Raw genomic sequence first — 95,541 nt, forward strand, 5'->3', positions numbered from 1 at the left:
ACCTCTAGCCGTGCCGTCGGCAGGCCCCGGCCGCCGCCCTGATAGGCGAACGTGGCGTCGGTGAAGCGGTCCGAGATGACCCAGTCCCCGCGCGCGAGCGCGGGCGCGATGACCTCGGCGATATGCTCGCGGCGCGACGCGAACATCAGCAGCGCCTCGGTCTCGAGGTCCATCTTCCGATGCAGCAGCAGCGCGCGCAGGTCTTCGCCGAGGGGGGTGCCGCCCGGCTCGCGCGTGGTCACCACGGGCGTCGCGCCGGGCCGCGCGCGCAGGCGCTGCGCCACCCAGTCGATATGGGTGCTCTTGCCCGCGCCGTCGATGCCCTCGAAGGTGATGAATTTTCCGCGTGGTGGATGGGTGTCGCGCATGGACGTGTTATTTGCCGCGCTGGTACTTGTCGACCGCGCGATTGTGTTCGGGTAGGGAATTGGAGAAATGGCTGCTGCCGTCGCCGCGCGCCACGAAATACAGCGCATCCGACGGGGCCGGCGCGGTGGCCGCGGCCAGCGAGGCCAGACCCGGCAGCGCAATCGGCGTCGGCGGCAGGCCGGCGCGCGTGTACGTATTGTAAGGGGTGTCGGTCTGCAGGTCCCGCTTGCGGAGGTTGCCGTCGAACTTCTCGCCCACGCCGTAGATCACGGTCGGGTCGGTCTGCAGCATCATGTTCTTGCGCAGCCGGTTGACGAACACCGCCGCGATCATCGGCCGCTCGACGGCCTGCCCGGTCTCCTTCTCGACGATGGAGGCCATGATCAGCGCCTCGTACGGCGTCTTGTACGGCAGGTCCGGCGCGCGGGCATTCCACGCATCGGCCAGGCGCTTCTGCATCGCGCGATAGGCGTGCCGATACAGTTCCACGTCGCTGCTGCCGCGCGCGAACAGGTAGGTATCGGGGAAGAACATGCCCTCCGGCGACGTTTCCTCGGCGCCGATGGCTTTCATCAGGTCCGCGTCGGACATGCCCGTGGTGTCGTGGCGCAGGGCCGGGTTGGCGTCGACGGCCGCGCGCATCTTGCGGAACTCCCAGCCCTCGATGACCGTGACCACATAGTGCGTGACCTCGCCGCGCGCGAGCTTGTCGAGCACGTCGAGCGGCGTCACGCCGGACTCGAACTGGTAGCCGCCCGCCTTGAGGCTCGCGCCCTGCCCCGTGATCCGGGCCAGCAGGATGAACAGGCGCGCATCGATCGGCACGCCGCCGCGCTGGACCTGGCGGCCGACGCTGACGACGCTGGAATTGGGCTTGATGACGACCTCGACCGGCGAGGTGGCGAGCGTCAGGGGCTGGTGTGCCCACCAGGCGAAGCCGCCCGCGGCGGCGAGCGCCACGATGACAAGGAGCCCGACGAGGCGTAAAAAGAAGCGTTTCATTGATGCGTGGGGCGATGGTTCCGTCATGTCCCTACCGGCGGGTCGGGTTCGCGCGCGGCCGGCCGACATGGCGCAAGGCCCATATAATACCGGGAGCCTTGAGCCCTCACGAGCCCATCACGCCACATCCATCGCCCGTGCCGCCCGTCCATGCCGCCGGATGACCCGTGGCTTGCCGCGAAGCATCGCCGTCCCCATATGCCGAGGGCGCCAAAGATATTCACTCCTATCGCATGACAGCCAACGCCAACCCGTCTCTCTCGTCCAGCGTGGACGCCCTGCGCACCACCGGTATCGTCGCACCCATCGCCGGCATCGGCCTGATCCGCGTGACCGGCGACGATGCCGGCACGTTCCTGCACGCCCAGCTGACCAACGCCACGGAAGACCTGTCCGCCGCCGATGCGCGGCTGGCCGGTTACTGCTCGCCCAAGGGCCGGCTGCAGGCCAGCTTTCTCACGTGGCGCGATGCGGAAGGCATCGTGCTGCAACTGTCGGCCGATATCCAGCCCGCGATCCAGAAGCGCCTGACGATGTTCGTGCTGCGCGCGAAGGCGAAGCTTGCCGACGCATCGGCCGCCTATCGCCTGCTCGGCGTGGCCGGCCCGAAGGCCGCCGAGGCGCTGGCCGCCGCCGGGCTGCCCGCACCGCTGGCCCCGCTGGCCGCGGCCGCGGCCGATGGCACGACCGTGATCCGCCTGCCCGACGGCGCCGCGCAGCCGCGCTGGCAGCTTGCGGTGCCGGCCGAACGCGCGGACGCGGTACTTGCCACGCTGGCGGCCACGCTCGCGCCGGCCGATGCCGAAGTCTGGGACTGGCTCGATATCGCGGCCGGTATCCCGCGCATCGTCACGGCCACGCAGGAACAATTCGTGCCGCAGATGATCAACTTCGAATTGATCGGCGGCGTGAATTTCCGCAAGGGCTGCTATCCGGGGCAGGAAGTCGTGGCGCGCAGCCAGTATCGCGGCACGCTCAAGCGCCGCATGTGGCGCGTGCATGGCGAAGGCGCCGCGCCAGCGCCGGCCACCGAGATCTACCGTCCCGAGGACGCCGAGCAGCCGTGCGGCATGATCGTCAACGCGACCGCTTCGCCCGAGGGCGGATGGGATGGGCTGGCCGAACTCAAGATCGACGCGGCGGCTGGCGAGATGCGGCTCGGCGCGGCCGGCGGCAGCCCGGTGGTCACGCGTGCGTTGCCGTACGAAGTCCCGCTGCCAAACGACGCCCAATCGTAAGGCTGCGCCACACGGGAGCCAGGGCATGAGCGATCATCTGTTCGTTTACTTCCGCGTGGCGGACGACTACGCGGCCGATGCGTTGCCGCGCTGGCATCGCTGGATGGAGACCGTGGCCGAGGCGACGGGGATTGGTGGTACGCTCATGCGCAGGCCCGAGACGCGGGATGGCCTGCAGACGTGGATGGAGTGTTATGCGGATGTCCCGCCCGCATTCGATGCAACGCTCGACGGACTCTGGCGTCAAAGCGGACTCGACGGCTGTATTCAGGGCGAGCGTCGCGCCGAGCGTTTTATCGATCTGGACATCCTGTAGCAGCGAAGCAAAGGAAGCAATATGTGCCTGATTCTGGTCGCATGGCAATCGCACCCGGACTATGCCCTGGTGGTTGCCGGCAACCGCGACGAGTTCTATGCGCGCCCCGCCGCGCCCGCGCACTGGTGGCAGGATGCCCCGCAGGTGCTGGCGGGACGCGACATGGCCGAGGTGATCGGCGACGCGGGCACGTGGATGGGCATTGCCAGTGGCGATGGATCCGTGCGCTCGCGCATGTCGCGCGACAGGCGCCATGGCGGCGCGCGCTTCGCGGCGCTGACCAACTATCGCGCGCCGTCGGAAAAGCGCGTGGACGCGCGCTCGCGCGGCGAGCTCGTGGCGCGCTTCCTGCGCGGCCAGCAGACGCCCGAGGATTATCTGGACGCCCTGTCGCAGGCGCACGGCATGTACAACGGGTTCAACCTGCTGGCCAGCGATATGGAAGAGCTCTGGTGGTACAGCAACCGCTCGCCGTCGCGCCAGCCGCAGCGGCTGGATCCGGGCCTCTATGGCCTTTCCAACGCGCTGCTCGATACGCCGTGGCCCAAGGTACGTAGCCGCGTGGGCGCAATGTGCGAAGTGCTCGCGGCCGATCGCGGCGATGCGAGCGCGAGCGCGGACCCCTATCTGCAGATGCTGGCCGACGACCATCGCGCGCTCGATTCGGAGCTCCCTTCGACCGGTGTGTCGTTCGAATGGGAAAAGGTGCTGTCGTCCGCGTTTATCCGCTCGCCGAGCTATGGCACGCGCGCCAGCACGGTGCTGCGCGTGCGGCACGATGGCCGCTTCGATTTCAGCGAACGCAGCTTCGGCGCCGAGGGCCAGGTCGGCGAGGTCAGCTATCGTGGCCAGCTGGGCGTGGCGCGCGACACCGACGTGCCTGCGTCGCGCTGATACGCGGCCGTTTCTTCAGGCGAGCGTCTTGCGCATCTCCACGTGCGGGATGCCGGCCTCTTCAAATTCTTCCCCCACCTGCTCGAAACCCGCGCGCGCGTAGAACGGCGCCGCGTGGGTCTGCGCATTGAGCGCCAGTTCCCTGTAGCCAAGCGACTGGGCCTTGGCCATCAGCGCCTCCAGCACTTTGAAACCGACCCCCGTGCCACGCGCGGTGGCCAGCACGGCCATGCGGCCGATATGGCCGTCGGGCAGCAGCCGGCCCGTGGCCACGGCGGTACCGTCGAGCTGCAGCGCCAGCGCGTGCCAGCACTGCGCATCCCACTCGTCGAGTTCGAGTTCCTGCGGCACGCGTTGCTCCTCCACGAATACCGTGAAACGGATGGCGCTTGCGCGCGCCTGGGCTTCGGACCAGGGACAGACGACGACGGTGATGGACATGACGGAGCGCGACAGCGGTGGAAACGAATCGAGGCGTCATGATAGTAGAATCGACCGCTCGTGACACAAGGAGACTGACATGCCGCGCTTTGCCGCGAACCTCTCGATGATGTACAACGAGCACGGTTTCCTGGACCGCTTTGCCGCTGCCGCCGCGGACGGGTTCCAGGCCGTCGAGTACCTGTTCCCGTTCGAGCATCCCGCCAGCGAGATTCGCAAGCGGCTCGACGACAACGGCCTCGCGCAGGCACTGTTCAACGCGCCGCCCGGCAACTGGGCAGCGGGCGAGCGCGGTACCGCGGCACTGCCCGGCCGCGAGGCCGAGTTCCGCGAAGGCTTCGCGCAAGCCCTCGAGTACGCGGCCGTGCTCGGCAACGATCGCGTGCATGTGATGGCCGGCATCGTCCCCGCCGACGCGGACCACGCGCGCTGCCGCGCGGTGTACCTCGAGAACCTCGCCTACGCCGCGGCCTCCGCGGCCGCGCATGGCATGACGGTGCTGATGGAGCCCATCAACACGCGCGACATGCCGGGTTACTTCCTGAGCCGTCAGGACGACGCGCACACGATTCGCGAACAGGTCGGCGCGGCCAACCTGCGCGTGCAGTTCGACTGCTATCACTGCCAGATCATGGAAGGCGACCTCGCGGTCAAGCTCAGGCGCGACTTCGCGGGCATCGGCCATATCCAGATCGCGGGTGTGCCGGAGCGGCACGAGCCCGATACGGGCGAGCTCAACTATCCGTATCTGTTCGACGTCATCGATGGGCTTGGCTATACCGGCTGGATTGGCTGCGAATACCGTCCGCGCGCGGGCACGTCGGCGGGTCTGGGCTGGCTCAAGCCGTATCTCGTCACGCGCGTGTAAGAGCTATAGCGCTATAGGGCTATCGTCCGTCAGCAACGCGGCAAAGCGGTCGGCGAGCGTCGGCCGCGAGCGCGTGGGCCAGATGGCGCTCAGTTCGAACGGCGGCAGGTTGTCGCCATCGCGCACATCGTGAAAGCTCACGCCCGCGAACTGTAGCGCCAGCACCGAACGCGGCAGCAGCGATGCGCCGCATCCGGCCGCCACGCATGCGAGCACCGTCAGCGAACGGTTGGCATCCTGCACGACATTGGCCTCGCAGCCGGCCTTGCGGAACGCGCTCAGGATGCCGGCCCGGATCACGGGCAGTTGCTCGCTCGGAAACCAGACCAGTCCCGCATCCGATAACTCCCTGAGTCCGACCTTGCCATCGTCGGCCACGCGATAGCCGCTCGGCACCACGGCCAGCAGCTGCTCGCGCACGATCAGCTTCTCGCGCATGCGCCCACCCACCGCCACCGGCGTGTGCAGCAGGCCGATATCGATGAGCCCTTTCTCCAGCGCACTGGCCTGCTCCGCGTTGCTCATCTCGCGCAGCACGAGCTCGATATTGGGGACTTCGCGCCGCAGTGCCGCGATGGCGCGCGGCAGCAGGCTGAACAGCGCGGCGGACACAAAACCGATGGTCAGCCGACCGCCACGCTGCGCGCCGATTTCCCTTGCGCGGTGGGAGGCTGCGTCGATACGCGCCACGCTCAGCCGCACGTCCTCGACGATGGCCTCCCCGGCCGCTGTCAACGCGGCACCGCGCCGCGTGCGTTCAAACAGCTTGACCCCGAGATCGCGCTCCATGCGCGTGAGGGCCTGGCTCAGTGCCGGCTGGGCGATATCGAGCACTTCGGCGGCCCGCGTGACGCTGCCGGCATCCACAACGGCCAGAAAGTACTTCAGATTGCGTGTGTCCATCGGACGAGCATATCAGAATGATATGAAAAACGATCATATCCATAGTATGCGGGCGATTTCAGGCTGCATAGAATGCTCCGCAGCAGCGCCCGGCCTGGCCGGTGCGCACGTACAACTACAAGCTGCCGCGTGAAGGGGACGACCTCTCCGGCGGCGCAGGAGATTGCCATGAACTGGTACCGCGAGATCTCGCCCACCGAGAAACGCACGCTCTGGGGTTGCTTTGCCGGCTGGGCGCTCGATGCCATCGATGCGCAGCTGTTCAGTCTCGTCATTCCGACCCTGATCGCCACATGGGGCATCGCCAAGGGCCAGGCCGGCCTGATCGGCGCGGTCACGCTCGTCGGCGGCGCGGTCGGCGGTTTGCTGGCGGGCGTGCTTTCGGACCGTATCGGCCGCGTGCGCGCGCTGCAGGTCACCGTCATCTGGTTCTCGCTGTTCACGTTCCTGTGCGCGTTTGCGCAGAACTATGAGCAGTTGCTCGTGCTCAAGGCGCTGCAGGGGCTCGGCTTCGGCGGCGAATGGACCGCGGGTTCCGTGTTGCTGGCCGAGACCATGCGCGCGCGCCATCGCGGCAAGGCGATGGGCATCGTGCAGAGTGCGTGGGGCTTTGGCTGGGGCGCTGCCGTGCTGCTCTATACGGTGGTGTTCTCGTATGTCTCGCCCGAGTGGGCGTGGCGCGTGCTGTTCGCGATCGGCATCGTGCCGGCGGGCCTCGTGCTCTATCTGCGCCGCGGCATCGAGGAGCCGAAGCGCGAGGCACGGCCGGCCGAGGGCCCTGCCCAGAGCGGCGGCGCACTGTCGATTCTCGCGGGCATCTTTCACCCGTCCGTGCTGCGCCAGACCATCGTCGGCGGGTTGATCGGGCTCGGCGCGCACGGCGGCTATCACGCGGTGACCACGTGGCTGCCCACGTATCTGAAGACCGAGCGCCATCTGTCGGTGCTCGGGACCGGCGGCTATCTGTCGGTCGTGATCGTCTCGTTCATCATCGGCTGCTTTGTCAGCGCCTGGCTGCAGGATCGCATCGGCCGCCGCTGGAACGTGATCTTCTTCGCGCTGGCCAGTGCCATCACGGTGAACCTCTATGCGTTCCTGCCGATCAGCGATACCGCGATGCTGTTTCTGAGCTTTCCGCTCGGCCTGTTCTCGGCCGGCATTCCCGCGACGATGGGCGCGCTGTTCAACGAACTCTATCCGCAGGGCGTGCGCGGCACGGGCGTGGGCTTCTGCTACAACTTCGGGCGCATCGTATCGGCGGTGTTTCCGTTCCTCGTCGGCCATATGGGCAACTCGATGCCGCTGGGTACCGCGCTCGGTATCGATGCGGGCATCGCGTACGGCCTCGTCGTGGTCGCCGCGCTGTTCCTGCCGCGTCCGCGGACGCAGCCGGCCACCGGTGCCGCGCCGCAGCAGGCCTGAGTGTTACCGGAGCGCCGCACGATGGATCGTCTTCCTTCCTCGATCGCCACGGGCAGCGATGCCCTCTCGCCCGACAATGCGCGCTGGCTGGCCGCCAATGCGCAACCCGTCGAAGCCGTGGATGCCCATGCGCATGTGTTCGTGCGCGGGCTGCCGCTCGCGGCCGAGCGGCGCCACGCGCCCGACTACGATGCCACGCTCGACGACTATGTCTCGCACCTGCGCGCCAACGGCCTCTCGCATGCCGTGCTCGTGCAGCCGAGCTTTCTCGGCACCGACAACGGGTTCTTTCTCGATGTGCTGAAACGCTATCCGCGGCGGTTCCGCGGCGTGGCGGTCATCGAGCCGGAAATGTGCGAAAGCGTGTGCGACCGTGAACTCGCATCGATGCACGAGGCCGGCGTGGTCGGCATACGGCTGAACCTGATCGGCCGGCCGCTGCCGGACCTGCGCGATGGCCGCTGGCCCGCGCTGCTCGCGCGCGTCAATGCGCTGGGGTGGCATGTGGAAATCCATCGCGGCGCCGGCGATCTCGGTGCGCTGCTCCCCGCGCTGATTGCGCAGCAGTGCACGGTCGTGATCGATCATTTCGGCCGGCCCGATCCGACGCTCGGCGCCGCGGACCCCGGGCTCGACGATCTGTGCGCGGTGGCATCGACGGGACAGGTGTGGGTCAAGCTGTCGGCCGCTTATCGCAATATCGCCGGCGACTCCGGCCTGGCGGCAGGCGAGGCACTCACCGCGCGCATGCTCGACGCGTTCGGCCCCACGCGGCTCGTCTGGGGCAGCGACTGGCCGCATACGCAGCACCGCGAGGTCATCGACTACGACGCCTCGCGCGCGGCCCTGAATCGCTGGATCCCGGACGCCTTCACGCGCCAGATCGTGCTGCGCGATTCGGCGCGCGCGCTGTTCCGCTTCGACTGACGCGCGGCCTTCATCGCGCGGCGCCGGATCAGCGGGCCATCTGCAGCGCGCGCACGACCAGTTGAAAGGCCGGCGACGGCTGCGCGCGCGTTGTCTATACAGCCGCGTCTGCCACGCCGCTGTTCGGCGCGGGCGACAAGTTCATGGCCGCGCTGACGCTCTCCGGACCCGCTTCGCGGCTGGAGGCGGCGGACCGGGCGGAGATCGCGCGCGTGCAGCGCGTTGCGGCGAAGAAGCTGTCGAAGCTGCTCGGCGCGAGCGCGGCGTGGTGCGAGAAGATCTATGACGCCGGGGGCGCGACGCCCCACTGAGAACGGACCGCGACAGAAGCCCTTCCATTCGGCGCTATCATCCCAATATCACGATGATGCGCACCCCCCACGCCGACTTGGACGCCTTGCAGGATTTCCATCCCGCGGTGGCCGCATGGTTTGCCGCGACCTTTCCGCGCGCCACGGAAGCGCAGGCGCGCGCGTGGCCGCTGATCCAGCGCGGGCAGCCGACGCTGATCGCTGCGCCCACGGGCTCCGGCAAGACGCTGACCGCGTTCCTGGCCGCGATCGACGCACTCGTGCGGGAGAGCGTGGAAACGCCCCTGCCCGATGAGACGCGCGTCCTCTACGTCTCCCCGCTAAAGGCCCTCTCCAACGACATCCGCGTCAACCTGCTGGCGCCGCTTGCGGGCATCGGCGCCGAGCTCGACGCCATGGGCCTGCCCGCGCATGGCATTCGCACCGCCGTGCGCACCGGCGACACGCCACAGGCCGAACGCAACGCCATGCGCCGGCGTCCGCCCCATATCCTCGTCTCCACCCCGGAATCGCTCTACGTGCTGCTGGCCTCGGACTCGGGCCGCGCGATGCTGGCCGGCGTGCGCACCGTGATCGTCGATGAAATTCACGCGGTCGCGGGCAACAAGCGCGGCAGCCATCTCGCGCTGAGCCTCGCGCGGCTCGATGCATTGTGCGAACGCCCACCCGTGCGCGTCGGGTTGTCGGCGACGCAGAAGCCCCTGTCGGCCGTTGCGGATTTCCTGAGCGGTACCGGCAAGACCTGCGAGATCGTCGATGTCGGCCACGTGCGCAAGCGCGACCTCGCGCTCGAGCTGCCACCGGTGCCGCTCGAGGCCGTGATCGCCAACGAGGTCTGGGAGCGCGTCTACGACCGGCTTGCCGAGCTCTCCGCGCAGCATCGCACCACGCTGATCTTCGTCAACACGCGCCGCATGGCCGAGCGCATGGCGCGGCACCTCGCCGACCGTATCGGCGGCGAACATGTGGCCGCGCATCACGGCAGCCTGGCAAAGGAATACCGGCTCGATGCCGAGCAGCGCCTCAAGCGCGGCGCATTGCGCGTGCTGATCGCCACGGCATCGCTCGAGCTCGGCATCGACATCGGCGATGTCGATCTGGTCTGCCAGATCGGTTCGCCGCGCAGCATCGCGTCGTTTCTCCAGCGCGTGGGCCGCTCGGGGCACCATGTCGGCGGCCTGCCCAAGGGCCGGCTGTTTCCCACCTCGCGCGACGACCTGATCGAATGCGCGGCGCTGCTCGACTGCGTGCGCCGCGACGAGCTCGATGTACTGCGTATTCCGGTGGCGCCGCTCGACGTCATGGCGCAGCAGATCGTCGCCGAGGTAGGCCTGCGCGAATGGGAAGAAGACGCGCTGTTCGCGCTGATCCGCAGCGCGACACCGTACGCCACGCTCGACCGCGCGCATTTCGACGCGGTGCTGCGCACGCTGGCCGAAGGCTATACGGGACGCCAGGGCGTGCGCGGCGCCTACCTGCATCGCGATACGGTCAGCGGCACCGTGCGCGCGCGACGCGGCGCCAAGATGACGGCCGTCACGTCCGGCGGGACGATTCCCGACAACGCCGACTTCACGGTGGTGCTCGAGCCCAGCGGACAGAACGTCGGCACCGTGCATGAAGACTTCGCGGTGGAGAGCCTGGCCGGCGATGTCTTCCAGCTTGGCAATACGTCGTATCGCATTCAGCGGATCGAAGCGGGCAAGGTGCGCGTGGTGGACGCGCATGGCGCCGCGCCGAATATTCCGTTCTGGATCGGCGAGGCGCCGGGACGCAGCGATGCCCTGTCGCTGGGCGTGGCACGCCTGCGCGCGGAGATCGATCGACTGTTGGGCGATCGGCTGCCGGGCAGCGTTGACGACATCGGCGATGGCGCGGCGGCGATCGATCATGCGGTCGGCTGGTTGCAGACGCATATCGGACTGCACGAGGATGCCGCGCGGCAGATCGTCGAGTATCTGGCCCGTGCGCGCGCGGCCCTTACCGCGCTGCCCACGCACGATACGCTCGTGATGGAGCGCTTCTTCGACGAGTCCGGCGGCATGCAGCTGGTCGTCCATGCGCCCTACGGCAGCCGCATCAATCGCGCGTGGGGACTGACGCTGCGCAAGCGCTTCTGCCGCACGTTCAACTTCGAATTGCAGGCGGCGGCCACCGAGGATGCGATCGTGCTGTCGCTGTCGGAGAGCCACAGCTTTGCGCTCGACGAGGTATGGCATTACCTGAAGTCGTCCAGCGCCGAGCACGTGCTGGTGCAGGCGCTGCTCGATGCGCCGCTGTTCAATGTGCGCTGGCGCTGGAATGCGACGACCGCGCTGGCGTTGCCGCGCTTTCTCGGCGGCCGCAAGGTGGCGCCGCAATTACAGCGCATGAAGAGCGACGATCTGCTGGCCGCCGTGTTTCCCGATCAGGCGGCCTGCCTCGAGAATATCGTCGGCGAACGCGAGCTGCCCGATCATCCGCTGGTCGAACAGACGCTCGACGACTGCCTGCACGAGGCGATGGACAGCGAAGGATGGATTGCGCTGCTGCGCCGCATGGAAGCGGGCGAACTGCGCCTGATCGCGCGCGATCTGCCGGCGCCCTCGCCGCTGGCGATGGAGGTGCTGGGCGCACGGCCCTATGCCTACCTCGACGACGCGCCCATCGAGGAGCGCCGCACGCAGGCGGTGCTCAACCGGCGCTGGACCGATCCGGCGTCGACCGACGATATGGGCGCGCTCGACGCCGGTGCCATCGCGGCCGTGGCCGACGAGGCGTGGCCGAACGCGCGCAATGCCGATGAAATGCAGGAGGCGCTGATGTCGCTGGCCTGCATCACGGAGGCCGAGGCGTCGGCCAACGCGGGCTGGCCCGAATGGCTCGCGGCGCTGGCCGCGGGTGGGCGCGCGATGCTTCACGATGTGAATGGGGAGACGAGCCTGTGGGTGGCACGGGAGCGGCTGGCGTGTGTGCGGGCGGCTTATGGCGTCAACGTCGGCATCAACGTCGGCATCAAAGTTGGCATCGATGTCGCAGCAGCGCAGGGAGATGGCCCATGGACGCGCGACGACGCGCTGGTGGAGCTGCTGCGCGCGCGGCTGTCGGGCTTCGGCCCGCAAACCCTCGCCGAGATCGCCGCGCCGCTGGCGCTGCCCGAGGGCACGGTCGCCATCGCGCTGGCGCAACTCGAGCGCGAAGGGTACGTGATGCGTGGCCGCTTTACGCCGGGGCGGCCGGCCGGCGCGACGGCGGAGCAATGGTGCGAGCGTCATCTGCTCGCGCGCATCCACCGATACACCATCCGCAAACTGCGCCGCGAGATCGAGCCCGTCGAGCGGCAGGACTTCATGCGGTTTCTGTTCGCATGGCAGCACCTGTCGGAGGACACACGCCTCCAGGGCAGCGACGCCCTGCCACAGGCACTGGCCCGGCTGGAAGGCTTCGAAGCGCCGGCCGGCGCATGGGAGTCCGAACTGCTGGCGCCGCGCGTGAAGGAGTACGCGGGCCTCTGGCTCGACGACCTTTGCCGCGCGGGCCGCATCGTGTGGACGCGGCTGGGCGCGCCGGCCAGCGCGAGCGGCGGTCCCGTGCGTGCCACACCGCTGGTGCTGCTGCCGCGCCGGCAGCTCGCGACCTGGCATGCGATGCCGGCCAATGCCACCGAGATCGAAGTCTCCCCGCGCGCCGCGCGTGTGCTGGAAGCGCTGCGGCAACACGGCGCGATGTTCTACGACGAACTCGCCCACGATGCGCGGCTGCTGCCCACCGAACTGGAGAACGCGCTCGGGGAACTGGTCGCCACGGGACTCGTGAACGCCGACAGCTATGCGGGCCTGCGCGCGATGCTCGTGCCCGCTAGCAAGCGCAATACGATGGACCGCCGGCGACGGCGTGGCGCGGGACCGACGATGGAGGAAGCGGGCCGCTGGGCACTGGTCCGCCGGCCCGACGCGGTGACGGTCACCACGCGCGCGAGCGAGATCGTGGCGGACACCGTCGTCACCGATGCCGCCGCCAGCCCTCCCTTGCCCGCCCCGCGCGCAGCGGGCATCCGCCGCACGGACCCGGAAACGCTCGAACACATCGCCATGACGCTGCTGCGCCGCTACGGCGTCATGTTCTGGAGCCTGCTGGAACGCGAAGCCGCATGGCTGCCCTCGTGGCGCGAACTGCTGCCCGTCTACCACCGCCTGGAAGCCCGCGGCGAAGTCCGCGGCGGCCGCTTCGTCGCCGGCCTGTCGGGCGAACAGTTCGCGCTGCCCGAAGCCATCCCGCTGCTACGCGACATGCGCCGCCGCCCGCACGACGGCGAACTGATCGCCATCTCGGCCATCGACCCGCTCAACCTCTGCGGCACGATCCTCCCCGGCGACAAGGTCCCCGCCCTCACCGGCAACCGCATCCTGTTCCGCGACGGCATTGCCATCGCCACACAGGTCTCCGGCAAGTTCCACTACCTGCAGACGCCGGCCCCCGCGGAGCGCGACATGCTGCAGGCGCGCCTCGTCGCGCAGCGTTAGCGGTACAGACCCTAGCGCACCGACTTGAACGCCGCGCGCAGTTCCTCGGCAAACAATTGCGGTTGCTCCCATGCCGCGAAGTGGCCGCCCTTCGATACCTGGTTGTAGTACATCAGCGACGGATACGCCTGCTTGCTCCAGCTCTCGGGCGCGCGGTAGATCTCGTGCGGGAACACGGTGATGGCCACCGGCACCTTGATGTCGCGCGTCTTCTGCGCGTCCGCGCTGAAGTTGTTGTTGTTGTTTTCCCAGTAGAACCGCGACGACGACGCGCCCGTGTTCGTGAGCCAGTACAGCGTGATGTCGTTGAGGATCGCGTCGCGCGTCAGCACGCGTTCGGGCTTGCCGTCGCTGTCGCTCCATGCGGCGATCTTCTCGTACGTGAACGCCGCCAGCGCCGAGGGCGAGTCCGTCAGCGAGTAGCCGATGGTCTGCGGGCGCGTGACCATCATCGCGCCGTATGCGGCGTTGCGGCCGAAGAACGTGCGCAGCGACTCGTACGCGTCCCGCTCGGACGACGTGAGCTCCGACGGGGCCGCGTCGCCGCTCAACAGCGACTTCATCAGGCCACCCGGCACCGTCGCCGGCATGTTCAGGTGAATCGCCTTCAGTCCCGGCGGGGCCTGGCGCGCCAGCGCGTCGGAGATCACCGAGCCGTGGTCGCCACCCTGCGACACGTATTGCGTGTAGCCGAGCCGCTTCATCAGCGTGTCCCAGGCGCGCGCCGTGCGATCCGGACCCCAGCCCAGTTCCGTCGGCCGGCCCGAGAAGCCATAGCCCGGAATCGACGGGATGACGACGTCGAACGCATCTTCCGCGCGGCCGCCGTAGGCCGTGGGATTGGTCAGCGGGCCGATCGTGTTGATGAACTCGAAGATCGAGCCCGGCCAGCCATGCGTGAGCACCAGCGGCAGCGCGTTGGGGTTTTTCGATTTCACGTGGATAAAGTGGATATCCACGCCATCGATCTTCGTGACGAACTGCGGCAGCGCATTGAGCTGGGCCTCGGCCTTGCGCCAGTCGTACCCCGTGCCCCAGTAGCGCACGAGCTCCTGCACGCGCGCCAGCTGGATGCCCTGCGAGTCGTCGGCCACGGTTTCCTTGTCCGGCCAGCGCGTGGCGGCGATGCGCTTGCGCAGGTCGTCCAGCTGGGCCTGCGGCACGTGGACGCGGAACGGACGGATGCTCTCGTCGGCCTGCGCGGCCCTGGCGGTCACGGCTGACTTCGCCGCGTCGGCGGCATGGGCCGACGGCACGTGCCCGATCAGCGCGAGCGATGCCAACGCGCCGGCGATGGCCAGGACATGGAATTTCGGAACTCGGATTGCCGGTTGCTGCGCGGTGACACGGGTGCGATACGACATGAACGTTCTCCTCGGTTTCGACTGGATCGGATCCGGCCAGCCCATGGCTGGCACGGCATGGAACGCAGTCTAGGGAGGCCGTTCATGCCCCAGGTGTCTGGAAAACGCGTTTTTGTATGTGGCTGTGTCGTGGCTTCGGCCGGATACAAAGCGATACGCAAGCCGGCGCTCAACGCGCGGGCGCGACCACCTCGTAGCCCTCGATGATCTCGCGCACCGGCCCCGGAATCGGGGCCGATGTCTGCGTCGCCGGATCCGCGCACACGTAGACGATCTCGCCCGTGATCAGATGGTCTTCCCCGCGATACATTTCCACGCGAAAGAGCATGCTGGAACGGCCGAGCCGCGCCATGCGGCCGCGGATATCGAGCTGGTCGTCGAAGCGCGCCGACGCGTGATATTCGAGCGTCGACTTGACGACGAAGATATCCACGCCGTGCGCGCCAAGCACGTCCTCCGGATAGCGGATGCCCAGCGCGCGCCAGTACTCGGTGACGCAGATATCGCAGTACGTCAGGTAATGCGCGTTGAAGACGATCGATTGCGGATCGACTTCGGCCCAGCGCACGCGCAAGGGCATGCTATGCCGGAAATCGGACTTTGCCATGATGGTGACGGTTACTGTGCCTTTGCCAGTCCGAGCTTGTCGATGATCGCCTTCTCCTTCTTGACCGTATCGGCCGCGAACTTCGCATACTCGGTGCTGCTCATGTAGTACGGCTCCATGTCGAACTTGGCGAGCGACTCGCGGTAGTTCGGCATCTCCATCGCCTGCTTGAACGCGTCATGCAGCTTCTGCACGATCTTCGGATCGGTGCCCTTGGGCACGACGAGCCCGAACGGCGAGGTCTGCACGATATTGATACCGAGCTCCTTCAGCGTCGGCACGTTCGGGAAGCGCGCCGAACGCTTGTCCCCCCACGTCGACAGCAGACGCAGACGGCCAGACTCGACGTAAGGCGCCCAGGCCGGCGTGTCCGCCACCGACATCACGTGGCCGCCGAGCAGCGCCTGCATCGATTCCGAATTGCCCTTGTACGGAATATGCGAGAACTGCACGTGCTCGTTCAGCGCGAGTTCTTCCATCGTGATGTGCAACGTCGTCAGCGCGCCCGGCGTGCCGTACGTAAGCTTGCCCGGGTTCGCCTTGGCGTAGGCCACGTACTCCTGCATCGTCTTGATCGGCGAGTCGGCCGGCACGACGAGGCCGAACGAGTAGCCGGCGAGGTTGATCACGTACTGGAGGTCCTTGACCGGATCCCAGTTGATCTTGGTCGTGTACGGCAGCCGGAACACGGGCAGCGGCACCTGCGCGAGCGTATAGCCGTCGGGCGCGGTGGTCTGCATCATCTGCGCGGGCAGCACGCCGCCGGCACCGGGCTTGTTCTCGACGATCACGGGCTGGCCGAGGATCTTCGAGGCATTGTCGGCGAGCACGCGGAACGGCACGTCGGTGGAGCCGCCGGCGGTGTAGCCGATGACCAGGCGGATGGGGCGCTGCGGAAACTTGTCGGCCTGCGCGTGGGCGGGCATGGCGGCCAGGCCGGTGGCGCCGGCCGCGGCCAGCATGCCCAGCTGGGCGAGGAAATTGCGACGTTGCATGGTGGTTGTCTCCTTGTTGTATGCGAATTCTCGGATATCGCTGATATCGATCCTAGGTTTGGTAATCCGTTCCCTATCCGTTCCCTTATTCCTGGGCACTCCCGAAGGCCCGGCGCAGCGCGGACGCCGCATCGGCATGCGCGCCGGCCACGGCGCCGACAAAGCGGCCCATCTTGAAAAAGTCGTGGATCATGGTCGGATAGTCGGCCAGCGCGGTGGCGACACCGGCCGCCTCCAGCTTGCGCGCGTAGGCCACGCCCTCGTCATGCAGCGGGTCGTAGCCGGCCACCGCGATCCATGCGGGACAGCAGCCGTGCACATCGGCACCGGCCCCGCCGCCATCGAGCGGCGCAAAGCGCCAGTCGTCGCGGTCTTCGGGCTTGCCCAGATATTGCGAGAAGAACCACTGGATCATATCGGCCGTCAGCAGATACCCATCCGCGAGCGCGCGATGCGACGGCGTGTCCTGCCGCGCGCAGAACCCCGCGTAGATCAGCATTTGCAGCGCAAGCTGGTATCCGCGGTCTCGCGCCTCGATCGCGCAGGCCGCGGCCAGCGTGCCGCCCGCGCTATCGCCGCCCACGGCGATGCGCGACGCATCCGCACCGAGCCGCGCGGCCTCGTCGAAGGCCCACTGCATGGCGTCGAACGCATCGTTGGCCGCGGTCGGGAATTTCCATTCCGGACCCAGCCGGTAATCGACCGACAAAACCAGGCATTCGCCATCGAGGGCCAGCCGGCGGCACAGCGCATCGTGGGTATTGATACTGCCAACCGTGAATCCGCCGCCGTGAAAGTACACGAGCAGCGGCTGCGGGTCGGTCCAGCTCGGTTCGCGCGGCGCATAGAGCCGCACGGGAATCGCATACCCATCGCGCGCGGTGACCGTCAGGTTCTCGACCGTATGCACGGGCGGCGGCGAGATATCGAGGATCGGCGCGCTTTTCTCGTAGGCGAGCTTGGCATCGGCCACGGCAAGCGCGTGGATCGGCGGACGCTTTGCGCGCGCGATCAGGTCGAGCAGCTGGGCGACCTGCGGATCGAGCAGTTGCGCGGACATGCCGGGAGGATGCGTGGACAGACTGGCGGACATCACAATTGTGAACGGTCGTTCGATTTCGTCATTCTGCCATCGATTGCGCCGGGACGGCTTACGAAATTACCCTCATCGCGCACATATCCCCTCGATGCCGCCGGAATCCGCGACTATGCTGAAAACATAGATACGCCAACCGGCGCGGGAGACGACATGACAGGCGAACATCTGCAGGTGGTGCACGGCGACATTACGCGCATGGAAGTCGATGCGATCGTCAATGCCGCCAACAGCGGGCTAGTGGGCGGCGGCGGCGTGGATGGCGCGATCCATGGCGCGGGCGGCCCCGCGATCGGCAATGCCTGCCGCGCGATTGCCGATACGCAGGGCGGCTGCAAGACCGGCGAAGCGGTGATCACCACAGGCGGATTGCTCCCCGCGCCCTATGTCATCCACGCCGTGGGGCCGGTCTGGAAAGGCGGCAGCCAGGACGAAGACGCCCTGCTCGCCAACGCCTATCGCAACAGCATCCGGCTCGCGGGCGAGCACGACCTGCGCACGGTCGCGTTCCCCAATATCAGCACCGGCATCTACGGCTTTCCGCGCGAGCGCGCGGCCGATATCGCGATTGCCGCCGTGCGCGAGGCCCTGGCGCGCGCGCCGTCGATCGAGCAGGTCACGTTCGTGTGCTTCGACGAAGAGAACTATCGGCTGTACCGCGACCGGCTCGCCTGACCGTCTGGCTACGGCAGCGCGCTGCGGATCAGGAGGTTCACGCGCTCGGGTTGTTCATGGATGACCCAGTGCGTGCCCTCTGGGATGCGCTCGACACGCAGGTCCGGCACGAAGTCGCTCAGGCCCTCGACGAGCGTCTTCGGTAGCGCGCGGTCCTGCTCGCCCCAGATCACGAGCGTCGGCACGCGGACCACGGCGTCGGCGGGGTTGAACCGCGACAGATCCGCGGCCGGTTCGCTGTCGGTCGGCGGCCGCATCGGCGTGGCGCGGTAGTAATTGACGCTGCCCGTCAGCGAATGGCTGCCGTCCTCGCCCGGCGCGGACCAGGCAGCGTGATAGCGGGAGCGGACCCCATCCGTGAACCACGCGGGCCGTGGACCGTCGCCGCCGCTCAGCATTTTCTCGATCAGCGCGAAATCGTTGGCCGCCAGTGCCTGCTCCGAGCCCGGCTTGCGCAGCCAGTTCATATACGCCGACGCGGCCTGCTGCGCGGGATCGGCCGTCAGCGCGCGCGCAAACAGGTAGGGATGCGGCGCGTTGACGATGACCAGCCGTTCGACGAGCTCCGGATGCTGCATCGCAAGATTCCAGCAGACCGCCCCACCCCAGTCATGGGCCACGATCACGCATCGCGAATACCCGAGCGTGCGAATCAGCTGCACGAGGTCTTCGGCCACATGCTTCGGGCGGTACGCTTCCACTTCGGCCGGCTTGCCCGACAGGTTGAAGCCGCGCAGGTCCGGCGCCACCGCGAAGTGGGTCTGCCCGAACTCGGCCAGCTGGCGCTCCCACGCATACCAGAATTCCGGAAACCCGTGCACGAACAGGATCAGCGGCTTTCCCGGCTCGCCCGCGCTCGCATAATGCAGCCGCATGCCGTTCGGCAGGCTCGCGAACTGCAAATGGTGAATCACGGCGGGTGCGGTCATGAGTGTCTCCATCGACAGTCTCCTCTCTGGTGGGTGACTGACGACTCAACCGCGCAAGGCCCGTACCAGGGCAGCACGCACGTCGGGCTTCTCGGCAAACGGGTCCGCGGGATTCCGCGCGCCGACGATCGCCTCCATGCGTTGCCGCACACTGTCGAGCGCCTGGGGGTGCGAGTAAATATAGAAGTTTTCCTCGCGAATCGCGGCGAAAGTTCGCTGCGCGACCTCCTCCGCGGTGACCTTTCCCGATGACACGGCCTTCTCCCCCTGCGCCCGCGCCACCAACTGCGAACGCGTCAGCGGCGCCTCCCCGGCGGCATCCTTCGGCCGGTTGCGCTGGGACTGGGCGATGCCCGTCGGCACGAAGAAGGGGCACAGTACCGAGCAGTGCACCTGATCGGTGACGAGGCTCAGGTCCTGGTACAGCGTCTCGCTGAGCGACACCACCGCGTGCTTGGACACGTTGTAGATGCCCATGGTCGGCGCATTGACGAGCCCCGCCATCGATGCCGTATTCACGATATGCCCGCGGTAGGCCGGATCCTTCTCCGCGGCGGCCAGCATCAGTGGCGTGAAGATGCGCACGCCGTGGATCACGCCGTGCAGGTTCACGCCGAGCACCCAGTCCCAGTCGCGTTCCGAGTTCTCCCAGATCAGCCCGCCCGACCCGACGCCCGCATTATTGAACAGAAGGTTGACCTGCCCAAATGCGGACAGCGTCGAATCTGCCAGTGCCTGCATGTCGGCCGCGCGCGAGACGTCGGTGCGCACGCCGATGACCTGCGCGCCCTGCGCCCGGAACTCGCCGACCGTGGCGTCGAGCACGTCCTGCTGGACGTCCGCCAGCACCAGCCGCATGCCCAGCGACGCGCCGATGCGCGCGAACGCCTTGCCGAACCCCGACGCGCCGCCCGTGATGACGGCGACCTTGCCCTCGAAATGGTCCATCGGCGGGCTCCCGGTCAGACGAGCTTGACGAGCTGCTTGCCGAAATTCTTGCCCTTGAGCAGGCCCATGAATGCCTCGGGCGCGCTGGCCAGCCCCTCGGCCACGCTCTCGCGGAACTTGAGCTGGCGCTGTGCGACCATGCCGCCGAGTTCCTTGAGCGCCTGCGGCCATACGTCCATATGCTCGGAGACGATAAAGCCCTGGATCTTCGCGCGCGAAACCAGGATCGCGCGCGGGTTCTTCAGCGGCAGGTCCTGACCGTCATAGCCCGCGATCAGTCCGCACAGCGCGATGCGGCCGAATGCATTGAGGCGCGCCAGCACCACGTCGAGAATATCGCCGCCAACATTTTCGAAATAGCCGTCGATGCCATCGGGCGTCACGGCCTTGACCGCCGCGTAGAGCGCCTTGGCATCGGCCGCGGCCTTGTAGTCCACGCAGGCGTCGAAGCCCAGCTCGTTGACCACGTAATCGCACTTGTCCTTGCCGCCCGCCACGCCAACGACGCGGCAGCCGGCCTTCTTCGCCAGCTGGCCCACCACGCTGCCCACCGCACCCGACGCGGCGCTGACCACGATGGTCTCGCCCGCCTTCGGTTCGATGATGCGATTCAACCCGTACCATGCGGTCACGCCGGGCATGCCCACCGAGCCCAGGTAGGCCGACAGCGGGATATGCGTGGTGTCGACCTTCTGCATGCCGCTACCGTCGCTGACGCCCATTTCCTGCCAGCCGAACATCGCCACGACGCTGTCGCCGGCCTTGAACTTCGGGTTGCGGCTCTCGACCACTTCGCCGACGGTGCCGCCGATCATGACCTCGCCGAGCGGCTGCGGATTCGCATAGGACTTGCTCTCGCTCATGCGGCCGCGCATATACGGGTCGAGCGACAGGAAATGATTGCGCACGAGCACCTGCCCGTCTGCCAGCGTGGGCACGGGCACGGTCTCCAGCCGGAAGTTGTCCGGCGTCACGGCATCGGCCGGTCGAGAGGCCAGAACGATGCGCCGATAGGTTTGCTGATCCGACATGATGTGTCCCCTCAAGGTGATGGGTCTCGTTATGCGCGGCGACCGGTGTCAGCCGTCCGCGCCGGTGTCTGCCGCGCCGGGCGTGCGCCGCGGCGGCGAGCGTTTGATGAACTTGAACGTGCCCGAGCCCCGCGCGACGGTCTTGCCTTGCGGATCGACGATCTCCGCCTCGCAGAAAGCCATCGTGCTCGTACGGTGCACGCATTTGCCGCGCGCGACGATCTTGTCGCCACGCCCGGGGGCCATGAAACTCGATTTCATCTCGATCGTCACGACGCCGCGGCCTTCCGGGTCCGTCGAGCGGCCCGCGATGGCCATCGCGACGTCGAGCATCGTCATCAGCACGCCACCGTGCGCCATGTCCCAGCTGTTCTGGTGGCGTTCGAGCAGATCGAGCTCGATCTCGCTCTGCCCCGCCTCCATGCGATTGCATCGCACGCCGAGGTCGAGAAGAAAGGGAATCCTGTGAAGAAAGCCGTTGTGTTCCGTCATGATCCGAAAGCGTCTGCGTCATTGGGCGCGCACGTGCGCGCCCGCCATTATGGATTCATATCGCGCTGACGCCACCGTCCACGGCCAGAATCTGCCCGGTGATATGTTTGCCCGCCGCGCTCGCGAACAGCAGCGCGGCGCCTTTCAGGTCCTCGTCGTCGCCGAGCCGGCGCAGCGGCACGCCCGCGCACATGGCGTCCACGCCCAGGCGGTCGAGCGATCCCTGCGTCATCTTCGACGGGAAGAAACCGGGGGCAAGCGCGTTGACCGTGATGTTGTGCTCGCCCCATTCGGCCGCGAGCGCGCGCGTGAAGTTGACGACGGCGCCCTTGGACGTGTTGTACGCAATCGTTTCCATCGTGCCGGGCGGATTGCCGGCCAGCCCCGCGATGGACGCGACGTTGATGATGCGGCCATGACGGCGCGGGATCATCGAGTCCCGGCCGATGCGCTGCGTGAGCAGGAACAGGCCGCGGATATTGAGGTTCATCACCTTGTCCCATGCTTCGACGGGATGGTCCTCGGCCGGCGCGCCCCAGGTCGCGCCCGCATTGTTGACGAGGATATCGACGTGGCCGAGCTTCGCCAGCGCGCCGCTGGCCAGCCGATCGATCTCGTCGTCGCGCGCGCCGTCCGCGGCGATCCAGTCGCACTCGATGCCGCGCGCGCGCAGATGCGCCTGCGCCTGCTCGAGTTCGCCGGCCTTGCGCGCCGACAGCACCAGCCGCGCGCCCTGCTCGCCGAGGGCTTCGGCGATCTGCAGGCCGAGCCCGCGGGAGCCGCCGGTGATCAGCGCCGTGCGGCCATGGAGGTCGAACAACTCACGCATCGTATGCATCGGTGTCTCCTTCTTTGTGATGAGCGCCGGTCTAGAACCATGCGTCTTGCATCGTAAGTGTGGTGCGATCGAGCGAGGCGAGCAGATCGAACTGCGGCCCGGTCTTCGGCAATTCGTAGCGATAGAAATACGCGGCCGCGGCGAGCTTGCCGCGATAGAAATCGTCATCGGCGCCGCCCGTCGCCAGTGCCGCCTGCGCGACGATGGCCTGCTCGAGCCAGATCCACGCGACCACCACGTGCCCGAACGCCTCGAGGTAGATACTCGCGTTGGCCAGCGTGACGTCGGGGCTGCCTGCCGACCACAACGTGGTGGTCACCGCCGCCAGCCGCCGCGCGGCCGCGCCCAGCGCCCGCGCCTGCTCGCCGAGCGAGACATCGCCGGTGGCAATGGCCCGCTGCGCGGTCTCGCCCACGCGATCGCCCAGCAGCCGGAACGCGGCGCCGTCCTGCATCACGACCTTGCGGCCCAGCAGATCGAGCCCCTGAATCCCATGGGTGCCTTCGTGGATCGGATTGAGCCGGTTGTCGCGATAGAACTGCTCGACGTTGTACTCGCGCGTATAGCCGTAGCCGCCATGCACCTGAATGGCGAGACTGTTGGCCTCCAGGCACCACTGCGACGGCCAGCTCTTGGCGATCGGCGTCAGGATATCGAGCAGCAGCGACAGCGGCTTCGCATCGTCGCCCGCGGCCTTCGCCGCATGCTCCTCGTCGACGAGCCGCGCGCAGTACAGGTTCAGCGCGAGCCCGCCTTCGACATAGCTCTTCTGCGCCAGCAGCATGCGGCGCACGTCGGCATGCTCCACGAGCTTCACCTGCGGCGTGGACGGATCCTTGCCGCCCGCGCCCACGGGCCGGCCCTGCGGCCGATTGCGCGCGTAGTCGAGCGCGTGCAGATAGCCGGTATAGCCGAGCGCCACCGCGCCGAGGCCAACGCCGATGCGCGCCTCGTTCATCATATGGAACATGCAGGCCAGCCCCTTGTGCGGCTCGCCCACGAGGTAACCGATGGCCCCGCCCTGGCCCTCGGGCCGGTACGTCGTGCCCTCGCCGAAATTCAGCAGGCAGTTGGTCGTGCCGCGGTAGCCCATCTTGTGATTGAGGCCAGCCAGCGCCACGTCGTTGTGCTCGCCACGCGTGCCGTCCGCGTTGACGAGATACTTCGGGACGATAAACAGCGAAATACCCTTGACGCCCGGAATCAGCTTGCCATCGGGGCCCGGAATCTTGGCCAGCACGAGGTGCACGATGTTCTCGGACAGTTCGTGTTCGCCCGCCGAGATCCACATCTTGTTGCCGCGCAGGCGATAGCGCGCGCCGAGCGGGGAGTCTCCATCGGGCTCGGCCCGCGTGCCGATGTCCGAGAGCGAGGACCCCGCCTGCGGCTCGGAGAGGCACATCGTGCCGAAATACCGGCCTTCGAGTTCCGGCCGCACGAACGTGTCGATCTGCGCCGGCGTGCCGTGCGCCAGCAGCAGATTGGCGTTGCCGATGGTCAGGAACGGATACGAACTCGTGCCGACGTTCGCGGCCTTGAAGTACGCGAACGCGGCCTTCTCGAGCACGACCGGCAACTGCATGCCGCCATACTCATAGTCCTGCCCGGCGGCCATCAGGCCGGCTTCGCAGAACGCCTTCAATGCCGCGCCGACCTCGGGAATCATGCGCACGGCTTCGCCATCGAACTCGGGCTCGTGCTGGTCGCTGCGCTTGTTATGCGGCGCGAACAGGTCCGTGGCGATGCGCTCGCACGTGTCGAGCGCCGCATCGAAGGTTTCGCGCGAGTGGTCCGCGTAGCGCGGAATGCGCGTGAGTGCCTCGACCCCGAGCCACTCGTAAAGGATGAAATTGAGATCGCGACGCGAGAGGATCAATGACATGGCAGCGGTGGCTGGGGTCGGGAGTCAGGTCTTACAGCACTTCGAACAACCCTGCCGCGCCCTGCCCGCCACCGATGCACATCGTCACCACGACGTACTTCACGCCACGGCGCTTGCCCTCGATCAGCGCATGGCCGACCAGACGCGCGCCGGACACGCCATAGGGATGGCCCACGGCGATCGCGCCGCCATTGACGTTCAGGCGATCCATCGGAATGCCGAGCTTGTCCGCGCAGTACAGCACCTGTACCGCGAACGCCTCGTTGAGCTCCCAGAGGCCAATGTCCTCGACCTTGAGGCCCGTCTTCTTCAGCAGCCTGGGCACCGCGAACACGGGGCCGATGCCCATCTCGTCGGGCTCGCAGCCGGCCACCGCGAAACCGCGGAATACGCCCAGCGGCTGCAGGCCGCGCGCGGCGGCGACCTTCGCGCTCATCACGACGGCGGCCGACGCGCCGTCCGAAAATTGCGAGGCATTCCCGGCGGTGATCACGCCGCCCGGCGTGGCCGTGCGGATCTTCGACACGCCTTCGAGCGTGGTGTCGGCGCGGATGCCCTCGTCGGCGGAGATCGTGACCTCCTTCGTGAAGAGCTGGCCCGTGGCCTTGTCCGCGACGCCGGCCAGCACCGTCATCGGCACGATCTCGTCCTTGAACTTGCCGGCTTCCTGCGCGGCGGCCGCGCGCAGCTGGCTCTGCACGCCGTACTCGTCCTGGCGCTCCTTGGAGATGTTGTAGCGCTTGGCCACGTTCTCGGCGGTCTGCAGCATGCTCCAGTAGATCTCGGGCTTGTTCTGGCTCAGCCAGCTCTCCTGGATCATGTGGCGGTTCATTTCCTGCTGCACGCACGAGATGGACTCGACGCCGCCGGCCACGAAGATATCGCCTTCATCGGCGATCACGCGCTGCGCGGCCATCGCGATGGTCTGCAGGCCCGACGAGCAGAAGCGATTCACGGTCGCGCCGGGCACCGTCACCGGGCACCCCGCGCGCAGCGCGATCTGGCGCGCGATGTTCGCACCCGTGGCGCCTTCGGGATTCGCGCAGCCCATCAGCACGTCTTCCACCTCGCCCGGCTCGATCTTCGCGCGCGCGATCGCGTGCTGCACCGCATGGCCGCCCAGCGTGGCGCCATGGGTCATGTTGAACGCGCCCTTCCAGCTCTTGGCCAGCCCGGTGCGGGCCGTGGATACGATGACTGCCTCGTTCATGTGTTGCTCCTCGGAATTTTTTGAATCGCTATATGAATCAGGAACGGATGAAAGCGTGGCGCTCCGCGAGCACCTCCGCCGATGTCATGCGCACCACGCCGGCTGCCGACATGTCGCGCCATGCCATGGCGAGCGAGCCGTCGAGGTCGATCGCGCGGCAAGCGTCCTCGACCACCACGACTTCGAAGCCCGCTTCGCGCGCATCCAGCGCGCTCCATGCCACGCAGAAATCGGTCGCCAGCCCCACGCAGAACACGCGATGCACGCCGTGCTCGCGCAGATAGCCCGCGAGGCCCGTGCGCGTGGCGCGGTCCGCCTCCATGAACGCCGAATAGCTATCGACGCCCGCGTGATGGCCCTTGCGCAGCACCATGCGCGCGTGCGGCACATGCAGGTCCGCATGCAGCGCCGCGCCATGCGTGCCCTGCACGCAGTGGTCGGGCCACATGACCTGGTCCCCATAGGCCAGCCGCGTCATGCCGAATGGCTCCATGCCCGCATGGCTCGACGCGAACGACGCGTGTCCGGCCGGATGCCAGTCCTGCGTCAGCACCACGTGCTCGAACGCCGGCGCGAGCCCGTTGATCACGGGCACGACCTCGTGCCCGCGCGGCACGGCCAGCGCGCCCTCGGGCATGAAGTCGTACTGGACGTCGATCACCAGCAGGCAATCGTGCATTTCCGTTCCTCGATAATGACGTTTCGGCCTCAGCCGTTGAAACCCTTGCCCTCGGCGGCCAGCGTCTTGAGCAGACCCGCGGGCTCCCACGCTTCGCCGTGATAGCCGCGCGCGTAACGGTGCATCGCCTGCACGACGTTGAACAGGCCGACCTGATCCGCGTACAGCATCGGGCCGCCGCGGAACAGCGGGAAGCCGTAGCCGGTCAGGTACACCATGTCGATGTCCGAAGCCTTCGACGCGATACCCTCTTCGAGAATCTTGGCGCCTTCGTTCACGAGCGCGAACACGAGGCGCTCGACGATCTCCTCGTCGGAGATCTTGCGGCGTTCGACGCCGGCCTCCTTCGAGTTCGCGACGATCATGTCGTTGACCTGCTGGTTCGGATACGGCTTGCGGTCGCCCGCCTTGTAGTCGTACCAGCCCGCGCCGGTCTTCTGGCCAAAGCGGCCCAGTTCGCAGAGCTTGTCGGCGGTCTTCGAGTACTTGAAGTCGGGACGCTCCACCGCGCGGCGCTTGCGGATGGCCCAGCCGATATCGTTGCCGGCCAGGTCGCCCATGCGGAACGGACCCATCGCGAAACCGAACTTCTCGATGGCCTTGTCCACCTGTTCCGGCAGCGCGCCTTCGTCGAGCAGATACCCCGCCTGGCGGCTGTACTGTTCGATCATGCGATTGCCGATAAAGCCGTCGCAGACGCCGGACACGACGGCGGTCTTCTTGATCTTCTTGGCGACCTGCATGACCGTGGCCAGCACGTCCTTGCCGGTGGCCTTGCCGCGCACCACTTCCAGCAGCTTCATCACGTTGGCCGGGCTGAAGAAGTGCATGCCGACCACGTCCTGCGGACGCTTCGTGAAGGCGGCAATCTTGTCCACGTCCAGCGTCGAGGTGTTGGAGGCCAGGATCGCGCCGGGCTTCATCACCTCGTCCAGCGTCTTGAACACGGCCTCCTTGACGCCCAGCTCTTCGAACACGGCCTCGATCACGAGGTCCGCATCCTTGATGGCGTCATAGGACAGCGTGGTCGTCAGCAGCGCCATGCGCGCTTCCACCTTTTCCGGCGTCAGCTTGCCCTTCTTCGCGCTGTTGTCGTAGTTCTTGCGGATCGTGGCCACGCCGCGGTCGAGCGCTTCCTGCTTCGTCTCGAGCATCGTCACGGGAATGCCCGCGTTCAGGAAGTTCATCGTGATGCCGCCACCCATGGTGCCGGCGCCGATCACGGCCACCTTTTCGACCTTGCGCACGGGCGTGTCCGAGGGCACGTCCGGAATCTTGCTTGCGGCACGCTCGCCGAAGAACGCGTGGCGCAGCGCGCGCGACTCGGGCGTACCCACGAGGAACATAAAGCCTTCACGTTCGGCCTTCAGGCCGGCTTCGAACGGCTTCAGCGAAGCGGCCACGGCATCCACGCAGCGCGCGGGCGCCGGAAAATTCCTGGCCACCGCTTCCACAGTATTGCGCGCGAACTTCAGGAAGCCTTCCGGATTCTCGTGCCGGACCTTGAGGTCGCGCACCTTCGGATACGGGCCGGGCGCCGCGGCAACGTTCTGCGCGAACTTCACGGCAGCCGGCAGGACGTCGCCGTCGACGATCTCGTCGAACAGCTTCGAGCCCGCGAACTTTTCCGACAGCACCGGCGTACCCGACACGATCATATTGAGGGCCTGCTCGAGGCCGATCAGGCGCGGCAGGCGCTGCGTGCCGCCCGCGCCGGGCAGCAGGCCGAGCTTGACCTCGGGCAGCGCGATCTGCGCGCCCTTCGCGGCCACGCGATAGTGGCAGCCGAGCGCGAGCTCCAGCCCGCCGCCCATGGCCACCGTATGAATCGCCGCGACCACGGGCTTCGTGGACGCTTCCAGCGCGCGGATGACCGAACCCAGCGTCGGTTCCTGCGTGGCCTTGGGGGTATTGAATTCGCGAATATCGGCGCCACCGGAGAACGCCTTGCCGGCGCCCGTGATCACGACGGCCTTCACGGCGCCATCGTCCAGCGCGCGCGTCAGGCCTTCCACGATGCCGAGCCGCGTGCTGTGGCCGAGGCCGTTGACGGGCGGATTGTCGAGCGTGATGACGGCCACGCCGTCCTGAACCTGATACTGCGCTGTCATGCTGGTTCCTTTGGTCTGGGTTGTCTCGGATGCGAAGGCGCGCATCGTGAATCGTTCTGCATGGTTCTGTACTGCGAGCGGGGACAAGCATACACAGAAAAGCACGGTCGTTCAATTTCCCGCGTCGTTCCCGATTCGCGCGTGCGGTCGCCGTTGGCGGGTTGGCACCGCCAGCATGCGGGCGCTGCATGACGCCCGTTGGCGGCGTTCATGGTGAGCCGCGCCGGCGGCGTCGCCACTACGGGAGAACCCTGAGCAAACGCGGCGCTTCATGGCCCTCGCGTCACTCGGACGCGCAATCTCGCGAAAATTTGACGCCACCGTCTAATCTTGCCGGACGGGTCGCGCTAGACTCGCGGCTTTTCGTTTTCGGATCGCCCGAAGGCACCCACAAGGTGCCGCGATCCCGACGACAGCCATCACAGCGACCCTGATGACAGCTCACCAGCATCCCACCGTCGAGCACGACGACCTCCAGCGCAAGCTCGGTGCCCGCCACCTCACGATGATCGCGATAGGCGGCGCGGTCGGCACCGGCCTCTTCGTCGCATCCGGCGCATCCATCGCCCAGTCGGGCCCCGGCGGCGCGCTGCTCGCCTACTGCGTCATCGGCCTCATGGTCTATTGCCTGATGACGAGCCTCGGCGAACTGGCCGTGCATATGCCCGTGGCCGGGTCGTTCGTCACCTATAGCGCGCTGTACGTCGAGGAAGGCTTCGGCTTCGCGCTGGGCTGGAACTACTGGTTCAGCCTGGCCGTGACCATCGCCGTGGAACTCACGGCCGCGCAGCTCGTCATGCAGTACTGGTATCCGGAGATACCGGGCGTGGTCTGGAGCGCGGGGTTCCTGCTGCTGATGTTCGGGCTCAACGCGTTCTCGGTGCGCGGGTTCGGCGAGGCCGAATACTGGTTTGCGCTGATCAAGGTCGTGACGGTCGTGATCTTCCTGATCGTGGGCGTGCTGATGATCTTCGGCATCCTGCGCGGCGGACCGCAATCGGGCTGGCAGAACTTTACGATCGGCGACGCGCCGTTCGTCGGGGGCATACCGGCGATGTTCGCGGTAGCCATGATTGCGGGATTCTCGTTCCAGGGCACGGAGACCGTCGGCGTGGCCGCCGGCGAGGCCACCGACCCCGCCCGCACGATTCCACGCGCGATCCGCCAGACGTTCTGGCGCATCCTGCTGTTCTATGTGATCGCGATCCTGATCATCGGCGTGCTGATTCCCTATACCGATCCGAATCTGCTGCGCAACGACGTGACCGATATCGGCGTGAGCCCGTTCGCGCTGGTGTTCCGGCACGCGGGCCTCGCGTTCGCGGCCGGCCTGATGAACGCCGTGGTGCTCACCGCGCTGCTGTCCGCGGGCACCTCGAGCATGTACGTATCCACCCGCATCCTCTACGGCCTGGCCGTGAGCGGCCGCGCGCCCCGGGCGCTGGGAAGGCTGACGCGCGCGGGCGTCCCGCTGAACGCGCTGTTCGTCACCACGGCCATCGGCGCGCTATGCTTCTTCAGCTCGCTGTTCGGGGACAAGACCGTCTACCTGTGGCTGCTGAACACCTCGGCGATGACGGGCTTCTTCGCGTGGTTCGGCATCGCCATCAGCCACTACCGCTTCCGCCGCGGCCTGATCGCGCAGGGCTACAAGGTCTCCGACCTCGCGTACCGCTCTCCGCTCTACCCGTTTGGGCCGATCTTCGCGGGCATCCTGTGCCTCGTGATCGTCGCGGGGCAGAACTATCAGGCGTTTACCGACATCCCCAACCGCTGGCACGACATCGTGGCGACCTATATCGGCGTTCCGATGTTCGCGGCGCTATGGCTCGGCTACCGGCTGGTCAGGAAGACGCGCCTGATTGCGTACGAGGACATGCCGTTCGAACTGCCGCGGCGCGACGTGCCCTGAAACGCCTTGGGGCCACTCATGGCACCTGCGCGAACGCCGCGTCGATCGTCACATGCACGGCGTCGCCGACGCCAGGGAACCAGGTCGACAGCCCAAACTTCCGCAGGCTGATGTCCCCGGCCGCCGCGAATTCCAGCCGGCCGTCGTTCGGTGACTCGATGGCGCCGGGCACCTGCGTCACCAGAAAATCCACCGGGCACACGACACCATGCATCGTCAGGTCGCCGTGAAGCCAGCCACTGCCCGCCCGGTCTCGCACAAACCGGGTGCTGACGAAGCGGATCTCGGGGTAGTGCGCCTCGTCGAGCATGCCACTGCCCCGTACGATCGGTGACAGAAAGCGCGGGCGGGTCTCCACGCTCGCGACGTCGATCGTGACCGCCACCTGATCGGCGTCACCGCCGACGCCCTGCTCCAGTTGCGCGTCCACGCGCGTAAAGCGCATCCGGAGCGGTTGATGGGACACGTCCACCACGAAGAAGACGTTCGCGCGCTGCAGGACATAATGGGCCGGCAGCAAACCCGCGTCGGCCGGTCGCGCCTGACCAACCGCTCCTGCCAGCAACGGGAGCGAGGCAAGGACGATCCCCGCGATACCCGCCATGGCGCGCGCACGGACATGCAGGCTCACGATGCGTCCTCGCGCGGGCCTGCGTGCGTGCCGAGCTTGTCTCCGAGCACGCGCCTGACCGAGACATAGAACACGGGAATAAACAGCAGGCCAAGCACCGTCGCCGCAAGCATGCCGCCGATGACGCCGATGCCGAGCTCATGGCGGGACGCCGCGCCGGCGCCCGTCGATACCACGAGCGGGAACACACCGAGGATAAACGCCATCGAGGTCATCAGGATCGGGCGCAGGCGCAGTCTTGCCGCGGCCACGACCGCGTCGAAAAGGCTCAGTCCGCGCGCCTGTCCTTCGACGGCGAACTCGACGATCAGGATCGCATTCTTCGCGGCCAGGCCGATGACGGTGACGAGGCCGATCTTGAAGTAGATGTCGTTCGGCACGTTTTGCCACAGGCAGAAGACCAGCATGCCGAGCATCCCGATGGGCGCGACCAGCAGTACCGAGGCAGGAATCGACCAGCTCTCGTAGAGCGCGGCCAGGCACAGGAACACCACGACGATGGAAAGCGCCATCAGCGTGGTCGCGGAGGATCCGGCCAGCAGTTCCTGATAGGACTGCCCCGTCCAGTCCGCGGCGAAGCCTGGCGGCAGCTTCTGGTCGATGATGTTCTGGAGCACCTGCATGGCCTGCCCCGTCGAATAGCCCGATGCCGGATTGCCCACGATCTCGATCGCGGAATAGCCGTCATAGCGCGGTTGCACGGTGGGCGCGACGGCCCAGTGGGTGCTGACCACGCTCGATAGCGGGACACTGTTGTAGGGGCTGACCAGCGTGTTGGCCGCCGATGGGTTCACCGGTGCGGGCGTCGGCGCCGTGGTGGACGCGGGCGCGGGCGCGGGCGTAAACAGATGCCGGAATGCATCGATGCCCATGCGGAATGGCGCGTCCGCCTGGATGTACACGCGCTTGACCCGGCCTCCATACGTGAACTGGTTCACGAAGAACGGCGCCAGTTCCATCTGAATCGTGTTGTAGACGTCCGTCAGCGACAGTCCCATCGACTCCGCCTGCGTGCGGTCCACCGCGATGCGCAGTTGCTGCGCGCTCGGCAGCGAGTTGGCGCGGATGCCGTAGAGGTCGGGGCTCTTGCCGGCTTCTTCGAGCAGCGTTTTCTCGGCGGCCTCCAGTTGGTCGCGCGACTGCCCGCTCCTCGCCTGCAGGTACATGTCGATGCCGCCAAACTGGCTCAACCCGCGGATCGTCGGCAGATCGGTCGCGAAGATCTGCGCGTCGGTGACGCCATGCAGGATCTGGTTGACCTGCGGAATCAGCGCCATCGCGCTTTGCGATCGCTGGCGCCAGTCGGTCAGCTTGATGAACGTCATGCCGACGTTCTCGCTCGTGCCGACGAAGCTGAAACCCACCGGCTGGAACATGGCGCTGATGTCCTTCCCGATCGGGCTGTGCAGAAGCTTGTCGCGGACTTCGCCCATGACGCGCCGCGTACTGGCCAGCGTCGACCCCGACGGCAGGTTCACGAGCACGAGGATAAAGCCCTGATCCTCGTCCGGCACGAAGCCCGTCGGCAGCTTCGTGTACAGGAAGCCCGCCAGCACGACGAACAGCACGAAGCCCACCATCCATCGCGGCGCATGACGGACGGCGCGAGTGACGTGGCCAAGGTAGGTGCGCGACATCCACCCGAAACCGCGATCGAACCAGCGGAAGAACGGACCCTTCTTGTCGGGGTGGACCGGCCGCAGGATGGCGGCGCACAGCGACGGCGTGAACGACATGGCCAGGAACGCGGAGAAGATCATCGACACGGCGATGGTCAATGCAAACTGGGCGTAGATGATGCCCGTGGCGCCCGGCTGCAGCGCGGACGGTACGAACACGGCCGACAGCACCACCGTGATCGCGACGATGGCGCCCGTGATCTGCCGCATGGCCTTGTGCGTGGCGGCTTTGGGCTCGGTGCCCTCCTCGCTCATGATGCGCTCGACGTTCTCTATCACCACGATCGCGTCGTCGACCACGATGCCGATCGCCAGTACCATGCCGAACAGTGTCAGTTGGTTGAGCGTGTAGTGCAGCAGCGAGAGGCCGATAAACGTGCCCAATAGCGCCACGGGAATGACGAGCGTGGGAATGATGGTGGCGCGAAGGTTCTGCAGGAACACCAGCATCACGACGAACACGAGCGCGATCGCTTCGATCAGCGTGTGAACCACATCGGTGATCGAGGCCGTGATGAATGGCGTCGTGTCGTAGGGCACGCTCCATGTCACCCCGGCGGGCAGATCGCGGGCGAGCGACGCCATCTGTGCCTTGACCGCATTGGCGACCGACAATGCGTTGGCGCCGGGCAGCAGAAACACGGCCATTCCGCCGGCGGGCTTGCCGTCATAGACCGGCGCGATCCCGTACGTCTGCGCGCCGAAGCTGACCCGCGCCACATCGGAGAGCCGCACCGTCGTGCCGTCGCTTCTCGACAGCAGGATGATGTCGCGGAACTGTTGCAGCGACGAGAACAGGCTGTCGCCCGATACCGTTGCCGTGAAGACCTGCCCCTTCACGGCCGGGTCCGCGCCGAGCGACCCCGCCGCGAACTGCGCGTTCTGGGCGTTGACGGCGTTCAGCACCTGCGTCGTCGACAGCCCATAGCCCTGCAGCTTGTCGGGATCGATCCAGATGCGCGCCGCATATTCCGAGCCGAGCAGCGTGGTGTTGCCCACCCCGCTGACCCGCCCGATCACCGGCTGGATCTGCGACGCGAGGATGTCGCTCAGCCGCGGCGCGTCCACGGCGGGACTGTTCGAGCGCAAGGCGATGAACATCAGGATATCCGGACTGGCCTTGGCCACGACGACGCCCTGCTGGGTCACCTGCGCGGGCAGCAGCGGCGTGGCCAGCGTCACCTTGTTCTGCACCTGCACCTGCGCGATATCCGGGTTGGTGCCGGTAGCGAACGTCAGCGTGATGACGGTCTGGCCGTTGGCGCTCGAGTTCGAGCTGAAGTACAGCAGGTTGTCGATGCCGGTGAGCTGCTGCTCGATGACCTGCGTCACCGTCGATTCCATCGTCGCCGCGCTGGCGCCGGGATAGTTGGCCGTGACGGTCACCTGCGGCGGCGCGATCTCCGGATACGAGTCGATGCCCATGCTGCGCATGGCGATGGCACCGAACAGCGAGATGAGGATGGCGACGACCCACGCGAATACGGGTCGGTCGATAAAGAAGCCAGCCATGCATACCTCCTACTTGCGCACCGAGACCGGGCCGCCTTCGCGTACGGCCTGCAGGCCTGTGACGATGACCCGATCGCCCTGAGCGAGGCCTTGGGTGACGATCCAGTCGGTACCCTGACTGCCGTCGGTCTCGACATCCTTGCGCACGGCGTTGTTATCGGCGCCCACCGCCAGCACGTAGGCGCCGCGGGTATCGCGCAGCAGCGCGGGCTGGGGAACCAGGAAGACACCGTTCCGGCGGCCGAAGTCCGCCGTGAGCGTGACGTACATCCCCGGCAGCAGCAGGTGCCGCGGATTGGAGACCAGCGCCCGCAGGTTGACCGCGCCCGTGGTCGCGTTCACGGCCACGTCCGAGAAGTCGAGCGTACCGGTGTGGTCGTAGGGCGCGCCGTTGGGCAGACTCACCTGCACCGTCGTCGCGTTCTGGCTGGCCAGATCGACCCCGCCATGGTCCGCGGACTGGCGCAGCGACGTCAGGTCGGCGGAACTCATGGTGAAGTTCACATAGACCGAGTCGATCTGCTGGACGGTCGTCAGTAACGTGCCCGCCGTACCGGCATCGTTGGTGCCGTTGCCGACGACCGCGCCCGCCGTCACCAGCTGCTGCCCGGCGATGCCGGCAATCGGCGATGTCACGCGCGTGTAGCCCAGACTGATGCGCGCGCTCTCCACCGACGCGCGATCCGCCTGGACGCGCGCGGCGGCACTGCGCTCGGCCGCATCCGAGTTATCGACGGTCTGCTGCGATACCGATCCCACCGGCAGCAATGCCCGGTTTCGCTCGGCGGTGACGCGATCGTCGACATAGGTCGCCTGGTCCTGCGCGAGTTGCGCCACGGCGCTGTCGAGCTGCGTCCTGTAGAACGACGGGTCGATCTCGAAGAGCACCTGCCCTTCCCGCACTGCCGTGCCCTCGGCATAGACGCGCTTGTCCAGCACGCCCGAGACGCGCGCCGTGACGTTGGCGCTGTAGAGCGGGGACAGCCGGCCGACGAACTGACGGGTCAGCGGGATGCTTTGCGCGTGCGCGGCCAGGACGTCCACCGCCGGCGGCGGCGGCGCCGGGGGCGCGCCATGGGAACAGGCGGCAAGCGTGGCGGCGGCAAGAATGGAAAAAAGCGTGGAAACCAGCGCCCGACATGGAGACAACTTCATGGCAAGGCCTCCCAACCGCCGCCGAGGTTCTTGATAAGGGTGACGTCGCTCTGTGCGAGCGCGGACTGGGTATCGCGCAGGCTCTGTTCCGCCTCGACCAGCACGAGCTGCTGATCGAGCAGATCCTCGACGCTCGCGGTACCGATACGGCGCTGCGCCTGCACGCTGGCGAATAACTGGCGGTTGCGCGCCAGGATGTCCGCCGAGGATGCCGCCTGCGCGCGAAGATGGTTCAGCGACGACAGGCTGTCTTCGACGCTCTGGAAGGCGGTCAGCACGGTGTTGCGATACGTGGCCACCTGCTGGTCGTAGCTCGCGCGCGCCACGCTCACCTCGGCACTGCGCTCTCCCGCATCGAAGATCGTGGCCGCGACATCGGGACCGAGTGTCCAGAAGCGGCTCGGCAGCGAGAACAGCCGCGCGAACGTATTGCTCTGGAAGCCGCCCTGCGCGGATAGCGTCAGCGTCGGAAAAAATGCCGCGATCGCCGCGCCGATCTTTGCATTGGCCGCGGCGGCCAGGCGTTCGGCGTTGACCACGTCGTACCGCCGCTCCAGCAACTGCGATGGCAGTTCCAGCGGCACATCGGGGGCGCGGAACGCATATGCGGTGTCCGGTGCGATCGACAATGCGGCCGGCGGTACGCCCGTCAGTACGGCGATGGCATGCTCGTCCTGTTCGCGCGCGATCCTTGCCGCCTGCAGGTTCTCGACCACCGCATCGAGCACGTCCTGCGCGACCAGCACGTCATTGCTCGATGACGCGCCCTCGCGGAAGGATGCCTGTGTGATCTCGAGCAGGCCGCGGTCGATATCCTGCTGCCGCTCCAGCGAATGGATGTCGTAGTCGGCCTGCCGAAGAGCCAGATAGTCGATCACGACGCTGGCTGCGATCGACAGCCGCGCACCGGCAAGCTCGGCATCGCTGGCCTGTGCGCTGGCCTTGGCCGATTCGATCTGGCGCCGGATCGCGCCCCACAGATCGAGTTCCCACGAGACCGCGGCGCTCGCGCTCAAGCTATTGAAGACGCCGGTGCTTGCCGTCCTGCCGATCGACGAGGTTCCCGCGCCGGCCTGTGTCACGCCCGTACCGATGCCCGTGCGCGTGCCGGAAGCGCCCGCCGTCACGATCGGAAACAGCGCGGCGGTGTTCACCTGCACGGTCGCCAATGCCACGCGATACGCGGCCTCGGCGGCCGCGATGGACTGGTTGGCATCCAGCGCGCGCTCGACGAGTCCATCGAGCGTCTTGTCCCGATACTGGCGCCACCACGTACTCGATATCGACGCCTCCGGATTCGCGTGCGCGCGCTGCCAGCTGACGCCTTCCTTGAAGCCCTGCGGGATTTCCACCGCGGGCCTGCGATAGTCCGGGCCAACGGCGCACGCGCCGAGTAACAGGGCCAGAGACATGGCCAAAAACCGGGCCAGCGCGAGCGACGCGCCGCCGCGCGCGGGCCGCCGGCATGCCGTGCTTGCCTGGCGGCGTTCCTCCGGGGTTGCGTCCAGCGGTAACATATCCGTCGCCGTCCGGTCAGTTCAGACGCTTCGGTTCGCCATCCTCGGCATACCAGTCCGGCGTCTTCCCGGAGGTATTGATCGTGACCGCGCGCGGCTCGCTGAACTGGTCGAACGACTCGACGCCCGTCTCGCGACCCACGCCGCTCTGCTTGAAACCGCCCCACGGCGAGGCGGCGTCGAGCCGGTGATGGTCGTTGATCCACACCAGGCCGAACTCGAGCTTGCCCGCGATACGATGCGCGCGCGCGACGTCCTGCGTCCACACCGATGCCGCGAGTCCGAACCGCGTGCCATTGGCGATGCGCAGTGCGTCGGCCTCGTCCTCGAACGGCATGACCACGGTCACGGGCCCGAATACCTCTTCCTGGCAAATCTCGGATCGCGGGTCGGCGTCATAGAGAACCGTCGGTTCAAGATAGAAGCCTCGCGCGAAAGCGGCCGGTGCGCGGCCGCCCGTCAGCACCTTCGCGCCGTCGGCTTCCGCGCGCTCGAGCATCGCAAGGATGCGCCGGCGTGACCGTTCGGATATCACCGGGCCGAGCTGTGTCCGGGCATCCGAAGGGTCGCCGATACGAATGGCGGCCACTTTTGCCTGAAAGCGCTCGAGAAACGCGCGGTAGATCGATCGCTGCACGAGAATGCGCGCGCCGCAGACGCAGGTCTGTCCGGCGCCGATAAAGGCGGCGAACGCCGCACCGTTGACCGCGCGCGTGAGATCGAAGTCGTCGAACACAATAGCGGCACCCTTGCCGCCCAGCTCGAGCGTCGTCATGGCGAAGTTGCGCGCCGCCGCTTCACCGATGGCGCGACCGACTTCCGTGCCGCCTGTAAAGACGATTTTTCGCACCAGCGGATGGCTGGCCAGCGCCGCGCCGGTTTCACTGCCGACACCGTTCACCACGTTCACCACACCGTCCGGCACGCCAGCCTCGCTCAACAGACGCACGAGCCGCACGGTGGTGAGCGGCGTCTGCTCGGACGCCTTGATCACCACGCTGTTGCCCGTGGCCAGCGCGGGCGCGAGACTCTTGGACAGGATCATCAGCGGGTGGTTGAACGATGTCATCAGGGCGACCACGCCGAGCGGTACGCGCTGTGTGTAGCAGAAATATGGACTTTCCACCGGAATGACGTCGCTGCGGCGCGTGAGCGCGAGCGCGGCGAAGTACCGGTAGAACTGCGGCAGGCGCGCGATCTGCGCGCGCGTTTCGTTGATCGGCCTGCCGTTGTTGAGCGTTTCGAGTCGGTACAGGTGTTCGAGGTCTGCCTCGAACAGGTCCGCGAAGCGATCGAGCACGCGCGCCCGCTGCGGAACCGGCATATCGCGCCACACCCCGCTCTCGAACGCCGCATGCCCCGCGCGGACCGCGCGGTCCACATCGTGTGCAGATGCCACGGCGAGCGCGCCGATGGCATCGCCCGTGGCCGGGTCGACGATTTCCAGCGTACGTCCGTCAGGGGCCTGCCCCCACTCGCCATCGATGAAGAGCAGCGCCTCGTGGCGCAGTGGTGTATCGGAGTCCATGGAAATATCCTTCAATGACCGGCACGCTGCATGATGCGGAGGCTCGTCGCGGTAAGCAGTTCCGTCGCACAACGGAAGTTCTGCTCGACCGAGCCTTCTTGCGCGGCCTGGAAAAATGCCTTGCACTGGCGTGCACCGGCGTCGTCGATGCCGACCACGCGCGCGATCAGCGCGTCGGTCTCTGCCTGCAGGCGTGCCGGCGCCACGATCTGCGTGATCAGGCCCGCCTGCAGCGCGTCGGCGGGCGTCATGGCGTCGCCGAACAGCAGCATGGGAAACAGTTGCTTGGGGCGGCCGTAGTTGCCGAGGTAGGCCATGATGGCGGCCGGCGGCAGGCCTTTGCGCATTTCGGGAAAGCCGAGGGATGCGCGCGACGACACCAGCGTGAAGTCGCAGAGAATCGCGATGCCGAACCCGAATCCCAGCGCGTCGCCCTGGACCTGCGCGACGGAGATGAGCGAGGTGGAGCGCAGCAGGCGTTTCAGTTCGATCAGGCGGCTGACTTCGGCGTGCAGCGTCTCCGCGTCGCGCCCCGCTCGCTCGCGACCGGCACAGAAGACGTCGCCTGCCGCGCGGAGGCGCAACACACGCGCGGTCGGTCGTTCGACTTCCGCGCGCAGCGCGGCCACCATCGCCTCGAACATGGGCGCCGTCACTTCGTTTCCCGCCTCTGGACGATTGAGGACGAAGGTCAGGACGCTGCCCGCGCGCTCGATCAGCACGGGCGGTGAATACGATGCTGGTGCCATATTGGCTCCCAAAGACGCGATGGTGTATACTTCGAATACCCTGTATACAGGGTATGCACAGACTCGGGAGAAGTCAATGTCCGCATCGAGAACCGAAGGGAAGGCGCTGACGCTGGAAGCCATTGCGAGCAAGTATCACGAGCGTCTGCGGACGCCGGCGGGGTTCAGCGACTCGTTGAGTGAAGCGCTGGTCGTGCCTGCGTTGCGCGAGGCAATCGTCGAGGGGGTCCTGCCGCCGGGCAGCCGGCTGTCGGAGGTCCAGATCGCCAAACAGCTCAATGTGAGCCGCACGCCCATGCGGGAAGCGTTCGTCCAGCTGGAGCGCGAAGGCCTCGTGACGATCCTGGCGCGCGTGGGCGCGCATGTGCGAACCGTCACGCGCCGGGATGTGGAGGAGATCTATACAGTACGGGCGGCGCTGGAGTGCCTGGCGGTACAGGAAGCCGCGGCGCGCATCACGCCGCTGGGCGCGGCCCAGCTCGACGATGTCCTGACCGCCATGCGCGTGGCGGTGGATGCGGGCGATGCGACAAGCTACGTCGACGCGCTCGACCGTTTCTACACGATCATCATGGCGATCGCGGACAACCGAACGCTGCAGGAGACCCATCGGAGCCTGATGGGACCGGTCAGGCGGCTGCGCCGCATCGCGATGGTGCGCGGGGGCCGCATGCGCGCCTCGTTCGACCAGTCCGTCCGCATTCGCGACGCGATCGTCCAGCAGTCCACGGACGTTCAGGACCTGATGCGCGAACAGCTGCGCGGGGCCTGCGCTGCGGCGCTCGATGTCCTGGAGCGGGCGGCTGAATGAATTCGGGACGGGACGGTTCGGCGGCGACTGGGGGACGTTCGCCCTCCTCTTCTTCGCGCCGGACCTGTCCTTCATGGGGTAGATGCACTGACTTTTCCGAACCGCCAGACCATCGCCGCGTTTCACGCGCACGCAACACTGCCGCCCTACATTCGGTTCTTTTCTCGAGGATCGAATATGTCTTTCCAGATGCGTGCCATCGCGATGGCCAGCGCGATGGCCAGCGCGATGTTCCTGCTCGGCGCGTGCGGTGGCGGCGATGACAATGGCGGCACCAATGCGGGGACGCCCGCGACCACGCCGCTGCAGGTGCCGCCCGCGCCCGCGGATGCCGGCTTCGTGGATAGCGCGCCCGTGGCGGCGTCGGCGGTACCGCTCGTCGACACGATCGCGACCAATCAGCGTGGCGATGCACGTTATGCGACCGTCGACACCAATGCCGGGGTCCGGCTCGTTCGGGGCTTTCTCGATGTCTGGGAGCCGCTGACGCGGCTGGTCGATGCGGGCTCGCCGGCCGCGGCCAATGGATCGTTCCCTGCCGTCGCGGCGTCCACGTGGACCGGCCTGCCGAATGACGGCACCGCGGGCGGATCCGTGACCAATACCGTCGCGCACAACGCGAACATCCAGTACGTGATCGACGCCACCACCCGGCGCACCGCCGCGCAGGCGGAAGCCGCCTATTTTGACGATCGCCGCGGCAAGAACTACAGCGTGACGGACGGCATGGGTCCGCTGACCGAGGCATGGCGTGCCGCCGCGCGTCAGACCACGACGATCACGAGCATTCCGGCCGACGCCACCACGGTCAAGTACGACGACGGCGGCAACAATAGCGGCGTGGCGGGCGCGACCAACACCACGTTCGGCGACGTCATCACGATGGTCAACAAGGTCGGCGACAACGCGTCGACCGAACCGGCCAAGCGCTTCTACAAGTACGCGCGGCCGTATCGCTGGAGCACCAGCGTGATCGTGGCACCGACGCTGGTGCCGGCCATCAGCGCCGATCCCACCATCGATGGCGGCTTTATCAGCGGCCACACGGCCGAGGCCCTGCGCAATGCCGTGGTGATGGCCTACCTCGTGCCCGAACGCTTCCAGGAAATGCTCAGCCGTGGCATGGAGCTCGGCGAGAACCGCATCCTCGCGGGCATGCATTCCCCCATGGACGTCATCGGCGGCCGCATGCTCGGCATTGCCTCGGCGGCCGCCAACCTCAATGCGCCAGCCAACGCCACGCTCAAGGCGGCAGCCTACAATCAGGCCCATACCGCGCTGATGGCAGCCACCGGCACGACAGCGGCGACGTTCCGCGCGTTCGCGCAATCGGGCAACGCCGGCAATGACCGGTTTGCCGACTACCCGGCCAACAAGGCCAACTTCCTGCGCCGCATGACGTTCGGGCTCCCGCAGATCGGCTCGACGACGGCGGACCCGGTCGTGCCGAAGGGTGCCGAGGTCATGCTGGAGACCCGCTTCCCGTACCTCAGCGCCGACCAGCGCCGCGTGGTCCTGAAGACCACCGAGGTCGCTTCGGGCTATCCGGTCATGGACGATGCCGAAGGCTGGGGACGCCTGAACCTGTTCGCCGCCGGCGACGGGTATGGCGCCTTCAACGGCAATGTGGCCGTCTCGATGGATGCGAGCAAGGGCGGCTTCAACGCGAGCGATATCTGGCGCAACGATATCGCGGGCGCGGGACGGTTCACGCTGGGCGGCACCGGTACGCTGAAGCTTGCTGGCACGAACACGTATTCGGGCGGTACGCAGGTGGCGGGCGGCGTGCTGGGGGCGGCGTCGGCCAAAGCCTTCGGTACCGGCGACGTCTACCTGGGCGCGGGCTCGGTCGTGATCGACGCGCCAGAGAGCGTGGCGATTGCCGGCAAGTACACGATGCTGGCCAACACCACGCTGGAACTGCGCGTCGGCCCCAACGGCCAGGGCCGCATGACTGTGGCGGGCATCACCACGATCGCCGGCGGCACGCTGCACGTCGCGTTTGCCGACGGCTACAAGCCACGGGCCGGCGATACCATCGCCGTGATCACCGGTAGCAGCGTCAAGGGCCAGTTCACCACGGTCGCGGTCGATGGCTACAAGGCAACACCCGTCTACACCGCCAATGGTGTGCAGATCCGTATCGACGGTTAAAGCCCTCGCACGAACGTCCAGAGGACGACATCAAGAAGCTCGCAGGCCCGCGTCAAAACGCGGCGAAGTGACGTGGACCTGCTTCCATTATCATTCGCGTGGACATTCGACTTATGGGACTCAACACAAGCCTTCGCCATGGATCTGATGAACAGCATGACGGTATTTGTCCGCGTGGTCGGCTGCGAGAACTTCACTACGGCCGCGGACCAACTGGGCATTTCCACCACGATGGTCAGCAACCATATCCGTGGACTGGAATCGCGGCTCGGGGCCAAGCTGCTGCACCGGACCACGCGCAAGCAGAGCCTGACCGACATCGGGCGAGCCTATTACGAGCAATGCGTCGATATCCTGTCGCGGATCGAGCTCGCCGAGACGAGCGTGCGCGAACAACGGGCCAATCCCAAAGGCCTGCTCCGGATCAGCGCCGTGGTGAGTCTGAGCGCCCACACGCTCGTGCCGCTGATGGCGCAATACATCGAGACCTATCCGGAAGTGGAGGTCGAACTGATCTTCAGCGACGAGGTCGTGGACCTGATCGAAGGTGGATTCGATGCGGGCATCCGCTACGGTGATTTGCCCGACAGCGGGCTCGTCGCGCGCGAACTGGGCAAGACCCGGCTCGTTGCCTGCGCTTCACCCGCCTATCTCGAGCGGCATGGCGCGCCGGAATCCCTTGACGACCTGCGAAGACATACGTGCCTGGCCTTCCATAACACCGTCGCGCAATGGCATTGGAAGTTCGGCAGCGGCGAATCCACCGCCGTCGCAACACGCGGCCGGTTCAGCACCAACAATATGCCGGCCCTGCGAACGGCCGCGCTCGAGGGACTCGGCATTGCCATGCTGCCCCGCGATCTGGCGAACGCCGATATCCGCGAAGGACGCCTGAGACCATTGCTGGAATCGTTTGGCTCGCCCGGTCGGCCGCTGCATATCGTCTATATGCCGGACCGGCTGATGACCCGCAAACTATCCAGCCTGATCGATTTCCTCGTCGCCCATTTCCCGAAATAGCCGTCCCGGTCAGGACGCCGTCACGCCGCCCCACAGATCGACAGGCCCGAGGCGGTCCGCGCCCTGCGTATCGAGCATCCAGCCTGGATACTCGGGCGGCAGCGCGCTGACGGCGTCGATCGCGGCGATCTCGTCGCGCGACAGTTCGATCCGGGTGGCTTCCAGGTTATCGGTCAGCTGGTCGATCCGTTTGGCACCGACGATGACGCTGGTCACCACGTCGCGCGATAGCAGCCATGCCAGCGCAATACGCGCAACACTGCATTCATGCGTGCGGGCGATGGGCGCCAGCACGTCGAGCACGTCCCACGCGCGCGCCTTGTCGACGATCGGGAAATCGAATTCGGAGCGGCGAGAGCCTTCCGGGTTCTGATTGTTGCGGCTGAACCGTCCTGAAAGCAGGCCGCCGGCCAGTGGACTCCACACCATCAAACCGAGCTTCTCGTGCTGCATCAGCGGAACCAGTTCCCGCTCCAGATCCCGCCCGGCCACGGAGTAGTACGCCTGTACGGTCGCAAACCGTGCATAGTTTTTCGCGTTCGAGATGCCAAGCGCCGTGGCGATTCGCCACGCGGCCCAGTTGGAGACGCCGATGTACCGCACCTTGCCCTGCGTGACCAGATCGTCGAGCGCGCGCAGGGTTTCCTCGATCGGCGTGACGGTGTCGGTGGCATGAATCTGATACAGATCGATATGATCGGTGCCCAGGCGCCGGAGGCTCGCGTGAACGGCATCCATCAGATGTCCGCGCGACGCGCCAACATCGTTGCGCCCCGGCCCCATGCGGCTGTAACCCTTGGTAGCGAGCACGTACGCCGTGCGCGGCACATCCAGGTTCTTGAACGCCTGCCCAAGGATCGACTCGCTTTCGCCGCCGGAATAGACATCCGCCGTATCAAAGAAATTGATCCCCGCATCGAGACTCGCCTTGACGAGCGTGTCCGCCAGTTCCTGACCGACGTTGCCGATATGCTTGTAAATGCCTTGTCCGCTGCTGAACGTCATCGTCCCCAGGCAGAGCTGGGACACGAGAAGTCCGGTATTGCCAAGCTGCTTGTATTGCATGGTTTCTCCCTCTGATTGAAGCGATCAGCGCAATGTAGTGCGCCTGCAGAAGGAGAAACAGCGTTGGCAGGTTAAAGGATATTCAAGTCTCGATTGACAATGTCAGGGCGCGAAGGGCTTCCCCATGGGCTTGAGCCGAATGCCGGGCGCCAGGCGTGTCCACGGCAGATCCGCGGGATCGGCCGTCATCGGGCCGGGGGCCTTTGCCACGAGCACCGCATGCGCTGTGCCCTGGAAGTCCGCCCGGAAATGGACCGAGCTCTTGTTCACGAGGATCTTCATCGCCTCCGGCTCGACGCCGCCAACGCGATAGAGATTGCGATCGAGCATCTGCGCCTTGCCGCCGCTGACAACGACCTGCACACCATCGATCCCCAGCAGCGCCACCGGTCCCACATCGGCGAGCATGCCGTGCATCATCGGGCCACCGAACCGGCAAACGCCGTCCGACAGCTTCAGCACCTCGAAGCGCGCCTGCAATGGCGCGTCGCCGGGCACCCCGGACACGCCACCGAGCGCCACGTCGATCGTGGCGCCAACGCCCGCGCGATGCGCCGCCGCCGCGGCCGCCGGGTCCCATATCAACCCGATGGCCGCGCCCTGCGCGCCGTTGCGCAATAGCGCACGCAGCATGCCCATCGTATTGGAGTCGCCGCCGGCGCCGGGGTTGTCCTGCGTATCGGCGATGACCACCGGGCGCGTGGCGCCCTCCGCCATGCGCATGGCCTCGCGGACGGCCTCGTCCGGCGAGAGGAACGGCACCTCCCACGCGGACTCCTCGGCCAGCATCTTGTCGTAAAGCACCTGCACCGCGGCATCGGCGACCGCTGCATCCTCGGCGTACCCCCAGATCACGGGCCCGCACTCGGGGAAGTCGGCGGCCGGGAAACCCGGGGCGAACGACAGCGAGACGACGCCATCGGACTCCAGCTCGGCCAGCGCCGCATACAACCCGCGCGCCGGTTCCAGCATCGTGCACATGCCGTTGATCGGAATGAGGAATGGCAACCGGCGCGCGGCGGCCCGCCAGCGTCGCGGGCTCTTCAAGAGCGCCTGCAACAGCTCTGCCGCGCGCACCCCGGTTTCCGCCATATCGACATGCGGATACGTGCGGTACGCCACCAGCGCGTCGGCGGCATCGAGCATGCGTTGCGTGACATTGGCGTGGAGGTCGAGCGAAGCCACCAGCGGCACATCGGGGCCGATCGCGCCGCGCACGCGCGCCAGCAATTCGCCTTCGCCATCGTCGGCATGCTCGGCGACCATCGCGCCATGCAGGTCGAGATACACCGCATCGAAACCGCCGTCGCGGGCCGCTTCGACGATCTCGCCGGCGATGCGCTCGAAGGCGTCCTCGGTAACGTGCGCCGACGGGCTCGCGCCGGCCCAGATCACGGGGCTCAGCGACCAGCCGTTGCGTTCCGCGGCCTGGATGAAACCGCCGGCCGGAATGTTCACATCGCGCAGTGCCAGCACATCGCCGCCGCGCACCATCGCGGGAAAGCCCTCTCCCCGCTCGAAGCTCGCGTAGGTGGCCTTGGACGGCGCAAACGTATTGGTCTCGTGCTGGAAACCGGCAATCAGGATTCGGGGTGCCACGGGGCTCTCCATGTTCAATGTCATCTTAGATCGCGGCCGGACTGGCCTGGGGCGCGGGCATGCGGCTGGCGACGAGCGTCACGGCACCGGCCACCAGCAGGGCCACCATCACGAGCAGGCCAGCCTGCATGCTGCCTGTGGTCGTGCGCACCCAGCCGATGATCGTCGGACTCAGGAAGCCGCCGATGAGGCCAATGGTATTGATCAGCGCGATGCCGCCCGCCGCGGCGTCGCCTTTCAGGTATTGCGAAGGAATGGCCCAGAACACCGTGTAGGCGGTCCACATCATCGCCGTGGCAATCGTCATGCAGAGCAGCGACACCGCGAGGTTGCCGCTGAAGAGCGTGGCCACCGCCAGCGCGGCGGCGCCGATAAAGGCGGGCACCGCGCTATGCAGCCGCCGTTCACCGCGCCGGTCCGAACGCCTGCCGATGACGATCATCGCCATGGCGGCCGCGATATACGGAATCATCGAATAGAGGCCGATCTGCATGGTGTCGGTGACGCCATCCGCCTTGAGGATGCTGGGGAGCCAGAAGCTCACCGCGTAGATGCCGCAGATCATCGTGAAGTAGGCGAAGGCCAGCAGGTAGACACGCGGGTCGCGCGCGACCTGGCCGAACGAATGGTGGCCGCCGGCGGGCGAGCGCAACGCTTGGGCGATCATGCGCTTTTCTTCGTCGGTGAGCCACCTGGCATCGGCGGGCCGGTCCGCCAGCACGCGCAGCGCCAGGGCGCCGAGCAGGACGCAAGGCAGGCCCTCGACGAGGAACATCCATTGCCAGCCGGCGAGGCCGTGCGCGCCCGAGAGCGCCGTCATCAGCCACGTCGACAGGGGCGAGCCGAAGATGCCGCCGAGCGGACCCGCCAGCATCACGACGGCCATCACGCGCGCCATGCGCTGCTGCCCGTACCAGTACGTGAGGTAGAAGATCATGCCGGGAGCAAAGCCGGCCTCGAACACGCCCAGCAGAAAGCGCATCACGTAGAACGTGGTCTCGTCGCGCACGAACATCATGCAGGCCGAGGTCAGACCCCAGAGCACCAGAATACGGCTGATCGTCTTGCGCGCGCCGATCCGGGGAAGCAGCAGGTTACTGGGGATTTCGAACAACACGTAACCGAAGAAAAAGATGCCGGCGCCGAGGCCGTACACCGCATCGGACAGGCCCAGGTCGCTCTGCATCTGCAGCTTGGCGAAACCGATGTTGACGCGGTCGAGGTAGGCAAACGTGTAGCAGAGCAGCAGGAACGGCAGCAGGCGCCAGTTCAGTTTCCGGTACAGGGCCTGTTGCGCGGCGCTATCGTGCGCCGGCGTGCTACGCGGAGGCAGTGTGGGGGTCATGCAGGTTACTCCCTTGGTCGTTCGTGGATGCGATGAACGTTGTGCTGGTGCGCTCTTTTAGTTTTCGAGCATCGTGCGGCAGTTGAAATGGCATGGCAAGAGCAACCGAAGTCGGCTATCGTTGCTCATCCGGCAACACTCATCTTCACGCGGAAGTCGATATGCGAGAACTGAACCAGCGCAGGCTGCGCTATTTCCACGAGGTACTGACGCACGGATCGATCCGCGGCGCGGCGGACAGCATCAACACGTCGCCTTCCGTCATTGCCCGACAGATACGCCTGCTGGAGGAGGAAGTGGGCGCGGCCCTGTTCGACCGCCACGCGCGCGGCGTGCAGCCCACCGAAGTCGCGCAGCATCTGCTGGAATACTGGCAAGGCTGTCGTGCCCAACATGAACTGTTCGAAGACCGCCTGCAGGCATTGCGCGGCCTGCAGCATGGCCAGGTGCGCATTGCGACCAGCGAAGGCTACGTCGATAGCCTGATGGATGAAGTGCTCACCGATTTCTGCGCGCGGTACCCGCGACTCGATGTCACCGTGGATACGCTGCCCGTCAACAACGTGCTACAGGAGGTGGCGGACAGCCGCGCGCATATCGGCCTGGCGTACAACCCGCCCTCGCACGCGGACGTGCGCTGGGTGGCCACGTCATCGCAGCCGGTGGTGCTGCTCGTCCATACCAACCACCCGCTCGCGTTGCGCGGCACGAAAGTCGATGTCCATGAGCTGAACGACTTTCCGCTGGCGATGATGCCGCCCGCATTCGGGCTCGGACAGATCGTGCAGATGCTGTCGTACGCCGAAAACATCCAGATCCGCCCGACGCTGACGACCAATTCGCTCGCCGTGTTGCGGCACTTCGTCAAACGCCATCACGGCATCACGCTGATGGGCGCGTTTGCCGCCTATCACGAGCTGGGTTCGGGTGAACTGGTCACGCTGCCCATCGCGCATCCGCTGTTCGAATCGGCCAAGGCGCAGTTGCTCGTCAAGAACGGAAGGCCGCTGGGCGTGGCGGCCAACGCCCTGCTCGAACGTATCCGGCGCGACATGCCGATGTTCGCTGCGCCGGCGCCCCGCCGGCGGGCAAAGCCCCCCGGACGCAAGCCGCCTCGCGCGTAGGGATGCGCGCGTAGGCATGCGCGCAGCTACGCAGCCGCGCGGGCGAGCGCCGCCGCAAACTGCCCGTATGCACGCAGGGGCCGGCCAAGGATACGCGTCAACCGCTCGACATCCCCCGCTTCCGGCACCATGCCGTCGCTCACGTATCGCTCCGCCATCAAGCGCATTTCGTAAGCCATCCACGCCGGCAGGAAGTTGGCGAGGTTGGCCTCGAAAGCCGTTGGATCATCCCCGCCGTAAGCGATCGTGCGGCCGGTGATGTCCGACCATATCGCGGCCAGGCCGCTGCCGGTCAGCGTGTCGGGACCCACCAGATTGAAGGCTTCGCTGGGCAGGTCTTCCGGCCCGTCATGGCGGCGGATCAGTTCGAGCGCCGCCACCTCGGCGATGTCGCCGGTATCGACCATGGCGACGTCCCTGCCGCCGACGGGCATGGGGTACACGCCGTGTCGAAGGATGACGTCCTTCACCATATGCTCGTTGTCCATGAAATAAGCCGGCCGCAGCACGGTCGCGCTGAAGCCGGCGTGTTCGATCAGCCGCTCGACCGCGAGCTTCACGGCGAAGTGCGGCACGTTCGCGAAGCGCTCCGCGTGCATGACCGACAGATAGACGATGCGCCGCACCCCGGACTCGCGGGCGATATTGAGGACGGTGAACGCCTGGGTGAATTCGTCTCCCGCCACGGCATTGAGCAGGAACAGCGTCCGCACGCCGACGAAGGCTTTCCGCAACGCGGCAATGTCGAGCATATCGCCTTGAACGATATCCACCTCTGGCGGGAGCCCTGCCTTGGATGGATCCCGGACGAGCGCGCGGACATTGGCACCGCGCTGCACGAGTTGGCCCACGACTTGGCGCCCGACGCGCCCTGTTGCACCGGTGATAAGGATGGTCATGCTGTTCTCCTGACGAAAGTTGGCTAAGAAAATTGCACTTGCCAGGAAACAGTAATCGATCCATATTCGCTCCGGTAGCCGTCAAAATTGAACGCGTCGTCCCAAAAATGGAACACCTCGATCTCCTCGCGCTGGCCGATTTCAACCTCGTCGCCCGCCACGAAAGCCTGGGCGCCGCGGCGCGCGCGACCGGGCGGCCCAAGGCCACGCTATCGCGCAAGATCGCCGAGCTGGAGGACAGCCTCTCGCTGCGGCTCTTCGAACGCGGGCCCCGGGGTCTCGCGCTCACGCAGGAAGGACACGCGCTATATGCGCGGACGGGGGCGCTGCTCGCCGAGATCGCGGAGAGCGCGTCGGCGATCGCCTCCGGGAGCGAACGGCCTCGCGGGCGTCTGCGCATCACCGCGCCGGCGCTGTTCTCCCAGATCGCGATGGGGAAGCTCATCGCGACATTCGCGCGGAAGTATCCCGAGGTACGGCTGGAAGTCACGACGGAGGACCGCAGCGTGGACATGCTCGCGGAGGGCTACGACCTCGCGATCCGCGTCAACCCGGACCGCGATGAAGACCTCATCGGCCGCATCTTCGTTCGCGACCGATTGGTGGTCGTCGCGGCGCACGATCTGCACCGCCCGCGCAAGGCCGATCGCCCCGTCCCGGCCATCGTCCGACAGGAAAGCGAGCAGCGTTCGTCCTGGGAGGTCACCACGCGCGCGGGTCAGGTCCGGCTTCCCATCACGCCCGTGGCAGTGCTCTCGTCCCTGTTCCTGATACGCGATGCGGTCCGGCTCGGGATGGGCGCCGCCTGCCTGCCGTTGTCGATGGTGAGCGCGGACCTCGCGTCGGGCGCGCTGTCGCGCTGGGGCGATATCGCGGGCACGGAGGTCGCGTTATGGGCGCTCTATCCGTCGCGGCGGCATCTCAGCATCCGCGTCACCGCATTCCTCGACCACCTGAAGGAGGCCTTCCCGTCAGGCACGCCCGAGGAGCTGGCGGCGTATATCCGCCCTATCGCGTAGTGCGTTGCCCGCCCGCGCCGACTTCGAAAACCATGTGCCGTTGCAGCCGTTGGTGGAGCCATCTGTGGGCGCGGCCGCGGCTCGCTGACCTGCGCCATACGAGGTCGACGCCGACGAGCCAGTCCGTATGCGGATACGCCGCCAGCTGCAGCTCGACGAGATCGCCTCGCGCCAGTTCATCGCGAATCAGCTGCCGCGGCAGCGTCGCCCAGCCGAGACCGTTGCTGACCATCTCCATCAGCGCGAGATAGCTTTCCGCCTGCCAGGTGCGCGCCGCGCGAAGGTACTCCGTCGTCGGCAGCTTGTTTGCGTGCGCGGTGAAGGCAAGGCGACGATAGGCATGCAGATCCTCGAACGACACGCGATCGAGAGAGGCCAGCGGGTGCTCGGGATGCGTAACGTGGACCATGATCAGCTTGCCGAGCTGCACGAAGTCGAGCTCGGGCGAATAACCGGGCTGCGCGAACGCAATGCCAACCTCGGCGTCTCCTTTCAACACCAGTTCACTCACGTCACCCGACATAGGATTGCGAATGGTCAGGTCGACGTAGGGGAATTCGCGTTCGAAATCCATCAGGACCGGCATGACGGTGTTGTAGGGGATCTCGATCGCAAGCGTGAGCTCGGCGGGATTCGCACCCGCCAGGCTCGCGGCATGCGCTTCGAGCGACCGGCAGCGCTCGAGGACGGCGGTGGCCTCCCCCAGCAGCGTGCGGCCCGCCTCCGTGACGGTGGGGATCTTGTGAGTTCGATCGAACAACGTGACGCCGAGGTCGATCTCCAGGTTGGAGATGGCGCTGCTGATCGTCGATTGTGTCTTTCCCAGCCGTCGCGCCGCCGCGGAAAACGACCCCGTTTCCACAACGACGACGAACACCTGCACCTGCTCCAGCGAAAACCGCATAGCCCTTTTCCATCGAAAAAATCGATGGCTGTTGATTTGGTTGGATGACGTCTCCGATGGATCATGCCCTAGCGACGCCGGTGCGGGCAACAACGCGAGGTTCGCGTGATGCGGCGCCCTGTCTTCGTGCATGTCGCGCACATATCTGGGGCAGCGGGAATTCCGCTGCCCCCATCATCAGCGAGGGAGAGGGCGAATGAGCAAGAGCACCGCGGTGGACCCGGTGGACGAGGTGCTGCCGGCGAGGCAGCTGGCAAGTTACGGCTTGCAGCATGTACTGGTGATGTATGCGGGCGCTGTCGCGGTGCCGTTGATCCTTGGCAGTGCGCTCGGCCTGTCCTCGGCGCAGGTCGTCACCCTGATCAATGCGAATCTGCTGACGTCGGGCATCGCGACGATCCTCCAGTGCCTCGGCATATGGAAGTTCGGCGCGCGCCTGCCGCTGATCCAGGGCTGCTCCTTTATCGCGTTGGCGCCGATGATCATGATCGGACAGCAGTACGGGCTGACCGTCGTGTTCGGCTCGGTCATCGCGGCGGGCGCGGCCACGATTGCGCTGGCGCCGGTGTTCAGCCGGCTGCTCCGCTTTTTTCCGCCGGTGGTCATCGGCAGCCTGATCACGATCATCGGTGTATCGCTGATGCCGGCGGCCGCCATCTGGCTCGGCGGCGGCGACCCTGGCGCGCCCGGATTTGGCAGCGTACCGAACCTCCTGCTGGGTGCCGCCACGATTGTGGTCACGCTCGTGATCAACGCGCGCTTCCGCGGCATCGTGGGGAATCTGTCGGTGTTGCTGGGGCTGGTGGCGGGAACGATCATCGCCACCGCGTTCGGGCTGACCGACTTCTCTCATGTCGGCAGCGCCGCCTGGTTCGAGATCAGCGCGCCGTTCGCTTTCGGCATGCCGGAGTTCCGCCTGGCGCCCGCGCTCATCATGGTGCTGGCGATGCTGATCATCATGGCGGAGACCACGGGCAACTGCCTGGCCATCGGCAAGATCGTCGGCAAACCGGCGGATCAGCAAACGCTCGGTAACGCGTTTCGCGCCGATGGCCTCTCCACGATGCTTGGCGGCATCTTCAACAGCTTTCCGTACAACGCCTTCACGCAGAACACCGGCCTCATCGCGCTGTCCGGCGTCAAGAGCCGCTATGTCGTGGCGACGGCCGGCGTCATCATGGTGTTGATGGGCCTGTTCCCCAAGCTCGGGGCCTTGATTGCCTCGGTCCCCCGCCCCGTTCTGGGCGGCTGTGCCATCGTGATGTTCGGCATGACGACCGTCGCGGGCATCCAGGAGCTGTCGCGCGTGAAGTTCGACGGCACGCGCAATGCGATCGTTGTCGCGGTCTCGATCAGTGTCGGCGTGCTGCCCATGTCGTTTCCCGCGTTGTTCGCGCACGTCAGCGGCACGTTGAAGCTGGTGCTGGAGAGCGGCATCTTCCTCGGCGGCATGACCGCGATCCTCCTCAACGTACTGCTGAATGGCAAGTCACTGCAAGGCACGGCCTTGCATCCGAACACCAACCCTCTGGAAGAACGCGATGAGTATCCCGCCCCTTGAAAGAACGTCCGAAGCCGAAACGCCCGACGCCGTCCGCGCACGCGATCTCGATTTGCTTCGGAAGTCGATTGCCGAGTCGTACCGATCGCGGGAACGCGGCCGCCATCCGTTCGCGGCCCTCGTGGCCGACGAAGCAGGAAACATCGTATCGGCGGCAGGCAACAACTCGATGCCTCCCGAAGGCGATCCGACCCAGCACGCCGAACTCGCGGCCGCGGCGGCGGCCGCGCGCGTGCTGACGCCCGAAGCGCTGGCGCGATGCACGCTCTACACGAGCGCGGAACCGTGCTGCATGTGCGCGGGGGCGATCTACTGGACGGGCATCGGCCGCGTCGTCTATGCGCTGTCCGAGCACACGCTCCTCGGTCTCACCGGCGATCATCCCGAGAACCCGACGTTCTCGTTGCCGTGCCGCGAGGTCTTCGCGCGCGGCCAGCGGCGCGTGGAGGTCGCGGGTCCGATGCTCGAAGAGGAAGCCGCCCGCGCGCACGAGGGCTTCTGGAAGTGACGGGCCGGACATGGTGGAGCGCGACTTGTTTCAAACCTCCAGCCACTCCTTCCGCACGACCGCATTCCCCTTGAGCTCCGCGGGCGTCCCCTCGAACACGATCTGTCCATGCCCCATCACGTACACGCGTTGGGAAATATCGAGCGCGATGGCGAGTTTCTGTTCGATCAGCAGGACCGAGATGCCGCGTTCGCGGAGCGCGCGGAGGGATTCGGCGACCTGGGCCACGATCAGCGGGGCGAGCCCTTCCGTGGGTTCGTCGATCAGCACGAGGTCCGGGTCGCCCATCAGCGTGCGGCACAGCGTGAGCATTTGCTGCTCGCCGCCGGAGAGCACGCCGGCGGGCGTGTGTTCGCGTTCGCGCAGGCGCGGGAACATCCGGTACATGTCGTCGAGGCACCAGCGCGGCTTCGGTTGGCGCGGGTTGCGTTTTTCGCCGAGCTGCAGGTTCTGCCGCACCGTCAGCGTCGGGAAAATATCGCGGTTCTCGGGGACGTAGCCGATACCGAGGTGGGCGATCTCGAACGTGCGATGCCCCAGCACATCGGTGCCACGCAGCCTTACCGCCCCCTCCGCGCGTACCATCCCGAGAATCGCCTTCGCGAGCGTCGAGCGGCCCACGCCATTGCGGCCAAGCAGCGCGACGATCTCCCCCTCGCCGATCTGCAGGTCCACGCCATGCAGGATATGGCTCTTGCCGTAGTACGCATGCAGTCTGGCTACATCGAGCATCGGCCCTGCCATTACGCCACCTCCGCATGGTCGTCGAGCGTGGTGCCGAGATACGCCTCCCGGACCTTCGGATTCGCGCGGATTGCCTCGGGCGTGTCGCTGGCGATCACTTCCCCATAGACGAGCACCGAGATCTTGTCCGCGAGCCCGAACACCACGCTCATATCGTGCTCCACCATGATCAGCGTCTTGCCCGCCGTCACCCTGCGAATCAGCTCCACCGCATGGTCGGACTCGGACCGGCTCATCCCCGCCGTCGGCTCGTCGAGCAGGATCACATCCGCGCCGCCCGCGATCGTGATGCCGATCTCGAGCGCGCGCTGCTCCGCATAGGTCAGCAGCCCGGCCTGCGTCTGGCGCCGATGCGTCATGCCTATCAGCTCGAGCACCTCCTCCGCGCGTAGCCGCGCATCGTGCAGGGCCGACAACCGGTGCCAGAACGAATAGCGATACCCGAGCGCCCAGAGCACCGCGCAGCGCAGGTTCTCGAACACCGACAGCCGATGGAAGATATTCGTGATCTGAAAGCTGCGCGACAGCCCCATCCGATTGATCTCGAACGGCCGCTTGCCCCCGATCTCCTCGCCATTGAGCTTCACCGACCCCGAACTCGGCGCAAAACGTCCCGACATCAGATTGAATGTCGTCGATTTGCCGGCGCCGTTCGGCCCGATCATCGCGTGCCGCTCGCCACGCGGCACGGCCAACGTCACGCCGCGAATGATCTCGGTCTGCCCGAAGCGCTTGCGCACGTCGGTAAGTTCCAACGCGGGCACTCCTGCCGTCATGCCACACCTCCGGTCTCGAACTGGATGCGCTCAAGCGTGGCCCGCACGCGCGCGGCCGCATGCCGCCACGCCAGCGCGCCCACGGCCCACAGCACCGCCGCGACGATCCATGGCACGGGCGTGCCGGCGTCGAACGGTATGCCCAGCAACGACATGGCCGTCCCGCCGGCGCTATCCACCTGCACCTTGTAGATCATCTCGATGGTCAGGATCGCCCCGGCCAGCAGCAGGAGCGCGGCCACCGCGCCCCGTCCGTAGGCGGGCAGCATCTGCCCGAAGCGGCGCGCCGCGATCAGCGGCAACTGACGCAGCAGCACGCTGGCAATGCCGCCCGGCACGAACATCACCATCAGCACGAAGAACAGCCCCAGATACAGCAGCCACGCCTTGGTCAGGTCCGACAGCGCCACCGCGAACAGAATGAACACGATGGCCCCGATCACCGGCCCGAAGAACACCCCCGCGCCGCCGATGAACGTCGCCAGCAACACGCCGCCGGAACGCACCGCGCTGACGTTCTCCGCCGAGACGATCTCGAAGTTGATGGCCGACAATGCCCCCGCGATACCCGCGAAGAACGCGGAGAGAATCAGCACCAGGTAGCGCACGCGCTGCGTGTTGTAGCCGATGAACTCCACGCGCTCGGGGTTGTCGCGTACCGCATTGGCAATGCGCCCGAGCGGCGTCTGCGTCCACGCATACATGCCGATCATCGACACGAGGCACCATGCGGCAATCAGGTAATAGACCTGCCGGCCGGGCCCGAACGTGATGCCGAGGAACGGATCGCCCACGACGCGATTGGTCGAGATACCACCTTCCCCGCCAAAGAAGTCCGGAAACATCAGCGAGCTCGCGAACACCATCTCGCCGATGCCCAGCGTGATCATCGCGAACGTCGTGCCCGACCGCCGTGTGGTCACATAGCCGAACAGCACGCCGAAGAACGCGCCTGCCAATCCTCCCACGAGCGGCAGCATCGATACGGGAAACCACAGCTTGCCCGCGCCGATCATATTGAGCACATGCACCGCGATAAACGCGCCGAGCCCCGAATACACCGCGTGGCCGAACGACAGCATGCCGGTCTGCCCGAGCAGCATGTTGTACGACAGCGCAAAGATGATCATCACGCCCATCTGCGAGAGCAGCGTCACCGCGAACCCGCCCGGAAACAGCAGCGGCAGCACCAGCATGACCAGGGCGGTGAGGCCCCAGATCAGCCAGCGCGCGAGGTTCAGCGGACGGTAATGCATGGTCGTACCGGTCATGGATGCCATCCCTTACCCCTCCCGCGTGCCCATGAGCCCGCGCGGGCGCACGATCAGCATGACCACCAGCAGCAGATACGGGAGCACGGGCGCCACCTGCGCCACCGTGAGCTTCCACAGCGAGCTCAGCGGCGTGGCGTCGGTGATGTCCAGTCCGATGCCGGCCACCACGCTGGCCACCGACGCATCGATCGTCACCGCGAACGTCTGCAGCACACCGATCAGGATCGACGCGATAAACGCGCCCACCAGCGAGCCCATGCCGCCGACCACCGCCACCACGAAGACGATCGATCCCACCGCCGCCGCCATCGACGGCTCGGTGACGAACGCATTGCCGCCGATCACGCCGGCCAGCCCCGCGAGCGCCGCGCCGCCGCCGAACACCATCATGAACACGCGCGGCACGTTATGGCCGAGCGCCTCCACCATCTCCGGATGCGTGAGCGCGGCCTGAATCACAAGGCCGATGCGTGTGCGCGTCAGCACGAGGTAGATGCCCAGCAGCATCGCCAGCGACACGAGCATCATGAACGCGCGGTACTTCGGGAACGAGGACGTGAACACCGTGAACAGCGGGCCGTCGAGCTCGGGCGGCACGCGGTACGGCACCGCGGCAAGTCCCCACACGAGCTTGACGCCCTCCTCGATCAGGTACGCGAGCCCGAACGTGAACAGCAGCTCGGCCACGTGCCCGTACTTGTGCACGGTCCGCAACCCAAAGCGCTCCACCAGCGCGCCCGCGCCCGCCACCAGCAGCGGCGCCACGATCAGCGCGGGCCAGAAGCCGATGGCCTGCGAGATCGTGTACGCCAGATACGCGCCGAGCATATAGAAGCTCGCATGCGCGAAGTTGAGCACGCCCATCATGCTGAAGATCAGCGTCAGGCCCGATGACAGCATGAACAGCAGCAGTCCGTAGCTGATGCCGTTCAGCAGAGAGATGATGAAGAATTCCACGGGGCGCGTTCCGGAGAATCAGCCCGGACGCTTCATCTGGCACGACGTCGGCTGCGCGGCCACGTACTGGTCGAGCACCGCATTGGTCTTCCAGCCGTAGCCCGTGTTCTCCTGGTCGTACTTCACGTCCTTGCCATTGACCTTGGTCCACGTGGCCACCACGAGCGGCTGCTGGGCCTGATGATCGCTCGCGCGCATCTCGACGGTACCGTTCATGCTGTCCACCTTGATGCCGCCGAGCGCCTTGGCCACCTTGACCGGATCGGTCGAGCCCGAGTCCTTGATCGCCTTGGCGAGCATCGCGACCCCCGTGTACGAGGCCACCACGTAGAAGTCGTCGTTGTACTTCTTCTTGAAGCCGTCGATCACTTCGGCGCCGCGGAACCCGTCGTTGTTCGGGTTGTAGTACCCGACGTAGCGCACGCGTTCGGCCCCCGCCGCGCCCATCGCGGTGGGCACGCCCGTGGTCGTCGCGTAGTACGTATAGAAGTTGGTGGTGAGGCTGGCGTCCTTGGCGGCCTTGACCAGCAACGCGAGGTCGCTGCCCCAGTTGCCCGTGATCACCGTATCGGCGCCGGACGCCTTGATCTTGGCCGCGTACGGCGCAAAGTCCTTGACCTGCGCGAGCGGGTGCAGATCTTCGCCGACGATCTGGATATCGGGCCGCTTGCGCTTGAGGTATTCCTTCGCCGCGCGCGTCACCTGATGCCCGAACGAGTAGTTCTGGTTGATCAGGTACACCTTCTTGACCGCGGGATCCTTGGCCAGATAGGTGGTCAGCGCCTCCATCTTCATGTCGGAGTTCGCATCGAGCCGGAAATGCCAGTAGCTGCATTTGCTGTTGGTCATGTCCGGGTCCACCGCCGCGTAGTTCAGGTAGACGATCTCCTTGCCCGGATTGCGCTCGTTATGCTTGGCCACGGCGTCCTCGAGCGCGAGCCCCACCGACGAGCCGTTGCCCTGCACGATATAGCGGATGTTCTGGTCGGCCACCTGCTTGAGGATGGTCAGGCTTTCCTGCGGCGACAGCTTGTTGTCGAAGCCCACCACCTCGAACTTGTGCGGACCGCCCCACCCTTTCTGGTTCGCCACCTCGGCCACGTACTGCCAGCTCTTGAGCTGGTTCTGACCCACCGGGGCCATCAGGCCCGAGAGCGGATCGATAAACGCGATCTTGACGGTATCGGCAAAGGCCGGGAAAGCCAGCGAGGAACCGAACGCCGCCACTACAGCCGTGGCTGCCGCCAACGGACGCATCTTGGTCATGCCTGTCTCCTTCACTCTTTCTTGTAGGGAGCTGCTATGCGGTCGGCAGCCTGTAGTCCGCGAATTGCTCGCGCAGCCTGAGCTTTTGCATCTTGCCCGTCGCGGTCAGCGGGATTTCGGTGACGAACGCCACGTCGTCGGGGATCCACCATTTGGCGACCTTGCCCTCAAAAAACTGCAGCAGCGCCTCGCGCGACACGTCCATGCCCGCGCGCTTCACCACCACGAGCAACGGCCGCTCGTCCCATTTGGGATGCCGCACAGAGATGCATGCAGCCATATGCACCGCGGGATGCGCGGCGGCCACGTTCTCGATGTCGATCGAAGAAATCCATTCGCCGCCGGACTTGATCACGTCCTTGCTGCGATCGGTAATCTGCATATACCCGTCCGGGTCGATCGTCGCGACGTCGCCCGTGGGAAACCACCCATCCTCGTGCGCGCTCGTCTCCGCCCGGAAATAGCGGTCGATCACCCAGGGCCCGCGCACGAGCAGGTCTCCAAACGCCTTGCCGTCCCAGGGCAACTCGCGCCCCTCGCCATCGACGATCTTCATGTCCACGCCATAGATCACACGGCCCTGCGTTTCCAGGATCCGGTGCTGCTCGTCCTCGGGCAGGTCCGCATGGCGTGCGAGCAGCTTGCACACGGTGCCCAGCGGCGACATCTCGGTCATGCCCCAGGCGTGGATCACCTCGACACCGAGCGCCTCCAGCGCGCGAATCATCGCGGGCGGCACGGCCGAGCCGCCGATCACGGTGCGGCGGAAGGTCGAGAATTTCAGGTCGTTGGCCTGCACGTGCTGCAGCAGGCCGAGCCATACCGTCGGCACCCCCGCGGAGAACGTCACCCCCTCGCGCTCGAACAGGTCGTACAGCGAGGCACCGTCGAGCTTCGGCCCCGGCAGCACGAGCTTGGCGCCGACCAGCGGCACCGCATAGGGCAGGCCCCATGCGTTGACGTGGAACATCGGCACGACGGGCAGGATCACGTCGCGGGCCGAGCAGCCCAGCGCATCGGGCAGCGCCGCCGCGTAGGCGTGCAGCACCGTGGAGCGATGCGAATAGAGCGCGCCCTTCGGATTGCCCGTGGTGCCGGACGTATAGCAAAGGCTCGAGGCCTGGTTCTCGTCGAGCTCGGGCCACGTGTAGTCGCCGTCCTGAGCGTCCAGCAGATCCTCGTAGCACAGCAGCGGCACCTTGGCGTCCGCCGGCATATGCGCGCGGTCCGCCAGCATGATCCAGCCCCTGACCTTCGGGCAATGCGGGGCCACGCCTTCGACGAGAGGCAGGAACGTGGCATCGAAGCACACGTACTGGTCCTCGGCGTGATTGACGATATAGGCGATCTGCTCCGCGAACAGGCGCGGATTGATCATATGGCAGACGGCGCCCATGCCGGACACGCCGTAGTACAGCTCGAGGTGGCGGTAGCCGTTCCAGGCCAGCGTGCCGACGCGCTCGCCCTGCTGCACGCCGAGCGCGGCCAGCGCCTGGGCCAGCTTGCGCGCGCGAAGTTCGCAGTCGCGGTAGGTATAGCGGTGGAGATCGCCCTCGGTCCGTCGTGAAACGATTTCAGTCGTGCCGTAGTAGCGCGCGGCGTGCTTGATGATCGAAGAAATGAGCAATGGCGCGCCCATCATTTGACCCATCAATGCCATATGGTCGTCTCCATGGTCTCCAGCGTTTTTCTGGCACGGCCTCAAAAACGAACAATCGTGCTAATTTTGGGCCGAGTCTCGCAAAACCGGTGCACGTACAATACTGGTTGTCATATGCCGTCTCAACATGTCGTTTTCCCTAGCCCGAGACCGCACATACGTCCAACACAAGTCCTCCCGATGCCCCCAGATTCCGACCACAGCGCAACCCCCGGCGCTTCCGCCATGGCACGCATCCCGTTTGCCGTGCCCTTCACCACGGCGCCCGGCTTCGCGGAACTCGGCGAACGGTTCTTCACGCGCCTGTCGCCGACACCGCTGCCCTCGCCCTACCTCGTGAGCGTGGCGCCGGCCGCCGCGGCACTGCTCGGCTGGCGCGGCGATACCATCGGCGCGGAAGCGCGGCAACCGGCATTCATCGACACGTTCGGCGGCTGCGCGGTACCCGACTGGGCGGACCCGCTCGCAACCGTGTACTCGGGCCACCAGTTCGGCGTCTGGGCCGGTCAGCTCGGCGACGGCCGCGCGATCCGCCTCGCGGAAGCGCAAACGGCAGCGGGCCCGTGGGAGATCCAGCTCAAGGGCGGCGGACTGACGCCGTATTCGCGCATGGCCGACGGCCGCGCGGTACTGCGCTCGTCCATCCGCGAATACCTGTGCTCGGAAGCGATGGCCGCGCTGGGCGTGCCGACCACGCGCGCGCTGTCCATCGTCGGCTCGGATGCTCCCGTGCGCCGCGAGACCATGGAAACCGCGGCCGTGGTCACGCGGCTGGCACCGTCGTTTATCCGCTTCGGCCATTTCGAACACTTTGCCGCGCGCGAGGACCACGAGTCGCTGCGCCGCCTCGCGGACTTCGTGATCGACCGTTTCTATCCCGAATGCCGCGATGCGGGCGGCAACCCGTATCACGCGCTGCTGCGCGAGGTGTCGCTGCGCACGGCGGACCTGATGGCCCACTGGCAGGCGGTCGGTTTCTGTCACGGCGTGATGAATACCGACAATCTGTCGATCCTCGGGCTGACCATCGACTACGGCCCGTTCGGCTTTCTCGATGGGTTCGACGCCAACCATATCTGCAACCATTCCGATCAGCAGGGCCGCTATGCGTACAGCCAGCAGCCGCAGATCGGCTTCTGGAACCTGCATTGCCTCGCGCAGGCGCTGCTGCCGCTGTGGCGCGAAGACTTCGCGGACAGCGACGCGGCGGCCGAGTTCGCGCGCGAGGCGCTCGACCCGTACCGAGACCGCTATGCTTCCGCGTTTTTCCGGCACTATCGCGGGAAGCTGGGCCTGCAATCGGCGGACGACGGCGACGAGGCGCTGCTGACCGGGCTGTTCCAGCTGCTGCACGCCCAGCGTGTGGACTACACCTTGTTCTGGCGCAACCTCGCCCGCATATCGGGCAAGGATGGGGCTGCCGACGCGCCGGTGCGCGACCTGTTCCTCGATCGCGCCGCCTGGGATGCATGGGGCGCCGAGTACCGCGCACGGCTGCAAAAGGAGTCGTCCGACGATGCGGCCCGCGCGGTGGCGATGAATGCGGTGAATCCGAAGTACGTGCTGCGCAACCACCTGGCGGAAACCGCCATCCGCGCGGCGCGCGACAAGGATTTCGGCGAAGTGAACCGTCTGCTGGCCGTGCTGTCACATCCGTTCGACGAGCAGCCGGAAGCGGAACACTATGCCGCGCTGCCGCCGGACTGGGCTTCCGGACTCGAAGTCAGCTGCTCCTCGTAGCGACGCTATCAAAATGATCCTGGCGTCGTTGCGCGGCCTTGCCGTACCACTTGTACTGTCTGCGGCCGCGCGCCTAGCCAGGACCGCTTCGCTTCATTTTGATACCGTCGCCAAGGCGGTATAACGATTGAAAGGGAAACTGGAATGACCACGAAGAAAACCGACGCCGAGTGGCGCGAGCAACTCTCCGACATCGAATACCGCGTGGCGCGCGAATCGGCCACCGAGCGCCCGTTCACGGGCCGCTACTGGGACCACTGGGACCAGGGTATCTATCACTGCGTCGGCTGCGGCACCCCGCTGTTCGAGTCGGGCACGAAGTTCGACGCGGGCTGCGGCTGGCCGAGCTATTTCCGCCCGATCAACGGCGAGGTCATCGAGGAGCATACCGACCATAGCCACGGCATGACGCGCGTCGAGGTTCGCTGCAAGGAATGCGGCAGCCATCTGGGCCATGTGTTCGAGGATGGCCCCGCGCCGACCGGCCTGCGCTATTGCATCAACTCGGCTGCGCTAAAATTCGACGATCTCGATCCGGCCGACCGGCCCCCTGAAGCATGAAATTCCTGTTCGACCTGTTCCCGGTCATCCTCTTCTTCGTCGCCTTCAAGCTGTTCGGCATCTATCCGGCCACCGGCGTGGCGATTGCCGCGACGATCGGGCAGATCGCATGGGTGCGCGTGCGCCACGGCAAGGTGGAGCCGATGCAATGGATCAGCCTGCTGATCATCGTCGTGTTCGGCGGGGCGACGATCCTGCTGCACAACGAGACCTTCATCAAGTGGAAGCCGACCGTGCTGTACTGGCTGTTCGCGGTCACGCTGGTGGCCTCGGCCATCGGCTGGCGCAAGAACCTCATCCGCGCGATGATGGAGAAGCAGGTCACCCTGCCGGACCCGGTCTGGAGCCGCCTGAACCTCGCCTGGGCCGGCTTCTTCGCGGCGATGGGCGTGCTCAACCTGTATGTGGCCTACTCGTTCGATACCGACACCTGGGTCAACTTCAAGCTGTTCGGCAGCATGGGGCTGATGGTGGTCTTCATCGTGGTGCAGAGCATCTGGCTGTCGCGCCATATGCACGAGCCCCCCGCGGCGGAAGGCACTGCCGAAAAGAGGCCCGACTGATGGCAGCCGATCCCGCTCACATCGACGCGCTGCTGCGCGCGGCGCTCGCGCCCACCCACCTGACCGTCCGCGACGACAGCGCGGCCCATGCCGGCCATGCGGGCGCGGCGTCGGGTGGCGGTCACTATGACGTGACAATTGTCAGCGATCAATTCGCCGGCAAGACGCGCGTGACCCGACACCGCATGGTGTATGATGCGCTGCGCAGCTTGTTCCCCGCCCAGATTCACGCTCTGGCGGTCAGTGCATACACCGACGAAGAATATCAATCCCGCTAGATTTCCATGAAGATCACCGTCCTTTCGTTCAGCCTGGCCGCTGTGCTCGCTGCTGGCTGCCTGCCCGCTTTCGCCCAGAATGCCGCCGTCGTGAATGGCAAGCCCATCCCCTCGGCCAAGCTGGACAAGCTGATCGCCGGAACCGGCCAGCCTGCCAGTCCCGAGCTGCGCGACCGCGCCCGCACGATGCTGATCGACCGCGAGCTGCTGCTGCAGGAAGCCAACAAGCGTGGCATTACGCAACGCGACGACGTGCAGGAACAGCTGGAACAGGCCCGCCTGAACGTGCTGGCCGGCGCGGTGTTCGAAGACTACGTCAAGACCCACGGCGCCAACGACGACGAACTGCGCAAGCAGTACGACAAGATCAAGGCGCAGTTCGGCAACGGCAAGGAATACCACGCCCGCCACATCCTCGTGGAGAAGGAAGCCGACGCAAAGGCGATCATCGCCAAGATCAAGGGCGGCGCCAAGTTCGAGGACATGGCCAAGGCCTCGTCGAAGGACACTGGCTCGGCGGCCAACGGCGGCGATCTGGACTGGGCCAACAGCGGTAGCTACGTGCCCGAATTCTCGGCGGCCATGACGGGCCTGAAGAAGGGCCAGATGACGGACACGCCCGTGAAGACGCAATTCGGCTGGCACATCATCGAGCTCGTCGATGTGCGCGACCAGAAGATTCCGTCGTTCGAGGAAGTGAAACCGCAACTGCAACAGATGCTGATGGGCGATCAGGCCTGGCAGCGCGAACAGTTCCAGGCCATGATGAAATCGCTGAAGGACAAGGCGAAGATTCAGTAAGCCACACGCCCCTGCGCCGGCGAGAAGACGAGACGGCGAGACGGCGAGACGGCAAGACAACAAGGCACCTTCGGGTGCCTTGTTTTTTTTCGTCGCCATGCGGCCCACCGCACACAGCCGCATTCCGTCCGCTGCGGTGCAACGGTAAGATCGTCCGGCAATCCACCACGAGCGGGACGAGACACGATGGCGGCGGCAAGCGACTACTGGCACATGTGGCACCTCTATTCGCGCGGCGTCATCTACTGCGCGCTCGGTATGCCCAACGTCGAATGCACCGGCATGCGCTGGCGCGATCTGCAGGCCTACCTGCCCGTCCGCGACCGCTACGCGCAGACCAAGATGCTGCAGGCCACGATCGCGTTCATGGAAATCCGCGGCGAGATCGGCGTCCCGCCCAATGCCGATCGCATGCGCCTGCTGTACTCCAAATTCCTGCCGTGGAGCGCCCAGTTCCAGCCGACGGCCCTCCCGTCCGCGCTTTCGCCCGCAATCGACCAGGCCGCCTGAGACGCACCCGGCGCCTGCGACACCTCTCCCCGCCGTACCCGCTCTGCCGCATCAGGGGTTGCCCTGATGCGGCTTTTCTGATGTTGACAATCCAAATCCCGTGATCTACAACTTCGTTCACATATAAGAACTATTTTGTAGACAATTCTGTTTTCAATCACATGACCACAGGGCCACAGGAGACAGACATCATGCAAGTGACAGCGCCGACGGCCGTCGATACCCTCGCCGGAGTGCATCCGGAGAGCAACGCGTTGATCAAGCCAGGCTATGACGAACGGCTCACCAACGAAGATCTGGCGCCGCTGCGCAAGCAGACCTGGGGCACCTACAACATCTTCGCGTTCTGGATGTCCGACGTGCACAGCGTCGGGGGCTATATCACGGCCGGCAGCCTGTTCGCGCTGGGCCTCTCCAGCTGGCAGGTACTGGTCTCGCTGCTCGTCGGCATCCTGATCGTGCAGTTCTTCTGCAACCTCGTGGCCAAGCCGAGCCAGGTCACGGGCGTGCCCTATCCCGTCATCTGCCGCGCGTCGTTCGGCGTGCTCGGCGCCAATATCCCCGCGATCATCCGCGGCCTGATCGCCGTGGCGTGGTACGGCATCCAGACCTACCTCGCGTCGAGCGCGTTCCTGATTCTCGCGCTGCATTTCATGCCGTCGCTGGCCCCGTACGCCGACGTGAAGCTGCATGGCTTTGCCGGCCTGTCCACGCTCGGCTGGTGCGCGTTCATGACGCTGTGGGTCCTGCAGGCCCTCGTGTTCTGGACGGGCATGGAGACCATCCGCAAGTTCATCGACTGGGCCGGCCCCGCCGTGTACGCCGTGATGATCGCGCTCGCGATCTGGCTCGTGTCCAAAGCCGGCTGGGAGAACGTCAACTTCACGCTGAGCTTCCTCAAGTATCAGGGCTGGGACGCCGTGCCCGTGATGCTCTCGGCCATTGCGCTCGTGGTGTCGTATTTCTCGGGCCCGATGCTCAATTTCGGCGACTTCTCGCGCTATGCGAAGGACTTTCGCTCGGTGCGCCGCGGCAACTTCTGGGGCCTGCCCGTCAACTTCCTCGGTTTCTCGCTGCTGACCGTGATCACGACGTCCGCCACGCTGCCCGTGTTCGGCAAGCTGATTACCGATCCGGTGGAAACCGTGAGCCATATCGACAGCACGTTCGCGATGCTGCTCGGCGCGTTCACGTTCATGACGGCCACCATCGGCATCAATATCGTCGCCAACTTCGTGTCGCCGGCCTTCGACTTCTCGAATGTCTCCCCCAAGCACATCAGCTGGCGCACGGGCGGCATGATCGCCGCGGTGGCCTCGATCTTCATCACGCCGTGGAACCTGTACAACCACCCGACGATGATCCACTACACGCTGGACGTGCTCGGTGCCTTTATCGGCCCGCTGTTCGGCATTCTCATCGCCGACTACTACCTCGTGCGCCGGCAGCATGTGAAGGTGGACGATCTCTATACGCTGCGCCCCACGGGCACGTACTGGTACAGCAAGGGCTACAACCCCGCCGCCGTCGCCACGATGATCCCCGCCGCGATCGTCCCGATCCTGTGCGTGATCGTGCCGGCCTGGCAGGGGCTGGCCAACTACAGCTGGTTCGTCGGCATGGGTATTGCACTGGTGCTCTACCGCGCGCTGGCGCCGCGCATGATGCGCGCGCATATCGCATGACCCTCTTCTTCCCCGTCAACTGACACTGCCATGAAGCTCAAGATCATCAACCCCAATACCACGCAGAGCATGACCGACAAGATCGGCGCATGCGCCCGCGCGGTGGCGGGCAGCGACACGCGCATCGTGGCCGTGAGCCCGCGCATGGGCCCGGCCTCCATCGAGAGCCATTACGACGAGGCGCTCAGCGTGCCCGGCATTCTCGAGGAGGTCAGCCTCGGCGAGCAGGATCATGTCGATGGCTATGTCATCGCCTGCTTCGGCGACCCGGGCCTGTACGCCGCGCGCGAGCTTGCGCGCGGGCCGGTCATCGGCATCGCCGAGGCCGCCATGCACGCGGCCAGCATGCTGGGCACGGGCTTCAGCGTGGTGACGACGCTCGCGCGTACCTGCAATATCGCGTGGCATCTGGCGGAGCGCTACGGCATGGAACGCTTCTGCCGCAACGTGCGCGCAAGCGACCTGCCCGTGCTGGACCTCGAGAAACCGGGCTCCGACGCGCGCCGCATCATCGCCGACGAGTGCCGGCGCGCGCTGGCCGAGGATCGCAGCGATTGCATCGTGCTCGGCTGCGCGGGCATGACCGACCTCTGCGAGGAGATCGGCGACGCGCTCGGCGTGCCCGTGATCGACGGCGTGGCCAGCGCGGTCAAGATGGCCGAGGCGCTGGTTTCGCTGCGGCTTGCCACGAGCAAGCGCGGCGATTTCGCGCGGCCTTTGCCGAAGGCCTATTCGGGGTTGCTGGCCGATTACGCACTGAAATGATGCACCGCATGTAAACGGAACCGAGCATTCTTGTGTACGATATGCGCATCAATTGTCCCCACTCCGGTGCAGACACCGGGCATATCGTTTCACACATGGCCACCACGGAAAGCCCCGCCGACGCCGAGCAGTCCCTCAACGAATCCATTTACCGCGACCTCCATAACGCCATCATGGAGCACCGGCTGCTCGCCGGCACCAAGCTCGTCGAGGAGCGCTTATGCGAGGTCACTGGTGCGAGCCGCGCGCGAATCCGCCAGGTCTTTGCGCGGCTTGCCCATGAAAAGCTCGTGACGCTGATTCCGAACCGCGGCGCATTTATCTCGAGCCCGACCATCGAGGAAGCGCGGCAGGTGTTCCAGGCTCGCCGCATGGTCGAGCGCGAGCTCGCCGCGCTGCTGGCATCGGAAGCCAAACCCGCGCAGATCCGGGCCATGCGCCACCATATCGGCGAGGAAGACGCGGCGCGGGCACGCGGCGACCGCGCGGCCGTCATCCGCTTGTCGGGCGGCTTCCATATCGTGCTGGCCGAACTCGCGGGCAATGCGATTCTGGAAAAACTCGTGCGCGAGATGGTGTCGCTGACATGCCTCATCATCACGCTGTACGACCGGCCGGGCGCGCCGGCCTGCCCCGAGCACGAGCATCGCGACCTCGTCGATGCCATCGAACGGCGCGACGCCGCGCGGGCGGAAGCGCTGATGGTCGATCATCTGCGGCATATCGAAGGCTCGCTCGACCTGTCCGTCCGGGAGACGGGTGTACCCGACTTCCACAGCATTTTTCATCGCGAATAACCGGGAAGACGAATTCTTGCACTGCAGCAATGCATCCTGCGCGCGGGTGTTCTATGCTTAACGTTCCTGCTATCTCTTTTATCGAAGGAGTTGAAGGATGACCTGGACCACCCCTGCATATACCGATCTGCGTTTCGGCTTCGAAATCACGATGTATATCGCCAACCGCTGATGACGATGCGCCCTTGGGCCATCGCCATCGGTCTGGCATGAGCCCGCCTCTCCGGCGGGCTTTTTGTTGTTTGTCTGTTTGTTGCGGCACGGGGACCAATGACGACGATTCGCGTACTGGGGTCGGCCGCCGGCGGCGGCTTCCCGCAATGGAACTGCAATTGCGCCAACTGCGACGGCGTGCGGCGCGGCACGATCGATGCGAAGCCGCGCACGCAGTCGTCCATCGCGCTGACGCAGAACGGCCAGGACTGGCTGCTGGTCAACGCCTCGCCCGATATCCTCGCGCAGATCCGCGCCACGCCCGCGTTGCAGCCGGCACGCGCCTCGCGCGATACGGGGATCGGCGCGGTGCTGCTGATGGATGCGCAGATCGACCACGTGACGGGCCTGCTGATGTTGCGCGAGCATCGTCAGCCGCTGCCGCTGTACGCCACGCCGTCGGTGCTCCGCGATCTCGACCGCGGCTTTCCGCTGCGCGGCATCCTGTCGCATTACTGCGGCGTGGACACGCATGAACTCGCGCTCGACAACGGCGCCTTCCGCGTGCCGCCGTTGCCCGATATCGATCTGCACGCGGTGCCGCTCGACAGCAAGCCGCCGCCCTATTCGCCCAATCGCGCCACGCCGCAGCCCGGCGACAATATCGGCCTGCGCATCGTCGATCGCTCGACCGGCCGTCGCGCGTTCTATGCGCCGGGGCTTGGCGCCATATCGCCCGAGGTGCGCGAGGAACTCGATCGCGCGGACGTGGTGCTCGTCGATGGCACATTCTGGACCGACGACGAGATGCCGCGGCTCGGGCTCTCGGCAAAGCATGCGCGCGATATGGGGCACCTCGCGCAATCGGGGCCCGGCGGCATGATCGCGGCGCTCGATGCCTCGCGCGCGACGCGCAAGATCCTTATTCATATCAACAACACGAACCCGATCCTCGTGGAAAACTCGCCCGAGCGGCGCGAGCTCGCCGCGCATGGTATCGAGGTTGCCCACGACGGCATGGAGATCGCACTGTGACCGCTCCCGCTATCTCGCCCGACGCACTGGCCGCGTTCGAAGCGCGCCTGCGCGGCATGGAATCGCGCTACCACATCCACCATCCGTTCAACCGGCGCATGGCCAGCGGCCAGTGCTCGCCCGAACAGATCCGCGGATGGGTCGCCAACCGCTTCTACTACCAGCTCAATATCCCGCTCAAGGACGCCGCGATCCTGTCGAATTGCCCCGATCGCGCCACGCGCCGCGAATGGGTCATCCGCATTCTCGATCACGACGGCACCGACACCGAGCCCGGCGGCATCGAGGCATGGACGCGCCTGGGCGAAGCCGTGGGCCTGACGCGCGAGCAACTGTGGTCGCAGGCCCTGGTTCTGCCCGGCGTGCGCTTTGCCGTCGATGCCTATGTGAACTTCGCGCGGCGCGCGCCATGGCAGGAGGCCGTGTGCTCGTCGCTGACGGAAATGTTCGCGCCCGCCATCCACAAGGAACGTCTGGCGGGCTGGCCCGATCAATATCCATGGATCCAGCCCGAAGGACTGGCCTACTTCCGATCGCGCATTCCGCTCGCGCAGCGCGATGTCGATCATGGGCTGCGCGTGACGCTCGATTACTTCCGCACGCCCGAGCAACAGACGCGCGCGGTGGAGATCCTGCAGTTCAAGCTCGATATCCTGTGGTCGATGCTCGACGCGATCGAAAAAGCGTATCCTGACTGAAGGACGGCTCCATGAACGACATCACGATGCCCCGGCTGGACAAGCTCTACCGGCTGCAATACGAAGAGGCCCAGAAGGCCTGGGTGCTGCTGTATCCGGAAGGCATGGTCAAGCTCAACGACAGCGCCGGCGCCATCCTGCAGCGCTGCGACGGCGCCCATACCGTTGCGATGATGGTCGACGAACTGCAACAGGCCTTCGGTATCGAAGGCATCGCCCCGGAGGTGGAGACCTTTGTCCAACACGCCATCGAGCGTGGCTGGCTTGTCTGAGCCCGCCACGATCGCTCCGCCGTTATGGCTGCTTGCCGAGCTCACGTATCGGTGCCCGCTGCATTGCGCGTTCTGCTACAACCCGCTCGACTATGCACGCCACGATCGCGAGCTCGATACCTTGCAGTGGCAGCGCGTGCTGACCGAAGCGCGCGCGCTCGGCGCCGCCCAACTCGGGTTCTCGGGCGGCGAGCCGCTGCTGCGCGATGACCTCGAAGCGCTTGTCGCGCATGCGCGCGGGCTAGGCTTCTACACCAACCTCATCACGTCGGGCGTGGGCCTGACCGATGCGCGCCTCGGCGCGCTGCGCGAGGCCGGGCTCGACCATATCCAGCTGTCGTTCCAGGACTCCACGCGCGAGATGAACGACTTCCTCTCCAGCACGCGCACGTTTGCGCTCAAGCAGCGTGTGGCGTCGCTGATCAAGGCGCATGGTTACCCGATGGTGCTCAACTGCGTGCTCCATCGCTACAACCTGCCGCACGTGGGGGCCATCATCGAGATGGCGCTCGAGATGGGCGCCGAGTATCTGGAACTCGCGAACACGCAGTATTACGGCTGGGCGTGGGAGAACCGTCTGGCGCTGATGCCGACCGAGGAACAGTTGCGCGAAGCGGAGGCCGTGGTGGCCGAGTACCGCGCGAAGATCGGCAAGCGTTGCCGCATCCTGTTCGTCGTGCCCGACTACTACGAGACGCGGCCCAAGAAGTGCATGAACGGCTGGGGCTCGGTATTTCTTGGCGTGGCGCCCGACGGTGCCGCGCTGCCCTGCCATGCGGCGCGCGGATTGCCGGGTCTGGCGCTGCCCAATGTCACCACGCATTCGCTCGAGGAGATCTGGTATCGCAGCGATGCGTTCCAGCGGTTTCGCGGCACCGCGTGGATGCCCGAGCCGTGCCGCAGCTGCGACGAGCGCGAGAACGATCTTGGCGGGTGCCGGTGTCAGGCGTTTCTGCTGACGGGAGATCCCACGCGCACCGATCCCGTCTGCGACAAGTCGCCGGATCACGCGCGCGTGCGCGAGGTCGTGCTGAACGGCGCAGCCGCACGCCATGACGCCACGGCGGGCCATGGCATTGCCGCCGGCGAGTATCCACTCGTCTTTCGCGGCGACGCCGCGTCGCGCGCGTTTGCGTCGGGCGCCAAGCCGCGCTAGCGGTCGGCGTCCTACGGCAACGCCGCAATCGCAGCCTTCAGCGCGGCAGCCATCTTCCCAACGGGCAGATGGCCCGCGTCGACCCACTGCAACGTCGCCGCAGGCAACACCTCCCGGAGCCGCCGCGCATTGCGCGGATCGCAGACCCGATCGCGCCGGCCATGAAGAATCGTCACGGGGATGCCTTGCAAACCAGCGTCGCGCGCGGCCCGCAGCACAGCCGGCTTGCCCAGCCACGCACGATGCCGCAGGTAATGCGCCTGAATCCGATACCGATGCCGCCGCAACGCCCGTTGCCGCCCCGCCGTGCCCGCCGCGCGCACCTTGCGCACCGGCCGCAACCGCAACGCGCTCCGCTCCACACGCTCGTAACCCTCGGCCAGACGATGCTGCGCCCCGCGCGCGCCATGCAGCAGCCGATTGACCGCCGCGCCGAACGTCCCCCGCGCGTCGGGCACACGCGCTCCGGCAGGCCGCACATCGTGCAACATCGACAGCCCCCGCTGCCGCGGCGAGAACAGCCGCAAGATGTCATCCCACCCGGTCAGAAAGCTGCCCCGCAACACGATGCGCGCCACCGACGCCGGATGCCGCGCCGCATAGGCGAGCGCCAGCGCCGCGCCCCACGATCCGCCCACCACGCCCCATCGCGCGATGCCCAGATGCACGCGCAGCGCCTCCAGATCCGCAATCAGCGATGTCACCGAATTGCGCCGCAGCGATCCCGAGGGCCTCGACGCGCCCGCCCCGCGCTGGTCGGGCATCACGACGCGGTGCCGCGCGAGGTCGAACCATGCGGTCATCGCGGGATAGCAGCGCCCGCCGGGCCCGCCATGCACGACGACCCATGGCTCGCCATCGGCGGGCCCTGCCACCGATACATGCAGCCGATGGCCATCGGGACGGCGGAGATAGAACGAGGAAACGGAATTGGAAGGTCGCATTGAGGTCTCACACGGCCGCGGGCACCTGCGTCCGCAGATAGTCCACCACGCGCGCGACGCGTGGCGACAGTGCCCATTCGGAACGATGAATCAGCCAGAGTTTGTCGATCACGGGCGCGTCGCAGTCGAGCACGCGAATCTGGTCCTGATGCGCGAATGCCTGCCGCGCATAACGTGGAATCACGGTAAAGCCAAACCCGCGCGCGACGGGCTCGAGCATCAGGCTGATCTGATTGCTGAACCCGCGGCATGGCAGCGTGCTGACGCCCGGATTGCCCGGGTAGTGCCGGCTCAACAGGCGATTGGCCATCGCCTTGCCGTCCGGATGGTCGCAGAAGCCGATGCGCTGCAGATCGTCCCAGCCGCGCACGCGTTCGCTCGCCGGATAGACGAGCTCGAGCGGTTCCTCGCTGAACGGACTCGCGGTCAGGCGCGTGTCGTCGGGACGCAGCGAGACGAGGCCCACGTCGAAGCGGTTCTGCAGTACCGCGTCGAGGGTTTCGGCATCGGGCGCGAAGCGATGGCGAATGATCAGGCCAGGCGTCCTTCCCTGCAGGTCCAGCAGGCGCGGATAGAGGAACAGGCCGATGCTGCCGGGCGTGATCAGGCCGACCACGCCGCTATCGGCATGGGCGCTCAGCTGCGCGCGCAGGCGGTCGTTGGCGGCCTCCATGTCGGCGCAGTATTCGAGCAGGACCTTGCCGGCCGGCGTCAGCTCCACGGCACGCGGGCGCCGGATCAACAACGGGCCCAGCGCCTCCTCGAGGTGGCGAACATGCTGGCTGACGGCAGCCTGCGTGAGGCCGAGCTGGTCCGCCGACTGGGTAAAGCTGCCGGTCTGCGCCACGAGGGCGAACGATCGTAGCCATTGCGGGTTGAACATAACAAACTCTTATTGAAGCGATAACGCGCGGATGGTTTTCATTATAGAGAAGCCTCGCTAATATTGCTGCGTCGCAATACGCACGGAATTTCCACATGACTACGCCCGCACTTTTCACCCCGTTCACGCTGAAAGACGTTACGCTCCGCAATCGTATTGCGGTCCCCCCGATGTGCCAGTACAGCGCCGTCGATGGTTTCACCAACGACTGGCACCTGTCGCACTACGCGGGGCTGGCGCGCGGCGGCGCGGGCCTCGTTATCGTCGAGGCCACGGCGGTCTCGCCCGAAGGCCGTATCACGCCGGGATGCACGGGTCTGTGGAATGACGAGCAGGCAGTGGGCATGAAGCGGATTGCCGAGGCCATCCAGGCTGGCGGCGCGGTGCCGGGTATCCAGATCGCGCACGCGGGCCGCAAGGCGAGCGCGAATCGCCCGTGGGAAGGCGACGACCATATCGCCGAAGGCGATGCGCGCGGGTGGAAGATCATCGGCCCGTCGGCCAAGGCATTCGGCGCGCATCTGCCGAAGGTGCCGGAAGCGATGACCGAGGACGATATCGCCCGCGTGAAGGCCGATTTCGTCGCCGCCGCGATTCGCGCGCGCGATGCCGGTTTTCAATGGCTCGAGCTGCATTTCGCGCACGGCTATCTGGCGCAGAGCTTCTTCTCCGTGCATGGCAACGCGCGCACGGACGGCTATGGCAACGACGCCATCGGCCGCGGCCGTTTCCTGCTGGAAACGCTGGCCGCCGTTCGCGAAGTCTGGCCGCAGAACCTGCCGCTGACCGCGCGCTTCGGTGTCATCGAGTACGACGGCAACGACGAGCAGACGCTCAAGGAATCGATCGAACTGGTCCGCGCGATGCGCGAGGGCGGCCTCGATATGCTGAACGTCAGCGTGGGCTTTTCCACGCCCGACGCGCAAATCCCGTGGGGCCCCGCGTTCCTGGCCCCGATCGCCGAACGCGTCCACCGCGAGGCCGGCATCCCGGTCGCCTCGTCGTGGGGCATCGACGACCCCGAGATCGCCAACCGCGTGGTCGAACAAGGCCAGATGGACCTCGTGATGGTCGGCCGCGCCATGCTGTCGAACCCGCACTGGCCGTACCAGACCGCCATGAAGCTCGGCGTGGAACGCCCGTCGTGGGTCCTGCCCGCGCCGTACGCGCACTGGCTGGAACGCTATCGCGTGCAGTCGGCGTAAAGCCTGCCTGAACACGATCCCGGCCGGGCCCCGCGCATCCGGCCGGCGGTTGTGTGGCGAAGCGCCACCTACTCGGTGACCGCCGTCCGAACGATATAGCGCGCTTTCGTGCGATAGCTGTAGAGCACCAGTGTCAGCTCGCGACCGTCGTCGCGCAGATCGAGGATCTTCCAGCCATCTCCTGTGAAAGCCGGGTGCTCGGCCCACATGTTCACTTGCCGCAGGCGTCTGAAGTCCTGCAGGCCACGCTCGGTGAGCCAGATTTCGAGCTTGCCCGAGCCAGCCATGGCCTTGAACATGTAGAGACGCCGGTTCTCGCAGATCGCCTCGATCCAGCCTCCTTGCTCGGCCGTGAAATACACCGCATTGCCGATTCTCAGCGCCGCATCCTCGCCAAGCCGGAGCAGGCTGCCGTCATTGCCGCCGCGGTTCGCCCATCGGATGTCGGTGGGGCAATTGCGCACGGCTGTACGGTCGGTCTTTGTGCCCGTGTCCGGCGCCTCCGGGTCTGCATTGCCCGGCAACGGCCCCTCCCCCTGTGGTACGACGACGGCGCGATGGACTGGCCGCACGAGCGCCACGCGGGGCAGGATCGGCGCCGGAGCCTTATCGGGTAATCCGAGGGCCGTTTGCACCAACTGGCGAGGCTGTCCGCCGCGCACGCCGTACGGATCGAAGGCCGGACAAAACCGGCCATTGGACGTTTCCTGCCGCCACGCGCGGCTGAAGATCACGCGGCCCGCACGGCCCTCGCGCAGGGTCAACTGGTAGCCCGCCCTGCCGTCCTTGTGCCTGCCTTCGACGAGCAAGGTGGCGCCGCTATCGCCACGCCCCTCGCTGGGAACCGAGACGACGACGCGCTCTCCGTCCCGCGTTTCCGCCCAATAATCGCGACCCTCGACGCGAATCGCCGGCGCGCCCCATTTCAGCAGACTGTCGGCCCATCCGTGCCCGAGTCCGGAAGATAGGCCGACGACGACTTCCAATGGTCCCTGCAACGCCCGCAGCGGCTCGGCAATGCCCTCTGGCTCGGCGGTACAGACCTGCCCCATGCGAAACACGACATCCTTCAGGTATTCGCGCTCGGCGTCATTCGGATGCCGGCGATCGAGCAGATAGAGCCTTAGCGACGTCATCGCAACGATGACCGCCAGCGCAACGCCCAGACAACGCAGGCCGTCCGCGGTCCACGCGGTTTGCCGACGCCGAATGCGCTCTTCCTTCAGATAGGTGCCCGCCGCGACGATCGCTACCGCCATTGCGACAAACCACAGGACCGCGCCGAGCCCGAAGCCATAGACCGAAGTCTCGTTCGCGTTGGCATTCAGCCGGAGCGCGTCGAACCGAAAGGTATCGAGCGCGACCGCAAACGCCAGCAACGATCCGATCACCGCGACCCAGGCGCGCTCCCTGACATAAAGCCACAGCATCGAAAACAGGAATAGCGGGTTGGCAAACCACGCAAAGGCACCCTGAAGCGGACCTTGCCAGCCAATCACCAGAATTTTGTATCCATGCAAGCGAAAGCCGTTATGGAAAGTCATGCCAATGGCGACCAACGAGGCGATCCAGATCAGGAGGGCCAGCGTAGCCAGCACGATGGACCGAGACACTTTCACGGCTGACCCATTCATATTGGACTGTTCGATATCTGGATGCGCATTGAGCGGAAGCGTGCCAGCCTATCAAAGCCATGCGCGGACGGCATCCAACCTGAAGGGGGGTCGTGGGGTGGCTTGCAAACTTTGTCGTGCAGCACCAACACCCCACTTCATTCTCAGACGCTGACAATCTTGTAATGATTCGGTCAGTCTCGGGTCAGTGCCTGGCGCCAATACTGGGTACAAGTTCATCGCACGATGACTTCCGCCAACAAGGCAAACCAACCCAGGAGGTACCTATCATGAAAACCCTTGCACGCACCCTGCTCGTCGCCTGCACCCTGGCCGTCCCGGCCCTCTCGTTCGCCCAGACCGTCGATCAGAATGGCCCGGTCACCCGCGCCGAAGTCCGCGCGGATCTGGTCCGTGTGGAAAAGGCCGGCTTCACGCCGTTCCGTGGTGACAACTACACGTACCCGGCCGCCATCCAGCGTGCCGAAGCCAAGATCAATGCGCAGGATCAGGTCGCGACCGCCACCACCCCGTCGCTGACGCCGAGCGTCAAGCTCGTCGCCGCGAATACGTCGCACCAGCACTATCGCATCGACGATTCGCGCAGCGTCTACACGGACGGCGCCTGATGCAGGGCAGCGCCATCACCCACGCCGCGCGCGGTTAGGTCGTATTGCGCGCGGCGTGCGTGACCGCGGTAGCGAACGCCGGAAGCATCTTCCGCATCGACGCGTTTGGCACCACGACACCCCGGACTACCGGCAATCGCTGCTCCACCACTTCGAACCCGAAGTGTGCAAAAAACGGTTGCGCGGTACGGCTCACGTCCGAAGTCAGCCACGGCAGGCGTTGTCGTCCGGCATGGTCATGAATCGTCTCCATGAGCAAACGCCCCGCCCCTTTGCGCGCGTAGTCTCCCGCGACAAAGAAATGATCGATATACCCGTTCGGCTGCAGATCCGCGTAGGCGACAAGCACGCCATCTGCCTCGATCACGAACGGATCGATAGTCCTGATCCGCGCCTCCCAGACGCCAGCATCCAGATCCGCAGGCGCCCACGCCGCGATCTGCGCCGCGTCATAGTCCCGACTCGCGATCCGATGGATCGCGGAGAAGAACACCCGGAATAGCGCCGCCTCATCGCCGACGCGAAACTTGCGCACACGCATGGTCAACCGAACTCGTCATGCTGTGGCAGCGCATCCGTAATCGTGTACCACGGCGCCTTCGATCCCACAAAGATATGCGCGGCCGGTCGAATGCTCGGCGCATCGGCAAGCGTCCCCAGCGTGACGTGCACATATGCGCCATCCCGCACTACCGAGAACATCAGACTGCCGCAGATCCTGCAACGCACGTCATGCGCCGACTGTGTATCGCCAAAGATCGACACATCGTCCTCCCCCTGCGTGATCCGCAACTTGTCTCGCGCAATCCCCGCAAACGGCTTGAACGCGGAGCCCGTGGCGCGGCGGCAATTCGAACAGTGGCAGTTCAACGCGTAGGCGAAGTCGTCCTCCACGGCGTATCGGATCGCACCGCAAAGACATCCACCGGCAAGGATTGGTTTTTTCATGGTCATGAACGCCTTGAAAAGCAAAGGCTGACACCTACCCAGCCCTGTTCGCCACCGAAGCCTCGAACACCCTTCGGTAATTCCCCCCCAACACCTGCTCCGTCTCCGCCTGAGAGAACCCCTCCGCCAGCAACGCACTCCCCAACAGCGGCAGCTGCGCATAGCTCGTGAACACCGGTGGCGAGATAAAGCCGAGCATGTCCGTCCCGAGCCCGACGTGCGCGACGCCCACCACATCCGCCATGCGCCGGAACCCATGCGCCATCTCGCGCAGATCGTGGAACGAGCCCGCGCTTGGCCAGACGCCGATGACCCCGCCCGTCTCCGCGATCGCGCGCGCATGGTCGGCGGAGATCGAGCGGCCGCGTGCGGAGGGGCGCGCCACCAGCGCGGTATGCGACAGCACCAGCGGCTTCGTCGAGACGGACGCCGCGCGCTTCACCAGGTCGTACGTACCATGCGCGACATCGACGACGATGCCCAGCGCATTGCAGCGCCGCACGACATCGGCGCCGAAATCGGTGAGCCCGCCCTGCGCCGGCGCCTCCGTCTGGATATCGCCGAGCTCGTTCACGCGATAGTGCGTCAGCTGCAATTGCCGCAGCTTGTGCAGTTCAAACGCTTCATCGACGCGATCCACCCGCCCTTCGAGAAAATCCGCGCCCTCGGCCGTGACGATCACGCGCGGCCCATCCCCACCCGACCGCAGCGCGCCCGCATCGGTGACGATGCTCAACCCTTCCTGCGCGCAAAGCGCCTTCGCGCGCTCGAACGACAGCTGCGACAGCCGATAAAGCTCGCCCGGCTCGGGCTTGCGCCAGGCTTCGAACCTGCGCCGATCCGCGGACACACGCGTAGCGGCCGTATCCGCCACGATGGCGAGGCAGATCACGTTCATCCCACCCTCGACCATCGGCCCGCGCAGCGAGGTGAACGGACGATGCAACCCCGTCGCCGGATCGCGCGACAGCGTGACGCGCCCCGCATGGCTATGCATATCGATGGTCACGGCACCGGGCGACGCACGCCATGGAGGCGCGTCACCCTCGGCCCCACCACCGGAACGCCCCGGCGCGCAGGCCACCACGCCCAGCGCGGCCCCGAGCGCCAGAAACGCGCGCCTGCGCGGCCTGAACGCGGACATGGCCACGGTGTCACCGCCTGTGGCGGACGTTGCTTGCGAGCGCGCAGATGTCATATCGCTTTCGGAATTGTTGAACCGCCGCAGGCCACTATTCTGCCCATTCTTCACGATCGAAAAAAAGCCCGCCAGGCACAGAGCCGGCGGGCTTTTTTCAACACGGCACAGCAGGTATCACCCCACCCACTTCCGCGCATTGCGGAACATCCGCATCCACGGGCTCCCACCGTCGGGAATCGCCTTCCATGCATCGGGCGCCCAGCTCATCGTCGCCGCGCGGAACACGCGTTCCGGGTGCGGCATCAGGGCCGTAAAGCGGCCATCGACGGTCGTGACCGACGTGATGCCCTGCGGCGAGCCGTTCGGGTTCAGCGGGTACGTCTGCGTGACATTGCCCGCATTGTCCACGAATCGCAGTGCAACCTTCGCGGCACCGATGTCGCCCTGCTGCGAGAAGTCCGCGAAGCCTTCGCCGTGCGCGACCACGATCGGGATGCGGCTGCCTTCCATGCCCGCGAAGAAGATCGACGGCGACTGCTCCACCTGCACGGTCACAAAGCGCGCTTCGTACTGTTCCGACTGGTTGCGCGTGAACTTCGGCCAGGCGTTCGCGCCCGGAATGATCGGCGCAAGGTTGCTCAGCATCTGGCAGCCGTTGCACACGCCCAGCGCAAACGTGTCCTGACGGTTGAAGAACGCCGCGAACTGCTCGGCCATCTGCGCGTTGAACAGGATCGTCTTGGCCCAGCCCTCGCCCGCGCCCAGCACGTCGCCGTAGCTGAAGCCGCCGCACGCCACAAAGCCCGTGAAATCGGCCAGGTTCGCGCGGCCCGCGATCAGGTCGCTCATATGCACGTCGTGCGCATCGAAGCCCGCGCGATCCATGCTGTAGGCCATTTCGATCTGCGAGTTCACGCCCTGCTCGCGCAGGATCGCCACACGCGGACGCTTGCCGGTGGCCACGAACGGCGCGGCGATATCGGCGGCGGGATCGAACGTCAGCACGGGGCTGATGCCAGGGTCCGCCGCGTCGAGCACGCGATCGTATTCGCTATCGGCGCAGGCCGGGTTGTCGCGCAGACGCGCGATACGCCAGCTCACTTCCGACCAGTTGCGCTGCAGCTCGCCACGCGCGGCGCCATAGACCTTCTTCGCATCGCGATAGATCTCGATCTGGTCGCTCGTGTTGGGCTTGCCCAGCACATGGCTGCAGGCCGAGAGGTTCGACTCGCGCAGCACGCCGAACACCGCGTCGCGATCTTCGGCACGAACCTGGATCACGGCGCCGAGTTCTTCCGAGAACAGCGCGCGCAGCGTCTGCTCGTTGCGGCGTTCCGCGATCTGCTGGGTCCAGTTCTTGGCGTCGCCATAGTCCTGTTCCTGCGTCGGATCGAGCGCGATCATGTCCACGTTCAGCGACACGCCGCAGTGGCCCGCAAAGGCCATTTCGGCCACGGCAGCCATAAAGCCACCGTCCGAACGATCGTGATAGGCCAGCAGCTTGTCCTCGCGGTTCAGGCGCTGAATCACGTTGAAGAAGTTCTTGAGATCGTCGGCGTTATCGACGTCGGGCACCGTGTCGCCCACCTGCTGCGTCACCTGCGCGAGGATCGAGCCGCCCAGACGGTTCTTGCCGCGGCCGAGGTCGATCGCGATCAGCACCGTGTCGCCCAGATCCGTACGCAGTTGCGGCGTCAGCGTGCGATTGACGTTATCGACCGCCGCGAACGCGGAGATGATCAGCGATACCGGTGCGACCACTTCCTTGGCGACGGTCTTGCCGCCTTCCTCGTCCGACCACTTGGTGCGCATCGACAACGAGTCCTTGCCCACCGGAATGCTGATGCCGAGCGCCGGGCACAGTTCCATGCCCACCGCATGCACGGTGTCGTACAGCTTGGCGTCTTCGCCTTCCACGCCGCAAGCCGCCATCCAGTTGGCCGACAGCTTGACCTTGCCGAGGTCGATCACGGGCGCGGCCGCGAGGTTCGTCAGCGCCTCGCCAATCGCCATGCGGCCCGATGCGGGCGCGTCGATCACGGCCAGCGGCGTGCGCTCGCCCATCGTCATCGCCTCGCCGGCCAGGCCCTTGTAGTCGAGCGTGGTCACGGCCACGTCGGCCACGGGCACCTGCCACGGGCCGACCATCTGGTCGCGCGCGTTCATGCCGCCCACGGTCCGGTCGCCGATCGTGATCAGGAACGACTTGCTCGCCACGGTCGGATGACGCAGCACGTCATGCACGGCCTGTTCGAGCGAGATACCGGTCACGTCCACGGCCGGCAGTTCGCGCGCCACGCGCTTGACGTCGCGATGCATGCGCGGCGGCTTGCCGAGCAGCACATCCATCGGCATGTTCACCGGGAAGTGTTCCTTCAGCGAGGCATCGACCGCCGCATCGACGACCTGCAGCTGCTGTTCCTCGGTGGCCACGCCGACCACCGCGAACGAGGCACGCTCGCGTTCGCACATCGCCTGGAACTGCGGGAAGCTGTCCGGCGCAATCGCCAGCACATAGCGTTCCTGCGATTCGTTGCACCAGATCTCCGCCGGCGACATCCCCGATTCCTCGAGGTGGATCTGGCGCAGGTCGAAGCGCGCGCCACGGTTCGCACCGTCCACGACTTCGGGGAACGCATTCGACAGGCCGCCCGCGCCCACGTCGTGGATCGACAGAATCGGGTTCGCATCGCCAAGCTGCCAGCACGCGTTGATGACTTCCTGCGCGCGGCGCTCCATCTCGGGGTTGCCACGCTGCACCGAATCGAAGTCCAGATCGGCCGTATTGGTGCCGGTCGCCATCGAGCTCGCGGCGCTGCCGCCCATGCCGATGCGCATGCCCGGGCCGCCCAGCTGGATCAGCAGCGTGCCGGCCGGCAGATCGTTCTTGTGCGTGTGGTTGGCATCGATATTGCCGATACCGCCGGCGATCATGATCGGCTTGTGATAGCCGCGCACGGTGCCGCCCACGTTCTGTTCGTACACGCGGAAGTAGCCGCCGAGGTTCGCGCGGCCGAATTCGTTGTTAAACGCCGCGCCGCCGAGCGGGCCTTCGATCATGATCTGCAGCGCGGACGCGATGCGGTCCGGCTTGCCGGTCACGCCGGGCTTGTCGTCGGGGTTGCGATGGGCGACCGGCTGCGCGGCGTCGCGCGCGTTCTCCCACGATTCCACGGCTTCCGGCAGCATCAGATTGGACACCGTGAAGCCCGTCAGGCCGGCCTTCGGCTTCGCGCCGCGGCCCGTTGCGCCTTCATCGCGAATCTCGCCGCCGGCGCCCGTGGAGGCGCCCGGGAACGGGGAAATCGCGGTCGGGTGGTTGTGCGTCTCCACCTTCATCAGCGTATGGGTCAGCGCCTCGTGACGGCCATAGCGCTGGTCGTCGCCGCGCGGGTACCAGCGCTCGGCCACGGCCCCTTCCATCACGGCCGAATTGTCCGAATACGCGACGATCGAACCCTGCGGGTTCAGCTGGTGCGTATTGCGGATCATCGCGAACAGCGACTTGTCCTGGCTCACGCCGTCGATGGTCCACGTCGCGTTGAAGATCTTGTGGCGGCAGTGCTCGCTGTTGGCCTGCGCGAACATCATCAGTTCCACATCGGTCGGATTGCGGCCGAGCTTCGCGTACGCGTCCAGCAGATAGTCGATCTCGTCCTCCGACAGCGCCAGGCCCATGGCCGTGTTGGCGGCCACGAGCGCGCTGCGGCCCGCGGCGATATCGATGAACTGCAGCGGCTTGGCCGGCAGTTCCTGGAACAGGCCCGCGGCATCGGCGCGGGTGGCCACGACGGTCTCCGTCATGCGGTCGAACAGATGCGCGGCGACGGCGGCGCGCGTATCGGCGTCCAGCGTCTTGCGGCCGCGCAGCAGGCCCTTCTTGCAGATCACGGTGATCTCGATCCCGCGCTCGATGCGGTGCACATGCGTCAGGCCGCAGTTATGGGCGATATCGGTCGCCTTGCTCGCCCACGGCGAAATCGTGCCGAAACGCGGAATCACCACGAAGCGGTCGCCTTCGGTCTGCTCGGCGAACGGTGCACCATAGGTCAGCAGCGCGGCGATCCGGGATTCGTCGTCGGCCGAGAGCGGTGCATTGGCATCAACGAAGTGCAGGAACTGGCCGTGCACCGATTCGATATCGGCGTCGATCTGCTTGAGGGCGGTGAGGAGGCGTTGCTGGCGGAAGGCGGAAAGCGCCAATGGGCCGGGGAAGCACGAGAAATGCGCCATGATCGTTGCGGTCGGGAGGCAGGAGGTAGGGGGCTGCGGCCGCCGGCACCGCTGGATGGGATGCCGGCTGGCGGAAAACCGCTATTGTACCTTGCCCGGGACCGCTTATTGCATTGCGCAATCCGACGGGAACGGACAAAACGGGCCGGGCCGCCCGGACGCACCGTTCGGGTGCCCCCTTGCGGCCCATCCATCACATCAAAGCGAGGTCGCCGACCGCGCCGCCTGCTCGTAAAGTCCCGTCAGTACCCGCAACAGCCGCGCAAGTTCGCCGATCTCCACGTTCTCGTCGCTGCCCTCGGTGAAATTGCTCGTCAGGCATTGCTCGCGGATCTCGCGGTACCGCGCACAGGCATCGCTACCGGCCTGCGTCGTGGCATAGGTCGCTTCCTTGCCCACGCGCTCGCCGGAAACCAGCCCCAGCCCCGTGAGCTTCTTGAGCGCATAGGTGACCAGATGGGTGTCCTCGACATTGAGCACGAAGCAGATATCGGCGAGCCGCTTCGCCCGCCCGCGGTGGTTCACATGATGCAGGACCAGCACATCGAGGAACGTCAGGTCCCGCACCCCGGCCGCGCCCATGCAGCGCACCACCCAGCGGCTATAAGCGTTGTAGGCCGTGTTGAGCCCGAACTCGAACTCGGACAGCTCCGGGCTGCGAACCGACACCAGGTGCGACGACGACACGATGTTCATGCCCGCCGCGCGGGACAGCGACGTGCGGGGCGACGCCGCGCCAGTCTCCTCGGGCGGTTCAGGCGGGGTGGTCGCAGGCTTGCGTGCCATAGATAAAGTCTCCTGTCCGTGGCGATAGGTGAAAGCCCGAAGCGCATCGAGCCAATAATGGCTTGACAGTTTATTGGCAAATTCTCAGCATGAACACCACTCTGGGCATGACCCTTGCATCAAAAAATCCGTTTTCGCTCATCGCGCGCCCGCCGAGCCAGCGGCGCGCCCCGGTAGTCAAACCCGCGCGCCAACGCGCATGCAACACCAGGAGAGATCGAGATGCGAGTCAAGGGAGTCAACACGTGGGCAGTCATGGCAGGCCTGATGGCTGGCCTCGGGAGTGCGCCGGCGGCATGGGCGGACACCAAATGGGACCTCCCCACCGGCTATCCGGTGAACAACCTGCACACCGAGAACCTGCAGAAGCTCGCCGATGACGTGGCGCAGGCCACGGGCGGCAAGCTCAAGATCCAGCTGCATCCCAATGGCTCCCTGCTGAAGGCCAACGAGATCAAGCGCGGCGTGCAGACCGGGCAGGTCCAGATGGGCGAGATCCTGATGTCGACGCTCGCGAACGAAAACCCCGTGTTCGGCGTGGATGCCGTGCCGTTCCTCGCCACGAGCTACAGCGACGCCTACAAGCTGTGGCAGGCCTCGCGCCCCGTGACCGAGAAGATTCTCGATCGCCAGGGGATGAAGCTGCTGTACGCGGTGGCATGGCCGCCGCAGGGCATCTACGCGAACAAGACGCTGAGCTCCGCGGCCGACATGAAGGGCCTCAAATGGCGGGCGTACAACCCGGCCACCTCGAAGATCGCCGAGCTCGTCGGCGCGCAGCCGGTTACGATCCAGGCCGCCGACCTCGCGCAGGCGCTGGCCACGGGCACCGTCAACTCGTTCATGTCCTCGGGCGCCACCGGCGTCGATACCAAGGTGTGGGAGAGCGTGAAGTACTTCTACACCGTGGACGCCTGGCTGCCCAAGAACATGCTCGTGGTCAGCAAGAAGGCCTACGCCGCGCTCGACAAGCCCACGCAGCAGGCGCTGGAGAAGGCCGTGGCCGACGCCGAGAAGCGCGGCTGGCAGGTCTCCGAGCAGAAGACGCGCGAATATCTCGCGGTGCTGTCGAAGAACGGCATGACCGTGCAGCCGCCGTCGTCGCAGCTCAAGGGCGATATGCAGAAGGTCGGCCAGACCATGGTCGATGAATGGGCGAAGAGTGCCGGCGACGACGGCAAGGCCATTCTCGAAGCCTACCGCAAGTAACCGGCCCACTCGCCAAACCGCACCACGCGCACCAGGCACGAGTTCTGTCTGCCGATGGCCCCGGCCATCGGCAGGTCACGCCGCGCCCGCGCCCTGCGCCGCCTCGCGCCACCCCGACACGTAACCTCACGCCCTGCCCATCATGGAAGTCCCCGTCCCTCCCAAGCGCTGGCTGGACCGGCTGCTCGATTACTGCGCCGTCCTCGGCGCGCTCTGTATCCTCGGCGTCTGCATCGTGATGATCATGATGTCGCTCTCGCGTGAAACCACCATCGCGTTCCGCGGTGGCGACGATATCGTCGCCTGGCTGTGCGCGGCCTCCGCGTTCCTCGTGCTCGGCCAGACGTTCCAGCACGGCGGCATCGTGCGCGTGGAAATGCTGCTCGAGGCCGTGGGCCCGCGCCGCCGGTGGCTGCTGGAACTCGTCTCGCTGACCGTATGCCTCGTGTTCGCGGCCTATGCCACCTATGCACTCGGCACGTTCGCATGGCAAAGCTGGGACATCGGCGACGTGTCGCAGGGGCAGATCGTGATTCCGCTCTGGATTCCGCAGAGCTTCGCGGTCATTGGCTGCGCGGGCTTCCTGCTCGCGGTGGCCGACGAATGGCAGCGCGTGGTGCGCCGCCAGAAGCCGCGCTACCAGCTGGCGCAGGAAGCGAAGCTCGCCGCCGGCGACTTCGGGGAGACGATCTGATGAGCACCGTACTCGTTGCCCTCGTCCTGCTCGTGGTGATGATCGTGTTCCTCGCGCTCGGCGCGTGGATTCCCGTCGCCATCGCGGTCACCTCGTGGATCGGCCTGGTCATCTTCTCCGACCACGAAGCGCTGATCAATCTCGCCAACTCGTGGTGGTCGTCCAGCGCGTCGTACACCCTCGCGTCTCTTCCCCTCTTCGTCTGGATGGGCGAGATCCTGTTCCGCACCAAGCTGTCGGAGCAGATGTTCAACGGCCTCTCGCCGTGGCTCAACTGGCTGCCCGGCCGGCTCATGCACGTGAACATCCTCGGCTGCGGCATCTTCGGCTCGGTCTCGGGCTCGTCGGCCGCCACCTGCGCGACCATCGCCAAGTCCGCGCTGCCCGAACTCACGCGGCGCGGCTACGACGAGCGCATCACGCTCGGCTCGCTGTCCACCGCGGGCACGCTCGGCATCCTGATTCCGCCGTCGATCACGATGGTCGTCTACGCGGTCTCCGCCGACGTATCGATCATCCGCGTGTTCCTCGCGGGCTTTCTGCCCGGTCTGCTGCTGATGCTGCTGTTCTCGGGCTATATCGTCGTATGGGCCCTGCTCAATCCGAGCAAGACGCCACCGGCCGAGACGTTCGGCTGGCGCGCGCGATTCGCCTCCATCCGCCAGCTGCTGCCCTGCATCGTACTGATCGCGTTCATCACGTGGATCATGATCGCCGGTTACTCCACGGCCACCGAGGCGGCCGCGTACGGCGTCGTGGCGTCGCTCGCGCTCGCCTGGGCCGGCGGCTCGCTGACGCGCCGGGCGTTCTGGGACAGCCTGATGTCCGCCACGCGCCTGACCGCGATGATCATGTTCGTGCTCGGTGCCACGTCGTTCCTGTCCGTGACCATGAGTTTCACCGGCATTCCGCGCGCGCTGGCCGAGTGGGTGGCCGCGCTGCACCTGTCGCCGTGGGCGCTCATCGCGGTGCTGACCATCATCTATATCGTGCTCGGCACTGCCCTCGACGGTATCTCGATGATCGCGCTGACCACGGCCACGGTGCTGCCGATGGTGCAGGCGGCCGGCTTCGATCTGGTATGGTTCGGAATCTTCATCGTGCTGCTCGTCGAGATTGCCGAGGTGACACCCCCGGTCGGATTCAATCTCTTCGTGCTGCAAAGCATGACCGGCAAGGACAGTAACTACATCGCCAGAGTCTCGCTGCCGTTCTTCATGATGATGGTGCTTGCCATCGCCATGGTGACCGTGTGGCCGTCCATCGTGACGTGGCTGCCCGATCAGGTCATGCAGAAAGAACTCAAATAGCCGCGCCCCTGCCGGAGGGGCGCCGGCAGGGAGATGCGAGCCAATATGCACGTCATCGTGATTGGGGCCGGCGCCATCGGCGTCTGCTCAGCGTGGTACCTGCGCCAGGCCGGCTTCGACGTGACCGTGCTGGAAGCACGCGGCGCGCCGGCGCAGGAGAGCAGCTTCGGCAATGCCGGCGTGATCGCGCCGGGCTACGTCACGCCGTGGGCGGCGCCCGGCATGCCGCGCAAGCTGCTCGGCATGCTGTTCGCGAAAGAGACCCCGGTTCGCTTCCGCCCGAGCCTCGACCCCGCCATGTGGCGATGGATCGCGCGCTGGCTGCGCGAATGCCATCCCGAGCGCTACCGCGCCAACAAGCTGCGCATGCAGCGGCTTGCGTTCTACAGCCGCGATTGCCTGCATCGGCTGCGCGGCGAGCTCGAGATCGAGTACGAACAATCGCGCGGGTATCTTCAGCTGTTCCGCACGGCGCGGGATCTCGACCTGGCCGCGCCGGCCCTCGCGCTGCTGCGCGAGAACAAGGTCGTGCATACGCTCGTGGATGCCGAGGGCTGCCGGCGTATCGAGCCGGGGCTGGCACAGGACACGGCGCTCGCGGGCGGCCTGCACCTGCCCGAGGACGAATCGGGCAATTGCCCGCTGTTCGTGCGCCGGCTGCACCAGCACGCGGAAGCCGCGGGCGTGCGCTTCCGGTTCGATACGTCCGTGGCGCGGCTGCGCGCGCCCTCGGGTGGCAGCGGTGGTATCAAGGTCGAACTGGCGGCCGCGAAGCGCGGCGCCACGGCAGAAACGCTGACCGCCGATCGCGTCCTCGTCTGCGCGGGCGTGGGCAGCGCGGCGTTGCTGCGGCCGCTCGGCCTGCGCGTGCCGCTCTACCCGGTCAAGGGTTACTCCGCCACCGTCATGGTGCGCGACGAACTGCAGGCCCCGCTGGCCGCGCTCATGGATGAATCGTTCAAGGTCGCCATCACGCGTATGGGCAATCGCCTGCGCGTGGCGGGCACGGCCGAGCTCGGCACGCGCAGGATGGATCTGCGGCACGATGCGGTACGCACGCTCATCCGCGTGGCCCGCGACTGGTTTCCGGTGGCGGGCAGCTATCAGGAAGCGACGTTGTGGGCCGGCGCGCGGCCGATGCTGCCGGACGGCCCGCCGCTGATCGGCGCCACTTCGGTAGCGGGACTGTTCCTGAACCTCGGCCATGGGTCGACGGGGTGGGCGATGTCATGCGGCTCGGGCAAGATCGCCGCGGACCAGATCGCCGCGAGCGTGGGGGAAGGCGACGGTCCGGCCATCGACATGGAGGGCCTGACGCCCGCGCGTTATCGACTTGCCTGAGAGCCTACGCATGAACACCCTATCCGCCTCCGCGGCGTTGTCCGCAACACCGGGCACGGTCTCAGCCTCCGCCCGTGCACACGCCCGCGCCCGCGCCCGCGCACACGCCCGCGCCCGCGCACACACAACAAGCGGCCCCGATCCGCTCGCAACATCGGCGTCCCCGTCGCAAGACATGGCTACCCTGCCGCCCGCGCGACATCGTCTCGCCTGAGAGCCCAAGCATGAACACCACATCCGCCTCCGCAGCGTCGTCCGCAACACCGGGCACGGTCTCAGCCTCCGCCCGTGCACACGCCCGCGCCCACGCACACGCACACGCATCAAGCGGCCCCGATCCGCTCGCAACATCGGCGTCCCCGTCGCAAGACATCGCCAGCCTAACGCCCGCGCGCCATCGTCCTGCCTGAGAGCCCAAGCATGAACACCATATCCGCCTCCGCGGCGTCGTCCGCAACACCGGGCACGGTCTCAGCCTCCGCCCACGCAACAAGCGTCCCCGATCCGCTCGCGACATCGGCATCACCGTCGCAAGCCTGGATCCCGCTCGACCCCGCCCATCCGCATACGTCCACCCCGCTCTACGACGTCCCCGCCATCCGCGCGATCGAGCGGGCGGGGCTCGACAGCCTGCCCCCGTTCACGCTGATGGCCCGCGCCGGTGCCGCGGCGGCCGACTGGGTCGCGCGGCATGCCCCCGCAGGCAAGGTGCTCTGCCTCGCGGGCAGCGGCAATAACGGCGGCGATGCCCTGGTTGCCGCCACGCGCCTGCATCAAACGGGCCGCCGCGTGGAAGCGTGGCTGACCGGCGTGCCCGACAAGCTCCCGGCCGACGCCGCGCGCGCATGGGCCGAAGCCCGCGCGGCGGGCGTACCGGTGCTGGCGATGCCGCAGGACGAATCGGCCGCCCTGCCACCGTGGCCCGCCGACTGCACGGCCATCCTCGACGGCTTGCTCGGCATCGGCCTCAATCGCCCCGCGCAGGGGCAGGCCGCGCGCTGGATCGCGCATATCAACGCGTCGGGCATCCCGGTGTTCGCGCTCGACATCCCGAGCGGACTGTTCGCGGACACGGGCGCGGGCCAACCCGCCGTGCGCGCGCAACGCACGCTGACATTCCTCGCCGCCAAGCCTGGCCTGCTGACACTCGATGGCCGCGACTGTGCGGGCGAGATCGATATCGCGCCGTTGGGATTGCCGTATCCGCCGGCGGATGCACCCGTACAGTGGGCTTCACCGTCGGCCTCGACACTGGCCTCCCCATCAACCGCACAATCGTCCGCGCAGCCCGCCCCGCCAGCACCCGTGGCGATCGTCAATCAGCCCGCCGGCTTCGCGGCATCGCTGCCCGCGCGCGCGCATGCGGCCAACAAGGGCCATTTCGGGCAACTCGCGGTCATCGGTGGCAACGTGGGCATGACCGGTGCCCCGCTGCTCGGCGCGCGCGCCGCGCTGTATCTGGGCGCGGGCCGCGTGCATATCGGCTTTCTCGCGGACAATGCGCCCGCGGCGGATCTCGTGCATCCGGAATTGATGCTGCATCCCGTGGCGCGCGTCGCCATCGGCGCCATGTCCGCGCTGGTGGCAGGCCCCGGCATGGGCACGGGCACCGATGGCGCCGCGGCACTGGAGACGCTGCTCGATGCGAGCCTCGCTGCGGATACGCCGCCGGCACTCGTGCTCGATGCCGACGCGCTGAACGTGCTCGCCGCGGACGCCGCGCTCGCCGCGCGTTTTATCGCGAGCGGCCTGCGCATGGTGCTGACGCCGCATCCGCTCGAAGCGGCGCGCCTGCTCGGCACGCATGTCGCCGAGGTACAGCGCGACCGTCTGGCCTCCGCGAGAACGCTGGCCACGCGGTGGCGCGCGGTGGTCGTGCTGAAAGGATCCGGCACCATCGTCGCCGGGCCATGCATGCCGTCCATGCCGTCCGCGCCGTCCACGTCGCCCACGTCGCCTACGTCGCCTACGTCGCCTACGTCGCCTACGTCGTCCGCATCATCCGCGCCTTCCTCGTCGTCCGCATCGTCCGCATCATCCGCATCGTCCGCATCGTCCGCATCGTCCGCATCGTCCGCATCGTCCGCGTCGTCCGCGTCGGGCGTATCGTCCGCGTCGGGCGTATCGGACGTATCGGGCGTATCGGGCGTATCGGGCGTATCGGGCGTATCGGGCGTATCGGGCGTATCGGGCGTATCGGGCGTATCGGGCGCGTCGGGCGCGTCGGGCGCATCGTCCGCATCGTCCGCGTCGTCCGCGTCGTCCGCATCGGGCGCATCGGGCGCGTCGGGCGCGTCGGGCGCATCGTTACCACCCCCTCCCCCCCTCACCATCAACCCCACCGGCAACCCCGCCCTCGCCACCGCCGGCACCGGCGACGTGCTCGCCGGCATGACCGGCGCGCTGCTCGCGCAAGGCATGCCTCCCCACGCAGCCGCATGCGCCGCCGTCTGGATCCACGGTCGTGCGGCCGATGCCTTCGTCGCCGCCGGCCAGGGTCCGGCGGGCATGACCGCCAGCGAGCTCTACGGCCCCGCCCGGCAGATCCTCAACGCCCTGCTGCGCGGCGAATCCGCCTGAGAACGACGTTCCACTTTTTGCGCGGCCCCGCACAGTGCAATCCGTAACAGGATGTCACCATTCGTCGGACAACGCCCGATAGGGACCGACCCGATTGCCTGCTATCTTGGCCGCACACGCAAGTGCCAGACACAACCGCCGGTGAACAGCGGCCGACATCGCACCGATTTCCCGCGATTAGCGCCGCGCGCTGGCGATATACTTCCGCTGTCCGTGCCCCACGCGGCGCGGACGCCGTTGACTTTATTTCGAGATTGCATGCCGACAGATCTACACGCCTGGAATGCCCTCCTGCAGCATCACGACACCATCCGCGACACGCCGATGCGCGAATGGTTCGACAAGGGGAACGACAACGGTGACGCCGATCGCCGCGTGTCGACGTTCTCCGTGGAGGCCGCGGGCCTGTATCTCGATTTCTCGAAGAACCGCATCACCGACGAAACGTTCGACCTGCTGATGCGCCTGGCCGAGGAAGCCGGCGTGCCCTGCCGCCGCGAAGCGATGTTCGCGGGCGAACACATCAACGCCACCGAAGACCGCGCCGCGCTGCACGTGGCCCTGCGCGCGCTGCCCGATGCGCCGTTCCGCGTCGATGGCACCTCGGTCATGCCCGGCATCCACGACGTGCTGCGTCGCATGCAGAGCTTCTCCGAGCGCGTACGCAGCGGCCAGTGGACCGGCTACACGGGCGAGACCATCACCGACGTCGTCAATATCGGCATCGGCGGTTCCGATCTCGGCCCGCGCATGGTCTGCCGCGCCCTCGCCCATCTTGCGGACCGCGTCGGCCCGAACATGCATTTCGTCTCGAACGTCGACGGCACCGAACTCGCCGAAACGCTCGTGCGCCTCAACCCCGCCCGCACGCTCGTCATCGTCTGCTCCAAGACCTTCACGACGCTCGAGACGATGGCCAACGCCTGCAGCATGCGCGACTGGTTTCTCGCGAAGGGCGTGCCCGAGCATCAGCTCGCATGCCATTTCGTCGCGGTCTCGACCAACACCGAAGCGGTCCGCAAGTTCGGCATCGACCCGGCCAACATGTTCGAGTTCTGGGACTGGATCGGCGGCCGCTTCTCGCTATGGTCGTCGGTCGGACTGTCGATCGCGCTCGCGGTGGGCTTCGACGCGTTCGAAGACCTGCTGCGCGGCGGCCGCGCAATGGACGATCACTTCCGCACCGCGCCGCTCGCGCAGAACATGCCGGTGATCATGGCCATGCTCGGCATCTGGTACCGCAACTTCTTCAACATGCCGACCAGTTGCATGGCGCCCTATTCGACGTCGCTCGAACTGTTCCCGGCGTTCCTGCAGCAGCTGGAGATGGAAAGCAACGGCAAATCCGTGCAGCTCGACGGCCGCCGCGTGCGTTCGCATACGTCGCCGGTGGTGTGGGGCACCGCGGGCACGAACGGCCAGCATGCCTACTTCCAGATGATCCACCAGGGCTCGCAGATCGTGCCCGTGGACTTCGTCGCCCCGCTCGTTCCGCCGCGCAATCTGCCCGGCCATCATGCCAAGCTGCTCGCCAACTGCTTCGCGCAGGCAGAAGCGCTGATGCGCGGCCGCAGCGCGGAAGAACTGCACGCCGCGGGCGTGACCGACCCGGCCCGCGTGCCGCATATGGTGTTCGAGGGAAACCGTCCCAGCAATACGCTGCTGATGGAAGACCTCACCCCGCACGTGCTGGGCGCGCTGATCGCGCTCTACGAGCACCGCACGTTCGTGCAGGGCGTCATCTGGAATATCAACTCGTTCGACCAGTGGGGCGTGGAGCTCGGCAAGATCCTCGCGCGCCCGATCGAAGCCGAACTCAAGGGCGACGCGGCCGGCGCGCACGATGCCTCCACGCGCGCGCTGATCGCCCGCGCGCGCGAGGTGCTCGCGCGTCCCGCCTCGGGTCAGACCTCCGTACCGAGCAACTGATCGCTGGCGACGCGGCCGGCCTCGATCGTAAGCATGCGGCCGCAGCGCGCGGCCACCGATCGATCGTGCGTCACGAGCACCAGCGTGGAGCCCGCATCGCGATTGAGTTCGAACATCAGCGCGATGACGGCCTCGCCCGTGGTCGTATCGAGGCTGCCCGTGGGCTCGTCGGCAAACAGGATATCGGGCCGCGCCACGAACGCGCGGGCCAGCGCCACGCGTTGCTGCTCGCCGCCGGACAGCGTGCGCGGATAGTGCGAGAGCCGCTTGCCCAGCCCCACCCGCTCCAGCATCTCCACCGCGCGCTCGCGCACGCGATCGGTCTCCCCGCGCAACTCCAGCGGCAGCATCACGTTCTCGAGCGCGGTCAAATGTCCCACGAGCTGGAACGACTGGAACACGAATCCCACATGGCGGCCGCGCAGCGCGGCGCGCTGGTCCTCGTTGAGCGCGAACAGGTCCTGGCCATGCAGCTTGACCGCGCCGGTGCTCGGCAGATCGAGCCCGGCCAGCAGGCCGAGCAGCGTCGATTTGCCCGATCCCGAGGCGCCGACGATGGCCAGCGTCTCGCCCGGCGTGACGGAAAACGAGACGTCGTGCAAAATCGTCAGCGAACCCGTCGCGTCGGCTACGGTCTTTCCTAGTGACTCGACAGCGAGAATGGAAGAAGACATGGGCAAGAAATCCGGGAGCATAAATTTGAGGAATGCCGCCAAGGTAGCATGCGGCGTCGCCATTGGCATGGCCATCGGCATCGGCGCCGCATGGTTATCGGTGATGCCCGCGCAGGCCGCGACCGCGGCATCGCCGACCACTCCCGCCACAGCGGGCCCCGCCATACTCGTGCTCGGAGACAGCCTGTCCGCCGAATACGGCCTCACGCGCGGCACCGGCTGGGTCAATCTGCTGCAGGACCGCCTGCGCGCGGAGCGGTTCGATTATAGCGTCGTCAACGCAAGCATCAGCGGCGAGACCACGGTCGGCGGCAAGACGCGCCTGCCCGATCTGCTGGCCCGCCACAAACCCGCGGTGGTCATCGTGGAACTGGGCGCCAACGACGCGTTGCGCGGCCTCTCGCTGCAAAGCACGGAGACCAACCTGCGCGGCATCCTGGGCAGCGCGCAGAAGGCAGGCGCGCGCGTGGTGCTCGTCGGCATGCGCATTCCGCCGAACTACGGGCAGGACTACACCGAGAAGTTTTACGCGCTGTATGGAAAGCTGGCGCAGGAGTATCGCGCCGCGCTGGTGCCGTTCTTCCTCGACAAGGTGATTACACACCCCGACTGGTTCCAGGAAGACCGCATTCACCCCACCGCCGCCGCGCAGCCCACGTTGCTGGACAACGTGTGGCCGCAACTCAAGCCGTTGCTGAAAACGAAGCGCTGAGGGCGCTCCGGAGGGAAACGATGAAGGGAACGATAAAGGAGGTCGCCCCTCTCGCGACGGAGAGGGGCTGAGGGAGATTACTGCGACTGGCCTTCGCCCGCGTCGGACGCCGCGGCAATCGGACGCAGGATCTTCACCTTCGATTCGGCCTTCAGGCTCTCGTAGTAGGCGTTCAGATCCGCCTGACCCACGAGCTGCGCGAGCTGCTGCGCTTCGGCCTGACGTTGCTCGGGCTTCGGCTGCGTCGGCGTGCTGACCTTGTTGATGCGATAGATCGCATATCCGTCGTTACCGAGATCCACACCCACGAACGCCGGCAGCTTCAGCGCATCGGCGCGCATGATCGCTTCCGCGGCCTTCGGCGGGATATTGTCGCCACGCGTGCGCGACACCGTCACCGATGCACCGAAGCCAGCCGTGGCCGGATCCTTCTTCAGCGCCTCGAGCTTCGCCTCGCCATCCTTGCGCGCCAGCTCGGCGGCCTGCTGCGCGACATACGCGGCACGCACCTGTGCTTCCACCTCTTCGAACTTGCGCACCGACGAAGGACGATAGTCCACGACGCGTGCCGACACCAGCGTGGTCGGGCCCACCTGCACGGCCTCGATATTGCGCTTGTTCTTCAGCGCGTCATCGCTGAACAGGGCCTTCAGCACCTTCTCGTTGTTGAGCGGGTTCTGCGCGCCGAGCTTCGGATTCGGCTGACGCGTCACGTCGTCCGCGGTCTGGATCTGCAGGTGGAACTTGTCGGCGGCCGGCTTCAGGCTTTCCGACTGCTCGTACACGAGATTGCCGAACGCGTCGGCCTGCTCCTGATACGCCTTGGCCGCGAGCTGCTTGCGCAGTTCGCCTTCGAGCTCGGCCTTCACGGCTTCCAGCGGCTGCACGGCGGCCGGCTTGATCTCGTCGAGCTTGATGATGTGATAGCCGTAGTCGGTCTCCACCACGTCGCTGATCTGACCCGGCTTGAGCGCGTACATCGCGTCTTCGAACGGCTTGACCAGCGCGCCATGACCCATGAAGCCGAGATCGCCACCCTTCTCCGCCGAACCGGGATCCTGCGATTCCTTCTTCGCCACGGCGGCGAACGTTTCCGGATGCTTGCGCAGTTCCTCGAGCAGCTTCGTGGCACGCGCCTTCGCGGCGGCACGATCGGCGGCCGGTGCGTCCTTCGGCGACGAAATCAGGATATGGCTCGCGCGGCGCTGCTCGTCGGTCTTGAATCGCTGGATATTGCTGTCGTAGTAGGACTTCAGCTGTTCCGGCGTCACGGTCTGCGATGCGGCGAGCGCGTCGCCAGACAGCACCACGTATTCGACCTTGGCCGATTCGGGAATCGTATAGGCCGAGGTGTGCGCGTCGTAGTAGGCCTTCAGTGCCGCCGCATCGGGCGTCACCTTGGCGGTGAAGTCGGCGGGCTTGACCACGAGGGCCTGCACGTCACGCTCCTGATCGCGGACGGCAAGCAGGCGGTCCAGCAGCGACTTCGGCATAAAGCCTGTGGTTGCCACGGCGGCGCTCAGTTGTTGCGTGGCCAGGTCGAAGCGCATGCGCGAATCGAGCTGCTCCGGCGTCATGCCCTGCGCGGCCAGCAGTTGCACGTAGGCCTTCTCGTCGAACTTGCCGTCGGCGGTCCTGAGTTGCGCGATCGCGGGAATGCTCTGGATCGCGGCGGCCACTTCGGCATCGGACACGGTCAGATGTTCGCGCGCGACGGTAGCGGACACCACGCGCTGCAGAATCAGCTGGTCGAGCACGGCCTGGCGCGCGGCGGCACCTTCGAACTGACGCGGATCGTAGCTGGCGCCAAGAATCTGACGCATGCGCTCGGTCTGATCGCGCACGACGTTGTCCACTTCCTGAACCGAGATGGCGCGGCCATCGACCTTCGCGACGTCATGCGAACTGTCCATGAAGCGCGAATAGCTTTCCACGCCGAAGAACACGAACGACGGAAAGACGAGCACCAGCAGCAGCAGAAGCATCAGGCGCCGGTTGTTGCGTACGAAATCAAGCATGCTGATTCGGGTAAAGGGTTGGCACGAAGGACAAACTTCGCGATTCTATCAGGAGAGACAACCGATACCCGTCAGATTCGGGGGTATGGCGGAATTGGACGCAGAAATAAGAAACGCCCGCGTTAGCGGGCGTCCTTCATAACTGGCGGAGTGGACGGGGCTCGCCTACATCCCGCAGGCCGCTGCCGCGCTTGCAAGCGCGGCCCTTCGATCCCCGCCGTGGGGGCGGGCGGCGGGGCCCCCCCCCCCGCACAAAAAA

General features: G+C 66.4%; 83 protein-coding genes and 1 pseudogene (1 of these 84 only partly in view). 40 read left to right on the forward strand and 44 right to left on the reverse strand.

Annotated elements, in window-relative coordinates; all coding sequences use genetic code 11:
* On the reverse strand, positions 1–368 hold the 5' portion of the coding sequence (gene tmk, locus AAHB16_RS07490; protein ID WP_342050514.1) for a dTMP kinase. 274 nt of this gene lie to the left of the window's left edge; the window shows 368 of its 642 coding nt (coding positions 1–368); it begins with the start codon at positions 366–368; its stop codon lies beyond the left edge, outside the window.
* 7 nt (positions 369–375) lie between these two features.
* A complete protein-coding gene (mltG, locus tag AAHB16_RS07495; RefSeq protein ID WP_150371586.1) occupies positions 376–1,371 on the reverse strand; it encodes an endolytic transglycosylase MltG in 996 nt (331 codons plus the stop codon).
* 233 nt (positions 1,372–1,604) lie between these two features.
* Here mltG and ygfZ point away from each other — a divergent pair, with 233 nt between their 5' ends.
* From ygfZ to AAHB16_RS07510, 3 genes are read left to right on the forward strand one after another with little or no spacing between them, the layout of a single operon-like run.
* Positions 1,605–2,609 (forward strand): CAF17-like 4Fe-4S cluster assembly/insertion protein YgfZ, encoded by a 1,005-nt coding sequence (gene ygfZ / locus AAHB16_RS07500; RefSeq protein WP_342050515.1) that lies wholly within the window; start codon positions 1,605–1,607, stop codon positions 2,607–2,609.
* A gap of 25 nt (positions 2,610–2,634) precedes the next feature.
* The gene (locus tag AAHB16_RS07505; RefSeq protein ID WP_150371584.1) at positions 2,635–2,925 is read left to right on the forward strand and encodes a DUF4936 family protein; all 291 of its coding nucleotides are present in this window, start codon (positions 2,635–2,637) and stop codon (positions 2,923–2,925) included.
* Positions 2,926–2,946: 21 nt separating this feature from the next.
* On the forward strand, positions 2,947–3,819 hold the full coding sequence (locus AAHB16_RS07510; protein WP_150371583.1) for an NRDE family protein: 873 nt from the start codon (positions 2,947–2,949) through the stop codon (positions 3,817–3,819).
* A gap of 15 nt (positions 3,820–3,834) precedes the next feature.
* Here the strand turns inward: AAHB16_RS07510 and AAHB16_RS07515 are convergent, their stop codons facing one another.
* Positions 3,835–4,260, reverse strand: a complete 426-nt coding sequence (locus AAHB16_RS07515) for a GNAT family N-acetyltransferase (protein ID WP_342050516.1) — start codon at positions 4,258–4,260, stop codon at positions 3,835–3,837.
* Between the two features lie 79 nt (positions 4,261–4,339).
* On the opposite strand from AAHB16_RS07515, the gene otnI reads away from it, so the two are divergent.
* On the forward strand, positions 4,340–5,128 hold the full coding sequence (gene otnI / locus AAHB16_RS07520) for a 2-oxo-tetronate isomerase (protein ID WP_150371581.1): 789 nt from the start codon (positions 4,340–4,342) through the stop codon (positions 5,126–5,128).
* A gap of 3 nt (positions 5,129–5,131) precedes the next feature.
* On the opposite strand, the gene AAHB16_RS07525 is transcribed toward otnI, so the two are convergent.
* Positions 5,132–6,031 carry a LysR family transcriptional regulator gene (locus AAHB16_RS07525; protein WP_342050517.1) on the reverse strand — a complete coding sequence of 300 codons (900 nt, stop codon included), beginning with the start codon at positions 6,029–6,031 and terminating at the stop codon, positions 5,132–5,134.
* Positions 6,032–6,199: 168 nt separating this feature from the next.
* Here AAHB16_RS07525 and AAHB16_RS07530 point away from each other — a divergent pair, with 168 nt between their 5' ends.
* The 4 genes and pseudogenes from AAHB16_RS07530 to AAHB16_RS07545 all read left to right on the forward strand — a co-directional run bounded on the left by AAHB16_RS07530 (position 6,200) and on the right by AAHB16_RS07545 (position 13,193).
* Positions 6,200–7,453, forward strand: a complete 1,254-nt coding sequence (locus AAHB16_RS07530) for an MFS transporter (protein WP_150371579.1) — start codon at positions 6,200–6,202, stop codon at positions 7,451–7,453.
* A 21-nt stretch (positions 7,454–7,474) separates the two neighbouring features.
* A complete protein-coding gene (locus AAHB16_RS07535; RefSeq protein WP_342050518.1) occupies positions 7,475–8,380 on the forward strand; it encodes an amidohydrolase family protein in 906 nt (301 codons plus the stop codon).
* Positions 8,381–8,463: 83 nt separating this feature from the next.
* Positions 8,464–8,691: pseudogene (locus AAHB16_RS07540) on the forward strand (IclR family transcriptional regulator); the annotation flags it as partial.
* A 53-nt stretch (positions 8,692–8,744) separates the two neighbouring features.
* Positions 8,745–13,193 carry a DEAD/DEAH box helicase gene (locus tag AAHB16_RS07545; protein ID WP_342050519.1) on the forward strand — a complete coding sequence of 1,483 codons (4,449 nt, stop codon included), beginning with the start codon at positions 8,745–8,747 and terminating at the stop codon, positions 13,191–13,193.
* Between the two features lie 11 nt (positions 13,194–13,204).
* On the opposite strand, the gene AAHB16_RS07550 is transcribed toward AAHB16_RS07545, so the two are convergent.
* The 4 genes from AAHB16_RS07550 to AAHB16_RS07565 all read right to left on the reverse strand — a co-directional run bounded on the left by AAHB16_RS07550 (position 13,205) and on the right by AAHB16_RS07565 (position 17,252).
* On the reverse strand, positions 13,205–14,557 hold the full coding sequence (locus AAHB16_RS07550) for an epoxide hydrolase family protein (RefSeq protein WP_342050520.1): 1,353 nt from the start codon (positions 14,555–14,557) through the stop codon (positions 13,205–13,207).
* 169 nt (positions 14,558–14,726) lie between these two features.
* The gene (locus AAHB16_RS07555; RefSeq protein ID WP_342050521.1) at positions 14,727–15,164 is read right to left on the reverse strand and encodes a YbgC/FadM family acyl-CoA thioesterase; all 438 of its coding nucleotides are present in this window, start codon (positions 15,162–15,164) and stop codon (positions 14,727–14,729) included.
* An 11-nt stretch (positions 15,165–15,175) separates the two neighbouring features.
* Positions 15,176–16,159, reverse strand: coding sequence for a tripartite tricarboxylate transporter substrate-binding protein (locus tag AAHB16_RS07560; protein WP_150371574.1), 984 nt, complete (start codon positions 16,157–16,159; stop codon positions 15,176–15,178).
* An 85-nt stretch (positions 16,160–16,244) separates the two neighbouring features.
* A complete protein-coding gene (locus tag AAHB16_RS07565) occupies positions 16,245–17,252 on the reverse strand; it encodes an alpha/beta hydrolase (protein ID WP_150371573.1) in 1,008 nt (335 codons plus the stop codon).
* A 156-nt stretch (positions 17,253–17,408) separates the two neighbouring features.
* Between AAHB16_RS07565 and AAHB16_RS07570 the strand changes: the two genes are divergently transcribed.
* On the forward strand, positions 17,409–17,930 hold the full coding sequence (locus AAHB16_RS07570; protein WP_150371572.1) for an O-acetyl-ADP-ribose deacetylase: 522 nt from the start codon (positions 17,409–17,411) through the stop codon (positions 17,928–17,930).
* Positions 17,931–17,938: 8 nt separating this feature from the next.
* Here AAHB16_RS07570 and AAHB16_RS07575 read toward each other — a convergent pair whose 3' ends face one another.
* From AAHB16_RS07575 to AAHB16_RS07615, 9 genes are read right to left on the reverse strand one after another with little or no spacing between them, the layout of a single operon-like run.
* Positions 17,939–18,871, reverse strand: a complete 933-nt coding sequence (locus AAHB16_RS07575; protein WP_150371571.1) for an alpha/beta fold hydrolase — start codon at positions 18,869–18,871, stop codon at positions 17,939–17,941.
* Positions 18,872–18,904: 33 nt separating this feature from the next.
* The gene (locus tag AAHB16_RS07580) at positions 18,905–19,807 is read right to left on the reverse strand and encodes an SDR family oxidoreductase (protein ID WP_150371570.1); all 903 of its coding nucleotides are present in this window, start codon (positions 19,805–19,807) and stop codon (positions 18,905–18,907) included.
* Positions 19,808–19,821: 14 nt separating this feature from the next.
* Entirely contained in the window at positions 19,822–20,838 is a 1,017-nt protein-coding gene (locus AAHB16_RS07585) for an NADP-dependent oxidoreductase (RefSeq protein ID WP_150371569.1), read from the reverse strand.
* Positions 20,839–20,886: 48 nt separating this feature from the next.
* On the reverse strand, positions 20,887–21,330 hold the full coding sequence (locus AAHB16_RS07590) for a PaaI family thioesterase (protein ID WP_150371568.1): 444 nt from the start codon (positions 21,328–21,330) through the stop codon (positions 20,887–20,889).
* A gap of 55 nt (positions 21,331–21,385) precedes the next feature.
* Positions 21,386–22,168 carry an SDR family oxidoreductase gene (locus AAHB16_RS07595; RefSeq protein ID WP_150371567.1) on the reverse strand — a complete coding sequence of 261 codons (783 nt, stop codon included), beginning with the start codon at positions 22,166–22,168 and terminating at the stop codon, positions 21,386–21,388.
* A 31-nt stretch (positions 22,169–22,199) separates the two neighbouring features.
* Positions 22,200–24,050 carry an acyl-CoA dehydrogenase gene (locus AAHB16_RS07600; protein ID WP_150371566.1) on the reverse strand — a complete coding sequence of 617 codons (1,851 nt, stop codon included), beginning with the start codon at positions 24,048–24,050 and terminating at the stop codon, positions 22,200–22,202.
* Between the two features lie 31 nt (positions 24,051–24,081).
* Positions 24,082–25,260, reverse strand: a complete 1,179-nt coding sequence (locus tag AAHB16_RS07605) for an acetyl-CoA C-acyltransferase (RefSeq protein WP_150371565.1) — start codon at positions 25,258–25,260, stop codon at positions 24,082–24,084.
* A 37-nt stretch (positions 25,261–25,297) separates the two neighbouring features.
* Entirely contained in the window at positions 25,298–25,939 is a 642-nt protein-coding gene (pncA, locus tag AAHB16_RS07610) for a bifunctional nicotinamidase/pyrazinamidase (RefSeq protein WP_342050522.1), read from the reverse strand.
* Between the two features lie 29 nt (positions 25,940–25,968).
* Complete coding sequence (locus AAHB16_RS07615) at positions 25,969–28,050, reverse strand: 3-hydroxyacyl-CoA dehydrogenase NAD-binding domain-containing protein (RefSeq protein WP_342050523.1); 2,082 nt, start codon at positions 28,048–28,050, stop codon at positions 25,969–25,971.
* A gap of 433 nt (positions 28,051–28,483) precedes the next feature.
* On the opposite strand from AAHB16_RS07615, the gene AAHB16_RS07620 reads away from it, so the two are divergent.
* Positions 28,484–29,962 (forward strand): amino acid permease, encoded by a 1,479-nt coding sequence (locus AAHB16_RS07620; protein ID WP_150371562.1) that lies wholly within the window; start codon positions 28,484–28,486, stop codon positions 29,960–29,962.
* Between the two features lie 16 nt (positions 29,963–29,978).
* On the opposite strand, the gene AAHB16_RS07625 is transcribed toward AAHB16_RS07620, so the two are convergent.
* The 6 genes from AAHB16_RS07625 to AAHB16_RS07650 all read right to left on the reverse strand — a co-directional run bounded on the left by AAHB16_RS07625 (position 29,979) and on the right by AAHB16_RS07650 (position 38,733).
* The gene (locus AAHB16_RS07625; RefSeq protein WP_223851424.1) at positions 29,979–30,593 is read right to left on the reverse strand and encodes a YceI family protein; all 615 of its coding nucleotides are present in this window, start codon (positions 30,591–30,593) and stop codon (positions 29,979–29,981) included.
* Positions 30,590–33,784 carry an efflux RND transporter permease subunit gene (locus AAHB16_RS07630; protein WP_342050524.1) on the reverse strand — a complete coding sequence of 1,065 codons (3,195 nt, stop codon included), beginning with the start codon at positions 33,782–33,784 and terminating at the stop codon, positions 30,590–30,592. The genes AAHB16_RS07625 and AAHB16_RS07630 overlap by 4 nt, the downstream gene beginning before the upstream one ends.
* 9 nt (positions 33,785–33,793) lie before the next feature.
* Entirely contained in the window at positions 33,794–34,939 is a 1,146-nt protein-coding gene (locus AAHB16_RS07635) for an efflux RND transporter periplasmic adaptor subunit (RefSeq protein WP_342050525.1), read from the reverse strand.
* Positions 34,936–36,351, reverse strand: a complete 1,416-nt coding sequence (locus tag AAHB16_RS07640) for an efflux transporter outer membrane subunit (RefSeq protein WP_342050526.1) — start codon at positions 36,349–36,351, stop codon at positions 34,936–34,938. Before AAHB16_RS07640 ends, AAHB16_RS07635 begins: the two co-directional genes overlap by 4 nt.
* A 121-nt stretch (positions 36,352–36,472) precedes the next feature.
* Positions 36,473–37,984 carry an aldehyde dehydrogenase gene (locus AAHB16_RS07645; RefSeq protein WP_342050527.1) on the reverse strand — a complete coding sequence of 504 codons (1,512 nt, stop codon included), beginning with the start codon at positions 37,982–37,984 and terminating at the stop codon, positions 36,473–36,475.
* 11 nt (positions 37,985–37,995) lie between these two features.
* Entirely contained in the window at positions 37,996–38,733 is a 738-nt protein-coding gene (locus AAHB16_RS07650; RefSeq protein WP_342050528.1) for an enoyl-CoA hydratase/isomerase family protein, read from the reverse strand.
* Between the two features lie 76 nt (positions 38,734–38,809).
* Between AAHB16_RS07650 and AAHB16_RS07655 the strand changes: the two genes are divergently transcribed.
* The 3 genes from AAHB16_RS07655 (at position 38,810) to AAHB16_RS07665 (ending at position 42,718) form a co-directional block, all read left to right on the forward strand.
* Positions 38,810–39,544, forward strand: a complete 735-nt coding sequence (locus AAHB16_RS07655; RefSeq protein ID WP_342050529.1) for a GntR family transcriptional regulator — start codon at positions 38,810–38,812, stop codon at positions 39,542–39,544.
* Between the two features lie 177 nt (positions 39,545–39,721).
* Positions 39,722–41,698, forward strand: coding sequence for a phosphatase PAP2 family protein (locus tag AAHB16_RS07660; RefSeq protein WP_342050530.1), 1,977 nt, complete (start codon positions 39,722–39,724; stop codon positions 41,696–41,698).
* A 138-nt stretch (positions 41,699–41,836) separates the two neighbouring features.
* Entirely contained in the window at positions 41,837–42,718 is an 882-nt protein-coding gene (locus tag AAHB16_RS07665; RefSeq protein ID WP_342050531.1) for a LysR family transcriptional regulator, read from the forward strand.
* Between the two features lie 9 nt (positions 42,719–42,727).
* Here AAHB16_RS07665 and AAHB16_RS07670 read toward each other — a convergent pair whose 3' ends face one another.
* The 3 genes from AAHB16_RS07670 to AAHB16_RS07680 form a co-directional block, all read right to left on the reverse strand.
* Complete coding sequence (locus AAHB16_RS07670; protein ID WP_342050532.1) at positions 42,728–43,783, reverse strand: aldo/keto reductase; 1,056 nt, start codon at positions 43,781–43,783, stop codon at positions 42,728–42,730.
* Positions 43,784–43,885: 102 nt separating this feature from the next.
* Positions 43,886–45,382, reverse strand: coding sequence for a M81 family metallopeptidase (locus tag AAHB16_RS07675; protein ID WP_150371553.1), 1,497 nt, complete (start codon positions 45,380–45,382; stop codon positions 43,886–43,888).
* A gap of 25 nt (positions 45,383–45,407) precedes the next feature.
* Entirely contained in the window at positions 45,408–46,727 is a 1,320-nt protein-coding gene (locus AAHB16_RS07680) for an MFS transporter (RefSeq protein ID WP_342050533.1), read from the reverse strand.
* A gap of 161 nt (positions 46,728–46,888) precedes the next feature.
* Here AAHB16_RS07680 and AAHB16_RS07685 point away from each other — a divergent pair, with 161 nt between their 5' ends.
* Positions 46,889–47,851, forward strand: coding sequence for a LysR family transcriptional regulator (locus tag AAHB16_RS07685; protein WP_342050534.1), 963 nt, complete (start codon positions 46,889–46,891; stop codon positions 47,849–47,851).
* A gap of 26 nt (positions 47,852–47,877) precedes the next feature.
* Here the strand turns inward: AAHB16_RS07685 and AAHB16_RS07690 are convergent, their stop codons facing one another.
* Positions 47,878–48,750, reverse strand: a complete 873-nt coding sequence (locus AAHB16_RS07690; RefSeq protein WP_342050535.1) for an SDR family oxidoreductase — start codon at positions 48,748–48,750, stop codon at positions 47,878–47,880.
* A 107-nt stretch (positions 48,751–48,857) separates the two neighbouring features.
* Between AAHB16_RS07690 and AAHB16_RS07695 the strand changes: the two genes are divergently transcribed.
* Positions 48,858–49,769 carry a LysR family transcriptional regulator gene (locus tag AAHB16_RS07695; protein ID WP_342050536.1) on the forward strand — a complete coding sequence of 304 codons (912 nt, stop codon included), beginning with the start codon at positions 48,858–48,860 and terminating at the stop codon, positions 49,767–49,769.
* Here the strand turns inward: AAHB16_RS07695 and AAHB16_RS07700 are convergent.
* Positions 49,759–50,673 (reverse strand): LysR family transcriptional regulator, encoded by a 915-nt coding sequence (locus AAHB16_RS07700; protein WP_342050537.1) that lies wholly within the window; start codon positions 50,671–50,673, stop codon positions 49,759–49,761. The two genes, AAHB16_RS07695 and AAHB16_RS07700, sit on opposite strands and share 11 nt — an antisense overlap.
* 196 nt (positions 50,674–50,869) lie before the next feature.
* On the opposite strand from AAHB16_RS07700, the gene AAHB16_RS07705 reads away from it, so the two are divergent.
* Positions 50,870–52,234 carry a nucleobase:cation symporter-2 family protein gene (locus AAHB16_RS07705; protein ID WP_342050538.1) on the forward strand — a complete coding sequence of 455 codons (1,365 nt, stop codon included), beginning with the start codon at positions 50,870–50,872 and terminating at the stop codon, positions 52,232–52,234.
* Positions 52,215–52,742 (forward strand): nucleoside deaminase, encoded by a 528-nt coding sequence (locus AAHB16_RS07710; protein ID WP_150371547.1) that lies wholly within the window; start codon positions 52,215–52,217, stop codon positions 52,740–52,742. The genes AAHB16_RS07705 and AAHB16_RS07710 overlap by 20 nt, the downstream gene beginning before the upstream one ends.
* A 30-nt stretch (positions 52,743–52,772) precedes the next feature.
* On the opposite strand, the gene AAHB16_RS07715 is transcribed toward AAHB16_RS07710, so the two are convergent.
* The 6 genes from AAHB16_RS07715 to AAHB16_RS07740 are packed head-to-tail and all read right to left on the reverse strand — an operon-like array spanning position 52,773 to position 59,419.
* Positions 52,773–53,486 (reverse strand): ABC transporter ATP-binding protein, encoded by a 714-nt coding sequence (locus tag AAHB16_RS07715; RefSeq protein ID WP_342050539.1) that lies wholly within the window; start codon positions 53,484–53,486, stop codon positions 52,773–52,775.
* Positions 53,486–54,262 (reverse strand): ABC transporter ATP-binding protein, encoded by a 777-nt coding sequence (locus AAHB16_RS07720; RefSeq protein ID WP_342050540.1) that lies wholly within the window; start codon positions 54,260–54,262, stop codon positions 53,486–53,488. Before AAHB16_RS07720 ends, AAHB16_RS07715 begins: the two co-directional genes overlap by 1 nt.
* Complete coding sequence (locus tag AAHB16_RS07725; protein WP_342050541.1) at positions 54,259–55,542, reverse strand: branched-chain amino acid ABC transporter permease; 1,284 nt, start codon at positions 55,540–55,542, stop codon at positions 54,259–54,261. The genes AAHB16_RS07720 and AAHB16_RS07725 overlap by 4 nt, the downstream gene beginning before the upstream one ends.
* A gap of 3 nt (positions 55,543–55,545) precedes the next feature.
* On the reverse strand, positions 55,546–56,493 hold the full coding sequence (locus AAHB16_RS07730) for a branched-chain amino acid ABC transporter permease (protein ID WP_150371543.1): 948 nt from the start codon (positions 56,491–56,493) through the stop codon (positions 55,546–55,548).
* Positions 56,494–56,511: 18 nt separating this feature from the next.
* Positions 56,512–57,759, reverse strand: coding sequence for a branched-chain amino acid ABC transporter substrate-binding protein (locus AAHB16_RS07735; RefSeq protein ID WP_150371542.1), 1,248 nt, complete (start codon positions 57,757–57,759; stop codon positions 56,512–56,514).
* Positions 57,760–57,793: 34 nt separating this feature from the next.
* A complete protein-coding gene (locus AAHB16_RS07740; protein ID WP_150371541.1) occupies positions 57,794–59,419 on the reverse strand; it encodes a 3-(methylthio)propionyl-CoA ligase in 1,626 nt (541 codons plus the stop codon).
* A 225-nt stretch (positions 59,420–59,644) separates the two neighbouring features.
* Between AAHB16_RS07740 and AAHB16_RS07745 the strand changes: the two genes are divergently transcribed.
* The 14 genes from AAHB16_RS07745 (at position 59,645) to pqqE (ending at position 70,433) form a co-directional block, all read left to right on the forward strand.
* Positions 59,645–61,159, forward strand: a complete 1,515-nt coding sequence (locus tag AAHB16_RS07745; RefSeq protein WP_342050542.1) for a protein adenylyltransferase SelO — start codon at positions 59,645–59,647, stop codon at positions 61,157–61,159.
* A 144-nt stretch (positions 61,160–61,303) separates the two neighbouring features.
* Positions 61,304–61,720 carry a peptide-methionine (R)-S-oxide reductase MsrB gene (gene msrB / locus AAHB16_RS07750; protein WP_150371539.1) on the forward strand — a complete coding sequence of 139 codons (417 nt, stop codon included), beginning with the start codon at positions 61,304–61,306 and terminating at the stop codon, positions 61,718–61,720.
* On the forward strand, positions 61,717–62,283 hold the full coding sequence (locus AAHB16_RS07755; RefSeq protein ID WP_342050543.1) for a septation protein A: 567 nt from the start codon (positions 61,717–61,719) through the stop codon (positions 62,281–62,283). Before msrB ends, AAHB16_RS07755 begins: the two co-directional genes overlap by 4 nt.
* Positions 62,283–62,561, forward strand: coding sequence for a BolA family protein (locus AAHB16_RS07760; RefSeq protein WP_150371537.1), 279 nt, complete (start codon positions 62,283–62,285; stop codon positions 62,559–62,561). The genes AAHB16_RS07755 and AAHB16_RS07760 overlap by 1 nt, the downstream gene beginning before the upstream one ends.
* A 6-nt stretch (positions 62,562–62,567) precedes the next feature.
* On the forward strand, positions 62,568–63,362 hold the full coding sequence (locus AAHB16_RS07765; protein ID WP_109580918.1) for a peptidylprolyl isomerase: 795 nt from the start codon (positions 62,568–62,570) through the stop codon (positions 63,360–63,362).
* A gap of 186 nt (positions 63,363–63,548) precedes the next feature.
* Positions 63,549–63,872, forward strand: a complete 324-nt coding sequence (locus AAHB16_RS07770; RefSeq protein ID WP_342050544.1) for a hypothetical protein — start codon at positions 63,549–63,551, stop codon at positions 63,870–63,872.
* A gap of 191 nt (positions 63,873–64,063) precedes the next feature.
* Complete coding sequence (locus tag AAHB16_RS07775; protein WP_342050545.1) at positions 64,064–65,557, forward strand: NCS1 family nucleobase:cation symporter-1; 1,494 nt, start codon at positions 64,064–64,066, stop codon at positions 65,555–65,557.
* Positions 65,558–65,587: 30 nt separating this feature from the next.
* Positions 65,588–66,322 (forward strand): aspartate/glutamate racemase family protein, encoded by a 735-nt coding sequence (locus AAHB16_RS07780; protein ID WP_342050546.1) that lies wholly within the window; start codon positions 65,588–65,590, stop codon positions 66,320–66,322.
* Between the two features lie 95 nt (positions 66,323–66,417).
* Entirely contained in the window at positions 66,418–67,119 is a 702-nt protein-coding gene (locus AAHB16_RS07785) for a GntR family transcriptional regulator (protein WP_223851419.1), read from the forward strand.
* 97 nt (positions 67,120–67,216) lie between these two features.
* The gene (pqqA, locus tag AAHB16_RS07790) at positions 67,217–67,291 is read left to right on the forward strand and encodes a pyrroloquinoline quinone precursor peptide PqqA (protein WP_109582639.1); all 75 of its coding nucleotides are present in this window, start codon (positions 67,217–67,219) and stop codon (positions 67,289–67,291) included.
* A 98-nt stretch (positions 67,292–67,389) separates the two neighbouring features.
* The gene (gene pqqB / locus AAHB16_RS07795; RefSeq protein ID WP_342050547.1) at positions 67,390–68,307 is read left to right on the forward strand and encodes a pyrroloquinoline quinone biosynthesis protein PqqB; all 918 of its coding nucleotides are present in this window, start codon (positions 67,390–67,392) and stop codon (positions 68,305–68,307) included.
* Complete coding sequence (gene pqqC, locus AAHB16_RS07800) at positions 68,304–69,005, forward strand: pyrroloquinoline-quinone synthase PqqC (RefSeq protein ID WP_150371534.1); 702 nt, start codon at positions 68,304–68,306, stop codon at positions 69,003–69,005. The genes pqqB and pqqC overlap by 4 nt, the downstream gene beginning before the upstream one ends.
* Before the next feature lie 11 nt (positions 69,006–69,016).
* The gene (gene pqqD, locus AAHB16_RS07805; protein WP_223851418.1) at positions 69,017–69,277 is read left to right on the forward strand and encodes a pyrroloquinoline quinone biosynthesis peptide chaperone PqqD; all 261 of its coding nucleotides are present in this window, start codon (positions 69,017–69,019) and stop codon (positions 69,275–69,277) included.
* Positions 69,270–70,433 carry a pyrroloquinoline quinone biosynthesis protein PqqE gene (pqqE, locus tag AAHB16_RS07810; protein WP_342050548.1) on the forward strand — a complete coding sequence of 388 codons (1,164 nt, stop codon included), beginning with the start codon at positions 69,270–69,272 and terminating at the stop codon, positions 70,431–70,433. Before pqqD ends, pqqE begins: the two co-directional genes overlap by 8 nt.
* 11 nt (positions 70,434–70,444) lie before the next feature.
* Here pqqE and AAHB16_RS07815 read toward each other — a convergent pair whose 3' ends face one another.
* Positions 70,445–71,377 (reverse strand): alpha/beta fold hydrolase, encoded by a 933-nt coding sequence (locus tag AAHB16_RS07815; protein ID WP_342050549.1) that lies wholly within the window; start codon positions 71,375–71,377, stop codon positions 70,445–70,447.
* 7 nt (positions 71,378–71,384) lie between these two features.
* Entirely contained in the window at positions 71,385–72,260 is an 876-nt protein-coding gene (locus tag AAHB16_RS07820) for a LysR family transcriptional regulator (protein WP_150371531.1), read from the reverse strand.
* Between the two features lie 95 nt (positions 72,261–72,355).
* On the opposite strand from AAHB16_RS07820, the gene AAHB16_RS07825 reads away from it, so the two are divergent.
* The gene (locus AAHB16_RS07825) at positions 72,356–73,465 is read left to right on the forward strand and encodes an NADH:flavin oxidoreductase/NADH oxidase (RefSeq protein ID WP_342050550.1); all 1,110 of its coding nucleotides are present in this window, start codon (positions 72,356–72,358) and stop codon (positions 73,463–73,465) included.
* 68 nt (positions 73,466–73,533) lie between these two features.
* On the opposite strand, the gene AAHB16_RS07830 is transcribed toward AAHB16_RS07825, so the two are convergent.
* Positions 73,534–75,063 carry a hypothetical protein gene (locus AAHB16_RS07830; protein ID WP_342050551.1) on the reverse strand — a complete coding sequence of 510 codons (1,530 nt, stop codon included), beginning with the start codon at positions 75,061–75,063 and terminating at the stop codon, positions 73,534–73,536.
* A gap of 305 nt (positions 75,064–75,368) precedes the next feature.
* On the opposite strand from AAHB16_RS07830, the gene AAHB16_RS07835 reads away from it, so the two are divergent.
* Positions 75,369–75,707, forward strand: coding sequence for a DUF4148 domain-containing protein (locus AAHB16_RS07835; RefSeq protein WP_150371528.1), 339 nt, complete (start codon positions 75,369–75,371; stop codon positions 75,705–75,707).
* Positions 75,708–75,741: 34 nt separating this feature from the next.
* Here AAHB16_RS07835 and AAHB16_RS07840 read toward each other — a convergent pair whose 3' ends face one another.
* The 5 genes from AAHB16_RS07840 to AAHB16_RS07860 form a co-directional block, all read right to left on the reverse strand.
* Positions 75,742–76,248: a GNAT family N-acetyltransferase gene (locus tag AAHB16_RS07840; protein WP_342050552.1), complete on the reverse strand. Its 507-nt coding sequence runs from the start codon at positions 76,246–76,248 to the stop codon at positions 75,742–75,744.
* Between the two features lie 2 nt (positions 76,249–76,250).
* Entirely contained in the window at positions 76,251–76,655 is a 405-nt protein-coding gene (locus AAHB16_RS07845; protein WP_342050553.1) for a GFA family protein, read from the reverse strand.
* A 34-nt stretch (positions 76,656–76,689) separates the two neighbouring features.
* Positions 76,690–77,799, reverse strand: a complete 1,110-nt coding sequence (locus AAHB16_RS07850) for a dipeptidase (RefSeq protein ID WP_342050554.1) — start codon at positions 77,797–77,799, stop codon at positions 76,690–76,692.
* A 171-nt stretch (positions 77,800–77,970) separates the two neighbouring features.
* Positions 77,971–82,029: a phosphoribosylformylglycinamidine synthase gene (gene purL / locus AAHB16_RS07855; RefSeq protein ID WP_342050555.1), complete on the reverse strand. Its 4,059-nt coding sequence runs from the start codon at positions 82,027–82,029 to the stop codon at positions 77,971–77,973.
* Between the two features lie 198 nt (positions 82,030–82,227).
* Positions 82,228–82,815, reverse strand: a complete 588-nt coding sequence (locus AAHB16_RS07860; RefSeq protein ID WP_150371523.1) for a winged helix DNA-binding protein — start codon at positions 82,813–82,815, stop codon at positions 82,228–82,230.
* Positions 82,816–83,070: 255 nt separating this feature from the next.
* Between AAHB16_RS07860 and AAHB16_RS07865 the strand changes: the two genes are divergently transcribed.
* The 6 genes from AAHB16_RS07865 (at position 83,071) to pgi (ending at position 91,878) form a co-directional block, all read left to right on the forward strand.
* A complete protein-coding gene (locus AAHB16_RS07865; protein WP_411859824.1) occupies positions 83,071–84,024 on the forward strand; it encodes a TRAP transporter substrate-binding protein in 954 nt (317 codons plus the stop codon).
* Positions 84,025–84,166: 142 nt separating this feature from the next.
* Positions 84,167–84,718 (forward strand): TRAP transporter small permease subunit, encoded by a 552-nt coding sequence (locus tag AAHB16_RS07870; protein WP_150371521.1) that lies wholly within the window; start codon positions 84,167–84,169, stop codon positions 84,716–84,718.
* A complete protein-coding gene (locus tag AAHB16_RS07875; RefSeq protein ID WP_109580896.1) occupies positions 84,718–86,028 on the forward strand; it encodes a TRAP transporter large permease in 1,311 nt (436 codons plus the stop codon). The genes AAHB16_RS07870 and AAHB16_RS07875 overlap by 1 nt, the downstream gene beginning before the upstream one ends.
* Before the next feature lie 45 nt (positions 86,029–86,073).
* Entirely contained in the window at positions 86,074–87,369 is a 1,296-nt protein-coding gene (locus tag AAHB16_RS07880; protein ID WP_150373748.1) for a D-amino acid dehydrogenase, read from the forward strand.
* A 420-nt stretch (positions 87,370–87,789) separates the two neighbouring features.
* Positions 87,790–89,949: an NAD(P)H-hydrate epimerase gene (locus tag AAHB16_RS07885; RefSeq protein ID WP_342050556.1), complete on the forward strand. Its 2,160-nt coding sequence runs from the start codon at positions 87,790–87,792 to the stop codon at positions 89,947–89,949.
* A 258-nt stretch (positions 89,950–90,207) separates the two neighbouring features.
* Complete coding sequence (gene pgi, locus AAHB16_RS07890; RefSeq protein WP_150371518.1) at positions 90,208–91,878, forward strand: glucose-6-phosphate isomerase; 1,671 nt, start codon at positions 90,208–90,210, stop codon at positions 91,876–91,878.
* On the opposite strand, the gene AAHB16_RS07895 is transcribed toward pgi, so the two are convergent.
* A complete protein-coding gene (locus AAHB16_RS07895; RefSeq protein ID WP_150371516.1) occupies positions 91,854–92,552 on the reverse strand; it encodes an ABC transporter ATP-binding protein in 699 nt (232 codons plus the stop codon). The genes pgi and AAHB16_RS07895 overlap by 25 nt on opposite strands.
* A gap of 103 nt (positions 92,553–92,655) precedes the next feature.
* Between AAHB16_RS07895 and AAHB16_RS07900 the strand changes: the two genes are divergently transcribed.
* The gene (locus AAHB16_RS07900) at positions 92,656–93,264 is read left to right on the forward strand and encodes an arylesterase (RefSeq protein ID WP_342050567.1); all 609 of its coding nucleotides are present in this window, start codon (positions 92,656–92,658) and stop codon (positions 93,262–93,264) included.
* Between the two features lie 77 nt (positions 93,265–93,341).
* Here AAHB16_RS07900 and AAHB16_RS07905 read toward each other — a convergent pair whose 3' ends face one another.
* On the reverse strand, positions 93,342–95,282 hold the full coding sequence (locus AAHB16_RS07905; RefSeq protein ID WP_150371514.1) for a SurA N-terminal domain-containing protein: 1,941 nt from the start codon (positions 95,280–95,282) through the stop codon (positions 93,342–93,344).
* Positions 95,283–95,541 lie beyond the last annotated feature (259 nt).

It is taken from the genome of Cupriavidus sp. OTU4054 (assembly GCF_038440175.1).
Classification (GTDB): Bacteria; Pseudomonadota; Gammaproteobacteria; order Burkholderiales; family Burkholderiaceae; genus Cupriavidus; species Cupriavidus pauculus_D.

What these genes read in the sequence shown, in the direction of transcription:
- AAHB16_RS07880 (WP_150373748.1), top strand. Translation starts at nt 86,074, where the DNA reads ATGCACGTCATCGTGATTGGGGCCGGCGCCATCGGCGTCTGCTCAGCG.
- pncA (WP_342050522.1), bottom strand. Translation starts at nt 25,939, where the DNA reads ATGCACGATTGCCTGCTGGTGATCGACGTCCAGTACGACTTCATGCCC.
- AAHB16_RS07660 (WP_342050530.1), top strand. Translation starts at nt 39,722, where the DNA reads ATGTCTTTCCAGATGCGTGCCATCGCGATGGCCAGCGCGATGGCCAGC.
- AAHB16_RS07895 (WP_150371516.1), bottom strand. Translation starts at nt 92,552, where the DNA reads ATGTCTTCTTCCATTCTCGCTGTCGAGTCACTAGGAAAGACCGTAGCC.
- AAHB16_RS07900 (WP_342050567.1), top strand. Translation starts at nt 92,656, where the DNA reads ATGCCCGCGCAGGCCGCGACCGCGGCATCGCCGACCACTCCCGCCACA.
- AAHB16_RS07605 (WP_150371565.1), bottom strand. Translation starts at nt 25,260, where the DNA reads ATGAACGAGGCAGTCATCGTATCCACGGCCCGCACCGGGCTGGCCAAG.
- pgi (WP_150371518.1), top strand. Translation starts at nt 90,208, where the DNA reads ATGCCGACAGATCTACACGCCTGGAATGCCCTCCTGCAGCATCACGAC.
- AAHB16_RS07550 (WP_342050520.1), bottom strand. Translation starts at nt 14,557, where the DNA reads ATGTCGTATCGCACCCGTGTCACCGCGCAGCAACCGGCAATCCGAGTT.
- AAHB16_RS07620 (WP_150371562.1), top strand. Translation starts at nt 28,484, where the DNA reads ATGACAGCTCACCAGCATCCCACCGTCGAGCACGACGACCTCCAGCGC.
- AAHB16_RS07715 (WP_342050539.1), bottom strand. Translation starts at nt 53,486, where the DNA reads ATGGCAGGGCCGATGCTCGATGTAGCCAGACTGCATGCGTACTACGGC.
- AAHB16_RS07530 (WP_150371579.1), top strand. Translation starts at nt 6,200, where the DNA reads ATGAACTGGTACCGCGAGATCTCGCCCACCGAGAAACGCACGCTCTGG.
- AAHB16_RS07815 (WP_342050549.1), bottom strand. Translation starts at nt 71,377, where the DNA reads ATGCGACCTTCCAATTCCGTTTCCTCGTTCTATCTCCGCCGTCCCGAT.
- AAHB16_RS07505 (WP_150371584.1), top strand. Translation starts at nt 2,635, where the DNA reads ATGAGCGATCATCTGTTCGTTTACTTCCGCGTGGCGGACGACTACGCG.
- AAHB16_RS07575 (WP_150371571.1), bottom strand. Translation starts at nt 18,871, where the DNA reads ATGGAGACACTCATGACCGCACCCGCCGTGATTCACCATTTGCAGTTC.
- AAHB16_RS07665 (WP_342050531.1), top strand. Translation starts at nt 41,837, where the DNA reads ATGGATCTGATGAACAGCATGACGGTATTTGTCCGCGTGGTCGGCTGC.
- AAHB16_RS07865 (WP_411859824.1), top strand. Translation starts at nt 83,071, where the DNA reads ATGGCAGGCCTGATGGCTGGCCTCGGGAGTGCGCCGGCGGCATGGGCG.
- AAHB16_RS07535 (WP_342050518.1), top strand. Translation starts at nt 7,475, where the DNA reads ATGGATCGTCTTCCTTCCTCGATCGCCACGGGCAGCGATGCCCTCTCG.
- AAHB16_RS07600 (WP_150371566.1), bottom strand. Translation starts at nt 24,050, where the DNA reads ATGTCATTGATCCTCTCGCGTCGCGATCTCAATTTCATCCTTTACGAG.
- pqqD (WP_223851418.1), top strand. Translation starts at nt 69,017, where the DNA reads ATGAACGACATCACGATGCCCCGGCTGGACAAGCTCTACCGGCTGCAA.
- AAHB16_RS07845 (WP_342050553.1), bottom strand. Translation starts at nt 76,655, where the DNA reads ATGAAAAAACCAATCCTTGCCGGTGGATGTCTTTGCGGTGCGATCCGA.
- AAHB16_RS07775 (WP_342050545.1), top strand. Translation starts at nt 64,064, where the DNA reads ATGCAAGTGACAGCGCCGACGGCCGTCGATACCCTCGCCGGAGTGCAT.
- AAHB16_RS07760 (WP_150371537.1), top strand. Translation starts at nt 62,283, where the DNA reads ATGGCAGCCGATCCCGCTCACATCGACGCGCTGCTGCGCGCGGCGCTC.
- AAHB16_RS07820 (WP_150371531.1), bottom strand. Translation starts at nt 72,260, where the DNA reads ATGTTCAACCCGCAATGGCTACGATCGTTCGCCCTCGTGGCGCAGACC.
- AAHB16_RS07700 (WP_342050537.1), bottom strand. Translation starts at nt 50,673, where the DNA reads ATGCGGTTTTCGCTGGAGCAGGTGCAGGTGTTCGTCGTCGTTGTGGAA.
- AAHB16_RS07850 (WP_342050554.1), bottom strand. Translation starts at nt 77,799, where the DNA reads ATGTCCGCGTTCAGGCCGCGCAGGCGCGCGTTTCTGGCGCTCGGGGCC.
- AAHB16_RS07590 (WP_150371568.1), bottom strand. Translation starts at nt 21,330, where the DNA reads ATGACGGAACACAACGGCTTTCTTCACAGGATTCCCTTTCTTCTCGAC.
- AAHB16_RS07655 (WP_342050529.1), top strand. Translation starts at nt 38,810, where the DNA reads ATGTCCGCATCGAGAACCGAAGGGAAGGCGCTGACGCTGGAAGCCATT.
- AAHB16_RS07695 (WP_342050536.1), top strand. Translation starts at nt 48,858, where the DNA reads ATGGAACACCTCGATCTCCTCGCGCTGGCCGATTTCAACCTCGTCGCC.
- AAHB16_RS07720 (WP_342050540.1), bottom strand. Translation starts at nt 54,262, where the DNA reads ATGACGGCAGGAGTGCCCGCGTTGGAACTTACCGACGTGCGCAAGCGC.
- AAHB16_RS07770 (WP_342050544.1), top strand. Translation starts at nt 63,549, where the DNA reads ATGGCGGCGGCAAGCGACTACTGGCACATGTGGCACCTCTATTCGCGC.
- AAHB16_RS07640 (WP_342050526.1), bottom strand. Translation starts at nt 36,351, where the DNA reads ATGTCTCTGGCCCTGTTACTCGGCGCGTGCGCCGTTGGCCCGGACTAT.
- AAHB16_RS07670 (WP_342050532.1), bottom strand. Translation starts at nt 43,783, where the DNA reads ATGCAATACAAGCAGCTTGGCAATACCGGACTTCTCGTGTCCCAGCTC.
- AAHB16_RS07905 (WP_150371514.1), bottom strand. Translation starts at nt 95,282, where the DNA reads ATGCTTGATTTCGTACGCAACAACCGGCGCCTGATGCTTCTGCTGCTG.
- AAHB16_RS07725 (WP_342050541.1), bottom strand. Translation starts at nt 55,542, where the DNA reads ATGGCATCCATGACCGGTACGACCATGCATTACCGTCCGCTGAACCTC.
- AAHB16_RS07570 (WP_150371572.1), top strand. Translation starts at nt 17,409, where the DNA reads ATGACAGGCGAACATCTGCAGGTGGTGCACGGCGACATTACGCGCATG.
- AAHB16_RS07560 (WP_150371574.1), bottom strand. Translation starts at nt 16,159, where the DNA reads ATGCAACGTCGCAATTTCCTCGCCCAGCTGGGCATGCTGGCCGCGGCC.
- AAHB16_RS07510 (WP_150371583.1), top strand. Translation starts at nt 2,947, where the DNA reads ATGTGCCTGATTCTGGTCGCATGGCAATCGCACCCGGACTATGCCCTG.
- msrB (WP_150371539.1), top strand. Translation starts at nt 61,304, where the DNA reads ATGACCACGAAGAAAACCGACGCCGAGTGGCGCGAGCAACTCTCCGAC.
- AAHB16_RS07630 (WP_342050524.1), bottom strand. Translation starts at nt 33,784, where the DNA reads ATGGCTGGCTTCTTTATCGACCGACCCGTATTCGCGTGGGTCGTCGCC.
- AAHB16_RS07745 (WP_342050542.1), top strand. Translation starts at nt 59,645, where the DNA reads ATGGCACGCATCCCGTTTGCCGTGCCCTTCACCACGGCGCCCGGCTTC.
- AAHB16_RS07525 (WP_342050517.1), bottom strand. Translation starts at nt 6,031, where the DNA reads ATGGACACACGCAATCTGAAGTACTTTCTGGCCGTTGTGGATGCCGGC.
- AAHB16_RS07615 (WP_342050523.1), bottom strand. Translation starts at nt 28,050, where the DNA reads ATGACAGCGCAGTATCAGGTTCAGGACGGCGTGGCCGTCATCACGCTC.
- AAHB16_RS07545 (WP_342050519.1), top strand. Translation starts at nt 8,745, where the DNA reads ATGATGCGCACCCCCCACGCCGACTTGGACGCCTTGCAGGATTTCCAT.
- AAHB16_RS07835 (WP_150371528.1), top strand. Translation starts at nt 75,369, where the DNA reads ATGAAAACCCTTGCACGCACCCTGCTCGTCGCCTGCACCCTGGCCGTC.
- AAHB16_RS07885 (WP_342050556.1), top strand. Translation starts at nt 87,790, where the DNA reads ATGAACACCATATCCGCCTCCGCGGCGTCGTCCGCAACACCGGGCACG.
- AAHB16_RS07680 (WP_342050533.1), bottom strand. Translation starts at nt 46,727, where the DNA reads ATGACCCCCACACTGCCTCCGCGTAGCACGCCGGCGCACGATAGCGCC.
- AAHB16_RS07705 (WP_342050538.1), top strand. Translation starts at nt 50,870, where the DNA reads ATGAGCAAGAGCACCGCGGTGGACCCGGTGGACGAGGTGCTGCCGGCG.
- AAHB16_RS07565 (WP_150371573.1), bottom strand. Translation starts at nt 17,252, where the DNA reads ATGTCCGCCAGTCTGTCCACGCATCCTCCCGGCATGTCCGCGCAACTG.
- AAHB16_RS07825 (WP_342050550.1), top strand. Translation starts at nt 72,356, where the DNA reads ATGACTACGCCCGCACTTTTCACCCCGTTCACGCTGAAAGACGTTACG.
- AAHB16_RS07650 (WP_342050528.1), bottom strand. Translation starts at nt 38,733, where the DNA reads ATGGCACCAGCATCGTATTCACCGCCCGTGCTGATCGAGCGCGCGGGC.
- AAHB16_RS07875 (WP_109580896.1), top strand. Translation starts at nt 84,718, where the DNA reads ATGAGCACCGTACTCGTTGCCCTCGTCCTGCTCGTGGTGATGATCGTG.
- purL (WP_342050555.1), bottom strand. Translation starts at nt 82,029, where the DNA reads ATGGCGCATTTCTCGTGCTTCCCCGGCCCATTGGCGCTTTCCGCCTTC.
- AAHB16_RS07685 (WP_342050534.1), top strand. Translation starts at nt 46,889, where the DNA reads ATGCGAGAACTGAACCAGCGCAGGCTGCGCTATTTCCACGAGGTACTG.
- AAHB16_RS07580 (WP_150371570.1), bottom strand. Translation starts at nt 19,807, where the DNA reads ATGGACCATTTCGAGGGCAAGGTCGCCGTCATCACGGGCGGCGCGTCG.
- AAHB16_RS07840 (WP_342050552.1), bottom strand. Translation starts at nt 76,248, where the DNA reads ATGCGTGTGCGCAAGTTTCGCGTCGGCGATGAGGCGGCGCTATTCCGG.
- AAHB16_RS07740 (WP_150371541.1), bottom strand. Translation starts at nt 59,419, where the DNA reads ATGGCATTGATGGGTCAAATGATGGGCGCGCCATTGCTCATTTCTTCG.
- AAHB16_RS07860 (WP_150371523.1), bottom strand. Translation starts at nt 82,815, where the DNA reads ATGGCACGCAAGCCTGCGACCACCCCGCCTGAACCGCCCGAGGAGACT.
- AAHB16_RS07870 (WP_150371521.1), top strand. Translation starts at nt 84,167, where the DNA reads ATGGAAGTCCCCGTCCCTCCCAAGCGCTGGCTGGACCGGCTGCTCGAT.
- AAHB16_RS07635 (WP_342050525.1), bottom strand. Translation starts at nt 34,939, where the DNA reads ATGAAGTTGTCTCCATGTCGGGCGCTGGTTTCCACGCTTTTTTCCATT.
- AAHB16_RS07755 (WP_342050543.1), top strand. Translation starts at nt 61,717, where the DNA reads ATGAAATTCCTGTTCGACCTGTTCCCGGTCATCCTCTTCTTCGTCGCC.
- AAHB16_RS07595 (WP_150371567.1), bottom strand. Translation starts at nt 22,168, where the DNA reads ATGCATACGATGCGTGAGTTGTTCGACCTCCATGGCCGCACGGCGCTG.
- AAHB16_RS07710 (WP_150371547.1), top strand. Translation starts at nt 52,215, where the DNA reads ATGAGTATCCCGCCCCTTGAAAGAACGTCCGAAGCCGAAACGCCCGAC.
- mltG (WP_150371586.1), bottom strand. Translation starts at nt 1,371, where the DNA reads ATGAAACGCTTCTTTTTACGCCTCGTCGGGCTCCTTGTCATCGTGGCG.
- pqqB (WP_342050547.1), top strand. Translation starts at nt 67,390, where the DNA reads ATGACGACGATTCGCGTACTGGGGTCGGCCGCCGGCGGCGGCTTCCCG.
- AAHB16_RS07690 (WP_342050535.1), bottom strand. Translation starts at nt 48,750, where the DNA reads ATGACCATCCTTATCACCGGTGCAACAGGGCGCGTCGGGCGCCAAGTC.
- AAHB16_RS07785 (WP_223851419.1), top strand. Translation starts at nt 66,418, where the DNA reads ATGGCCACCACGGAAAGCCCCGCCGACGCCGAGCAGTCCCTCAACGAA.
- ygfZ (WP_342050515.1), top strand. Translation starts at nt 1,605, where the DNA reads ATGACAGCCAACGCCAACCCGTCTCTCTCGTCCAGCGTGGACGCCCTG.
- otnI (WP_150371581.1), top strand. Translation starts at nt 4,340, where the DNA reads ATGCCGCGCTTTGCCGCGAACCTCTCGATGATGTACAACGAGCACGGT.
- AAHB16_RS07780 (WP_342050546.1), top strand. Translation starts at nt 65,588, where the DNA reads ATGAAGCTCAAGATCATCAACCCCAATACCACGCAGAGCATGACCGAC.
- AAHB16_RS07585 (WP_150371569.1), bottom strand. Translation starts at nt 20,838, where the DNA reads ATGTCGGATCAGCAAACCTATCGGCGCATCGTTCTGGCCTCTCGACCG.
- AAHB16_RS07735 (WP_150371542.1), bottom strand. Translation starts at nt 57,759, where the DNA reads ATGACCAAGATGCGTCCGTTGGCGGCAGCCACGGCTGTAGTGGCGGCG.
- AAHB16_RS07555 (WP_342050521.1), bottom strand. Translation starts at nt 15,164, where the DNA reads ATGGCAAAGTCCGATTTCCGGCATAGCATGCCCTTGCGCGTGCGCTGG.
- AAHB16_RS07645 (WP_342050527.1), bottom strand. Translation starts at nt 37,984, where the DNA reads ATGGACTCCGATACACCACTGCGCCACGAGGCGCTGCTCTTCATCGAT.
- AAHB16_RS07515 (WP_342050516.1), bottom strand. Translation starts at nt 4,260, where the DNA reads ATGTCCATCACCGTCGTCGTCTGTCCCTGGTCCGAAGCCCAGGCGCGC.
- AAHB16_RS07765 (WP_109580918.1), top strand. Translation starts at nt 62,568, where the DNA reads ATGAAGATCACCGTCCTTTCGTTCAGCCTGGCCGCTGTGCTCGCTGCT.